Here is a 113,974-nt window from a genome sequence, read left to right on the forward strand (position 1 = left end):
TATTGAATAGTCATCACTTCACCTTACCTATGGATAGCTCTGATCGCCATATCATTCTTGTAAAGAAAATCGCGGCGACCCCAAAGGCCTATCCTCGAAAAGCCGGAACGCCCTTAAAAACACCCATTATTTAATTGCACAGTTAATTTTAACGATAAATTATGATCCTTCCAGCAAAATGTTCCACGTGAAACATCATAGCTGGGGGATCTCTTCTTCATGTCAGGAAATCAGGAAAAATAGCTGAATAAGAGAATAGGATTATAGTTAAAAAAGTGGTAGAATAGATATATCGATCATCATTTGTCCGATGTTAGTTGATTTCTACGAAAATACTTCAATCTATCATTTCACAATGTTTGTCGTAGAGCATTGTTCGTAGAAACTCATTGATGAAATACTACCAGTTATGAGAGCATTCACCTTGCGCGTATACATAGGTGATCGATTTTCTCGTCGGGACTATTTCAAGATTATAGAACCTAAAGTCTTCATTTTTGCTTGAAATTCTATAGTCGTCAGAAATCTACTGCTAATAGCGGTCTGTCTACTAAGAAATTACGTCGTTAGACGGTTTTCTCTAGATATATGAAAGTATGCAATTTGAAGCTTCCACTTTCTTATATCGCCGGAAAAACTGCCGCCAAACGTGGTCTGTCTTTCTTTGAAAGTATGTTGATAGACGTTTTTCTTACCGTTTACTGTGCAGCTTTCCCTTTACTTTAATTAACAAGGAAATGCAGCCCATAAGGTCAATGCCTTATGACACTATGAAATTAGGTGGTAATTTACGGAATGAAAGAACAATTTTCGAAATTGTTTGGTTTTACCGAACGAAACAGCGGAGATGAAGTGAAACAAATTCCGGTTGGTGAGATTGTAAGCAGTCCATACCAACCAAGAACTATTTTTGACGACGATAAAATCGAAGAGCTATGCCAGACGATTAAGACGCATGGTATCATTCAGCCGATCGTAGTCCGTCAACGAAATGATAAATATGAGCTTATTGCTGGAGAAAGACGTTGGCGAGCAGTGGTGAAGCTAGGTTATGAGACGATTCCTGCAATTTTACGGGACTTTAATGATTCTCAAGCCGCTTCGATCGCTTTGATTGAGAATCTGCAGCGAGAAGGACTCACTTCGATTGAGGAAGCTCTTGCTTATCAAAACCTGATTGATTTGCATCAGCTAACCCAGGAGAGCTTGGCTCAGCGTCTAGGGAAGAGTCAGTCAACGATAGCTAACAAAATTCGGTTGCTTCAGCTTCCTGAGCAAGTGAAAACATCGCTTATGGAACGTAAAATTACGGAGCGGCATGCACGGGCTTTATTATCATTAGATACCGAGGAACTCCAATTAAAGGTATTGGATGAGATCATCAGCAAAGAATTGAATGTGAAGCAGACCGAAGCTAGGGTAGCTTTTTATAAAGAAGTCGCTAAGAATAAGAAGGCACCTAGACGGATTTCGTTCTCGAAGGATGTTCGCTTGGCCTTAAATACCATTCGTCAATCGATCGATATGGTATCTGGCTCTGGAATGCAAATCAAGACTTCAGAAAAGGATCATGAAGATCACTATGAAATCGTGATTCAAATTCCTAAAAGATAATGTGTGATTCTCGCTGACCATAACCGCGAGGTTGAAGGTCAGCTTCTTTTTCGGCAAAATGGCTTGAGTCATCCGGGTTCATTTCCATCTAACCGAACATGCAGCTAGCGGGAATGATCTTAATTAATGAAGTATTACATGATAGGATGACTTTGTTGTCTTTTTGTAGCTTCAGCTTAGTGGATACTGCCTAGATTCATACTACAAGAAGATTTTTAACGGATACTGAGGTGAAATAGATTGTCTAAAATCATTGCCATTGCTAATCAAAAGGGAGGAGTCGGTAAAACGACGACCTCCGTTAACCTCGGGGCAGGACTTGCTGCGATCGGTAAAAAAGTTCTGCTCATTGATATTGACCCGCAGGGAAATACGACAAGTGGAGTCGGTATCAACAAGGCCGATGTTGCCAATTGTATTTATGATGTGCTTATTAATGAAGTCAATCCAAAGGAAGCGATTGCTTCAACGCAGGTGGACGGGCTGGATATCATTCCTGCTACCATTCAACTGGCAGGTGCGGAAATTGAACTTGTACCAACGATCTCACGTGAAGTCCGCCTTAAGAAGTCGATTCAACAAGTCAAACATATGTACGATTATGTACTTATAGATTGCCCGCCATCACTTGGTATTCTAACCATAAACTCTTTGACGGCGGCTGATTCAGTATTGATTCCTATTCAGTGCGAATATTATGCGCTTGAGGGATTGAGTCAACTTCTGAATACGGTGCGTCTTGTTCAGAAGCATCTAAATACATCCCTTCAAATCGAAGGTGTTCTGTTAACGATGTTTGACGCTAGAACGAATTTGGGAATCCAGGTCATTGAAGAGGTTAAAAAATATTTTCAACAAAAGGTTTATAAAACCGTTATTCCACGTAATGTTCGCTTAAGTGAAGCACCATCGCATGGTCAATCGATTATAACGTACGATCCCCGGTCTAAGGGAGCGGAAGTATATTTAGAGTTGGCAAAGGAAGTGGTCTCTTATGAGTAAGCGATTGGGGAAGGGTCTGGATGCGCTGATACCATCACTCTCCATTCAAGATGATGATAAGGTGGTGGATATTCCACTGAATCAGCTTCGGGCCAACCCGTACCAACCACGTAAGACATTTGATGAAGATGCTATTCGTGAATTGGCGGAGTCGATCCGCCAGCATGGAGTCATTCAACCTATCATCGTTAGAAGTGTTTTGAAGGGCTATGAAATAATAGCGGGGGAGCGGCGATTCCGTGCCTCTCAATATTGCGGCAATGATACGATTCCGGCTGTAGTTCGATCTTTTTCAGATCAGCAGGTAATGGAGATTGCTTTGATCGAGAACCTGCAGCGCGAAAATTTGAATGCGATGGAAATTGCGGTAGCCTATCAGGGCTTAATGGATCAATTCCAGCTTACACAAGAAGAGCTATCATTGAAGGTAGGCAAGTCGCGTTCTCATATAGCAAACTTCCTGCGTTTGTTATCGCTGCCGGAAGAAGTGAAGGAATATGTTTCACGTGGAACATTATCCATGGGACATGCCCGAGCTCTTGTCGGTTTGAAGGATACAACGACGATTAAGGAACTAGCTAAGCAATGTATCGATCATGAGTGGAGTGTACGAGAGCTTGAGGATGCAGTTCAACAGATAGATCGCAAGAAGAAGGATAAGCAGAAAGCAGTATCTCAGAGGCGAGATCCTTTTATAGAAGAAGTTGAAGGGAGCCTGCGCGAAAGGTTCAAAACAACTGTGAAGATTAAAGCAAGTAAAGATAAAGGTAAAATTGAAATTAATTATTATAGTCAACAAGATCTTCAAAGATTACTTGATCTACTCTCTTGAGAAAAATTTAGGATCTGTGTAGTTTAGCGGGTATAAAGATTGCTATAATTACTAGAAATGCTGCTGCAAAACGCAGTCTGGTTCATTTCAAAGTACATTGAAAGACAGCTTTTATCTAATGTTATTGCGGATGACATATTCGTCTTGTCTGAGGGATGTTCAGTCTCTGCAGCGGAGGGGTATGTCATTTTTTGATCTTAAAAACTAGAGGGTTGAGTGAAGTAATCGCCGATATGACATTAGCAAAATGGCTGTAAATTGATAGTTTAAGTAGAGTTAAAAAAAGTTAGACAAAGGCTGCTAAGTTAAGGAGGGGAGTTCTCTGGAAAAGCAATCTGTCATTTATTTTGATCATGCTGCTACGTCATGGCCTAAACCGCCGGCGGTAGGGGAGGCCATGATGAAGATTCTTAATGGTCAGGCTGCTAGCGCCGGGCGAGGGAATCATAATATGGCCCTTCAAGCGGGAAGGGTAATGTATAATGCTAGACGATCGCTAGCGACATTGTTTCACATATCCAATCCAAATGACATTGTTTTCACCTCCAATACAACCGCTGCGTTGAACCTGGCCATCAAGGGTTGGCTAAAGCCTGGGGATCATGTGATTGCTACAATGGTCGAGCATAATTCGGTGAGGAGACCGTTAGAATATTTAAAGAGAGTTATTGGAATTGAAGTCGATTATGTGAGCGTAAATGATTCGGGGCAATTGGATATGGAGATTGTCAGAACCTCATTTCGTCCAGAAACGACGTTGGTTATTTGTTCCCATAGCTCGAACTTGTTGGGGAGTATTATGCCTCTTTATGAACTAGGGCGTCTAGCCCGTGAGCACGGAGCAATCTTTCTGGTGGATGCGGCTCAGACCGCTGGGACGTATCCTATTCACGTTGCAGAGATGGGAATTGACTTGCTTGCCTTTCCAGGGCATAAGGGCTTGCTTGGTCCACAGGGCACAGGAGGTTTGTATATTTCTCCTCAGGTAGAGCTAGAGCCGCTGCTGCATGGAGGGACAGGGAGTCAATCCGAAGAGCTAGAGCAGCCTACAGTCCGGCCAGATCGTTATGAGGCGGGTACAGCGAATACGGTTGGCATTGCCGGCTTGGCAGCTGGCGTGAATGTTGTTCTCGAATATGGGGCAGAACAAATTTATGAACGGCAGTGGCAGCTTGTCCAATTTATGATGGAGGAGTTAGCCGGGATGCCGGGAATATCCTTGCTTGGCCCGAAGCTGGGTGAACCAAGAACAGGGCTTCTGTCTTACAATGTAGCAGGCAGAGACGCTGCGGAAGTTGCTTTTCTGTTAGATAGAGAATATGGTATCGCTGTCCGCGCCGGGTATCATTGCACACCACTTGGACATATGGCCGCAGGAACATCAGAGGGCGGCGCTGTTAGAGCTAGCGTAGGGTTTGATACGACGGAGAAAGAGGTTGAGTCATTCGTACTAGCCATGCGGAAAATTTCGGATCAATGACATAAACATAGGGGAGAGGAAGCATGCAAGAATGGAATGAGCTCATTCTGGAGCAGTTAGTATGGGTTGTAATTGGATTAGTGATCGTCGTGGTTTGGCTGCTCATCTGGAATTTGCTTCAAGGCAGTAAGCTCCGGAAGATCCGTCGTAAATATGAGTTGATGATGCAGGGTGCGGGGGTAGAAGACCTAGAGGGATTGCTCATCGATTTGAAGTTGCAGCAAGGCAATTTGGAGGATGCACAGGAGCAGCAGCAGAAAATCCTCGAACAGCTTCAAATGCTGGTGCCGAAGCAGAAAGCAAAAATCGGCATGAAGCGCTATAACGCTTTTGCCGAGCGTGGAAATGATCTAAGCTTTTCCATCGCGTTTATAAATGACGAGAAGGATGGAGTCGTCATGACTAGTATATATAACCGGGATGGCTCTCATGTATATGCCAAACCGTTAACCAAAGGGGAATCCCCGCATGCGCTTTCTCCAGAGGAAGTCGAGGTTATTGCTCTTGCCGCGCAAGGGGGATAAATCCTTTATGCCATTCTTTAATGGCTGAATAAAGACTACTGGCAATAATATCAGATAACCGCATGACTAGACTAAGTCGAGTGTTCTGCAACACAAAATATTCCATGAAGCCGCCGACATTGACGATGCCTGTAAGATGGATATCGCCAACCGGCGGTAATTCTTTATTAACGCCTGCTCCAGGACGCAGAGGGCCTTGGACGACTTGGATCGATCCAACGCTTGTGGTTTGACCGAGGCAGGCATCAATTCCAATGATATAAGGATCTACAAATGTGGTATTTATTTGTTGGAGAGTATCTTTCAAATTCATTGCATGCACAGGCTCTTCTAATGTACCGTACAAATGAAAGTATGGGCATTTATATTTGGACAAGGAAGTGCCGACTAGAGGGCCGAGGCAATCACCGGTTGAACGATCCGTGCCAATACAGACGACGACGATTTCCTGTCCGGGTGCGATTTGTGCAAGGTGAAGCAGCAATCGATGGATGATGGCGGAATGAATGCCCGGCTCTGTATGGGGTATTTTTAAATAAGGAATCTCTTGTCCTGTGTGCGAAGGATTTAGCTGAGACATCGAAATCTCCCTTTCCGCTTAGAATTATCCGTTATAGCTGCCGGAGCACCGGAATATATGCTATTAGGAATAATAGATAGTATATGGAAAAAAGAACATTTCTATACTCCGACTAAAGTATCGCTTATAATAGGGGGCTAAAGCAGTGCATACGTGGTTAGTCATGGCGTTTGATTCAACGCAGCAAGCATTAAGAGCCGAGATGCTGCTAGAATATGCAGAAATCGAAATCGACCTGTTTCCGACACCGAAAGAAATCACGGCTGGTTGCGCTCTATCGATTCGATTTCCAGAGGAAGCGCTTCTTACTGTAAAGGAGATCATCGTTCAAGAGCAAGTGGATATACGGGGAATCTACACCCCATTAAAATCAGGTTATGACAACATCGAATTGTAGGAGGATGTAGATGGCACTACTAACTACTATGACAGAAATTGATTCTGAGAAAGTAGACACTGCCAAAGAAGCGCTTGAGGCGGCTGTAACCTGGAAGGATAAGCTGTGGGAATGGTTGACCAATGTAGATATGTGGGAAATGGTCATGTTTTCAGCCTTGCGGATCATTGTTATATTTATATTGACGCGAATATTTATTAGAGTCATTTATCGGATCATCGATCGCTCTTTAGAGAAAAAGGAGCACAGTCGATTGAAGGTGAACCCTCGCAGGTTAGTTACTGTAGGTGAGCTGCTTAAAAATATTACTTGGATTACAAGCAACTTCATTATGGTCATGCTCGTACTTGGCGAAATCGGTTTTCAGCTTGCGCCGCTGCTTGCCGGAGCTGGGGTGCTCGGCTTAGCCATTGGTTTTGGGGCTCAGAGCCTGGTGAAGGACGTGATCACAGGCTTCTTCATCATACTGGAGGATCAATTTGCGGTAGGCGATGTGATTCAAACTGGCAGCCTCAAGGGGACGGTAGAAATGATTGGGCTTCGTTCCACACGGCTTGTAAGTTGGACTGGCGAAGTGCATATTATCCCGAATGGCATGATTACCAACGTGACGAATTATTCGTTAAACAACGCAATGGTTGTTGTGGATTTTCCATTCAGCAACACGAAGAAACTCGAAGATAGTATTAGCTTGCTGAAAAGGGCGATGCTAAAATTGAAGGAGAATGATCCTTATACCCCTGAAGCACCGCATGTGGTTGGCCTTCAGTCACTGTCAGCCAGCGAATTTGTCATCCGCATTGCAATAGAATGCATGCCGGCGAGGAGAGAAGAAATGGAGCGGCAAATTCAGACCTATGTTAAGCAGGCCCTTGAAGAGGCAGAAGGGTTAGCACTGACAGATGGGGAATAGACATATTTTATTTTAATATAAAGAATGGAATATTCATCTTAAATCGGCGGTAATTTAAAATAATTAAGGAAGAAGTAGGAGAGGAATGTAGATGGAGCGTAAATCGTTTGGGCTGGGCGATGTGGTCATGATGAAGAAAAATCATCCTTGCGGCAGCAATGAGATGGAAATTATTCGTATGGGGATGGATATCCGGATTAAGTGTGTTGGCTGTAAGCACAGTGTACTCGTCCCAAGAGCAAAATTTGAGAAAAATATGCGAAGAGTTATTCGTCCGGCCGCAACTGGAGAAGAGGGGATGACAACCCAAGATCCATCTTAATCGATAATTATTTGTTGGGTGATTGAGGCATAATTATTTAAATAAACACATAAAATAAGGAACCCATGTTCGCTTGAAAAATTGAGTGGTTTATGATATGCTCATTAGTGCTGTGGAAAGGTACCCAAGAGGTCCAAGGGGGCTGACTCGAAATCAGTTAGGCGTGTCAAAGCGTGCGTGGGTTCGAATCCCACCCTTTCCGCCATCTCTCGTATACCGCGTCATTATCACGTTTTCAGTACGTTATGTGTACGGAAACTGGACGCAGAGAGCGCTAGATGATCCGAACATACCTGAATGATTCCGAAGTCTTCTACGTTAATAACGCGTAGGAGGCTTTTTATTATGGATAAACGTACGGGAAAGAAGACGATAAATCAGCGGACGCCCATTGCGGATGTCGGCCTGCCGTCTTATACGCTTGATGAAGCGGTTGATTTCGTGGTTAAGGTAAAGCGCGCCAATAACTTAAAAGAGCGGACTATCGAAGGTTATGTTAAGAATATGCGCTATTTTATCGAATGGGCCGAGGATCGTCACGGAGAGGTAACGATTATGGACGTTACTGCGGACATGCTTCGCGACTATGTGATTTGGTGCGCGAACGATAAGGAATATTACGCTGGTCATCCTTTTAAGGCGGAATTTATGAAGGGAAAGCGCGGCCTGTCTCCGGCATCAGTAAACGTGCGTATTCGCGTTCTAAGGACGTTCTTTGCCGTGTTGTACGACGAGGAGGTAATAGACCGCAATCCAGCCGCTAACCTGTCTCTAATGCGCCAGGACGTCGATACAGTTACGCCGTTGACCGATGATGAGCTTTACCGCTTCTTAAAGGCACCGGATCGTCAACAGTGGGCACAGTGGAGAGACGCGATTATTATGACGTTAATTTTGGATACTGGCCTCCGCCTGAATGAAATTTGTGCGTTAGAAAAACCGGAAATTGATTTCGTGCGGAAACTTATCGTACTTCCAGCCGCGAAGAATAAAAACCGCAAGTCTCGCGTTTTGCCTCTCTCAACGGAGACAGCGCGCCTATTGAAGCAGCTAATTACGGAGTCGGCGCAGCACTTCGAAACTACATATGTATTTACGACCAACTACGGCGAGCAATTAAGCGAGAAGACGATTCAAAAGGCGTTTGATAAGTACGCGGAAAAGGCGAAGCTCGGCCGTAATGTGTCGCCGCATGTCCTACGTCACAACTTCGCAACGATGGCCGCGGAGAATGGAATGAGTATCTTTCACCTTCAAAAAATTATGGGTCATGCGGACATAGCGACGACTCGCAAGTACGTCCAGATTAGCGAGGAAAGCATAGCGGACGAGCACCGGAAGCATTCGCCTCTTGCGCGGATTATGAAACGGGAGGGCGGACGCTAATGGCAACAGAACGCAAAGGCGGCATTGCTACGCCATTTTCCCGGTCGCCTCGATCCGGAAGTTATCGATCTAGCCGCGGATCAATACGCTACGATAACGGTTGACTTACGCACTAATTTGCCGCGGATCAATGTTGACAATCCGGTAGGCTTATTTGTTGACGCATATAAGACAGCCTTAGCGCAATATAAAGCGCTCCGGTACAAGCGTAAAAGGGCGGCGAATTGATAAGTAAACAAAACTCGTAAATCAAAATGTGGACATCCTTTAATGTTGCCTTAACAAGATATAGCTTGGTATAATATAACTGCGAGGTAAGAGGCTCGGTGGTGAAACCCTGGACACATATCAAGTTATAACTTTAATTATAGCAGCAATGATGCTAATGCTATCATTAATGAAGTTTGTTCTCGATTTATTTAAGGCATTAGAAAAGAAAAAGTAGCCGGTCTCTTGGCGGAGAAACCGACTACTGCGCGTCTTGCACTCTACGTTTTTAAATCTAATACCCTTACCTTGCAAACCTGCCGATAGCGATAAATTCGTTATCGGTTTTGTCATATTAAGTGTACACATTGTGGTTCAAAATATCAACATGTTAATATCCTTCTTGATTATTTTTTTTTAAATTAAGGAGGTTTTTAAATGGATAAGCGAGTAGGAAAAAATTATAAGTTCACCCGTTCCAGCAAGGCCGCCAATAAACCGTTAGATGATCTATTTGACATATTCTACGCGGGGAAGGTCGCAGAAGGGCGCTCTCCGCGAACTCTCGAAATGTACAGCGAGGGCTTCCGTTATTTGACCGAATACATGGAGAATGTCGGAGTCGAGCGAACGTTTAACGCAGTCACTCCGGATTTGCTTCGGTCTTATATAGCTTGGATGTTGCATGGTAAAAGAAAGTGGGAGGGACATGCACATAAGTCGGAGGAGGATAAGACCGTAGGACTGTCGCCAGTTACAGTAAATACGAAGATTAAACCTCTAAAAACAATGTTTCGTTATCTAAATGAGGAAGGCCATATAGATCATGATCCGTGTGCGCGAATTAAGAAAATACACGAACCTGAGAAGAAGATACGCGTGCTCACGGTAGGGGAGCTACAGAAACTTCTCGCCGCTCCAGATCGCAAAACCTACGCTGGATTTAGGGATTATGTTGCAATGAATGTATTAATTGATTCATTTGCGCGGATTGGGGAGATATTGTCGATCAAAAAGGCTGATATCGACTTTAAACTCGGAATGATCTGGTTTGATGAAAAAATAGTAAAGACACGAAAGGGCCGAGCAGTCCCGGTAACAAAGAGAACCTTGCGCTTGCTGAAAGAACTCATCAAAGAGAATGAGGATTTTGATACCGAGTATGTCTTCGTCACCAATTACGGTGAACCAATCCGCGACGATAGGCTTCGAGATCGCCTAAAACAGCACGCTAAAGCCGCAGGATTGAACGTTCGGGTACATCCGCATCTATTCCGCCATACGTCGGCTACGATGTTCCTTGAAAAAGGCGGCGACCTACGACACCTCGCAAGTATTCTCGGACATACCGACCTCCGCATGGTCATGAAATATACGCATTTGTCTGATCGCGCAATTAAAGCGCAGCATGAGCTATACTCTCCGATCAACGACGTGGTCAAACCGCTGAATAGGGAGCGGAAGAGAAAACGAAATAGCAAGTGATGTTTTTGGCTGCGGCTGGGGCGGGCGAATCCGTAACGCTGCAGGTAACGGGAGTGATCGGTGCCGTGGGCGCGTGTGTTGCGTATATGTTGGCGGAGGGGTACGCGGATGGGAACAGCGGGGATAGTAGCGGCGTAAGTGACTAGGATACAATCGAATAGATCGTAAATAGGGCGCATAAATCGCGCTGAACGAAACGAAGGGCGCAGATTCTCGGGATAGGTTCCGTTGAGTCTGCGCCTTTTTTTAAAAAAATAGTATGTATTACTCTAAATAATCCATCCAGAAATCCCATCTGCACAGCTATTAAAAAGAGCTTGATAGCGAGAATTACTGTTTTGTTCATCGTATTCTTCAAGAACGGCCGAAACTTCGCGCATTAAACTTATTCATCCTACGATCCCTATAACCTCAATCTTTGCTGTGATAATATCTTTCCAATATGTCACGGCGGTCATATCTAATTTATATTCTGAATATATACCTCCTCTATGGTTCATATCAAAAATAGTCTCCTCTAACCCATCTAGTAGATTATATTCTTTAATTTCACTATAATCAGGGTCTCTCAGTTCAGATGCCTGATATTCCCTCATTGATGAAACGAGATCCTTGGCTAATTTTTGAACTACTTCTTTGCGATCGATCATTTATACGCCTCCTAAATATGGTATAAGTATGATTTCAATAGACAGGTATTTATCACCTTCTTTTTGCTCGGCTAAAATTAACGCGTGATTTAACCGCTTTAACCTCGTACCCTTCCGTTCCTACCTATCCGCGTCTAAGGCGGCTAATTCCCCGTAAATTTTCCGTCAAAAACGCACGAAAAAGACCTCACGAGGTCAGGTTCATGTTGAACCCGAGCCTTAGTCGGCGGTCGGTATGTAATTAATGTTCAGTATCTTCTACAAGCATAATAATCTGGCTGATATCAGTAGTTCCCAACGCTTCCGCTATTTTCGCGATGTGTTCGAAGTTGATGTTCTCCCGCTTACCGTTTACAAGCTCCGAAATTGCCGCGCGTCGTACTTTAGATTTTACCGACAATTCGTTAAAAGACATTCCCTTTTCTAGTAATAAGTCTCCTAGTGTGACCTTTACTTTTAATGGCATTATAAAAACCTCCAAATTGGGTATTGACTGTACGTATAGGCGTACGTTATAATCGAACCAAGTAATGTACGCATATGCGTACAATTGATAGTATACAGCCTATTTTCACAAAACGCCATAGTTTTGTGCTAGTTCTTTGCACCCATTTTTAGGATTAGGAGGAATGAGTATGAAACTAGCGCAACCATTAAACGCACGTCACCGCGAACTGACCCGCGAGGCGAAGGTCACACGGGATCGCCTTTCACGGATGTTATCCGACTTTGACCGAGCGATCTCGAACATTTATCACGAACTTGAACGGGTCGACTTATCGCCAGATTCCGGCTATTATGCCGCGCTACTCCTGCAGGACGTTCTCCGCAAGCGTCGCGTAGTAAAAGACGAACTGGCCGGAATCAATCACCTTGCGTTGGTTCTGGAAAGCGCGCAATCAGACCTTGACCAACACATTAAGCGCAATAAGAAGCGTTCCCGTCGCTGGCATCGCGAATTAAATATCCGGCTTGAAATCGAGGACATAGGCTTATGAGATTTCACGCAGGAAAGGTAATTGACGGAAAGCTTTACGTAAAAACGAGCGGCGGTAACTGGATTGAGCTGCGGCTACTCACATATTAAAAATCGAGGAGGAACTTAGTATGAGGAAAATTAAAATTAAAGGCTGCGACGCGTTTATCATTAGGGAGGATTTGGCTGTACTTATAGATATTGAAGCGGAATGTGCGGTTATTTATCGGTTGTGCGATGACCGCATTGACCCGGATGGACTTTGTCTTGAAAGCCCGATAAGCCTAAAGGCGCTCCAAAAAATCTATACCGCGGATGACGAGCTTGACGTACTAATCGCGGCATTGGAGGGATAGGCGGATGGACTTTGTAAAAGTAACGGAGATTATCGAAGACATGGTCGCAGTAGGCGAGGTAGGGAGGCTTACACGGGATGGGATTAGGCTGTCCGAGTCGGTCGCGGTTTCTATCGATCTAAGTGCGCCCGGTACGTACTTAATAGTTGAACGCGTGGTGGAAATTGACGGGGAGATACACTCCAGCAATGAACCGGGTCAACTATTATTTGACGCTGTTTTACCTAAACATATCTCCATCCAGGAACTCGCCGGTATGACCGCGCTCGAATTTTTGGCGGTATCGGTCGGAGTTAAGGAGGTCACGTCATGATTACGGAAGAACACCGCTACACATGCGTCCTTGATCGCGACGGCTGGCGGATCACACTTAACGTCTATACCCCGCGCCAAGTATCGAAGGACAAGCTCCGGGCGCTTGCCATTGAGGAGGCGATCCGTGACCTTGCGCTCGTAGGTATTGACGCGCAGCCAGACGAGTTTACACCGGTCGCGTACGAGAATACACCGACATTCCGATGATGCCGCGGCCGCGCCAACGGTCGATGAGCGGAGGAAATACGGACGGGGTTGCCAGATGCGCCAACATTTCGGCAGCCCCTCCGGCTTATTCAGTAGAAAGGGCGTGCCAAGTGGGCGCCTTTTTTTGCTACGATGTCCCCTTTTAGCCGAGAATTGCGGTAATACTCGTTAAGCTCGAAAAATATTTCTGACAAAATGTGTGCGAAACGATGGCGGAGTCCGTTGGAATATAGTGAGAGGAACGAAAATAAATTCCGTAAAAGTGTGCGGTCAGACTGCGGACGTCGTTTTTATGGTTAAGTAGCCGCGAAATTGTTTTCGGAACAATGTCCCACTTCACGTTGTTTATGTCCCTATATAAAGTAAACGAATTAGGAGGCGGCAGCATGACAAACGATGTCCCATATTTCGGGATTTCTATCCTTATTATATTATGAAGGCGAAATATAACGGGGCTCTGTCCCAATTTATGAAGGTTCTGTCCGTATGTGTTATGAGCAGGAAAATCTCGGAGGGATGTCCCAAATCGCGCTTGTTTTGTGCCTATTTATAGATGAGCACAATAATATTTTTGCGTAAAATGTGCGGATTGAAATGTGTCCGGCAATAATACGATAGCTGCCGGTATTAATTCCGCAAAAGTGTGCGAAACAGAGCCGAGCGGCAACAAGGTAAGTGAGGGCCAGATAATATATTCATTATTGTGCGAAGCGGGCTCCTAACTTTCTATATTACAGTAAGCACAAAATTAATTTGCTTAAAGTGTGCAAGTCACTGATCTGTGTCGGATGTATTAGAGAGAGTGTAAGGCGGAATTTCCGCTCACTATAAATTAACGATAAGGGAGACGATGAGATGGGCGAAGTAGTTTGTTTTAAAAAGGCTATTAGGAAGAGAGCGCATAAAAGTAATATTCTTGACAGGTTAGAAAGAGAAGAACCCGGCACGGCTACTGTCCCTGCTATTCAACTCGCGGTAAAGGGACTGGTCTCTCATGTCGTTGAGCTTAGCTGTTTTGTATCGGAAGTTGTCGAGCTAATAGAGGAAGCCCCGCCCCTAACGTACGCTCCGGAAATTAAAACAAAGTATAAGCGTATAGTCGCGTTGTTCAACGAAAGAGCAGAAATTGCGATTAATGACCGCACAACGTCGCTGCACTTTGATCTTAAATCAGGTGTGGAAGAGCTGCAGGAGCTTGTTCAATTGGTCGGTAGCTATATTTATGAACCGTCCGCGAGTCTTCGAGAAGAGCTCGTAAAATATATCGAAGCATTTACAGGGTACGAAGAGACAGCGTAAAGAGTCTATAGTTTGGCGGACGTTAGGAGCATTCAAATAATTTTATAAGGAGACGATGAACAATGGAAATGATGACACGCGAAGGTTACGTACAGGCAAAGAGCTTAGAATGGGCGTTGGTTGGTAGTTCGTTTAAGGACGCGCGGGAAAGCCTCGGACTATCGGCGGCATTTGTAGCGAGCGGGATCGGTATTAGCGAAAGTACGCTACGGAGATTTGAAAACGGAACTCCGGTAATGGCGGCCAGGGTGATCGAAAAAGCTTACGAAATGTTCCTGTATTTACACAAGGCCGAGCAAGCAGGTTTTAGTAAGCACGTTCATGCGCCAGAGCTTCACGGTGTGGGGGCTCGTTTAGTTGTGGATTGGGAGTTGGGAGACGAAACTGCAGTCACAGTGTCGCGAATAGGAGGGCCAGTACTAGCTAAATTTGATATCGGAGACTTTGACGCGAACTGTACTCTCGCTATTGATTTATGTGATAAGTTGGGGGAACCGTATTTTGTTACCTATTAAGTTGTGAGAGAACGGAGGCGAATGCGGCATGAGCGAACTGCAGCAACTGGCACAGTTAGCAATTAAACAGAAAGAGAATGTACTAGGAAGTGAACGAGGCGGGTACTCCCCGTCTCTTCACGACCTCTTCCGTGTTCATTTGCGCGAGTTAGGCGATAAATACCGGAAGGGAGACGCGCGGGATGCGATATTCCTGCTGCTATATCTCCATTCGTACGCAAACGGAAAGGAATCCAACGACTATTACATGTGGGCGTATCCGACCGTCGAGAAGATTCGCCAAGATACGGGGATTCACGGAGATAGAATTAAACCGCTTTGTCAGATATTAGAGATTGAGGGGCTTTTGATAACGAAATTGCTTCCTTGGAGCGGAAACGTCAAGAAGGTTTATCTGCCGCTTTTTTACCCGAACAAGGAGCCGATTCCCATTAACGGAGCGGCTTAATCCCCGAATACGGGAACCGTCGTAATCCGTTTATAGGAAAGTAATAAGAACGAACTAACAACAACGAATAAACAAGAATAAACATTACGCGTCGTCATTCGTTTCACTCATTCCTAGCGGACGATTAATATATTAAAATCCTAATTCGCGGATAAGAGTATGAAATAGCTAAGAGATTTAGATGCGCGTAGAAGATTATTCGAAGAAGAACAGAACGATAATAGGGCCGGCTCCGTTTGCGGGAATCGCGTCCAATTAGGAGGAACCCCGTTTGAACAAATCATGTGAGATGTATCCGAACACGAAGCGCGCTGACTATCGCCGCCACGCTCACCACTCGATAGAAACACGCATTCAGGCCGCGAAATCAACCGCTGCCCATGTAACCGAGTATTATCGCGAGACACACGTCGGGGGCGACGGTAGATTACCGACATACGCCGAGACGTCGCGGTTGGAACGATTGGCTGATTACGTCCTGGCGGAAGATCATGCGAAAGGGTTGTCGCTGCGGGATCGTGCGAGACTCGCCGCCGACAAAGACGAAGAGACTCCGCAAGTTGGGAGCTGTGCCCGCCAGTATCTCGATCGTTTGTATTATCTCGTGTGCATTGGCGGAGAGCTAACGGAATACGAGCAACGGCGTGTTAAGGTCTGCGAAGTGTGTGGCTGCGAGTTTATCGATCGATCACGCCGGATTAATGCGAAAGTGTGCCGCTATCCGTGTCACGCAACTTATGGCACGCTCAAAAAGCGGCGGCAGCGGAATGATGGGGATATTCGTTTGCTTAGATACCGCGAGCGTCAGGACTTAGAGTATCCGTTCTACTCGCCGGCGGAACTTTTCGAAATTAGCCAGCGCGGGGAAAGTGTAACAGAGGATATCGGGGACGCGATAACGGTCGCAAAACTGCGCCAAGAAAGAGGGAGACGCATACCGACCGAGGTCACGATGGACTCGGACTTCGGATATTTCCCTAACGACTATAAAAGATGGCGGACGGAAGAAGACGCAGCAGCCTTGGCCGGATCGGTCGTTATTTACAACCTATATCAACCGCACGAAGAGGAAAGGGAGTTTTACCTGGGATATGCATCCTAATAGATGGGGAGAGAAAGGAATATCTTTTTTTTGCCCCAAAAGTAACGGATAGAACAAAAGGGGGTTTATGAAATGAGTGGGGACGCTGTGAGAGCAATTAGGATAAGCCAAAATATGGTGCAAAACGAATTTGCCCAAGCTTTAAACGTGTCTAGGTCATGTATTGCGGCGGTAGAGAGCGGGCATAGACCCGTATCCCATGCACTACGCATTAAGATCGCGCAGAAATTTGGCACCGGCGATGAAATTATCGAAGCAATCACGCGGGCTAAGGAATCCGCTAAACTTGCGCTATGACGGCGCTTATATTTTTGCACTTATACTTTAATAATTCACCGCGATATCGTAATACCGTACGAGGCGGACATCCTCGGTCAAGCCGGCGAAATTTAAGACGGAGGTAGACGGCAACACTCCGCAACAAGGAAGAAACGAAATGTTAAATCGTATTAAGACACTCGCCCGCAATCAATGCGCTAATTTCTGCGGCTCTAATGGCTGCCGAATCGAGCCAAACGGACAACCGCGCTGTAACTTTTACCGCGATGATCCGCAGGCCGCGCCGTTTATCGAAGCTGGTACGATCCGCTGCCTGTATTTTGAACATGCTGTGCTGCCGGTTGATTTAGCGCTATCAGACGCCTACTATGCTGCAGACTCGGAGCCCGGCGCCAAGTGCGTCACATGCGGATTACCATTTGCGCGGCGATCGAATAGACAGCGTTATTGTCCGTCGTGTGCGCAGGCTCGGCGTAGGGAGTTGGATCGGGCTCGGAAGGGACGTAAGACCGCCGATTAATTCCGTATTTAGACGTTTGAAAGCCGCGCCAGACGTGGGTTTGTAGGCGCCTAGTTACGAAGCAGGATAGATTATACTCATAACGTTAAAAAGGTGGTTTAAATGCGGAATATGTACGAGGTTGATTACGGCACAAAACGACCGCTTAAGTTCGAGGAGTTCGTTATCGATTGCCCGGAAGTCGATCGGCTGTTTGACGATATTGTCGTTTTTGTAGGCGGCTGGCTTAACGTTAGCACCTTCGCAAAGCTCGACGTCATTGGTCAATGCCGTTTGCTAGAGAAAACCGCGATTGAAGCGTGCAAGGCGCTTAAACCGACGCGAGATTACGGCGTTTCGAAGGCGGAAGTTAGGGATGCGATCGTAAGGGCGATTGAAATCCACGGAGGAGGCCGCCCTAAATGGCTAACGCAATAGTAGTAACCGCAATCGAACCGGCCGAATATCACCAGCGCCGCGTTACGTTGAAAAATACGAAGACTGGTCGAGAATATACGCTTTATTACGGGGACAGCGTTGGCGAGGCGACGATCCGGATGCAGGCGCCCTATATCGCAACGAAATATAACGGGAGGTAACAAGATGTTTATTGAATCGCATACATGGAAGGGCTTGCCTCATGAAGAAATGGCGGAGGTTCTTTCGCGAGTTGTTCCGACTCCATATAAATCAACGGTCGCACCGCCAAAGGAGAAACGCAAGAAAGTGCAGACCAACCTGTCAATTAAGCAGGGCGTTGTCAAAATGTTTGATATCGGAAGGGGATTCGGTTTTCTACGTGTTAAAGGTGAACCGGACGTATATTTTCATATCAGTAACGTGAGCGACGCGACCGATACGATGTATTTTATGCGCGGGGATCGCGTTAGTTTTGAACCCAGCGAGGACAACCGGGGCCGGCCGTGTGCCAAGGACGTGAGGCTTGTATCATGAGACCGATAATTATCGCTGGTTTCGTGGAGGTCGAAGGCGTTCAGCCGCTACTGGCCGCACAACTTTACGGAAAGGCTGGCGATTATCAGACATCCATTGCAGTGCCGTGTACCGATCCGGTCATGGCTGTTCAGCTTGCACTCGAAATGGCGGAGTTTGCTGGATTCTATGAGATCATCGACTTTCAGACTTCGGATCGGGGGTTATTCGCGTCTGCAATGGTAGAACCGGACATTAACGTCGAGATTTTACATCCTTCGGACACGGCACATCTTCGCCGGATTATTGCGGATAGTATTGAGGTATATCGTGATATCTACCCGGAGGAAATAGAGGAACAGCCGGAAGAGGAGTTAGCGACGCCTACCGGTTGGCGCAGCGTATTAGTGAGATTTTTGCAGTATCTAATTTCAAAAATTGAGAGTACGGAGGACGGAAAAAGTGAAGAAATTTGAAGCCATTGAGACATATAAGAAGCAGTCAGCAGAGATAGGACAGAGGCGTGCCGAGATGCAACGGCGGAAGCAGTCTGCGGTTGAAGAAGTACAGGCTTTGAAAGCTGAGTATACGGCAGCCGTGCGGAAATCAATAACGGAAGGCAAAGATAAAGCCGCGGAGATTGAGGAGCTAGACAGAAAGATCGAAGAGGCCGAGCGCACACTACGACGTGTAGAAGCAGAGGTAAACATTGGCCTAAGCCTTGCGGGGCCGCTTGGTGGGCACGACGGAATTGTTGATGCTTGGAATACCGATTTTTATCCAAACGAGGTAATGGCGGAAACGCTAGAGCCAGCATTGGCAAAGTTGAACGCCGCTGCCGCCGCTTATGCCGATGAGTTTGAGCGGATTCTATCACTAGTCGAGGAAATTGATGCGGTATATGAGGACGCGAAATCAACACTAGGCTCCGGGTACGAGTATAAACTTGTCTCTATTAAGGGGCAAATGCAGTCAACGAATAACCCGGTAGTTAGAGCCGGTCTTACTCCGGACGACTTGGCGCAACTTGCACGCGGCGAGCGACCGACGAAATTCCCGACGTCGGGAGGTAAGGCGTAATGGAGCTCGGAACAACACTATCGCAACTCGAAGAAATGAAGGTACTCGCCGCTGGGAATCCGCGTAAAATTGCGGACTACGCTCTCGCCAAAAAACGATACGAAGAAACGGTCGCGGAGTTCTTTAACGAAGAATCTGGCGTTAAGTTTTACGCACATCCGACTGAATCATATATCACTGAACTCGAAGCCAAGGCGGAGAAAACCGGCGATCCCAACGATAAGGCCCGGGCGGCTATCATGCGTGACCGTTTCGCGCATTACGCGAAGGAAAAAACGCAGCATATCGACTGGCGCATTTCTCGCGAACGTCTCCATGACTTACTCGATTCGGGCGGTAAGGTCACACAAAAAGACATTGACGAGGCGTATCGGGTCGCGCGCCACAATCCGACGCCCGAAATGTCCTCGTTGTATTCGCGTCTGAAATCCGTTAAACAGGCGCAAGAGGAAGGTACCTATCAGCCGCCAGCCGCACCGGAACCGCCGAAAGTAACAGCGGAAGACGTAGAAGCAGCGCGAGAAGAGGCGCAAAGGACGTCGTCAACGAAGGATATCGCGAAGTACGCTGCTTTAAAACGAAAATACGAAGGGGTTGTTTAATTAATGTCTTACCAACAACATATCCAAAATGCGAAAGATTTAATTTATGGAAATTCAGTGATTGAAGCAGTTAGGCCAATTTTTAGCCAGGTAAAAGAATCGGCCAAGGAGGTGCAGTTAGACCCTGCATTATCAGGCATCGGCATTGCCCAAAAACAGGATGAGATTCGAAGAGAGGGCGCGTTAGAGGTTGCAAAAATCATCCGAGCGGCCAAAAAAGAGGTCGATAAGGAGCTTGATGCTGCTGAAAAGAACGCCAGAGCTGCAATTAACCAACCAAATGCGAAGCCAGCGGACGACGTAATTCGAGACTTTAATGACAAATACGGAACGCTTAAAACGGAACTGCTCGTATTTAATGATCGTACTGCCGCGACCAAAATGCTTGACCTTATGCGTTCGACGAACGACCCGTACTTAGCGCAAATGATCCTTGACGATTTCACTGCGATTGGCCCGGCAGTTAACAGGAGCATTACTAACGGGCTAACCGTACGCACGGCATATGAAGGCGTAAAAAAGAGGGCCGAAACAGACAGACGGGCACAAGCGCGCGAAGCATTGGAGTTAGTCGGAAATCTGCGGAAGACCCCGCCCGTCAATTCGATGATGTTGTTAGGAGTTACCGCCACACTAGGGAGTCAGTATCAGAACATAATTAACGATTATGAGTCATTGATTAACGAATAAAATCGGAGGGTCTGTGTAAAAGCGCCGGCTCTTTTTAATTACGAGGGGGAGAATGGATGAGTATCGAGTTTGACATTAGCGGTTTGTTGGGTGGTTTAGAGAGATCAAAGAACCAGGTTATTAAAGCTGCAGAAGTTGGCGTACACGATGCTACTGATAGTTTGCTCAATACTTCACGAGACTTGGCTCCTCATGACAAGGGGACGCTCCGGTTGACCGCCGGTACGAACGTAGAGGTTAACGGCGACGTTGTCGAGGGCGAAGTCTACTATAACGCGACGGAGACGGACGAGTACGATGCCAGGGTTAACTATGCACTAATCACGCATGAACTTCACTCGGGTGACGGTTTTTCCGGCATTGCATATAAAGACCCGACAACGCCAGGTACAACGCCCAAGTACCTAGAGCGACCACTTAAGCAGAACGCCGAGGAGTATCGCGACATGATTGCGAAAGCTATTCGAGAGGGGCTGTCATAATTGAGTCTTTGTGTTTCTTTTTATCTTGACGGAAGTATTTACGCATACGCTGATACTCGCGTTTCTGCCTGCAAAAATGGGGTTAGTTACCACGTACACGATGAGTATAACAAACTGCGGCAGGTGGGAAATAAGGTTATATTTACGTCCGGGGAGTTGGAAATCTGCGACAGCCTGTTTGCGGCCATCGACGAGCGGAGCACAGTGGCCGATATTGCGGACGCGGCTCGAAAGTCGTACACGGAGTTTAAGAGCGCGAATCCTCACTATGACGGCGGAAAGTTCGGTATTGAGTTCGGCGCATACGTTCACGTGATTGAGGACGGTACGCCGGCATATTATCAGTTGCGCTATATTGACGATTTTAAGATCGATCGCCAAGTTCCGAACAATCAGGAGATATTTGCGGTAGCCGGACGGTCGCAAGAAGCCCTGGCGAGTATCGATAAGCTGCTTCAACGTGGGATACCGGTTGACCGCGCAATCTTACGAGCATACGAACGGCTAACAAACGAGACTATCGGAGGCAATCTCGTTAGGTATACCGTTACGCCCAGCGACATCAAAAGCCACATCCGTCCTATTCGCGAGTCTAGGCCGCTGCGTAAATGGCCGGCGAATGGTGCGGGTTTACATGCGGATATGCAGGGCAACGTTATTGCGCGAAAAATTACACTAACGGGCCAGATAGAAAATAGTTCGATGCAGAGCTCAAATATTACCGGCGGTACGATAACGGGCGCATTAATCCGGACGGCCGCGAGCGGGGCGCGAGTTGAGATGGACAGCCGTGGTTGGCGGACGTATGACCAAAATAACCGCGAAAGAATATCGATTAATTCTAACGATACGTACGGAATGAGTGCAATATCGTTCGCGAAGTCGTCCGGGGGGTCATCCGGTTACATTAACGGGGGAGACTCGATATTTCAAATAACGTCGCTTAGCGATATGATGTTCGCGGCGGTAAACGGATGGATTTACTTTCAGGGGAACCTGGATTTCTCACGCGCGAATAACATTTCCGGGCTGAGTGCGTCCAAGATAGAGGGACTGTCGGGCTTGCTCAGTAATAAGGTTTCACGTGGGGAGTCAACGTCCAGCTCGACCGGCGGATCACATAACCACGGATTCCCCAACGGCACACAGTTCAAAGACGTAAACGGACAAGTCCATACCTGGTCGTCTTATAGTGGCTTCTCGCACCAACACACGGTTTAATATATTCATTGAAACTTTCGGCCTCTTTGGACGATAATAGTAATAAGAAAGAATTACCAGGGAGGTCGAAACAATGAAAAAGTTTATCGCTGGAATTATGGTAGGCGCGCTATTATTCGGAGGAACTTCGGTTCTCGCGGACTCTATTAAATCGTTAGTCGGTGCGAAAGTAACCGGGACATATACGGTACAGAAAACAGACGGAACGAAAGTCGCTGACGGCGCGGTAATTAACGGCTCGGCTTATGTGCCTGTTCGTGCGTTGGCGGAGGCGACAGGGATTCCGTTAAACGTTGAAGGGAAGACGATAACTATGGGTACTCAATCAGTCAAGCCGGAAGGGAACGCGCTAAGTGATGAAGCGCTAACTCTCGTCAATGAAATTACTCGATTGAAAAACGTCAATAGATCGACGCAAGAGCTAATCGAATTGGAGTTAATTCACGAGAAGACGCTTCTGGATTCAATCGCAAAAGAAGAAGCACGCGAGGAGGAGCTTCCGGGGAGTCTCGAAATCCTCCAATCTAACTTAACGAAGACTCGCGAAAAGGTCGCAGAATATCAAGCGAAAATCGACGCAGCCGAAGCGGAAATCACAAAGCTGCAGGCGCAAGTCGACGCGTTAAGTAAATAACGGAATAAAACGTAAGGAGCTCGCAATCATGCGGGCTCTTTTTGTGCGCTTTTAAACTACGCACTTTGCACCCAATTGAAACGGAGGGAACGGAATGGAACAACGGAACCTAATCGAGTGTACGATCGATGTCGCGCAGCCATTATCGGAACTAGCCGCAGTAATCAGCGCAGTATTGGGCGCGGTACCTGACCCTGAGACGCGTCTTGCCGTGCTGCAGGCGTTGAATGACGAGATAACAACCGCGCTATTTACGATTGAGGACGAAATATCCGGAGAGGGGGAAGCCGATGAGTCACATGACGAACGATGAGCTGCGCGTCGATACCGCAGCATTAACGGAGCGTCTGCGCCAGATACGAATTGAGCAAGGGCTCTCACCCGATCCGCCAGAACGTAAACGATGCGTCGAAATGCCGTTATCGCTTGCGTTGGTCGAGCGCCTGCAGCCGTTTAGGGCAATCGCGGTCAAATACGCGTCGATTCTAGCGGCCGGGCAGGTTACGCGGATTGATACGGACAAGCTTGCGGAGTATGCGGAGATTGCGGGGCTCCTTGCGCATTCAGTCGGATTCTTTTCCGGGATACATGCGTTAGGCGCTTCGGCTACGCTGGACATGATGAATCATATTAACGGAATGATCGACGCGGGAAAAAGCGATGAGATCAACATTAGCGATGAAATGCGAAAGCTCCATATATATATCGGATGGTTTACGAAGGATGACGGCCTAGGTCACGATATATTCAACCAGCACGGTAAACACGATATGACCGTACGGAAAGAGGCCGAGCGCTTGTTATCCGATCCGGCGGCGCTACAGGCTGCGATTGATGCCGCGAATAAGATTATAGAGGGGGACGATATTAGTGAGTAGACAACGCAAAGTATTAGAGGCGCAGCTAACACCGCAACAACGAAGAGCTGCGGAACTCATCATACAAAATGAATGGGGCGAGTTATTAGGTGCGGATGGAAAGAAGAAGACAATGCAGGAGCTCGCGGATGAGATCGGGATCGCGCGGTCAACGCTGTTCGAATGGAAGTCGCAAGAACATTTCACCGCGTACGGTAATTACTTGGCGGAGCGTAACCTTGACTCGATGAGGAGCGAAGTTTATACGCAACTCATGCGCGCGATCCGCGGTGGATCAAACGGGATTCCTTCCGTTAAAGCGCTCGACTTGTTCATGCGTAGATACGGATTGCTGACCGATCGAACCGTCGTTGAAGATATGCGAAGTGAAGTCGAGACTAAGCGTAAGACTGACGATGAGATTCGCGCAGAGATTGACGATTTGAATGCGATGATTAACGGAACAGAAGAGAAGTAACCACAAATTTTACGGTTACAAAACGAATAGAGTCCGAAATGCTTGCGCTTGTGACTACGTGTAACCATACGTGTTACAGGCGCTTTACTTTCGGATTAATTCGGATTAAACGCGAATAATCAACAGCGCGCTCCCGCTGCCCGCGCGTCTGAAAACTCGGGGGGTTAGGCGGTCGGAATGCGGAAGATTCGGCGATTCCCGTATAAATATGCAGATTACGCGCCGATCCTACGCCACTACCACGCGACCAAACGCTAGAAACGTAGGCGGGGCGCGGGTTTGCGGGTTTGTTCGTTCATCTACATGATTATCAATCACCTAGGTATCTTTGTTACTGTAATGCAGTAAAGTGGTAACCCCCCAAGGCACCCCCTCGAAGGCCCTCCAACAGGCCCCCTCCCAATCCAAACAGTTCCCACAACTCGGTGGTATAAAATGTAAGTATTCGATCTTGACTCCTATCGCGCTTCTATTATAATAGTAGATAATCGAAATAACGTAGAACTATCAGAGTCAGTCCGGTATGTGTGCGTATAACTGAACGTTGATGTAACGGGGAAATCCCGGAGTCAATGCGCAGATATGTGACTCGAAATCAGTTAGGCGTGTCAAAGCGTGCGTGGGTTCGAATCCCACCCTTTCCGCCATTATAGTTATAAGACTATAATTAGCCGGGATGAGAACCCACAGAGTGGGGTCGTCGGAGCATTAGCTTCGATAGCGTAATCATCGCAGTCCCGTAATGAAATGCAGGGTATCTCACCCTTTCAATTAAATAATTATAAATTTGAATCTCCTGCTGATGTGGGGGATTTTTTTGGTGTTATAGGCTCAACCACAAACCACATGTAATAACAAAGGAGAACCCTTGCGGGTTCTCCATTTGCAGACGGGATGCGGATTGGAATTCTTCTCTCACGACTAAGAAACATTTGATCTTCGCCTAGGCTTTAACGAAGTGACAAAGAGGGGTCTTTCTCAATTCGCGATCTTGTGCTTCTAACGGGTAGTGAATAAGACTCCAGACAGCTGTGTTGCTCGTGGATGCTCCAACGGAACCACACCTCTCTTTGCATCGCCGTCTAAGTGTATTATGTGCAGGTTGGAGTGTTTTATACACGAATTCGTATTATAAAATTTCCATGATGACGCAAACGCTATTTAAATTAGTGAACGCGAGCTTTTTCGGCTTTTTTCCACTTGCGATCCTTGTTGGTCGTCTCGGGAAATGTCTCACCGCGTTTCAATTCGATTCGCTTGGGGTTCTTGATTTGCGTATGGAAACTGCGCGCCTCGCCTACTTCAGTGTAGATGCCGGGGTTGGGTGCTTTGTCTCCGGGCTCAAATTCGGTCTGTTCACCCATGACAAGACCTCCTTTCGGAATAATTTAGTTGTGATATAGGTAAGAAGCATGACTATTGTATGTAGTTCGTTCGTGTTTCATACTTGCAGGGTTAACGCGGGTTTGATATAATATTTTGGTGCGAGTTAAAGCTCGTTCCTTGCTCCCATGTGTAACAAGGTGGGGGCCATAGTCCAAGAGGAGGTGACATATATGCGCAAATATGAAGTGATGTACATTATTCGTCCTGAACTTGAACAAGAAGCTGTTCAAGCTGTAGTTGACAAATTCCAAGGCATCATCCAAAACGGCGGTGAAATTACAAAGCACGAAGTGATGGGCAAACGCCGGCTTGCGTATGAGATTAACAAGATCCGTGACGGTATTTACGTTCTCGTGAACTTCACAGCGACTCCTGATGTCGTTGCTGAGCTCGAGCGGATTCTGAAGATTTCCGATGAGGTTATCCGTTATCTCATTACGAAAGACGTAGCCTAAATGTAGGTATGCAGAAAGTCTGTTTAGACTTTTTCAAACCTAATTGTACTTTGTAAAAACATTAGCCCGGAGGAGGGGATTGGATTGTTGAACCGTGTCATTCTGATCGGACGTCTAACTAGAGATCCCGAACTGCGTTATACGCCGTCTGGCGTAGCGGTTACTCAGTTCACGATTGCCGTGGACAGACCGTTCACATCGCAGGGCGGAGAGCGCGAAGCGGATTTTATTCCGGTCGTAACTTGGAGACAACTGGCTGAGACGTGCGCGAATTACTTGCGTAAGGGTCGCCTCACAGCGGTTGAAGGACGCATTCAGGTACGGAATTACGAGAATAACGAAGGCAAACGTGTATACGTAACCGAAGTCATTGCTGATAATGTCCGTTTCTTGGAGTCTAATCGTGAAGGTGGCAGTGGTGGCGGACAGCGTGAGGAGAATCCATTTGGAGGAAGCAGCGCAGGCGGCAATAGCAACCGCAGCAGCAATTTCTCACGCAGCAATCAAGATCCATTCTCTGACGATGGGAAGCCGATCGATATTTCGGATGACGATTTGCCATTTTAATATAGGAAGGACTGAATAGCATGAGCTTCAAGCAAAGAGAAGGCGGAGACGACAAAAGACCGGCACGCCGCGGCGGCCGCAACAAACGTCGTAAAGTATGTTTCTTCACTGTGAACAAAATTACTCACATTGACTATAAAGATACTGAACTGCTCAAGAAATTCATCAGCGAGCGCGGTAAAATTTTGCCACGTCGTGTGACTGGTACGAGCGCGAAGTATCAACGTCTGCTGACGATTGCAATCAAACGCTCCCGTCAAATCGCATTGCTTCCGTACACTACGGAGTAATTGCATAGACGACAAGTTATACAAAATCCCCTTTAAGTAAACAAGGACAAGAACCTCGTTCAGAGGAAAACTTGAGCTTTGTTGAACGAAGGGGATTTTTTTATTTGTTCATGATTACCATTCATATCCTTAATTACAAAAAAACACTTGGAATATAAATGGGATTAATATATAGTAAATAAAAAGAATAAATTTCTAGTAAAGGTTATTTATATATTAAATAGTTCTTTTAAGTTAAAATTTAAAACCAAGTAAATAGGGAAGAATTATTGTTTTTGGGCGACTTCTTAAACGTTATACTAAACCTTGCGATAGGGTGATGAATGTGGCTGAAGAACTCTTAAGAATCGAGAATCTGTCGACCTCTTTCCGTATTTCAGACGAGCTGTATGCTGCCGTAGATGACGTAAGTTTAACGGTGAATAAGAATGAAATACTGGCCATTGTCGGTGAATCCGGGTCAGGCAAAAGCGCTTTGGCTTTCTCCATTATGGGATTGCATACGCGGGCTCAAGTTCAGGGACAGATTCAGTATAAAGGACAGAACCTCACAGCACTGTCTCCAGCTGAGTTAAACAGGCTTCGTGGCAATGAAATCAGCATGATCTTCCAAGATCCTTTATCCGCACTCAATCCTCTGATGATCATTGGTGAACAAATTGAAGAAGTGCTGCTTCTTCACGAATCCAAGCAAACTGTGCGATCTAAGAAATCCAAGAAACATAGGAAAGAACGAGCGATCGAACTATTGCAGAAGGTCGGGATTCCCCGTCCTGAATATGCTTATGGACAATATCCCCATGAACTATCCGGTGGGATGCGGCAGCGGGTTGTCATTGCCATTGCGATCGCCAATCAGCCCAAGCTATTGATTGCTGATGAGCCGACGACGGCTCTCGACGTCACCATCCAGCTACAAATTTTGGAGCTGATTCGGCGATTGAAGGAAGACATGGATGCGGGAATTATTTTAATAACTCATGATTTAGGTGTTGTAGCAGAAATGGCGGATCGCGTAGCGGTCATGTATGCCGGGCAAATTGTTGAAACCGCTTCAATTGGTACACTGATGACGAATGCGAAGCACCCCTATACCAGATCATTATTGAGCTCCATACCTACAGTGAGCGAGGAAAGAACGAGGCTGCATGTCATCCACGGGGTCGTGCCTTCACTGAAGCATCTGCCGCGTCAGGGATGTCGCTTTCGTTCGCGAATCCCGTGGATCGATGAAACGGCTCATGAAGCCGATCCGCGGCTGCTTGAGGTCGAGCCGGGACATTATGTCCGATGTACATGCTTTAGAAATTTTCACTTCCTTGATCACCAAAAGGAGGAATAGGAATATGGCGCTTCTTGAGGTTAGAAATTTGAAGGTGCATTTTCCAGTATACGGCGGAATTTTTAGACGAGTCATTGATCGGGTGAAGGCGGTGGACGGAGTTAATCTGAACATTGAACCGGGCCATACCTATGGCCTCGTCGGAGAATCGGGATCGGGGAAGACGACGACTGGACGGGCGATTATCGGCTTGAATCCAGTCACGTCTGGAACCATCCTTTTCCAGGGCAAAGACATTGGAAATGGGATGAGAAGTAGTAGCTCCCGTTATCGCAGAGATATCCAGATGATCTTCCAGGATCCCTATTCTTCATTAAATCCGAAGAAACGTGTACTGGACATTATCGCAGAACCGCTGCGCAATTTTGAGCGCTTGTCGCCTGCTGAAGAGAAGCGGCAAGTGCAAGAGCTCCTGACACAGGTTGGCTTGAGTGCGGAAACGATACATAAATATCCCCACGAATTCTCCGGAGGGCAGCGACAGCGCATTGGTATTGCCCGGGCAATCGCATTGAAGCCCAAACTGATTATTGCGGATGAGCCGGTATCCTCACTCGATGTGTCTGTTCAAGCGCAGGTGCTGAACTTTATGCAGGATATTCAGAAGAAGCTTAATCTGACTTATTTATTCATCAGCCATGATCTCGGCATTATCCGTCATATGTGTGATTATATCGGCATTATGTACAAAGGGCGACATGTGGAGCAAGGCACGACGCAAGATATATTTGAGAACCCTCAACATATTTATACGAAACGTCTTCTGGCAGCGATACCAGATTTGGATCCCAGGCAGCGGGAGAATCGCCGTCAGCTGCGCCAATTGGTTCACCAGGAATATGCCGAGGCCTATTCGCAGTATTTTGACGACGAGGGACTGGCTTACGACTTAAAGGCACTCTCGGCTACTCACTTTGCCGCATTGCCCAAAAGGGGGTAGAGATCGATGTGGAAGACGATTCTGCGCAGGCTGTTGATCATGATCCCGCAAATTATTTTGCTGAGCATTCTTGTGTTTATTATGGCGAAGGCTTTGCCCGGGGATGCCTTGACAGGGATGCTTGATCCGAGTGTCGATCCATCGATGCTCGAAGAGCAGCGAGAAAAGCTAGGTCTTAATAATCCATGGTACGTACAGTACTGGGATTGGATCACAAAGGCCGTTCAGGGCGATCTGGGCCAGTCCTTCAGATTTAAAATGCCTGTTGCCGATCTGATTGGGCAGAGAATTACCAATACGATCTGGTTGTCCTTGGTTACGTTAATCATTACATATCTCATTGCGATTCCTCTCGGAATTATTAGCGGGCGTTACAACGATACCTGGGGAGACCGATTGATCACCGGTTATACGTATCTTGGCTTTGCGGCCCCTTTATTTATATTTGCCTTGCTGATGCTATGGATCTTTGGCTTTCATCTCCGCGTATTTCCGACAGAGGGGAGCGTGACCCCTGGACTTGTGCCGGGAACCTTCGACTATATGGTTAGCAAAATATATCATTTGCTGCTTCCCGCATTGTCTATGGCTCTGATTACTACCGTGTCAACGGTGCAATATTTGCGCAGCGAAATTATCGATACGAAGCAAAAGGATTTTATTCTATTGGCCCGGGCGAAAGGGGCGTCCGAGTCGCGCGTTTACACGCATCATATTTTACGCAACTCGCTTCTGCCGATCGCCGCATTTTTTGGCTACGAGATAACAGGGCTGATCGGGGGAACTGTTTTTATAGAATATATTTTTAGCTATCCGGGGATGGGACAGCTTTTTCTTAACTCTATTTTGATCCGTGATTTCAGTGTCGTAACTGCACTGGTTCTCCTGTACGGCATTGCATCGATTTTAGGCTCATTAATTTCGGATATTATTCTAGGTATCGTGGATCCTCGGATTCGGATTAAATAACGCTTTGAACGTGTGGGGGTGAGGATATGAATAAGGTGAATGAAATGGAGGACGGAGCGTTCGACTCAGCGACCAGCCCCTCCAGTTGGCAAATTTTATGGCGGGAGATCAAGCGGGATAAACTGGCGCTTTCATCTCTCATTTTCTTAGGGGTAATCATTGCCGGGGTGTACGGCGTATCTCTTGTCTTGGATCAGAAGCAGATTGTGACGGTAGATTTATTTGCATTATATCAGCCGCCGTCGGCGGAGTTCTGGCTTGGTACTGATTACGGTGGACGGGATGTGTTCGGACAATTGATTATTGGTACGAGAAATTCTCTATCGATCGGAATTATTGTGACGGTATTCACCGGATTGATCGGCATTCTGGTTGGACTGATTTCCGGTTATTTCGGCGGGATGATAGACAACATTTCGATGAGGGTCGTTGATTTTTTCATGATTCTACCTACGCTCATGATCGTCATTGCCTTTGTGGCCGCTGTGCCTAAGTATAGCGTTCTATCCTTCTCCTTGATTATGACCGCCTTTCTTTGGATGGGGATTGCCCGTCTTATCCGCTCGAAGACGCTGCAGGAGAGGGAGTTGGAATATGTGAAAGCGTCGCGGACACTCGGATCATCTCATATAAAAATAATGTTCATGCAAGTACTGCCCAACTTAAGCTCCATTATCATCGTCACCATGACTTTGAATTTGGCAGCAAATATTGGCTTGGAGTCAGGCTTGTCCTTCCTAGGATTTGGATTTCCAGAGAGTACGCCCAGTCTCGGAACTTTAGTCAGCTATGCCAGAAACCCGCAGACGCTGGAGTATAGATGGTGGATTTGGTTGCCGGCATCACTACTCATTCTTGTATTGATGCTTAGCATAAACAACGTCGGTCAAGCGCTAAAGCGTGCGACGGATGCAAGACAAAGAAGAGGATAAAGGGAGGAAATGTGATGAAAAAAAGAATGGGCTCCAAAATGCTGCTGCCGTTATTGCTTGCATTCATAATGATTCTTTCCGCTTGTACTTCCGGCAAAGGAAGTGATGCGACCCAGCCTGCACCGAGCAATGCACAGAACAAAACGAACGTCGAGAAGAAGCCGACAGAGGAGGGGCTGTACTCTATTGAGGATTTCAGCAACGTCAAGACGAATGAAGGGGAGCCGATCAAAGGTGGAACGATTACTTACGGCCTGATCTCCGATGCGCCATTTGAAGGCATTCTGAATTATAATTTTTCATCTGGAATTCCGGATGCCAGAGTTCTGGGATGGTTTGATGAATCGTTATTAACATGGGATAAAAATTACGTATTTACGAACGATGGAGCAGCGACTTATGAAGTGTCGGAGGACGGAAGAACCTTCACCTTCACGATTCGCGACAACGTCGACTGGCATGATGGCAAGCCGGTCACGGCGGAGGATTGGGAGTTTGCGCATGAAGTCATCGGCCACAAAGATTATGACGGCCCGCGTTACGGCTCTGATTTCACGAATATCGAAGGGATGGTCGAATACCGGGAAGGCAAAGCCGATAAAATTTCCGGTATTAAAGTGCTGAGCGATAAGAAGCTGCAGATTACGTATATCAAATCGACACCGTCATTATTGACGGGCAGTATCTGGACTTATCCGCTTGCGAAGCACATATTTGGAGATATGGAAGTGGCGAAGATGTCTTCCTCTTCGGCGGTTCGCGAGAAACCGGTCGGCATCGGCCCATTTAAAGTAGAGAGCATTATTCCGGGTGAATCAGTTGTTTATGTCAAGAATCCGGATTATTGGCGCGGGGAGCCGAATCTAGATAAAGTTGTGCTGAAGGTGATCAATCCAACGACGATTGTGCAGCAATTGAAATCGGGCGGAGTTGATCTTGTCGACTCGTTCCCGATTGACCAGTTCCCGGACAATGCCAATATGTCCAATGTAGAATATTTGGGTGTAGTTGATCGTGCCTATACGTACATCGGCTTTAAGCTTGGCAAATGGGATGAGGCCAATAAGGTGGTAGCTCCAAATCCCGAGGCGAAAATGGCGGATGTCAACCTGCGCAGAGCAATGTGGCATGCGGTCGATAACGATCAGGTCGGCAAGCGCTTCTACCATGGCTTGCGCTGGAATGCGACCACGCTCATTCCACCATCCCATCCGGAGTTTCACGATGTCAGCAATCCGGGAATAACGTACGATGTTCAGAAGGCCAATCAAATTCTGGATGAAGCCGGCTACAAGAAAAACGGCGAATTCCGCACCAATCCAGACGGCAGCGAACTGGTGATCAATTTCTTATCGATGACAGGCGGAGATATAGCAGAGCCACTGGCCCGTTACTATGTCCAATCCTGGAACGCGATCGGGCTGAACGTTAATCTGGAGCTAGTTGAATTCAATACATTCTACGACCGCGTCGGCAATAACGGGAAGGATGATCCAAGTGTTGATGTATATCAAGGCGCATGGAGCGTAGGCATTGACGTTGACCCGACAGGGTTGTACGGCCGGGATGCCCTTTATAACTTCACGAGATTCGCCAGCGAGGAGAATGATCGTCTTCTTGCGGAGGGCGTATCCGAGAAAGCCTTCGACGTAGCTACCCGCCAAGCGATCTACAAAGAGTGGCAGCAGTTTATGATGGATGAAATCCCGGCGTTCCCGACCTTGTATCGTTCAGAGATCGTACCGGTGAACAAACGTATTCTCAATTATGCGATTGGCGATGGCACGGGAATCTATCTTTACGAGCTGGCGGTTTCGCAGGATAAGCCATTTGTAGCGGAATAGCAGGTTAATAGAATCGTATATTAAGCAATCCCCTGGTGCGTCAGCATTTGGGGATTGTTTTGCTGCTCATTTTTTACATCATATTTGTGTGAAAAAAGCTCTTTGTGGTATAGTACGAAGCGATAGAGTTATTCATTTATTTCGGTTAAATTACTATTTTGTAGTTTTTTGCCGAGAACTACGGTTTACAATTAATTGAAGACGCCTGGTATTGCGGCTGTATCGTAAGAAATGGAAGAATGCTGTGAGGGAGAAGCCGTATAGTACAAACCATGGGAGGCATATGATGTTAGAACGAAGAAACAGAGTAAAGAATATATCGAAGAAGGGCAGAAGACTGAAAGGCCTGCTCATTACATTGCTTGTTCTGCTCCTTGTCGGAGCTGGTGCATATACATTTCGTAAACCATTGGCGTTGATGGCATTTGATGTGTTCCTATCGGGGCAAGTCGAGCAGAAGCTAGAGAAATCGTATTCTCCGCTCGAGGGGGAGAAGCCGAAGCCTGTTGTCGCTAAGCAGGCAGAGCCATTTACGGCCTTGCTGCTGGGAATTGACCAGCGGGGCAATGAGCCGGCGCGTTCAGATACGTTAATTTATGCCGTTGTGCGTCCGCAGGATTCCAAGGTGCTGCTCATCTCGATTCCGCGCGACACGTATACGGAAATCGTCGGTCGGGACAAGAATGATAAGATCAATCATGCTCATGCATTTGGCGGAGCCAAAATGTCCAAGGATACAGTAGCGAATTTCCTCGGTTATCCGGCAGATTACTATGCCGCAATTAACTTTGAAGGCTTGCGCAACGTGGTGGATGAGCTGGGTGGGATTGAGCTGCCCATCGATAAGGATATCGTAAATAAACATAAGGATCATGAGAAATTTACAATTAAGGCTGGCAAACCGTTGTATGACGGGCAAGAAGCACTCAATTTCGTGAGATACCGCGAAGATAGCGATTTCAATCGGACGAAGCGGCATCAGGTCTTCTTGAATGCACTAGTGGAGCGTATGTTGAAGCTGGATCAAATCAGCAAGATCCCGGATCTGATGGATATGCTGGGAGAGAACTTCAAGACAGATATGACGCCTAGCTTTATCATCGATCTTTCCAAGCAAGTGTTAACGAATCAATCACCGCAAATCAGCGGATACAGCATTACGGGCGAAGGTATGCGCAAGAACGGGGTATACTATGTCCAGGCTAATGAGGAAGACGTAAATTATGCCGGCCAGCTGATCGAGAACTGGACGGATTCGAATACGAAGACAGAGGATTTGCTGAGTCCTGAAGCACAAGCGTCTCAAGAGGCGCAAAATAGTGAATAGCCTAATATTAATTTCAATTAAGTCTTTACAGAATTGTAACCTTATTCGGCAGTCCGGTGTTCCGGCTGCCGATTTCGCACCTGTTATGGAACAGAACCTGTTTTGAAACGTAACAAATAGGAGAGTCTGAAATAGGGTAGAGGAGGACTTTTATCTATGAATATCGCGTTTTTTTTACTACCGAAGAATGACGTCGTGGCCGTAACGCTGGATTCTACATTAAGACAGACGTTGGAGAGGATGGAGTATCACCGCTTCACGGCCATACCGATCATCGGTAAGGATGGCGTATACGTCGGTACAATAACGGAGGGGGACCTCTTATGGTTTATGAAGAATTCCGGAGGCAGGGTTACTTTTGAGAACGCTTCTAAATTCCTGCTCAAGGATGTGCCGCTTAAGATGAACATTAAACCCGTATCGATCGATGCGGACATGGAAGACCTGATTAGTCTGGCCAAGGTACAGAACTTTGTGCCAGTGGTTGATGATATGGGCCGTTTTATCGGCATCGTGCGCCGGAGCCAGATTATTGAGTATTGCGAACGTTTTGTCATGCGAGATGTATCCGTTCCCAAAAATTAGTACACTGCACGTCAGGTTTGCTTCATGGGAAGGAATTGCTTTATGCTATAATGAAGAATAAAGCTTTTTCGGGGAGGGTGGAAGCTGTCCGCCATGCAGAAAGAAATGGATGTGGCCAAACGCGCCAAAGTGATTGAGTGGCTCAAAACCGAAGTAGTCGATCACGTATCCCGTTTATTCAAGGCATTGTGGGAAGGCAGCACGACACGGGTAAGTGACAGTCTTGCTAGTCTGATCGTCAGTTGTTACATATTAGGACGCAGGCTTGGCATATCCTATAAGGATATGGACGATCATATCCTGGAAAAGTTGAAGAAGCATCAAAAAGAAGGGCATCAGCTGGAAGACTGGTATCAGGACATTTCTACATTGGAAGAACATATGCGCAAGAGGTGAACCCATTTGAATTTACGCTGGACCTCGATAGCATGGAGCGTAGTGTATTTGCTGCTCCTGCTGTCGTTTGCAACGCCTTTTTCTTTTATTGCTATTTTTGTCATGCTAGTGCCCGGCGTAATCCTCTATACGACACTATCGCTGAGATCATTCTTAATCCATATCACGGTGGTGTGGGCAGCGGCATCTCTTCTGCTGTCTAATCCTGCGATTGTGCTCTTGGCCGTTTTCTTTATGATTCCGGTCATCGTCATGGGGCAATTGTACAAAACAAAAGCCTCGGCATTCAAGGTTGTCGCGATGGGAACGGGAACGCTTCTGGCTGAATTTCTGCTGGCATTTTTGGCGGTTACCGTTCTGTTTGGTTTCAATCTGGCGTCCTCCATTGAGGATACGCTAACTACGATGACGACGCTTATGCAGAATATGGCGGACAGCGAACTGATCGCTACTGAATTAGTATGGTCGCCGGAGGTTGCGCAGCAGCTATCCAGCTTAGCGGCTAGAATGACTCCGTTTACGATGATCGTATGCTCGCTTTTGCTAGCCGCGGTTACTCACTTGATTGCAAGACCAACCTTGAACAGCCTGTGGTATGCCGTGCCAAGCTTCCCGCCGCTGCGGGATTGGAGATTGCCGAGATCATTGATTTGGTACTATCTCGTCACGGTATTGTTTATGCTATTTGGCGGCCCTGCGCTGATGGATGGATTCATCGGGACGATTCTGCTCAATTTGTCGCCCATGCTCAACTTCTTGTTTATGATTCAGGCGGCTAGCTTTTTCTTCTTCCTGGCCTATCATAAGAAGTGGAACCCAGCGATTCCAATTTTGCTAATTATAGCGATGCTGTTCATTCCTCCGCTGAAAATTGCTGGAATTCTGGATATTGCTGCTCCGCTGCGTGAGATGATTACGAGATCAAGACGATAGGGTGAGAAATCATGCCTAATTTACTTCAAAAACGTTGGCACGGCTACCAGACCGTGTGGGTGTTCGCGCTGCAGCTTCTGCTCGTCATATTTATCTCGTATTACAATTGGATCCTCGGTTTGATCAGCCTATGTATGGTCTGCGGCTTGACTTTTATGATGCTGCAGGCGGAACGGCGCTTTCGCAAGGAGCTCGTTCGTTATGTAACTGATCTGACTTACCGGATTAAACGGGTGGAAGGCGAGGCAGTGAGCAGGCTACCGTTCGGCATCCTCCTGTATAGCGAGGAGCGGACGGTAGAATGGCATAATAAGTTTGTGAACACAATGTACGGCTTGGACTCGGTTGTGGGACAACCGCTAACCGAGCTGCTGCCGTCATTGCCTCCGTATGCACCACGGGATAAGAAGGATGCTGTTGTAAATTCAATAACTACGGTCGAGGCGGTCGTAGCAGATCGCCATTACGAATTGACGGTGCTGCATGATGAGCGCCTGATTTACGTTCACGACATTACCGAACTTTCCGTGCTTCGTGATCGGTATGAGGACGAGAAGGCTGCGCTGGGCATTGTCATGCTTGATAACCTGGACGAAGCGGCCCAGGGGATGGATGACCAGCAGCGCACTGCACTCATCGCGCGCGTGGCGACGGCTCTAACCGAATGGGCGAAGCAGTATAGAGTCTATCTGCGAAGATTGTCCTCCGAGCGTTATTTGATGATGCTGAATCAAAAATCGCTGAACGAGCTGGAGCAGAGCCGCTTCGTCATCTTGGATGAGGTTCGCGAGATGACCGCGGATCTGAAGGTGCCGATGACACTGAGCATCGGCCTTGCCTTCGGCACCGAGCGCTTCAGCGAGCTGGGCGAACTCGCCCAGTCGAGTCTGGATATGGCGCTCGGGCGCGGGGGGGACCAGGCCGCCGTGAAGGCCGGTCAGCGGCTGTCCTTCTATGGCGGCAAGTCCGGCGCCATAGAGAAGCGGACGCGCGTGAGGGCGCGCGTCATCGCCCATGCTCTCCGCGATTTGATGCAGGAGAGCGATAAGGTCATTATTATGGGGCACCGCCTGCCGGATCTTGACGTCATCGGCGCCTCCATCGGCGTGCTGAAGGCAGCCGATATGTTCCAGGTCGAGGCGCATATCGTGCTCGATGACAAGAACCCGGGCATCGACCGTTTGATGGAGCGTATTGAGAAGGAAGAGTCTTTGCGGCGCCGGTTCATTACGTCGGAGCACGCGCTCGACATTATGACCGAGCATACTCTACTGATCGTCGTCGATACGCATAAGGCATCGATGACGATGGAGCCTAAACTGGTTGAAGAGGCCAGCCGGATCGTCGTCGTCGATCATCATCGGCGGGGCGAGGAGTTCATCAACGATGCGGTGCTGGTCTATTTGGAGCCTTATGCATCTTCGGCCTGCGAGCTTGTTACCGAGCTGCTTCAGTATATCCATGAGAAGGTTGAGCTTAGCGCGCTAGAGGCGACGACTTTGCTGGCGGGGATCACGGTAGATACGAAGCATTTTGCCCTGCATACTGGCTCGCGAACCTTCGAAGCCGCAGCATTCCTGCGGCGGATCGGCGCGGATACGGTAATGGTGCAGCGGGTGCTTAAGGAAGATCTGCAGGAATACATCGCAAAAGCCGATATTATTAAGCATGCGCGGATGATTTATAATCATATCGCGCTGGCGGTTACGGAACCGAACCGGAAAATTCCGCAGTTGCTGATTGCCCAAGTGGCGGATACGCTGCTGAATATGACGAATGTGCTAGCTTCGTTTGTTATAAGCGAACGGCCGGACGGCTTGATCGGCATCAGCGCCCGCTCGCTCGGCAACATGAATGTGCAGATTGTAATGGAGCGGCTTGGCGGCGGCGGGCATTTAACGAATGCCGCAGTGCAATTGGAGGGTACCCAGGCTGAGGCGGAAAGAAGACTGCTCGAAGTACTGGAGGAAATAGAAAAGGAAGAGGGGTTATTCGAATGAAGGTTATTTTCTTGAAAGACGTGAAGGGTCAAGGTAAAAAAGGGGAAATCAAGAACGTATCCGAAGGTTATGCACAGAACTTCCTGCTGCCGCGGGGGCTGGTACGCATTGCTACCGAAGGCAACGTCAAGACGCTGGAAGTTCAAAATGCGGCAGAAGAGAAGCGCAAGGCTCAGGAGAAGGAAGAAGCGATCGAGCTGGGCAAGAAGCTGGAGGAAATGACGATAACAGTACAGGCCAAAGCAGGGGAAGGCGGGCGCCTGTTCGGTGCGATCACGAATAAACAAATCGCTGAAGCTCTCGCTAAAGCTGGCGTGAAGATCGATCGACGCAAAATCGAGCTTGCCGAACCGATTCGGACGCTTGGCGTAACTCAGGTGCCCGTGAAGCTTCATCCTGATGTGAAATCAACGTTCAAGGTTCAGGTAACGGAGGAATAAAATGGCTGGAGATCAATTCTTCGACCGAATCCCTCCGCAGAATCTCGAGGCGGAGCAGGCGGTGCTCGGAGCCATATTGCTGCAATCTGAAGCGCTGATCACGGCCATGGAACGGGTACGGACGGAGGATTTTTACGATCCTCCCCACCAGTTGATTTATGATGCCATGGTTCAGCTAGGGGAGGAGAGCCAGCCGATCGACCTAGTTACGCTAACCTCGAAGCTTCAGGATCGAGGACAGCTGGAGGATATCGGCGGCGTCAGTTACTTAGCGAAGCTGGCCAATGCGGTGCCTACGGCGGCGAACGTTGATTATTACGCCCGGATCATCGAAGAGAAGTCCATGCTTCGCCGTTTAATTCGAACGGCTACGCAAATCGTTAGCGAGGGCTATTCCGGCGGCGAGGATGTATCCGGCATGCTGAGCGATGCGGAGCGGAAGATCCTCGAAATATCCAATAGCCGTTCCGGCAGCGGATTTATTGCCATCCGCGATGTGCTGATGGAAGTGTTCGAAAAGGTGGAGGAACTGCATCAGAATCGGGGAAATACGACGGGAATCCCTTCAGGCTTTGTCGATTTGGACAAGATGACATCCGGATTTCAGCGTAATGACTTGATCATCGTGGCGGCTCGTCCGTCTGTCGGTAAGACGGCGTTTGCCCTGAACATTGCCCAGAACGTGGCCGTTCGGGCCAAAGAGACCGTCGCTATCTTCAGTCTGGAGATGTCGGCGGCTCAGCTCGTTCAGCGGATGATCTGCGCGGAGGCCAATCTGGACGCGGGGGTCATGCGGACGGGCGACTTCAAGAATGATGATGATTGGTCCAAGCTGACGATGGGGATCGCCGCTTTGTCGGAATCCGAAATATATATCGATGATACGCCTGGGATAACGGTAGCTGATATTCGTGCCAAATGCCGCCGACTCAAGAAGGAGAGAGGCCTTGGCATGATCGTGATCGACTACTTGCAGCTTATCCATGGGCGCGGCAAGCCGGGGGAGAACCGGCAGCAGGAGGTATCGGAAATTTCCCGTACTCTGAAGCAGATCGCCCGTGAACTCGAAGTTCCGGTCATCGCCTTGTCCCAGCTTAGCCGGGGCGTAGAGCAGCGGCAGGATAAGCGCCCAATGATGTCCGACCTTAGGGAGTCGGGTTCGATTGAGCAGGATGCCGATATCGTGGCGTTCTTATACCGTGATGATTACTACAATCAGGAGACGGAGAAGAAGAACATTATTGAAATTATTATCGCCAAGCAGCGTAATGGCCCGGTAGGCACAGTTGAACTGGTGTTCCTGAAGAACTTTAATAAGTTTGCGAACTACGAGCGTGCGCATGGCGATGCGTTTGCAGGGTAAGTTATTAACATTCTATGTTTACGTCCTAATAATCAATATACTTTCCATTCTAAATACGAACGATTGCGTTATTTTATGCGTGATTGTTCGTATTTTAATTTGACTTTGAAAAAATCACCTGTTAAAATGATATTGCTTTTTTTTTGGGAGTATAGAACAACCGAATATCGCGTACGAAATCCATGTATGGCCAATAAGGGTGCTTATGCGCCAACGGAGGAATGTACATGTCAACTGTAGTGGTTGTGGGAACGCAATGGGGAGACGAAGGCAAAGGGAAAATCACGGATTATCTGGCTGAAAGCGCAGATGTGGTGGCTCGTTATCAAGGCGGCAACAATGCAGGTCACACCATACTTATTGACGGGAAGAAGTACAAGCTGAGTTTGATTCCATCGGGTGTTTTTTACGAAGATAAAGTATGTGTTATCGGTAATGGAATGGTCGTCAATCCGGCAGCCCTTATCGAAGAAATCAACTATATTCATGAACATGGTTTCACGACGGTCAATTTGGTGATTAGCGATCGTGCCCATGTCATTATGCCTTATCATACGGTGCTGGATGCGCTGGAGGAAGAGCGCAAGGGTTCGAATAAGATCGGGACGACCCGGAAGGGAATCGGCCCGGCTTATATGGATAAAGCGGCGCGCAGCGGCATTCGCGTGGCCGATTTGCTGGATCGGGAAGAGTTCGAATTGAAGCTTCGCCATCTGGTGAAGGAAAAGAATCATATCATTGAGCAAGTGTATGGGTCTGAGCCGCTAGATGTAGAAGAGGTGCTGAAGCAGTATTTGGAGTATGCGGAAGTTGTGCGTCCCTATGTTAGGGATACATCGGTCATCCTAAATGATGCCATTGATGCGCAGAAAAAAGTGCTGTTCGAAGGTGCGCAAGGCGTTATGCTGGATATCGATCAGGGGACGTATCCGTTCGTAACTTCCTCGAATCCGTCTGCAGGCGGGGTCTGCATCGGCTCCGGCGTAGGCCCATCGAAGATTGACCAGGTCATCGGCGTGGCGAAGGCTTACACAACGCGTGTCGGTGACGGCCCATTTCCAACGGAGCTGGACAATGCCATCGGCGATGCAATCCGTGAAGCAGGGCATGAGTACGGTACGGTAACGGGTCGTCCGCGCCGCGTCGGCTGGTTCGACAGCATCGTTGTCCGCCATGCCCGCCGGGTAAGCGGCTTGACCGGACTATCCTTGAACTCACTGGACGTACTGACCGGGCTCAAAACGGTCAAGATCTGCACCGGCTATAAATACCGCGGCGAGGTCATCAGCCACTATCCAGCCAGTCTCAAAATGCTTGCCGAATGCGAAGCGATCTATGAGGAGCTTCCGGGCTGGTCCGAGGATATCACCGGGGCGAAGTCGCTGGCGGATCTGCCGGCAACCACTCGAGGCTATGTACAGCGCGTATCTGAGCTGACAGGCATTCCGATCGCGATCTTCTCGGTAGGCCGGAACCGCGACCAGACGAATCAAATATTGCCAATTTACGAATAAGAAAGCTTGCGATATAATTGATCCCGAAAGCGTCATAAAATTTAGCTGTCAGAAGCAGTCTGCTTCTGGCGGCTTTTTTGTGTTCTTTTCCCTTGCGAAGAGGTTGAATTATCCTTCCATCGTCCATACTGGTAGATAGGAAGATGAAGGAGGGAAAGAGATGAGGTGGGTCGTTTGGGCTGTGAAGCTATCGATTACTGTCGTTATAGTTAGTATGTTAACTGTCGCAACGACAGGCTATGTAGTGAACTGGTATGTGCAATCGCTGCTGAGCAGTTATAACATTCCTCTCGAAATTCAATCGTTGAGTGTTGGAGGTATGGTGAAGGGCATGCTGGGATTTGGAGGCAAAGGCGCAGGCAGTAAGAGTGCCAATAGCAAGGATCCTAACAATAAGAGCGTGAATAGCGGGGGAATAGACAGCAATAATTCTGACAAGGGGAATGAGAGCGCGCGGGCGAACGCGAATGTGAATGAAAGTGCCGACGCGAATGACAATATGAATAATGGTGCGCAAAATGGTGGAGCTACAAATGGAAAAGAGAACCCGAATGATCAGGGCAACGGATCCACGAATAATGACATGAATACAGGAGAGGGCATTCCGGAGGATGCGTTTCCGGTGATGGGCGGGATATACGGCCAATCCCAACAGTCGCAACAATCCCAACAATCGCAACAGCAAGGGACGGCTCAGGATCAGGTGGTTGTCATTTCGCCCGATGATTTGCTGGCGAAGAAGGATGAACTGCCCGATCAGCAAAAGGAAGAGGTATTTAATCTATTGATGTCCAAGCTTCCGGAGGAGGATATGCGAAAGATGACAGAAGCAATGGAGGATGGATTAACGGAATCCGAGATGATTGAGATTCAGCAGATTCTATCTAAGCATTTAGATAAAGATCAGTATGCGAAGGTTATGGAAATGTTGAAATAATATGTCGGAATTGCACGAATATACTAGCATGACAGCGGTTCCATTCACAGAATTGTAAATAAAATACTTGCTGGTTAATTTAGCAAATAACCTTGAAACCCGCTCCTAGAGCGGGCTTTTGGCATTTGTGAACAAGGTTGAAATACTAGATAGTCGTATGCTAAAGTAGACGATAGTGATAAAAGGTTAAAATTTTGAAACTATTTATTATCGAATAGTGTCAACTAGTAAAGGAGATTACCATGAAAGGTTTCAGGGGAAAACTCGGGCTCGGTTGGCTCACCAAACGCTTCCAGGCTAAGGGGAGGAACACAGAACCGAACCATAATCTAGCGATAAATGAACAAGACCATATAGAAGATCATATAGGTATCACAAATAATAAACTGCAAACGAGATCACGCAGAATCAGGATTGGGGCTATAACTGCTGTACTTTCAGCAGGAATGCTTCTAGCAGGGTATCAATATGTGCAAGCGAACACGGTTACGTATTACCGCGTCATAATCCATGATGAAGAGATCGGGACGATTGAGAATGAGGAGCAGCTGCTAGCGCTTTATGAGCGCAAGGAGCAGGAATATGCGGAGAAGTATCCGCAGGCCGATATGGTCGTAAACACGAAAGAGATTACTACGATTGAGGCAAAGAAATATAATGCCAAGATTGATACAGAGACAACGCTAGCTGAGCTTGATAGCAGATTGACCGGCTATTCCCGGGGCGTGGAGCTAAAGGTCGATGGGAAGACTATTGCGATCGTGAAGGATCAAGCTACAGCGAATGCTATTCTGGAGCAAGTGAAGGGGAAATACATACCGAACACTTCAGCCAGCAGTAATGTACCCAAAATTAAATTGCTAAGCAGCAATCCGAATAAGAAGGTGAATTCGACAGGAAACGGCATAAAGATTGAATCCGCAGAAATTGTGGAGGATGTAACGCAGGTCGCCGTCAAAACCGACCCCAATAAGGTACTGGGTGCTGAGGAGGCGCTGCAGCGCATTGTTGAAGGGAGCGAAGCGGCGATTACCTATACGGTTCGCGAGGGAGATACGATCTCCTCTATAGCCAAACGCTATGGGGTCACCCAAAAGGAATTGTTCGCGAAGAACCCCGGCATCCAAGAGAAGACGTTGCAAATCGGAACTGAACTGAACGTGAAGGCATTGAAGCCAGCGCTTACGGTGAAGACCGTTGAACTGATGTCCGAGGAGATTGTGACGGAGCCGGAGGTTATTATCCAGAAAAGCGCGGATATGCAGGCAGGCAAGTCCAAGGTGATAGCAGAAGGGCAGAGCGGCCTTAAAGTGATGGAATACCGGCTGACGAAGGAAAATGGCGAGGTAATCGCCGAAGAGTGGCTCGGCCAGGAAGTAATCAAGGCTTCGTCTCCGCGAATCATCATAAAGGGAACGAAGATAATTGGGGAAGGAAGCGGACAATTCGCATGGCCGGTATCCGGGGCTCGCATGACGAGCAGCTACGGTGAACGTTGGGGCCGAACCCATAAAGGAATCGACCTGGTCTCTTCTAATCGGAATATCCTAGCGGCGGATGAAGGAGTCGTGAGCTTCGCAGGCACCAAATCAGGATACGGCAATGTTATCATTATTAATCATAATAACGGATTTGAGACGTTGTACGGGCACTTGAGCAAGATCAGTGTGGAGAAGGGCGACGTCGTGGAGAAGGGCGCCAAGATTGGAGTTATGGGCAGCACGGGAAGATCTACTGGTACGCACTTGCATTTCGAGATTCATAAGAACGGCACGGTGCAGAATCCGATGAAATATTTATAAGGGGATTGTCATCCCAAGCTAAAGAACCTGGCCAAGTTTCGGTCAGGTTCTTATTGTATGCATAAGCGGATTTGAGCGGAGCTTAGAGCCGTAGGTTTAAAGTCCTGAATAGGGCGAAACCCCGACTTTTTATACCGTATTTTTATGAAGGGCGGGGCGAGGTATGGTAAGATAGAAGAAGAGTGGCCAAGGCCTGAGAGTTTGGGGTGAATTGCAATAATGCAGGGGAAAATTCTAGTCGTGGACGATGAGCGTCCAATTGCAGATATTTTGAAATTTAATTTGGAAAAAGAGGGCTATGAGGTCATCCTGGCTTTCGATGGAATCGAGGCTGTAGAGCTGGCGTTCGCCGAGCAGCCGGATCTTATCTTGCTGGATTTGATGCTGCCGGGCAAGGATGGCATGGACGTATGCAGAGAGGTGCGAGCCAAGCTGCAGACGCCGATCATTATGCTGACCGCCAAGGATGGCGAGATCGACAAGGTGCTTGGATTGGAGCTTGGAGCTGATGATTATGTCACCAAGCCGTTCAGCACCAGAGAGCTTCTGGCCAGAGTGAAAGCGCAAATGCGCCGGCAGCAGAAGCCGGCTCAACTGGAAAGCGCCGAGGGCAAGCAGGGCATTAGCTTATTTGAGCTGTTTATTGATACAGACATGTATACGGTATACAAGAATGGTGAACCGCTTGATTTGACTCATCGGGAGTTTGAACTGGTTCATTATTTGGTGAAGAATGCCGGAAAGGTGATGACTCGGGAGCACCTGCTGCAAGCGGTCTGGGGATATGACTACTTCGGAGATGTACGTACGGTGGATGTGACAATCCGCAGGTTGCGAGAGAAGATTGAGAGTGATCCAAGCAAGCCGGAATACATTCTGACCCGGCGCGGGCTAGGCTATATGATGCGCAGCTCCAAGGCGGGTGGATTCTAGGATGAATCTGCCCTCCTTCTTCCGCACGATCCAGGCTAAGCTGATCATCATTTACGTGCTGCTGATCCTGATCGCCATGCAATTGATCGGGGTCTATTTCGTGAGCGCGATGAAAACCTCGCTGACGAGCAACTTTACGAAGGAGCTGCAGGAGCGGGCAGCATTGCTATCGGTTCTGGCAGCGCAAAATTTGGGAGTTACAGGAGAATCGGCAGATGCATCGCTAGATAATTTAAGCGTTCTTGTTAATAATCTATTTAATATTAATGGCGCTGAGATCCAAGTACTGGATGCAAGCGGCCGGGTTCTGACGACCTCTAAGCCGTCTCATGCCGATTATGTCGGCACGAAGAATACGCAAACGGTAGTCAGCCGGGCGCTGCAGGGCATACGCGACAATGAAGAATATATGATTGATGAAGACAATGTACGCAAAAAAGTGGTGGCCAAGCCTGTCGTAAGAGACGGCAAAACGGTCGGAGCCATTTACATCGCGGCTTCTATGACAGAGCTCTATAACACAATGGAGCGGATCAATAGTATATTTATTTCTGGTTTATTGCTGGCGCTTGCTTTGACTGCTGTGCTGGGCGTGATCCTTGCCCATACGATCACTTCGCCGATCAAGGAGTTGACCCGGCGGGCAACCGCCGTGGCGGAGGGACAGTTTCACCAGAAGATGCCGGTGCTTGGCAATGACGAGATCGGCCAATTAAGCAAGGCGTTCAACTACATGACGAGCCGTTTGCAGGATGCTCTGGCCCAGAACGAGGAAGAGAAGGAGAAGCTCGCTTCGATTCTGACTAATATGAGCGATGGTGTGATTGCGGCGGATGAGAAACGCCAGGTTATTCTGATGAACCGGCGAGCGAGCGAGATGCTGCGGGTTCAGGAGCAGGCGGTAAGCGGCATGGATATTATGACGCTGCTGCATTTGCCGCTGGAGGAACGCGCCGTGCTGGAGCGGGGTACGATGCATTCCGCTATTCTGGAGATCGATTCTCCTGAAGGGGATACATTCCTTATCCGCGTCACATTTACGCCGATTCATCGGCGGGAATTTGGTGTAAGCGGTACGATTGCAGTGTTGCAGGATGTGACGGAGCAGGAGAAGCTGGAGGCTTCCCGCAGGGAGTTCGTTGCCAACGTCTCGCATGAGCTGCGGACGCCGCTGACAACAATTAAGAGCTATACCGAGGCGCTGGAGGATGGTGCGCTGGAAGATCCTGAGCTTGGCCCGCGGTTTGCCTCCGTGATTCAGAATCAGACCGAGCGGATGATTCGGCTTGTCACGGATTTGCTCCATTTGTCTCGTCTTGATTCCAAGGAGGCCTTGCTGCGCAAGCAGTCTACCGGGGTGCTGGAAATGTTGGAGGAGGTCGTGGATCGCTTCTCTTTCCAGATGCAGGAGAAGGAAATTCGTCCGGAGATCTTTATCGAGGAAGGCGTGGATACGGCTTGGATGGATCGGGATCAGATCGATCAGGTGCTGGACAACCTGATTTCCAATGCGATGAAATATACCCCCGAAGGCGAGAAAATTACGTTTGAAGCCCGCAGGGTGGATGACGGAATGATCGCTATTTCTGTTAAGGACAATGGAATAGGCATTCCGAAGCGTGATTTGGAACGGATTTTTGAACGATTCTATCGGGTGGACAAGGCCAGAGCCCGCAATATGGGGGGAACCGGTCTAGGTCTATCCATTGCCCGGGAAATTGTGAAGGCCCATGGCGGGACGATCATATTGGATTCGGAGCTGGGGGAAGGCACCACAGTAACCTTTACACTGCCGACACAGGAACAAGGAGGCGAAGGACAGTGAAGGAAACGGTGAAATCTCTCTTACTCACTTTTCTTGTCGTTTGCAGCTTGGTGCAGAGTTATTTCCTGATCTATCGGCTGCCGGGGAGCAATCCCGTGGTCAAGACAGAGAGTGATTATATTAAAACCGAGAATATGGGCACGGAAATGCGGGCCGAGGAGCTGATATTCCCTGCGCAAATCTCTATCCATATGGGTGACAACCGGCATACGCTCTTTTACCCCGACTCGATGTTCTACGACCTGATTTATTCGCGTCTGAAGGGCCGGATGTTCGAAGGGTTTCAGCGTTATCCCGTAGACAATTTGAATTGGTCGGAAATTCGCAGCCGATATGCTGGGATAGAGCTTGAATTCGGCAGCGGCATCCCCGTATCGCTTCTACAGAAGGTGATGCAGATTTCTGCCGACCCTATATTTGAGGAAGAGAGCATCCATCGGGTGTTCATTTACAACGGGGAGAACGAAGAGCGGGCCCGCGTGTTCTTTTTCAGTTCGCAAGGGGATGTCGTCTATGAAGCGACCAAGGCCGATTTGACAGTACAGGACGTTAGGCAGCAGGTTGACTTTGGGAAGGACTGGATTCCGTATACGCTGAAGGATGGCTATTACATCCCGGAGAAGCCGATCGATATGGTGGAGACGATACTGAAGGTGGGCGTTTTCTCGACGGAGCAAATTCAAGGCAGCCTGTTCTTTGATCCAAGCATTACAAGAATTATTCGAGAGAAGGACGGTTCGGAGATTTACACGGATAGCAGGCGAAGTCTGCAGGTGAAGCAGGACGGCAATTGGATCAATTATACCGACCCGGCGGCACCGTCCGCAGGCGAGAACAGCCCGGCGAATAACGCCTTGTCCTCGATCGATTTCATAAACCAGCATGGCGGTTGGAATGGCAGCTATCGCCTGGAGCAGGTGGACGGCTTGGAGGAAGTGAACACGGTCGTTTTCCGCCAATATTTTGGCAACGGTCAGTTTGGGGCTTTTCCGATTATGGATTTCAGTACGTTCCGATATGGAACCATTTCGCTGGCCATGCGCCAAGGCACAATTACAGGGTATGAGCGATCTCTGTTGTACGTCAAAGCGGGAGATTGGGAGAAGCAGGTTGTTCAACTGTCTGGCGGTAAAGAGTTAAAGGATAAGATCGAACAACTGTCCGGCATTGTTAACTTGTATCCGGCGTATCTCCCTTCGCTAAGTCAGGAGGGGCTGCTGCTGAAGCCGACCTGGATTGTCGAGCTGAAGAGCGGTGCCATGCATGAGCTGAAATAAACAACTCACAAATAAAAGGAGGTCATGGGGTATGGATTGGGGCAGGGCTAAAAATGTGCTCATTTACGCTTTTTTGCTGCTGAATTTAGTGCTCGGCTATCAGCTCTGGAGTGATCTGAGGGAGCAGGCAGACTCCAATCCAGACCTCACTTCCCTGGAAAGCAATATACAAAAGATCATGGAGAGCAAGCGCATTAAGGTGCTTGCGCAAATTCCGAGTGATTCGCCGCAGCTGCGCAAAATTTCTTACCGCTTCGTGGACGGCCAGCAGAGCCATAAGAGGGTTGATTTGCCGACGTCTGTGGACAGCAGGCTGATCTTTACACCGAAGGAGCTGGTCAATGCGCTGCGGCCAAGTTTGCCGGATATCGGAAATTACCGCTATGACGAGTGGGCGGGGAGCGAGAATGTATTTGTCCTGCATCCGCTGGTGGATGGAAAATGGCCGCTTTTCAAAATCAACCTAGAGTTGTACTACAGCAACCAGAAGATTGTAGCATATCGCCAGGACATCATTGAGATTAATGAATTAGCAGATGAGAAAGAGCAGCAGGTGCTTTCCGCGTCTAAAGCCTTAGGCAACCTGATTGAGAATTTTCTGCCTGAAGGTGCTGTTGTAACGAGTATTGAACTCGGCTATTACGGGCAGGTGTTCGACTCAGACGCCGACCTTCCGGCTTCTCCGGCATGGCGCTTCTTGCTGGAAAGCGGTGAAGAGTATTACGTACAGGGCATCAGCGGGGACGTCATCAGTCCAAACACGAAGGAATCAAAGGAGTAATGGGGAATATGGGCTTACGATTTACGGTACTATCGAGCGGATCTACCGGGAATGCGACGGTGGTAACTGATGGAGAGGTAACACTGATGGTTGATGCGGGATTCAGTGCTCGCCGCATAGATGAGCTGCTGCTGGAGCGCGGGTTGAAGGGGGAGAATTTGACGGGAATTCTCGTTACGCACGAGCACTCCGATCATATTAAGGGGCTTGGGCCTGTAGCAAGAAAATATAATCTGCCTATTTACGCCAATGAGAGAACTTGGCAGGCGATGGAGAAATCGATCGGCAGCATTGACGAAGAAAACCGTTGTCTTCTTGGAACGGGAGAATCACGGGATTTCGGTTCCTTGCGAGTAGAGTCGTTCGGCATTTCGCATGATGCGGCCGAGCCTGTCGGCTATACTTTCAGCGATGGACGGGAGAAGCTGAGCGTCTGTACGGATTTGGGCTATGCCAGCGATAAGGTGAAGCAAGCGATAGCCGATTCTGATGTACTCGTTCTCGAAGCGAATCACGATATCGAAATGCTGCGCATGGGGCGCTATCCCTGGAATATCAAGCGGCGAATCCTTGGCGATATGGGGCATTTATCGAATGAAGCTTCAGGCGAGGTGCTTAGCGAGCTGTTGAACGGCCGCATGAAGCGTACCTACCTGGCTCATCTTAGCAAAGAGCATAACATGTTAGATCTGGCTAAAATGTCGGTTCGCAGCGCAATGGAGGATCGCGGCTGTTTCTACCGAGACAGCGAGTTCCGTCTCTGCGATACTTATGCAGATCGCCCTACGCCGTGGGATAGGGTGGGCGAGCCTTAATATTATCCAGCTCAGAGACTTTCTGTGCGATCTCCTCGTGGCTGAGGACGCCCTTCTCAATTAGCAGCTCCATCATAGCGCTGAGCGCCAGCAGCTGCTGGTAGTGGTCTTCCTTTAGATCGGCCAATTTGGCCAGAATATTGACCTCGTTCATCGGGGAAAAATAGGAATCCATAATTATCCTCCCTAAGTTGATATTCCCGGTATTTCCCTCCATGGAAAAACCTTCAGGAACGCGCCATATATGGTAAAATGAATCTATGAAACTACCGCTATACGCAATCTGTCTTCTATGAAAGTAATTTTTCTTACTATTGTAGTCTTTTATGAGCGGAAACATTCCTAATGCTTAAGAAATTTTATGAATTACGGGAAGCCAGCAACTTCATACTGAACCATCTCGTCAGAAGTTTAGGGTTTGTACGGACATATGGCTTTGCCTACCGGGAATAAGGTGAAGTAGAGCTTCATTTCTTCACTTCAAGTTGTGAGAATGAGACGTTCGGGAGCAAATAGCCTGGGAGCAGAGTCACGGAGGGAGAGAGTTCGGATGGGATTGTTTGATGACGATTTTTATTCCACGAAGGTATCGCGGCGGCATGATCGTAGAACGGAGAGCAATCGCGGCTGGAAAAGAAGGAAGCGCGGCTCGGGGTGGTCCACATTGCAGATTTCAATCGTCTCTTCCGTACTCAGCGCGATTGTTGCTGTGCTGCTGTTCAGCTTCATTACGGGTCTTCCTTCCTCTAAGGCCAGATTCGGCTCAGGCGGAGGAGCTATTTTTGGCGGCGATCCTGATCCTTTTAGCCGAATTAGCACGGCTGCTGCTAAGGTCGGGCCTACTGTCGTTAGCATTCTGAACCATAACGAGCTGTCAGGCGGCGATCCGGAGCAGGCGGCGCTTGGTTCCGGGGTTATTTTTAAGAAGGAGAAGGGCAGGGCCTTCATTATTACGAATGCGCATGTTATTTACGGCGCGAGCGATTTGGAAATCCTGACAAGCAGCGGGGATTCCAAGGAAGCCAAAGTTGTGGGTCAAGATCCAATTAGCGACATTGCGGTTTTGGAAGTCGATGATAAGGGGATTACTTCAGTGATTTCACTGGGTGATTCCACCAGCCTGCGGCCAGGGGAGACGGTGCTTGCCGTAGGTAATCCGCTCGGTCTCGGGGGTACCCTAACTTCAGGCATTGTCAGCTATACGAGCCGGGTGATTCCTGTATCGATCAATCAGGATGGCAATTATGACTGGGAGCAGGAAGTGATTCAGACGGATGCGGCGATCAATGACGGGAACAGCGGAGGAGCGCTAGTGAATCTGAACGGCGAACTGATCGGTATTAATACGATGAAGATCGCTGATATGGGCGTGGAAGGCCTTGGATTTGCGATTCCGGTCAGTGAGGTCATGAAGTCGGTCAACGATTTGATGGAGCACGGGAGGGTGGCTCGTCCATATTTGGGCGTTTATACCCTGGATTTGAACAATCCGTTCTCCGAGCTTAGCGAAGAAGACCACCGGGATTTGATGCTGCCGGAAGATGTGAGGGAAGGTGTCATTGTGCTGGAGGCTCACGGCCCGGCGAAGTCGGCGGGGCTGAAGCTGAACGATGTCATCGTTCAGCTCGATAAGCAGCCGATCCATTCGACGCTTGATCTGCGCAAGTACTTGTACGGGCACAAGAAGATTGGCGATGAGTTGGAGGTTAGCTTGTATCGGGACGGCCAACTGCAGCGCGTAAAGGTTAAGCTGGCGGATAAGCCTGCCGATGCCGAGCTGGAGGAAGAAATATACGAGGGAGAGTATGATTATAATCATGATTTTGGCTCGGATGAAAGATAGAGTCTAATCCTCGGCACCATTAATAAACAGCCTGCATTGAAGCAAATGAAGTTAATATCAGGGATCACATTACAAGATAGCCGCATGAAGCACGGTGAAGAAGTAATTGTGATCCCTTTCTTGCGATAAGAGGAGGTAGATGAGTGTGATAGCCCCGTTTGCAAGCAAGAGGAGACTGCATTTACTTCAAGATATGGAAGGTACGCCGCTTGACCTGTTCATTATCGGCGGCGGAATTACTGGCGCTGGAATTGCTCTCGACGCCGCTGCGAGGGGCATGAAGGTTGGTCTGATTGATATGCAGGACTTTGCGGCGGGAACATCGAGTCGATCGACAAAGCTTGTTCATGGCGGGCTGCGTTATTTGAAGCAGCTTGATATCGGCGTAGTGGCCGAGGTTGGCAAAGAACGGGCGATCGTGTATGAGAATGGCCCCCATGTGACGACGCCGGAGCGGATGCTGCTGCCGATTTATAAGGAAGGAACCTTCGGCAGGTTCAGCACTTCGCTTGGGCTGAAAATCTATGACTTTCTTGCTGGTGTGAAGCGGGTGGAGCGCCGCCGGATGCTGAACGCGGAGGAGACGCTGGCGCAGGAGCCGCTTCTGCGCCGGGAAGGCTTGCAGGGGGGCGGGTATTATGTGGAGTATCGCACAGATGATGCCAGGCTAACGTTAGAGGTGCTAAAGGAAGCGGCGGCGCATGGAGCGCTTGCCGTGAATTATGCGTGTCTGGAGCGGTTTAGTTATGAAGAAGGCCGGGTTGTGGGCGCAGAAATTGCGGATGTTCTAAGCGGCCGGGTTGTTAGGGTGAGGGCTAGGCGAGTCGTGAATGCAGCTGGCCCATGGGTGGATACGCTGCGGCAGCTCGACGGCTCGAAGCAGGGCAAACGGCTGCTGCTGACCAAGGGAGTTCATCTTGTGGTGGATCAGCGTCGTTTTCCGCTTAGCCAGGCCGTGTACTTCGATACGCAGGATGGCAGAATGATGTTCGCCATTCCTCGCGACGGTAAGACGTATATAGGTACTACGGATACGGAATATGCAGGGGATATGACGCATCCCCGCATGACAGAGCCGGATCGGCAGTATTTGCTCGATGCGGTGAATGGCATGTTCCCGGAATTGAGGGTTACGGAGGAGGACATCGAATCCAGCTGGGCGGGCATCCGCCCGCTCATTTACGAGGAAGGGAAAGGTCCTTCGGAAATATCCCGCAAGGATGAGATCTGGCAGTCGGATTCCGGGCTGATCACCATAGCTGGCGGCAAGCTGACGGGCTACCGTAAGATGGCGGAGACTGTGGTGGATCGGGTTGCGGCTCAATTGGAGGAGGAAGCTGGCCGGAGGTTTCTCCCATGCCGAACGAAAGAACTGCCGATTTCAGGCGGTCATGCGGGGGGAGCCGCTTCTTTTCAAAGTTATGTGGAGAAAAAAACTTCGGAGGGGGTCAGTCTTGGCTTGCCTCGCGAGCTGGCAGCACAGTGGGCAGCTTGTTATGGCTCCAATGTGGACCGGCTGTATGAGCTGGTGAAGAACCAGGCAGCGGAAGGGATTGCATCGTCTGGAGTGGTTGAAGCTGTAAAGGCTGTACAGGATTCAGAAGCACTGGAGGCAAAAGGAGCAAACGCAGCTGTGGCGGAGGAGGCAGAGATCATCCCACCGACCGCCAAGACTGAAACAGCGGAAGAGCCTGCTGCTGCACCCCGTGTGTCTGATGCGGCAGGCCTTCCTTTGGAAGTGAGCGTGCCATTGTTATATGCGATGGAGTATGAAATGGCGGTGACGCTGGAGGATTTTTTTGTCCGCCGGACAGGAGCGGTGCTGTTTAATATCGATTGGGTAAGGAAATGGAAGGAGCCTGCTGCCGTGTATATGGCATTGTATTTGGACTGGAGCTCCGAGGAGCAGGCTCGTTATTTGGAGCAACTAGAGAAGCAATTGCATGATGCAGTCGTGCCAGAGGATGCCGTGGAAGGATAGCACGCAGGAAGATGCGAGAACGGGGTATATTTACAGTACAATTTGTGAGGAAAGATAGTTCCTTTTTGCCCCGGAGTGTGGTAGAACTGAAAAGGGTATACTGTGTTTACGTGGAATCGAGAGTCGGATCGTGAGACGTGCTAGAGAAAGGATGCTTTCACTTTATGTATGTAGTTTGCAAAGATCATGTAGAATTAGCGATCGATATGTTCGTGGACGAATTCGAGGAGGCTCCGGACATTGTCGATCTGGATCAAACGAAGTTTATCGAATGGGATCCCCCTGTGACTTGTGAGGAATGCGAGCAGCGGGCGAAGTTTTTGATTATTTGAGACACGGTCAGTCCTCTGAAAATGCAAAATGTACATCTATAGACGTTATTTGTTATGCAAGGGCAGCCTACTTCTTTTTATAGGAGGAGAGCTGCCTTTTTGTGTCTGGCCTAGGTAACGGCACTATTTGGGGGGAAGCTAGCCCGCTATATTTAACAATTTATGTTGAGTTGAACTGTTGGGCGTTGTGCTACCGCCCAATTTTTTTATAAAAAAAGATCGCAACATTGTGGATGGATAACAATGTCGGATATTAAACAGAAGTGTATAGTTAAACCATAGATGTTATTTAAAAAATCTTTTGGTTGCGTATCCATGCACTGAATTGGACTCGGATTCGGTGCCGAATCTTGAATTCAACGAGGTCAAGCATAGGCCTTATTTTTTTGAAAGCGTATGATTGCAACGAATTTTTGGCACGGTGTTATACCGGTTGAATTCCAGATAAAGAGGATCATTAGGAGTGATGGAATGAAGATTTTGATAGTGCCTGACTCATATAAAGGGAGTCTTAGCTCCAAAGAAGTAGCCGATTGTATGGAGCAAGGCATTTTGGACGTACTGCCTGAAGCGATAGTACACAAAATTCCTATTGCCGACGGTGGCGAGGGTACGGTTGAGGCTATTCTTAGCGTTACCTGCGGGGAATCTCGAAAATTAGAAGTGATAGGGCCGCATGGGGGCCCGGTAACCGCCACTTACGGTGTTTATGATAATGGGCGATCCGCCGTCATTGAAATGGCTTCGGCATCGGGGATTATGCTGATGTCACAAGATAGTTTAAATCCATGGGGCGCGACAACTTATGGTACGGGACAGGTTATTAAGGCCGCACTTGAGGAAGGTGCCCGTAGGTTGGTGATCGGCATTGGAGGAAGCGCCACGAACGACGGCGGCGTTGGTATGGCACAAGCGTTGGGTGTTCGTTTTCTAGACGCTGCAGGGGAAGAGATCGGATTTGGCGGCGGCGAACTGCAGCGTATTTGCTCAATCGATATGAGCGGCATCCATCCGACAATCGCCCAATGCGAAATAACGATAGCCAGCGATGTGACAAATCCGCTATGCGGACATAAGGGGGCAGCTCATGTGTTTGGCCCACAGAAGGGTGCGACCCCTGAGATGGTTGTCAAGTTGGATGAAGGCCTTAAACATCTTGCGATGATTATCCGGGAGCAGGTCGGCATTGATATTGAGAATGTGGCGGGAGCAGGAGCAGCAGGTGGACTTGGCGCTGGCCTCATGGCTTTTTTAAACGCAAAGATGGCTCGGGGGATCGACATTGTGCTTGAAGCTGCCCGGTTTGATGAGGTAGTTCGTGATGCGGATTTGGTCTTTACAGGAGAAGGGCGAACCGATGCGCAGACTGTATTCGGAAAAACGCCAGCTGGGGTCGCGAAGCTATCCAAAAAATACAATAAACCAGTCATTTGTATTTCTGGCGGAGTCACGACGGAGGCTTTTGAAATTTACAATATCGGCATTGATGTAATTATTGGAGCGACACAGATTCCTATGACATTGGAAGAAGCTATAGGAAAAACGCCAGCCAATATCCGCCATGCTGTATCCTCCGTGTTGCGAGCGATTCTAATTCCAGAGAAATACGGCATTGGCCGTCTCGGGAAGTTACCAGTGGTCTAGCTAACAATAAATTTATTTACTTATCAAATTCGGAGGTTCTTACCATGATGAACGAGACAACTAAGCAGGAGCCGGCAGCATTTGCGGGAACGCCGATCATTACAGAAATGACTGTCATTCCGGTTGCCGGTCATGACAGCATGCTTCTGAATCTAAGTGGCGCACACGGCCCGTACTTTACGCGCAATATTGTGATTTTGAAGGACAACTCTGGCAGAACCGGTGTGGGTGAGGTACCCGGCGGGGAGAACATACGCAAAACGCTTGAGGATTCACGTGATCTGGTAGTTGGTCAATCTATTGGCACTTATAACAATATTCTAAACCAAATGCGCATTGCCTTCGCAGACCGTGATGCCGGCGGACGTGGGCTGCAAACGTTCGATCTGCGCGTTGCTATTCATGCTGTCACGGCGATGGAAGCCGCGCTGCTTGATTTGGTCGGTCAATATCTCGGCGTTCCCGTAGCCGCTTTGCTTGGGGAAGGCCAGCAGCGCAAGAAGGTAGAGATGCTCGGATACTTGTTCTATATCGGCGACAGAAATAAGACGGATCTCCCTTATTCCACACCTTACGAAGCCAACGATGAATGGTATGCTGTTCGCCGCGAAGAAGCCATGACGTCGGAAGCGATTGTACGTCTGGCCGAAGCCGCCTATAAGAAATACGGATTCAATGACTTCAAGCTTAAGGGGGGGGTGTTGCGTGGTGAAGAGGAAATCGAAGCAGTTACAGCTTTGGCTGAGCGTTTTCCCAATGCTCGCATTACACTGGATCCCAATGGCGGTTGGCTTTTGAAGGACGCTGTGCGCCTTTGTCGTGATAAACACCAAGTATTGGCTTATGCCGAGGATCCTTGCGGGGCAGAGGAAGGATATTCAGGACGCGAAATAATGGCTGAGTTTAAAAAACAGACGGGACTGCCAACAGCTACGAATATGATTGCAACGGACTGGCGCCAATTGGGGCATACCCTAAGCCTGCAATCTGTTGATATTCCGCTGGCTGACCCGCATTTTTGGACGATGCAGGGCTCTGTTCGCGTCGCGCAGCTTTGCCATGAGTGGGGGCTGACCTGGGGGTCACACTCCAACAACCATTTCGATATATCATTAGCAATGTTTACGCATGTAGCCGCGGCGGCTCCCGGTACTATTACAGCGATCGATACCCATTGGATTTGGCAGGAAGGAGAAGATCGGCTTACGAAAGAACCGTTTCAAATTGTTGATGGTATGGTCGAGGTTCCTGAAAAACCAGGATTAGGTGTAGAAATCGATATGGAGCAAGTTATGAAGGCGCACAAGTTGTATCAGAGCATGGGACTCGGCTCTCGGGATGATGCCGTGGCAATGCAGTATTTGATCCCGGGCTGGAAGTTTGATAACAAACGTCCTTGCATGATGCGTTAAATAGACCCGATTTAGTAATCTAAAGGAGGAATTATAAAATGAAGAAGGTTGGATTTATTGGGCTTGGGATCATGGGAAAACCAATGAGCTTGAATTTGATCAAAGCTGGCTATAATTTGGTTGTTCTTGACAGAAACTCCGAGGTAGTAGAGGAATTGAAAGCAGCAGGTGCGACCGTTGCTGTTAATCCTGCAGATGTGGCTAGACAGGTGGAAGTTGTCATTACGATGCTGCCCAACTCTCCACAGGTGATGGAGGTAGTTCTCGGCGAGAACGGTATTATCGAAGGAGCTAAACCAGGTACTGTTGTCATCGATATGAGTTCCATTGCTCCGCTCGTCAGTCAAGACATCGCTACTACACTTGAGCAGCGGAGCGTTGCCTTCCTGGATGCCCCGGTTAGTGGCGGAGAGCCGAAGGCGATCGACGGTACTCTGTCAGTTATGGTCGGCGGAGACAAGAAGCTGTTCGATGAGTACTATGATCTTCTGAAGGCGATGGCGGGCTCTGTAGTACACACTGGCAAGGTTGGTGCAGGGAACATTACCAAATTGGCGAATCAAGTGGTTGTTGCTCTAAATATTGCCGCCTTGTCTGAAGCATTTGTCTTGGCCAATAAGGCAGGGGTTGAGCCAGAGTTGGTATTTGAAGCGATTCGCGGCGGATTGGCAGGAAGTACGGTCATGGAAGCGAAAGCCCCATTGATGCTGGATCGGAAGTTCGATCCTGGCTTCCGAATCGATTTGCATATTAAGGATTTAACGAATGCACTGGAAACTTCGCATGGCATCGGTGTACCGCTTCCGCTTACCGCTTCGGTGCTGGAAATGATGCATGCGCTCAGAGTGGACGGTTTGGGAACTGCCGATCATAGCGCGCTGCTGCAATATTATGAAAAGTTGGCCCATACAGAAGTTATACGATAATCTGCGAGGAGATGTCGCTATGGATACCGATTTTATTCGCGGGGTAATTCCCCCGATCGTTACGCCTGTGGACGACAATGAGCGTCTGGATGAGCAGAGCTTTCGGTGCATTGTGGATCATGTAATTGAAGGCGGAGTCCATGGAATTCTGGCGCTGGGCAGCAATGGGGAGTTTTTTGGACTTGATCCGGAGGATCTTGGACGTGTGGTGGCTGTTACGGTTGAGCAGAGTGCGGGAAGGGTGCCGGTTTATGCCGGCATTGCGGCTATTTCAACAAGGGAAGGGATTAGGCAAGCGCGCTTGTACGAGGAGTTGGGCGCGCGAGCTATTTCCATTTTGCCGCCGATGTTCGTAACACCGACTGAAAACGAACTATTTCATCATTTTAAGAAAATTGCGGAAGCTACGTCCCTGCCTATTTTGCTATACAACAACCCGGACAAGGTCGGCAACAACATCTCGCCGGGCTTGCTCGAACGCTTGGTAGAAGTGCCTAATATCGTTGGAATGAAGGACAGCAGCGGAGATCAGACGCTGACGGCTGAATTTATCCGCCGTACAAGGGATAAAGGGTTCAAGGTACTGGCGGGTAGGGACATTATGATTTTGAGTACGCTCGTTTACGGTGGTGTCGGCTGCGTAGCATCCACAGCTAATGTTGTTCCCCGGTTGGTTGTAGAAATTTACGACAAATATATGGATGGGGATATCCAAGGTGCTCTGGAGGCTCAATATAGGCTAGCGCCGCTGCGTATGGCCTGGAATCTTGGAAGTTTCCCCGTGGCTACTAAAGATGCCGTCAATTTGATTGGCCTTAAGGCGGGGAAACCGATTCTTCCCAACACAAGCTGCTCGGAAGAAAACTTATCGAAAATAAGAACTATTCTGAAGGATATGCAATATCTCTAGAATAGTCTATCAGAGTTTTAACATCTTCAAACATCGGTCTGCGCTATGATAAGCAAAGAGGGCCGGCTACGCGATCCGTAGCCGGTTTTTCTTATATCGCTGTCTGGGGGGATTCTTGATGAAAATTACAACTGAACTGGCATTGCCGATCGCAAGTCAACTGATGTCCGTTATGGATTTTAACATCAACATTATGGATGATCAGGGAATAATCGTAGCTAGCGGCCAGTCTCAACGCATCGGTCAGCAGCATGAAGGGGCCTTGCAGGTGCTGGTGACCCGAACTCAACAATTAATCGGAGAAGAGGAGTGCCGAAATTTGCCGGGCTCCAAACCGGGTGTCAATCTGCCCATTGAATTTCAAGATAATGTTGTGGGTGTAGTAGGGATTACTGGCAATCCTGAAGAGGTCTATAAATTCGGCACTATTATCAAGATGAATGTGGAGATTTTATTGGAACAAATCCATATGAATAAACAGCTGCATTTTCGAAAAATGGCGCTGGAGGGTTTCATTAATGAATTGATCGTTCCTCACAATCTACGTGAGAAAAAGCTAAAGATGACCGCTCGTTCGCTACAGATTGATCTTAATATGGAACGGAGTATCATGGTCGTGGAAATTGAGGAGATGAAGTGGTCCGAGGAGATGGAAAGCAGTGATTTGTTGCAAAAGATCAATGAGCGGAAGGAACAGTTTTTGAATGGTTTGAAGGTATTAGTCAGCTTCCACTCGTTTTATGCTTATATTGAGGACGGCGCATTTTTTATCGCTGTACCGGCAGAGGATCAGTTTCAGAAGCCGATCTATGCAAAAATAGAGCAATATATTCAAAGGTTTGACTATCGTTATTATATTGGTGTCGGGAAATTCCGCTCGGGTCTTGAAGGATATAGAGCTTCATATAATGAAGCTCGCAGCTGTATACGCCTAAGCAAGAGATTTCAGCAAGCGTCTCAGGCAACCTGCATTGATGATTGGGGAATTATCCCTTACTTAGATTTGATCCCGCAGTCTGTACAGAAAGAATTTATGCAGCAGCACAAATGGTCTGGTCAGCTGAACGAAGACCACAAGCAGACTTTAAGAACATTCCTGGATTGCAATCTGGATGTCAGGGAAACGGCTGCGTTGTTGCATGTGCACCGAAATACGCTGTTTTACCGGCTGGACAGGATTTCTCAGCTTTTGCAATTGGATTATCGCAAGTTCAATGATCTGTTCAAAATTAAGCTGCTGCTTACCTTTGAACAATTGCAAAATTAGGATAGGCATCGAGGGCTTGTGCTATTGTACAATTTTCTCGCGAAAAATGTCGAAGTTTTTGGATTAGCAAACGATGTGGGGACAAAGGCACAGTGATATATTTTATGTATCGGGGGACAAGCTAATCGTCCGAGGGCACCGGAAGGCACTTTTATATGACGGGAAAAGCAACTTTGAAATCGTTAACAAAAGGGCGAAGAAAGTCCCGCGCGTCAATAAACAATCATGAAGGTGCTTTCATACCAACGGGAGTTATGCAGTGTCTCAATAATACTTAAAGTAATGGGAGGGAATATTTTTGAAAAAGACATTTTTATACGTATTAGCAGCAGTTATGGTGTTTACGTTGCTGCTCAGTGGATGTGGTTCCAAGGACAACAGCAGCAACGCTGGTCAAGCCAATGAGTCTAACGCTCCGGCAGCAGAGAATTCTACGGGGACTGAAGATATTACTAAGAAGGTTCCAGAGGGGCAAATGATGATCACTCCGATGCTGATCGGCTATCAAAATGCCGAAATTGAGATTACATGGCAGCCGAACCCGAGCCAGTCGTTGGAAGCGACTTCGCCAGCTCGAGTAGATTACCTGACTAAGAAAATGAAAGCTTGGATTGAAGAGCATCCCAACGTAAAGATTAAGCCAATCAGTACCTCAAGCAACTCTGGCGATAACATGGCTAAGCTGCAGCTCAAGCTTAATGAAGGAAGCGCACCGGATGTGGCTGCAGTAGACTCCTTCATGATGCCGACTTTCGCTGAGTATGCACAGCCTTTGAATGATGCTTTCGCCGCAAAAGGCATTTCAATGGATGACTACTTCCCGTTCATGCACAGTACCATGCAGCCGGATGGGCCAGGTGGAGATATTTTAAGTGATTGGTACACAACAGACGTTCGTGCTTTGTACTACAGAAAAGATTTAATTGATACACCGCCGAAAACGGTTGACGAGTTGATTAGCACAGCTAAACAGCTGCAAGAGAACAATAAGGGAATGACAGGACTCATCTATGTCGCAGGTCGTAACGAAGGTGCAGTTAATAATCATCTGGGCATATATTGGAGCCAGGGCTTCCCATTGTTGAACGAAGACAATAGTCTCGCATTTGCAGATGGAGATGCGAATAAGGCCATGCTGAACTTCCTCTCATTCTTCGAGAATACAGTGGGAGAGGGTATTTCACCACAAAGAATTGTAGAATTTGACAAGGAATCAAGCATGTTTGGAGATTTGACCACGGATAAATTTGGTATGTTTATCGCTTCAAGCTCGGCCGTACCCCAGTTAAGAGAAATAATAGGTGCTGATGCTTTTGATGCGAAGTGGGGAATTGCCGAGCTGCCGGTCGTCAATGCAGGCGATACAAGCAGCTCATCTGCAGGCGGATGGACAAACGTGGTGTTTGCCAAGGATAAATTTAAAGCAGATCTGGCTGCTGATTTTGTACTAAGTCTCTATTCAGACGACTCGGCTGCCGGTGAATGGTGTGAGATCGGCGGGTTCCTTCCGACAAGAAAGTCGGTCTTTGATACGACACCAGCCTTCGCCGAGGACGAGTACTATAAGAGCTTTGCAGCCTATCTAGATCAAGCGCAAAGCCGGCCACCGGTGCCTGAGTACACGACACTATCGAGCGAGTTGCAGATTGCCATTGGTAATATTGTTACTGGTTCCAAGACGGCCGAGCAAGCTTTGCAGGAAGTTATCAAAAAAGCAGGCAAGTAATTTAGGGAGTGAAACGCATGCTTCAAGCCGCAACTGAATCATCTAAAAAGGGGATAATACGCAAGCTGTCTCGGGGGCCCTTCTTCTGGATTGCTCCATTAATTCTAGTATTATTGGTCACCTTCGTATACCCGGCTTTTGAAGTGATTCGCTATAGTTTTACCGATGCATCGCTGACGGGAAAAGATTATTCCTACACACTCAGCTCATATATTCAAATATTTAGTGATAAACAAATTTATACAACGTTGTGGACAACCTTTGTCTTCGTCTTCTTCAGCGTCGTTGGTCAGACGGTTTTGGGGCTTGCGATTGCGCTTGCCATTGTAAAAGGAGAGGAGCTTAGGCTTCGCGGTACGGTATTTGTTCGTGTGGTCACCTTGCTGGCATGGGCCATTCCAGGTGTTATCATCGGGGTCATTTGGAAGATATTCCTGAATGAATCCGAGTCCGGAATTCTAACTTCTATGCTTAATGCTGTAGGTATTAACAACGTGACATTCCTAACGGCTGCTGGATCGGCGCTGGTCTGTACGATCGTCGCCAATATTTGGAGGGGAACGGCCCAAAGTATGATTCTTTCTTACTCCGGGTTAAAGACGATATCCAAGGATATTCTGGAAGCGGCTGATATTGATGGCGCTTCTGCCTGGCAAAGATTGATTCACGTAACCATTCCTTCCATCCTATCGGTGATATCGATTAATGTCATATTAAATATTATCGCGACCTTCAATACCTTCGACATGGTCATGGCGCTGACTTCCGGTGGTCCTGGTAATTCAACAGAGATTCTTGCCTTATCCGCCTATAATCAAATCTTCGTGCATATGAATTTAGGCTCGGGTTCGGCTTACGCCACGGTTCTTCTCTTAATTAACGGATTGATGGCGGCCTTCTACTTCTGGTTCCTTAGACGCAGCAGCGACAACACTTGATTACTTTATCCGTGACGTGTGAATCCAAATCTTTATTTTGGATTCACACGCTCTAGGTTAGGAGACTGTATTATGAACAAGAGCGCTAAAATTAAAGCTTCAATCGGCTTATATTTTGTTTATATCCTAATTTCTCTTTTTTTCTTGTTACCTTTTCTATGGCTCGTATCGCTATCTTTCAAGACGGTACCGGAACTATTCGCTGTTCCGCCAAAATTTTTACCAAATCAGTTTAATTTCGATAATTACAAATACGTGCTTTGGAAGACAGATATATTCGGTTACTTGAAGAACTCGCTGGTGATTATTTTTGCTACGGTCATCGGTACTTTGATCCTAACTCTACCTGCGGCTTATGCCTTCTCTAGATTTGATTATCGGGGTAAGAAAGCGACTATGCTGGCCGTATTATTCTTCCAGATGATTTCACCATTAATTATTGTTATTCCGCTATACAAGTACTTAAGCAGCTTGGGGATGCTGAACAATTATGGAAGTTTAATTTTCGTTTATATCGCCGTCGCTCTCCCCTTTGCGGTATGGTCCGTCAAGGGTTATGTTGATACAGTCCCTAGGGAGTTGGATGAAGCGGCTGCCATCGACGGCTGTAATAAATTCCAAACGATGTATATGGCCATTTTGCCGTTGGTTGTTCCGGGAATCGTCTCTGTTGTCATTTTAGTCGTGGTCAAGAGCTGGGCGCAATTTATCGTACCGTTTATTCTGTTGAACGATTCCAGCATGTACCCGATTTCGGTAGGGCTAGTTAATTTGCAGTCTACCGCTGACTCTATTACCACACATTACTTGGCGGCAGCGGCAGTTATCGCTATTTTCCCAACCTTGATTATTTTCATCATTCTGCAAAGATTTATCGTTTCTGCTATGACGGCAGGCGCGGTGAAGGGATAGGGAATCGCCTTGAACATCAGAAGGAGGGTTGGAAATGGAACTTGTAAAACAGATTGAAGACATTATTATGAATGAAATTCGTCCTATGACCCGTGTCGACGGTGGGGATGTGGTATTTGAAGGTTTTGAAGACAACACGATCATTCTGGGTGCATATGGGGACTGTGCTTCTTGTCCATGCGTCGATCCGGAACTGAACGAATGGATCAGAGAGCGGGTATCTAAACGATTTGGCATGGAATTTCGGGTGAAAATTAACAAACACATTCCTTACTACGCAAGATAGAACGGAGGAAATATAGTGGCACACATTGCGGTAGAACGCAGAAGTATTAGTATGCAGAAATGGTCTAAGCTTGTGTTCGAGCAGGTGGATCAAAGAATTTTCAAAGAGGTATACCCGCTGGATAACTGGCTAGTACGCAATGGCCGATATGAGCCGGATGCTTACATTTGGGAGGATGATTTCCACCCAATCTTTGAAGGGGACAAATGGGGAGGGCCAGACATCACTTCCATGTTCAAGTGTGACTTTACCATTCCGGAGGAGCTGGACGGAAAGAAAGTCTATCTGTACATGTACACGGCAACCGAAGTGATTATTTCAGACAATGGCCGCTATGTGGACGGGCTCGATCCGAACCGCAGCTGGTGTGCATTTCTGGATAAAGCCAAGGCTGGCGAGCAGCATCAAATGATTTTGGAATGCTATACCCGCTCCAAGCCGGACGATGACCGGGGGGTAGCAAGAAACTTGAAGGGCTGTATTCAGACCTTTAAGCGGCCGAGCCTGGTCGTTATTGATGAGGAAATGTTAGGGTTGAAATATGACCTGGATATGCTGTATCAAAGTGCTTATGCCGAGAATATGGAAGAGGGCGCCAGAGAATTTTATGCTAGTCATGTGGAGAAGATTCTCAAATTGTTCCCTTTCTTTGAAAGCGATGATGATGAGGAATTCAGACAGGCTGCTCCGCGCATTCGTGAATATATTAAACACAATGTGTACGAGAAGAGCGGACGCTTTGGTAAAAACGGCAAGCTGGCATGCGTAGCCCATTCTCACCTTGACCTGGCCTATCACTGGACGATGGGACAGACGATCCAAAAGAACGCCCGAACTGTGCTCATACAGCTGCGCTTGATGGATCGTTACCCAGAATTTAAGTATTCTCATACCCAGGCTTGGGCTTATGAGTCGCTGCAAAAGTATTATCCACCGCTCTTTGAAGAGGTTAAGCGGCGCGTGGCGGAAGGACGCTGGGAAATCGTTGGCGCGATGTACGTAGAGCCTGACTGCAATCTGGTGAATGCGGAAAGCTTAGCACGGCAAATTATGTACGGCAAACAGTATTTCTTGAAGGAATTCGGTGTGGATGTCGACATTGCTTGGCTGCCTGACGTATTTGGCAATAGTGCGATTATGCCGCAGATTCTGCAGCAGGGCGGCGTAAATTATTTTGTATCGAACAAAATGTCCACATGGAATGATACGAATCTGTTCCCGCACAACAATTTCCTATGGCGTGGATTAGACGGAACGACTGTTAAAGCATGTGTGCCGCCGGTACACTTCAATAGCTGGATGGATCCGAACCAGGTAATCGGAAGCTGGGAAGCCTTCCAGGATAAATCCTATTGCGATGAGTCTTTACAAATGTTCGGATACGGCGATGGGGGCAGCGGTATCACTAATGAAATGATGGAGTATTATTACCGCGAACAGAACATGGGCGGTATTCCGCAGATGCGTCTGACGACGGGCAAGGAGTATCTGGATACTGTATTTGCGGATACCTCGGAGTTCCCGACTTGGGACGGCGATTTGTATTTGGAGATGCACCGCGGCACCTTTACGACGAAGGGTGAGCTGAAGCGGTTCAACCGCAAAGGCGAGTTCCTTGCGCAGCAAACGGAGGCTACCGCAGCTATCGCATCTTTGTTAGCGGGCCGTATTGTTGTTACCCAGGAAGAAGTGTCGATCCCATGGAAGAAGCTGCTGTTCAACCAGTTCCACGATATTCTGCCGGGCAGCCATACCGCTCCGGTAGGGACAGATGCGATCCAAATGTATCAGGAAATGAATGAAGAATTCTATGAGCTGAATTCCAGAGCGCTGGAGGTTCTGACTCAGCCTGAGAACGGAAGCTTTGTAGCGGTTAATGCTTTTTCCGATAAGCAGACGATTTCCTATTTTGAACAGCCTGTAACGGTGCCGTCGATGATAGACAAATCTGGCCGGATTTACCCGGTGCAAAAGCAAATATCGGCTGAAGGCGGAGAAAGATACTGCACTGAGATTGAGCTTGATGGCTTCAGCTTGGGTGAGTTCAAAGCTTCGGAGACGGTTGTCGAGAAGGCGGAAGATCTTCGGGTGTCCACAACTTGCCTAGAGAACGCACTTGTGTCTGTTCATTTGGATGCGGAAGGTAATATCATTCAGATGGTGGACAAAGTTCGTCAGCAGCAGGTTAATGCGCCAGGCGCTCTGCTGAACCAATGGCAATTGTTTGAGGACTGCCCAGGAACGTATAATGCTTGGGATATTGTAAAATCGTACACGGATCATCAAATTAACTTCGATGGCTGGAACAACATCACTGTAGTAGAAGATGGCCCCATCTCCGTAGCGATTCGCATGGAGAAGTCCTTCAGCAAGAGCCGGGCAGTGCAAATTGTCCGTCTGTATGCGGAAAGCCCTCGCGTTGACTTTGAAACCTGGATCGACTGGCGCGAGAAGGAAAAGCTGTTGAAAGTAGCATTCCCTGTGAATGTAAAAGCAAGAACCTACACAACAGATACTTCGGCGGGCGTGCTGGAGCGAATGAACAATAAGAACACGACCTGGGAGCAGGCGCGTTTCGAGGTGCCGTGCCACAAATGGGTTGATCTGTCTGAAGGTACGTTTGGAGTTTCGATTCTGAACGATTGCAAATATGGCTGCGATGTAGAGGATAATGTGATTCGCCTCAGTCTGTTGAAGGCTCCGATTCGTCCGGATCGGGAAAGCGATCTGGGTACACATTACTTTACTTATTCGATCTATCCACACGGTTCAAGCGCGATTACCGAAGGCATGGTCGAAAGCGCCTATCAGCTTAATCAGCCTGCGCCTATTTATTCGGATCGAAAGTTGTCTGTTGATGAGGGAAGCCTTCTGGAGAATACGGCATCCGCATTGAAGGTACAAGCGTTCAAGCTTGCGGAGGATGGCAGCAATGATCTTATTCTACGCTTGACTGAAGTTTACGGCTCACGCGGCACAGCTCGGATTACTCTGCCGTTTGCAATCGGGTCTGCGATGGAATGTGATTTGATGGAGAATGTGGAGAAGCCAGTAGCCTTTGAGCAAAATACGATTGAGGTTCCGTATACTCCTAATCAGATCATTAGCGTGAGGTTAACACAGAAGTAAGGCATCTATGTCAGTCTAGTTGAGAAATAAATTAGCACAGAGAAGGCAGTCCGCCCTCGAGAGAGGATGGGCTGCCTTTATTCGTGTTTCGGATGCGATGGTTTGAAGATGCACGTTGAGCCTGTGTTGACAGCCTTGGGATGGCAAACCTAAACTTGAGGAAGCTTTAATGTAGCGGTGAAGGTAGTTTTTATGAAAATGTTGTACAAAGCTATAATTCATTTGGTAAAGTGATGCCGTGCTGGTAATACGGATTAGAGCTATTTCGCAACTGGAAGCTGGGATGAATTGATTAATGCTATTGAGCAATAGGGTAACTGAACAGCTAAAAGAATGTCATGAGGAAGGCTAAAGGTTTGGTATGATCCAAAATATTTATATAAGTTAAAGTGGGGTATAAAAATGTTCATTCAAATTGTAGCCGTTGGCAAATTGAAGGAGAAGTATTTGGTACAGGGGATCGCGGAGTATGCAAAGCGGCTTGCCCCGTATGTGAAGTTTCAAGTCGTGGAGGTGCCCGACGAGAAGGCGCCGGAGACGATGAGTGAGGCGGAGGTGCAGGCGGTGAAGGCACGCGAGGGCGAGCGCGTGCTGGCCCAGGTGAAGAGCGATGCGCATGTCATCGCTCTGGATGTGGGCGGCGAGCTATGGAGCTCGGAGGAGCTCGCCGCTTGCGTGGACAGGCTCGGCACATATGGGACGAGCCATGTCGTGTTTGTCATCGGCGGGAGCCATGGGCTCGCCGATGGGGTGCTCAGCCGCGCACAGCAGCGGCTGTCGTTTGGGCGCATGACGCTGCCTCATCAGCTCATGCGCCTGGTGTTGACTGAACAAATATACCGCGCTATTACTATAAATAAAGGGATTCGATACCATAAATAAAGCTAGTTGGGGACGAATTGGGGACGAAACTTTTCGAGCTTGTCTACAGCATCGTCGGAAAGTTTCTTAGTTACGTGGGAATAGATATTAGCGGTTGTTTGAAAGTCAGCGTGCCCATGGCGTTCCTGAATCACCTTTAGGCTTACGCCTTCTTCAAGCAAAAGAGTCGCGGCAGTGTGTCGGAGATCGTGGAGGCGGATATGAGGGAGTTCATGTTTGGTAGTAAACTCCTTCCAACGGTGGGACGGTACTACCCGGTAGTAGGGTTTTCCCACTCCGTTGTGGAACACATATTCGTGATCTTCGCCCTGCCACAGACTTCCTTGTTCTTCTTTGTCGATTTCCCACTCCTTCCTAAATGCAGATAGGTCATCCATGAACCATTTAGGCATTTTTACAACACGTTCAGAGTTTTCGGACTTCGGTTTTTTTATTACCTGTCCGGCAGCAAGGGTTTTGTTTATGTGAAAGGTTTGGGAGGTAAAGTTAATATCACTCCACTCTAAAGCGAGCATCTCACCGCGCCTAAAACCCCCAATCATACAGGCTGTAAAAAATAACCTCCAGTTGTTAGGTTCTTTTTGCAGGGCCTCCAAGACTTCAGCGGCTTGTTCTGAGTCGTAATATTGCTTAGATCGAGTGTCGCCTTTGGGGCGATCCACCCCATCCATCGGATTTACTTTTATCATCCTCCACTGTTTCGCTTTTGCAAACACGCTTTTTAAAATCGTGTAAATACAGAGCTGCATGCTAATGGAGTAGTGGGAGAGTGTGCCTATAAAATCTACGCAGTGCAGCGTTTTGATATTCTGGATCCGCTTGTTACCTAGGGCAGGAATGATATGTTTTTTTAGATGCCCATTATACGTTTCTATTGTGTTGGGTGACAACTTATTCAGATGTCTATCTGTATACTTTGTTTCAATAAACTCTTTCAAAGTGAAGTTGCCAGGCTGAATGTACTCTCCCGATTCAATCTCCATTTTAAAAGCGGCCAATTGATCATCGAGGTAGTCGCGGAGTCTCTTCGTTGTCTTAAGAAGCGCTTTATCTTCTACGACAACGGTCTTTCGGCGGCGATCCCGTGTGCCGTCTGGAAACTCGCCAACGTCGATGGTCAGGCGCCAAGATCGTTCTCCTCTCTTTTCGATACTTCCTTTCACTTTCAATCACTCCAAACATATGTTCTATTTTTATGTATAATGAACAGCCCTGCGGCTGGTAAGCGCGAAGGTTAGTATAAATATCTCTCCATTTCTTTCGGTACGCCGCACCGATTTAAGTACCATTCCAGTGGCTCGTCTGCATTTAGCTCTTCGCCAGCCGTTAACAAATGGGTAGCAAACTCATCTGCTTGATTCTCGTAGCGTCCTAACGGAAATCCAGTATGTCGGGTAATGAAATAGTGGCTATGGCCTTTATGAAGCCTGAAATGAGCGAGTTCATGTGCGCATATAAACCGCTTCTCCTCATCCGGCAAATTATCATTAATGACGATGATCTTTCTGCGAAGTATTCTGTCCTGATAGCCTTTTACGTTATCCGGCAAATCGAGAAACATAATCGTAATGCCTAACATTCTCGCAATCGTAAAAGGGCAACTAGTCCTGTATTTTCGGTATAGATTCCTAGCCCGGCGCTTTATGTTCAATTCATCCCCTCCTGATGCGGGCAGACCGATGTTATTCCTCGTTGTTCTTCTGTCTGGATTTTCTGTAAGCTTCCTTATTTTGTCGTTTTGCTTCCCAGAACATGGCTTCGAGCATCCCTAACATCTTAGCTCGATCTTCCTCTGAGAATTCTATCCCTTTATAGAACAGCCCTTGGGGATCAGCTAGGTATTTCTCCAAATCGCGCTTATCTTTTGCTGTCGCCCATTCAGGAGCGTTGCTTGTCGCGATATCTGGATCATCTGTGCGACCTAGTAGGTAGTCCGTGGAAACGTTGAAGTAGTCAGCTATTAATTGTAGTTTGTCTGCTCCAGGGTTCTGGGTTTTCAACCTATATAAAGTGTTTTTGGAGTAACCCAGCGATCTTTCTAGATCATTAATGGATATCTTTCGTACGTCACATAGTTTCTTTACCCTCTCAAATACTTCCATATCGACCATCCTTTGTGGCCAGTAATACTGAATTAAATAATTAGCATAAAAAGTGTTGACTATTTTATACTTATAGTTTAATATTACTGACATAAGCTATTTGATTAGCGAAAAAGACAAGAAAAAATACGACCTAATAAATACAATTTTCGAAGCTGGGGAGCGGACAAAATGTATTGTGTCAGGCTTTTTTAAAAGTCTTATTTAGCTATGGGTATAGGTTAAACTATTCGCGTAAAAATGTCAACATTTTAGCTAATCAAATAGCATTTTTATCTTAAGGGAGGGGTGAAGGTTGGAGAAGTATTCAGAGTTCGGGGCGGAAGCAAGAAAGATCATGCTCCAAAAAGGAATCACGTTGAAGGACGTTGCAGAAAAACTAAATGTTTCTACGCCTTACGTTTCCGATATTTTGAGGGGAAATCGGAAAGGTGAAAAACAAAAGCCTATCATTGCTGAAATGTTGGGCTTGGATAGCGAATCGTGAATTTCAAGGTTCGTTAACAGAAGTCTACTGAGAATGAGAGCTTTGTAGCTATCGTTCAAAAAAAAGACCGACAGTCTCAGGGTGATGAACTGTCCTTCTTTAAGAAGGAGAGTCAGATTTCTAGTCGAGCTGCAAGTTTTACCATAATACCTCGCCGCGCAATATTTGTTAAACGGAGATTTCCGTTCATCTGACTTATTCGTTAGTAATCTGTATTCTCAAGGATTCTGGTATTTATACCTCGTAGAAAGGAAGTGTCCCCGTGGACAAGGTTTTATTAGCCAACGATCTGCTGCCCATCTATCGGACAACAGATACTGGCGAGAAAGTAGTAGACGCTAGGGAGCTTTGCGGCTTTCTGAATGTAGGATCTCGATTCAACGACTGGATCGCGAGACAGATCAAAAAATACGGTTTCGTTGAAGGAGAAGACTTTCACTCATTTTTGAGTAATACCTCTGAGAACGGCGGTAGGCCACGCACCGACTACATTCTCAAGCTCGATATGGCAAAGGAACTAGCCATGGTAGAGAACAATGATCAAGGTCGTAAAGCACGTCGCTATTTTATCGAAGTCGAGAAACGTTACAGGGAGGCAGCCCCTTTGGTTCCATTAGCTGATTCCGAAGTAACCCAGAAGATCGCAGAAATCGATAAGACGATCAAGCTTATGCAGCTGCTTCGGGTTAGCGTGAGAGACGGTTTTTTAGACGGAGACAACGAAGCGCTGTACCGAAAACAAATAGCTGACAGGGTGTTAAGGACGGTAGAGCAACCGAAAAGTGCTCGCGCCCCTTATGAACGCGCTCCTTATAAATTGGAGCATGAACCCCAAACCGATGAATACGGGGGTCGCTGGTACAAATCTAGTGAAATTGCAGTCATTGCCGGCGTAACTACGAACTTGATCGGAAAGCTAGCAAGTCGCCACAATCTGAGAACGTCTGAATATTGTCGTTTTGTCTCTCTTAACGGAAACAGAGTGTCAGGCATTACGCAGCCGGAATACAACGAAATGGGCAAGGATGAACTGGTTCGACTGGCTGCTGTGGAGATCGCTAACGGGTACGTCCCTAGGCCAAAAAGAAAGAAGGCGAGAAGCCGATGACAGCTTTGGAGAAAGCTATTGCTGATATCGTCGCCCTGCACGTCGTGGAGGCTGAAAAGCGAATTTTAGAACGCCTGTCTGTCGCATCCGACAAGACGCTTACCTTTTCAGAAGCCTGTGAGTATTTGCAGATGTCCGATTACACGCTCCGTAAGCTTTGTAAAGGTAAACGCATACCGCACCGAACTGTGGGCGCAGAAGGAAGTCGAAGTCCTCGGTACTTATTTAGCTCCGTCAGCCTCGACCGCTGGAAACGAGACGAAGAAGCGAAAAACTACCAGACAGGCGGTGACAGCCTATGAGTAGGGTTTTAGATCTGGATTCAAATGAAGTGATCGACATTTGCGCGGATCCTGAATGCAACGCTGAAATATTCTTCGGACAGCCAGTCTGGAAGAAGGGGCACGATCTGATTTGCTCCACAGATTGCTTGCTTCGGGTGATGGGAGCCAAAACGATGATTGCGGGAAGGGAGGATTCACATGGAAGCTAGATACTGGTTTGTTGCAGAAACATACGTAAACGCCTTAGGGGCATCAGTTGGTTTTTATGCCTACAGTGATGGTGCTTACGGGATGCACATCACGGAGGATATCAACGACAAAAATATTCTCTACTATACCAACGAGGAGGCCGCCAAGGATTTTGCTTATAAAAATGTAGCTAACACAAACCGTACTGTGCATTGTCGTTATCTTGAATCGACTCCTATTAATTTGAAAGGAGAATATGGAATATGACCAACGAGGAGAAGATGCACGCAGAAACGGCAGCGGCACAACTTAATATAGCTCTTAATTATCTACAGCGTGCCAGGCAGACCTTGAGGGCTAGTAAGCACCCTGCTTTACGGGATGCTTTACGGGAGGTACGTGCTGCTAGTTTGGAGATCGAAGAGATTCGGGATGATCTTTTGAAAGGAGACTGAGCCGTGAATCACTTAAGCCTATTTAGCGGATACGGCGGTATCGATATAGCAACTCATCTTGTAGGTATGAAGACTGTTGCCTTTTGTGAGCGGGAACCAGCATGCCAAAATGTGCTGCGCAAACGATGGCCGGGAGTGCCTATCATAGACGATATCCGAAATTTGACGAGAGAGGAGCTGACTAAACTTGGCATTGGGGCAATTGACATTATTTCCGGAGGATTTCCTTGCCAACCCTTTAGCCACGCAGGCAAGAGAGAAGGAACGGCTGATGACCGATATCTCTGGCCAGAAATGCGGAGAGTCATCGAAGAGTGCCGACCGACTTGGGTTATTGCTGAAAATGTTAGAGGGCTCGTCAGTATGGCGCAGTCAGATTGGGAGCCTGTGCTGGAAGACGAAGGATTTACCGAAGAAGAAGCGCAGACGGTACTCGAAAGCATCCGGCAAGACTTTGAAGACATGGGGTATCGGTCGATCCCAATCCTTATTCCAGCTTGCGCGGTCGGAGCATCGCACGAAAGATTCCGCGTCTTCATCGCCGGGGCTTTGGGCAACGCCTAATGCTGCTGATGCGGTCGGTACAACGGGCGAAGGTCAGTCCAGATCTTTGAGGGGTGATGTGCGCATGTGGCCCACGCCGCGGGCGAACGATGCTGAGAAGCGCGGAAATATAGCAGATGATCCTAGAAATGGCTTACCCGGTGCGGTGTTATGGCCGACCCCACAAGCACGAGACTACCGCAGTGGTGATGACCCGGAAGGTTCAAGAGCAACCAGGAAACGGGAGCAAGGTTGGACACCCGGGCTAAATGATGCCGTGAAGCTCTGGCCTACACCGAAAGGGTCAATGCGCGGTGACTGCCCAAGTGAGCGTAATCGCCGATCTCCTGACCTTCAAGCTGCGGTGAAAATGTGGCCTACTCCTGCAGCCCAAGATGCAAAAAATGCTACCTTACCGCCAAGTCAGGCGGAGCGGGTCACAATCCCGGGGGCAATTATGCGCGAAGGACAGACTGGGCAGCTAAATCCAGATTGGGTTGAAGCCTTGATGTGCGTACCAAAAGGCTGGACGGATGCGGAACGAGAAGTTGAGTTGCCTGCTGTGCTAGATGATCTGGGAGATTACGTTGATTATATCCGGGCATATCTGCAACCAGCATTAATGGGACAACCGCAGCATGACTGGGAGCCTGCACGAGTTGCTAGTGGAGTTAAAGGCAGAGTTCCTCGGCTAAAGATGCTGGGCAATGGTGTGGTGCCGCTGCAAATCCTGCCTATTGTAGCAATCATAGCAATGATAGAGTCAGAAGTTTAATGCATAGCTCGAAAGTTCAGCGTATTTGAAAGGGGGTGAACAAGACAAATGAATGTGACACGTGATGTCCGGCTGGAACTGACAAAGGACGAGCGCATGGTGTGCCTACGCTTTGCCGCTAGCGAAAACGCGAAACGCTGGAAAAAAGAAAAACAGCTTACCACGGCTCCTACCCCGTAATAAGCTGCACAACAATACCATTCTAAGGCCAGTTTACCACTGGCAGAAAGGAAATTGCAATGAAAAGTACTGGAATCGTTCGGAAGGTTGACAATCTCGGCCGTATAGTTTTGCCGAAAGAGCTGCGCGACACCCTGGGGATCGCTGAACAGGATCCGCTAGAGGTCTTCGTCGATGGTGACAAAATCATCCTTCGCAAGTATCAGCCTGGCTGCTTCTTTTGCGAAGATACGACAGAGCTGATATTCCTTTTTAGCAAGCCTGTTTGTTCCAAATGCGCCAAGGATATTACCCGGATTCGTAACATTCATTAATCATATTTTAGGAGGACTTATACATGCCAGTTCAAATTACGATCAACGGTGAGAGTGCCACACAAGCTATTGAGGAATTTGCTATTTTGTCAGCTGCTTTTGTTGGACAAGCCGTGTTAGAGGCTACTTCTACAGCATCAACAGCATCTACAGAAGAGCCAAAAAAGCAGACCAGAAAACCGACCCCTAAGAAAAAGGAAGATTCAGAAGAGAAGAAGGTCGAAGTTGAATCTGAAGATGAAGAATCGGCTGGTGGTGAAACTCAGGAGGGCGCTGACCCTAAACATACTCTTGTTGATCTTCGGGCTCTTGCCAAGGAGAAATCAACGGCGGACGCATCTACAAAGCCGAAGATCAAGGAGATTCTCTCTGAGTTCGGCTACGCCAACATGAGCGCCGTCGAAGATAAGGACGTCGATGCGATCTATGCCAAGCTGGAGGCGCTATGAGTGCCCCAGCACACGCAGAGCGGGCACATGCACTTCTAGGTGCTTCGGGGGCCAGCCGTTGGATTGCTTGCCCCCCAAGTGCTCGGCTTACCGAACATATCTCGGAGAAGCGGAGTGAATACGCCGACGAGGGTACAGCAGCTCATGAGTTGTCGGAAGTAAAGCTGCAGCAGATGCTTATGCCTAATAATTCGGCTCGGCGTAAGGAGCTGGAAAAGGCATTAACGGAGGCTATGGCAAGTACGTACTACGGCCCTGAGATGGAGAACGCCGTTAACGATTACGTGGACATTGTGGCGGAACGCTTTCTCGCGGCTAAGGCACGTTCTCAGGATGCGGTGATCATGTTCGAGCAACGGCTGGACTTTAGTGAATGGGTACCTGAAGGGTATGGCACGGGGGACGTCATCATCATCTCTGATGGGATTATGGATGTGATTGACCTGAAATACGGCAAAGGCGTGCCAGTATCAGCTTTCGGCAATCCGCAGATGCGGCTCTACGCCTTGGGAGCTTGGCAGGAATACGATTTTTTGTATGGCATTGAAGAAATTCATATGACGATCATACAGCCACGGCTCGACAGTGTGAGCACTGACATTGTGCCGGTATCGGAGCTGTTAGAGTGGGCTGAAACCGTCGTTAAGCCTGCCGCTGCTCTCGCATTTGCTGGTGAAGGTGAGTTTAAGGCTGGGGAGCATTGCCGCTGGTGCAAGGTGAAAGGGAATTGCCGGGCGCGGGCTGATGAGAATATGAAAGCCCTGGAGTATGAGTTTCGTGATCCGGCTCTGCTGTCGCTGGAGGAAATCGGTTCAGTGCTTTTTGTAGCAGAGCAGTTGAAAGCCTGGGCGAAGGATGTTGAAGGCTACGCCTTCGATCAAGCCAAGAACGGTGCTAAGATTCCGGCGTGGAAGTTGGTCGAGGGTCGTAGCAACCGAGTGATTACGGACAAAGATGTAGCATGGAAGTCCTTAGAAGATGCCAAAATCGATGATGATAAGTTCCTGAAACCTCGTGAGCTTCTTGGCATCGGGGAATTGGAAAAGCGGATCGATAAAAAGGAGCTTGCCGCACTGATAGGCGACTTGATCGTTAAGCCCCCAGGGAAGCCGGTTCTTGTTCCTGAGACCGATCACAGGGCGGAGCTGAATAGCGTTGATCAGGACTTTGCAGGAGAGGAGTTTGAGTCCTAATGAGCCGTCTTTATATTATTGTTCAAACGAATAAAAGCAGTTATAACGACCAAACAAAAGTCACACAAAATTCTGAACGTGAAGTTCTCCGGTATGTAGGGCAAGTGTCTTCCCATGATGCTCTAGAGGATGATATCCATATCAACCGAATTTTTTCGGTTGATGATTACGGTAATGTTTTGCACCACGAAATAGAGTTCAAGAACGGCAAGCTGTTTTTAGTCACTATTCCAATTGAAAACTAACTAATAAGGAGAAATGTTCAAATGGCAAACGAAATCAGCACAAAGGTAATTACGGGTAAAGTACGGCTTTCTTATGCGAATGTGTGGGAGCCTCAATCTATTGATGGTGGCGAACCTAAATACAGCACTTCTATCCTTATTCCAAAGGACGATAAGGAGACCTTACGTAAAATCAAAACTGTCATTGATGCCCTGAAAGAGCAAGCAAAGGCTAAATTCGGCGGGAAGCTCCCGGCTAAGTTCCATACCCCGTTACGGGATGGTGACGAGGAACGTCCAGATGATGAGGCATATGCCGATCACTATTTTTTCAATGCTTCTTCCAAAAACAAGCCTGGCATTGCTAAGCCTGTCGGTAAAAATCCCGACGGATCGACTAAATTCCAGGAGATCACTGACACGACGGAAGTCTATTCCGGTTGCTACGTCAAGGCCTCTATTAACTTTTATATCTTTGATACCAAGGGCAATAAGGGGATTGCAGCAGGGCTGAACAATATTGTGAAGTTGCAAGACGGTGAGTTCTTGGGCGGTCGTAGCAGCGTGAAGGATGACTTCGCAGATGAGGATTTTGACGACATTATGGATTTCAGTGATGACGATGAGGACTTTTTGAACTAACTGGTAATGAGGGGATGCCGCAAGGGTCCCCTTTTCTATCAAAACATGGGGAGGATCAATAGATGGGGATTAATGACTTGGTGCAAGAAGCACATAGCAATGCAGTGAGTAAGGGTTGGTGGGACGAGGAACGGAGTTTCGGGGAAATCATTGCCTTGATCCACTCTGAAGCTTCGGAGGCTCTGGAAGATTATCGGAACGGAGAACCGCCAACGAATGTCTGGTATGAACATGATGGTCAGGATCATGCCGTACAAGTCGATGACGACTATAAGCCTTGCGGCATCCCATCTGAGCTGGCTGACATCGTAATTCGGGTATTCGATGCCTGCGGGCGATATGGCATCGATCTGGAGAAGGCGATTACTGAGAAGATGGCCTATAACGCAACGCGGCCACAGCGGCACGGTGGGAAAGTGATATGACGGTACTCCAGATTGACGTTGAGACCTACAGCAGCGTGGATCTAATAAAATGCGGAGTTCACCGCTACGTTGAATCACCGGACTTTGAAATTCTTCTATTTGCCTACGCTTATGATGACGATCCGGTGCAGGTGGTTGACCTAACTGATTTTGAAGAGCTGCCGGAGCAAGTGCTGCACGATCTGACTGATCCGGCGGTTATCAAGACAGCCTGGAATGCTGCTTTTGAGCGGACGGTGATTGCCAAGCAGTTTAATATCGAGTGTGATCCACGGTATTGGCGCTGCTCGATGGCGCATGCCTACACACTCGGTTTACCAGGGTCGCTCGAAAAGGCGGCGATCGCCCTTGGGCTGGAGGAACAAAAGGATACGAAAGGTAAGAACCTGATCAAGTATTTTTCCGTCCCGTGTAAACCGACCAAAGTCAACGGCGGACGTACTCGTAATTATCCACACCATGTGCCAGATAAGTGGCAGGAGTATATCGAATACAACCGGCAGGACGTGGTCGTCGAACGCGTGGTTCGTAAACGCTTGGAACGCTTCCCTGTACCAGACCGAGAATGGCGAGTATGGACGCTTGATCAGAAGATCAATGACCTCGGCGTGAGAGTCGACAAGGGGCTTATCGATCAAGCAATTGCCTGCTCGTCTCAATATACGGATCAGCTCCTGCAAGAGGCGCGAGATCTAACCGGGCTCGAGAACCCGAACAGCATCGCACAACTTAAAGGATGGTTTGAAAGTCATGGGTTGAAGGTTGTCAGCTTGAACAAGGACAATATGCCGGTTTTGCTAGACGCTGCTCCTGATGAGGATACCAAACGGATGCTAGAGATCCGACAAGAAATGGGTAAGACGTCAGTCAGCAAGTATGACGCCATGAAACTATCAGCCTGTGATGATGGCCGTGTGCGCGGGATTCTGCAATATTGCGGAGCCAGCCGGACATGGCGCTGGGCAGGCAGACGGGTTCAGATGCACAATCTGCCGCAGAATCATTTGGTAGATTTGGCACTGGCTCGAGAGATCCTGCTCTCTGGAGATTTTGAATGGCTAGAGATGCTGTTCGGCCCTGTGCAGTTTGTGCTTTCGGAGCTCATCCGTACAGCGCTGATTCCGGCAGACGGTCATCGATTTATCGTCTCTGACTTTTCCGCGATCGAGGCCCGCGTCATAGCTTGGCTTGCCGATGAGAACTGGGTGCTCGAAGTATTCAAAGGTCACGGTAAGATTTACGAGGCGACTGCTTCACGAATGTTTGGGATCCCATTCGAAACGATCATCCGCGGGCACGAGAACTACAAGTATCGCGCACCAGGTAAAGTCGCTACGCTCGCCTGCGGTTTCGGCGGCGGCCCGAATGCCCTCGCAAGCATGGACAAGAAGAAAGAGATTCCAGAAGAAGAGTATCCAGCTCTGGTCAAACAGTGGCGAGAAGCAAATCCCAAGATCAGACGGTTATGGTACAAAACCGAAGAGGCTGCGATGGAGGCTGTTAGGACGAAGTCGACTGTCAAGCTGGCTCATGGTGTTCAGTACCGCTATAAGAACGGCTACTTATTCGCTGATCTACCTAGCGGCCATAGCTTAAGTTACCCCTCACCGCAGATCAAGCCGGATCCGAAGTTTGACGGCAAGGAAGGCCTCACGTTCTTGGCTCCCGATCAATTAGGACGAATGGTTCGGCAGCGCACCTGGGGCGGGACTCTGGTCGAGAACCTTGTGCAGGCGATCGCACGGGACTGCTTAGCCGAGAGTCTGCTGAGATTAGACGCAGAAGGCTATCCGATTCCTCTGCATGTGCATGACGAAGCGGTGCTGGAGGTGCCAATCGGGATCGGCTCCGTCGAAGAGGTTACCGAGATCATGAGCCAGCCGATCGATTGGGCGCCGGGGCTGCCGTTGTCGGCAGATGGATTTGAATGTGATTTCTATCAAAAGGATTGATATGATGCTGCCAAAATTACCAGATAGTGTTGATCTTTATATTTCAGATGTTCCTTGGGACTTAGTCTTAAATGATAGCGGTAAGGTGATCGGGGAAGTTTATACACTTCTTCCCGATCCTCCGCCAAGGAGGCGACAAAACAAATGGGGCACTGGTTCTATATCGCGCCGGAAGAATATGCAGAAGCCGAAAAGTACGGGGTCAGGCCGGAGATGCTGGATCGGAGAGTCCGGCAACAAGGCTGGATCAAAGAGCGGGCTATGACTACGCCGCCTAGGCCTCAGAAGCCAAGAGGTTACTATGAAAAATGGGCAGCTATCGCTGAGAAAAACGGCATAAAATATGATTCTTTCATGAGCCGTATACGAAGCGGTATGTGCCCCGAAAGGGCGGCAACGCAGCCGCTTCAAACTCCAGAGGAGATCCGGCAGCAGGCTCTTCATGCGACTGAGCATGTGCGAGTCTACCCCAAAAAGTATGTTCTTTTAGCAGAGAAAAACGGTATACCTTATGCGACATTTCAATATCGTGTTAAATACTGCGGATGGGATTATGAACGAGCTGCGACTGAGCCGATCTGGTCCCGACAACAAATAGGGCGGCTAGGCGCTCAGCGGCTACGCGAACGCGAGGGCGATTGGGCGGCTCAGATTTTTGGAAAGAGAGGATGATATAAATGGATTTGAAGAGAATTACTAAGCAAAATTTATATGATTTTGTTACCAAGAAGGTAAATGCCCAGCGAGTAGACATTAAAAATCAAATTACTAAGATGATAGATTCAGAAGCTGACCCTGTTTTAAATTCTTGGATCCGCTTGGGTTCTGTGGAACGGGATGCGGAAAGATTAGCGGTCTCTCTAGAGGAAGCTATGAAGGCCTTCAAAATATTGGACTGCTGGAAATATCAAAGTGTATTGGCTGATATAAATTCTAAGCTACTTTCTATTGAACGTAAGGCGAAGGAAGACATAAAACAGGGAATTGAAAGCTTCGTTCAGGATCCCGAACACGAGGCTATTAATTTAGGTCATGAAGAAGTGAATGCTTTGACTAAGCGGTTACAGAAGGTTTGCCGACCTCACTACAAAAAGTTAGCCGATCTACACAAGCTTCGCCGTGAGTTAGAAAACGTAATTGCCTCAGAAGCTAATGGGCAGCGCGGATATAAGGCATTGGTAGCTTTGGGGGTTGATATGTCGGAGTTTGAAGCTGGGACGTCTAATTTACCAGCTGTCGTGAAGTTATCCGTTGACCCTTGTCTATTGACTGGAAATTGCCAATGAGACCGCTAACATCTGAGGAGAAAGCCCGCTGCACGAACGCGCGGAAGCGGGCTAATAAGGCATTGAGGGAGCAGAGGCGGGCAATTGGAGTTAAACTGAGAGACCTTCCGGAATCAAGCCGAATAGGGGAAGTTCTGTTATTTGAATTCGAATCGATTCGGGACATTAAAGGTTACCCGGTCACTGTCTCTTTGAACGGTAATGAAATGGTTCTTAATTATGAATTGCTCCGATGTTTCGATAGATCATTAAAGAATCGGATTAAAAGTATCAAAATTGTGTGGCGGGATAACTGTCCGGTTCTACTCATAGATCACCACACTAGGTATTGGAGTAAGGATGTTGGATCGATTGAACTATACGAGCTTCCAGCGTATCAGCGAGAGTTGCTGACGGATTTACCTATAGTTGAGATTTAAACATAGATTGAGGTGGCACCATGCAGGAATTAGATATTTCATTCGGCAAGCACCGTGCCGATACGAACTGGAAAACTGAATATTTGACCTGGGAAGAGTTCGTCGATCGGCTGCGGAAGGTTCGCCGGACGAACGAGACCATGGCTCAGTATAACGCCATGAGTACGCCTGCGCGGGGGAAAGTAAAAGACGGGCCGGCTTTCGTCGGGGGGCTTATCCGGACAGGCCGGAGGAAGAAAGAGAATATCGATAGCCGCAGCCTAATTACTCTCGACGTTGATCGTGGGGACGATGACTTTCTCTTTGCTGCGGATCTGGTGCTTGGAGGGACGGCTTACGTCGTCTACTCCACGCACAGCCACCGCCCGGAGAAGCCAAAGTATCGCCTTATTATTCCAGCTGACAGGAACATGAGCCCGGACGAGTACGCCGCAGTCAGCCGCAAGCTGGCGGAGCAGATCGGCATGAACTGTTTTGACAAGACGACCTTTGATGTGCATCGGCTCATGTACCTGCCCAGCTGCAGCAAGGACGCTGAGCCTGTGCTGGAAGTTTACGAGGGGGAGCCGCTGAGCGTTGACCAGGTGCTGGATGAATACGACGACTGGACTGACGTTTTAGCCTGGCCTCGGCATCCGGAAGCCAAGTCACCGGCGCAGCTTGCTGAGAAGAAAGCACAGGATCCTAGGGAGAAATTTGGCACGATCGGACTTTTATGCCGGTCATTCACCATTGAGGAGGGCATCGATACTTTCCTATCTGACGTGTATGTCCCTGGTACAATGCCTAACCGCTATACCTATACCAAGGGGACGAGTGGAAACGGGCTGGAGATTTACCCGGATCAAGACCTTGCCTTCTCGCACCAGGACAGTGATCCGGTAGCGGATGGCCGCACTTATAACTTATTTGACCTTGTTCGTGTTCATAAATTCGGTCACCTAGACGAGCAGGTGAAAGACCATACACCGGACGCCAAAAAGCCAAGTCACCTGGCTATGGAGCAGTGGGCGGCGCAGCGGCCAGAGGTAAAGAAGCTTGCTCTAGCTGAGCGGCAGGCGGACTTTGCTGAAATGGCCGCCGAGTTTGATGACGATGAAGAGGATCCGGAGGATGACGATTGGGAGGAAAAGCTGGAGCTTCACCATAAAACGGCGCTGCCGCTACCGACAGCCGGCAATGTAGAGCTGTTCTTAACCTTCGGTATATGGAAAAACGTTCTGGCTTACGATGCCTTTGGTAATTCTGAGGTCATCCGGCGTCCGCTGCCTTGGCGAGAATTGGAACGCGGGGGGCGCACATATGAGCCATGGCTGGCTGCCGACGACAAGCGGCTGCAGCACTGGTTCTCCAAAGTACATGGTATTAACGCTGCGAAGACGATCCAGAACGCTTTTACGGAGGTTGTTCACCGCAACACGTTTCATCCGATCAAGGCGTATGTCGAGGGCGGAAGCTGGGACGGTGTCCCCCGAGCGGAACGGATATTCGTTGAATACTTAGGGGCAGCTGACACGCATTATACGCGACAGGTGACGAGGAAGATGCTGCTGGCAGCCGTCACACGGCTGTATCGCCCGGGCTGTAAATTCGACCAGATGCTTGTTCTTGTTGGCCCCCAGGGGGCTGGGAAGAGTAGCCTGTTGGCGAAGCTTGGCCGGGATTGGTTCTCTGACAGCCTGCGGACGTTTGAAAATAAGGAAGCCGGTGAGCATCTACAGAATGGCTGGATATTTGAAATCGGTGAGCTGTCGGCTATGAAGAAAACCGAGGTTGAAGAGGTCAAGGCGTTTTTATCTAAGACAGAAGACCGCTATCGGGTGGCGTATGATCGCCAGGTATCGGAGTTTCCCCGGAAGTGCGTTTTCTTCGGAACGACGAATACACGGGATTTTCTACGGGACACGACCGGGAACCGCCGCTTTTGGCCGGTTGAAGTAGTGCCTGAAAGAGCTGAGAAGAGTCATTGGGATCATCTAGGCGATGAGGAGGTACAGCAAATCTGGGCTGAGGTATTGAGCTGGTTCGAGGCGGGGGAAACCTTGGAGCTGGACAGCGAGGCACGCATGGAGGCTGAGCGGCAGCAGGCGGCGCATATGGAGAGTGACCCGCGTGAGGGCATGATTCAGGAGTGGCTTGAATCGGAAGAGCTTGACGAGATGGACAGGCCTACAGGACAACTACGGCAACGGGTCTGTGCAGCCCAGATGTGGGTGGAATGCTTAGGTAAGCGTAGGGGCGATATGAAGCCTTGGGATGCTAAAGAAATCTGCGATGTTATGCGGCGCGTTCCTGGGTGGAAAGAGAGAAAAGGGCGAGCGCGGGTGTCTGGGTACGGGCTTCAAACCGTGTTTGAACGGGCTGATTGACGTATCAGTAAGATGATTCGGCGCTGTTATCCTTACTGATACACTGATACATCTAAAATAACAGTTGTATCAGAAGCGTAACAGTAAAAATGGGTTTACTGATACAGCTTGAAACCCTTTAAGTCAAAGGATTTGGCGGGCTTTGTATCAGTTGTATCAGTAAATTCTATATAAATAGTAAGTAAGTAATTTAACTAGTAATAGAAATACGGATATATAGGTTAAACGTGAATATACGCAGTACGCGTATATAGAGTGATATTCTGTAACACTCGGAAAGGAGCGAGCATGGGAGAGTCTACACTGGAACGCCGCCTGGTTCGAGAGATCAAGAAGATCGGCGGGGAAGCCCCTAAGTGGGTAAGCCCAGGAAATCGGGGAGTACCTGACCGGATTGTATTACTCCCCAACGGGCAAACGGTATATGTCGAGATGAAGGCACCGGGCGAGCCCTTGACCCCTTTACAGGAGCGCTGGAGGCGAAAGCTGCAGAACATGGGTCACCGACATTTCAAACTTGATTCGGTGGAGGATATCGATCTGTTTATCCAGGAGGTGATGCCGAAATGAAGTTCATCCCACACGTCTACCAGGACTACGCGAGACAGCGGATCCTGGACACGAATTTTATAGCCTTGCTGCTGGAGATGGGCTTGGGTTAGCAAAACGGTAACTACCTTGACGGCGATCGATGAGCTACTGAACGACTATTTCGACGCCTACAAAGTACTGGTTATCGCACCGCTGCGAGTGGCCGAGGATACTTGGGCTAGGGAGATCGAGAAATGGGATCACCTGCAGAATCTTCGGATCAGTAAGGTGCTGGGTAGTGCAGTAACCCGCCGGAAAGCCTTGAAGGCTGAAGCCGATATTTACGTCATCAACCGGGAGAATGTGGAATGGCTGGTGAACGAATACGGCAGTAAATGGCCGTTCGACACTGTGGTGATCGACGAGCTTTCCAGCTTTAAAAATAGCAGATCTAAACGCTTCCGGGCTCTTCGCCGAGTCCGCCCAATGATGAAACGGGTGATCGGATTAACAGGTACACCGGCACCGAACAGTCTTATGGACTTGTGGCCGCAGATGTACTTGATCGACCAGGGCGAACGACTGGGCAAGACAATCACCGGGTTCCGGGATAAATACTTTATCCCTGGTGCCCGTAGCGGCCATGTGGTTTACGAATGGAAGGAGAAGCAGGAAGCAGAGAACCGGATTTATGAGGCGATCAGCGATATCGCCGTTAGCATGAAAGCTGAGGACTGGCTAGAGCTTCCGGAACGGATTGACCGTACTATTCCGGTTCCGCTGAACCCAAAAGCAAGGGAGCAGTACAAGCAATTGGAGAAGGAGCTGCTATTACCATTCCTTGATGCTGACGTAGTTGCAAGTACAGCAGCTGTCCTGAGTAACAAACTTCTGCAGATGGCTTCCGGCGCTGTGTACGACGAAGACAAGGGCGTCAAAATGATCCATGAGGCGAAGCTGGACGCACTAGAGGACATTATCGAAGCGGCCAACGGTAAGCCGGTTATGGTGTTTTATAACTTCAAGCATTCCTTAGCCCGGATCCAGCAACGATTCCCCCAAGCGCGGATCCTGCGAAAAGGCAAAGATGGGAATGAGGACATTAGGGCTTGGAACAATGACGAAATTCCGTTGCTGCTTGTACATCCAAAATCAGCCGGTCATGGCCTTAACCTTCAGGAGTCAAGCTGCCGGACGGTTGTCTGGTTCGATCAGATCTGGAGCTTGGAAGAGGATCAGCAGGCAAATGCCAGGGTGTATCGGCAGGGTGTACGTCATAACATCGTCGTTATCCGACTGGTTGCGGAAGGGACAATGGACGAGGAGGCCGTGGCGGCATTAGAGCGTAAGGCCACCGGACAAGACGCGTTAATGGACGCAGTTAAAGCGAGAATAGAGAGGGTGAAAGCGGCATGAGTGATTCAGTAAACAGCCCAGCCCACTACACGGCTGGCGGAATTGAAACTATAGATTTTATTCAAGCGAAGCTAACCCCTGCAGAGTTCAGTGGGTATTGTCGGGGAAATATCTTAAAATACCTCAGTCGCCACGGGCTAAAAGCTGCTGGCGTAGAGGATTTGAAAAAGGCAGCTTGGTATTTGGATCGACTGATCCGCCATCTGGAGAAGGAGTCAGGAGCCCGAGCAATTTTCCACGAACAAGACTTTTATCCGAAGGAGTGAGCCGAATGATTAAAAACCGACTACCATACCGGATGCGTTTCAAGGTTTGTAGAGAATGCTGGAAGCGATATACGCTTAGTTACTTTCCGAGACATAAATGCGAGGTGAAGAAAGATGGATTTCGTGAAAACATACAACGACATCACCAAAGAGATTGAAATCCTAGAGTTACGACTAATTGATCTAGAGGACGAGCTTAAAGAGGCGAGGAAGCTTTGCTTCTCTGGACGCTTACCTTCCGATCCGCTTCCCGTTCACGTTCCGTTGGATAAAGCCCTGGAGTATTATGACGCCGTTGTTCAGCGGATCGGGGAGACGTCGAATAGATTAGCAGCCAAGAAGTTGATTCGGCAGAAAATTGAGGACAGCATCCGGGATTTTCAGGGGATTGAATATCAGGTAGCGTATATGCGGGATGTTGAGGGTTTGCCCTTATACAAGATAGCTGACAAGCTAGGATATTCATACGACTGGATCCGAAAGGTTAGCAGTCGAATCAAGGCACAAAGAAGGCACAAAAAGATTGATTTTTCCTGATATAGTAATAGCATAGCAAATTGTATAGACGGGATTTCTACTAGGTCGGAGATTCCGTCTATACGCATTAAAGGCGCAGCTGGCAATGGTTTCTGACTGTTCGGCGGCTGCGTCTTACATCATACCTGTAGCTTAGTGGGAAAGCGTGAAGGCGGCCGCAATAACAGACTTCATGTCCGGGGTTCGATTCCCCGCAGGTGTGCCATAACCGGATGTAGTGTAGCCAGGTAGCACGCTTGCCTTGGGAGCAAGTAGTCGCAGGTTCGAATCCTGCCGTTCGGATTAATTCATCATTTTTAGATCCCCCTTGATTAGCCGCTTCCTTGTGAGGCGGCATTTTTATTTCGAAAGGATGATACATATGAACTTCGGCCAAGCATTTGAAGAAGTGAAAGCAGGCAAGGGGATGAGACTCCCCCAATGGCAGCCTGATGTTGTAATTCGCGCGCAGTATCCCGACGCACACAGTAAAATGACTGCGCCATACCTCTATGTGGAGAGCCGTTTTGGTCGAGTCCCTTGGAAAGAAACGATGATTGAGTTATTTGCAGAGAATTGGGAGGTTATCGGATGAACATGCAAATCGAGAATAACTTTAGCTATCACGCACCGAAGCCGGGACAACCTGAAATTTATACGGCGATCCGCGAGAAGGCGAAGGAACTGGCCTACTTGATCGACGAGAAGGCACCGAATAGCCGCGAGAAGTCATTAGCTATGACGAAGCTAGAGGAAGCCGTCATGTGGGCTAATGCGGCAGTAGCGAGAAACTGAGCACCTTAACGGGTGCTTTTTAATTTGCACAAAAAAAAAGACTCTCAGCTACGAGAGTCTTTGTAATCTTCAATTTGTTTATAAGTCCATATTGGGCCCGAGGCGAGACGTTGTAAAGGATCGGGGAACTTGCCGCGTTTCATGTATTCGGAGACTTGCTGCTTCTGCCAACCGAGCATTTCAGCGGCTTCGGAGAGCCCGACAAGTGGAGGGATAACTAAACCAATCTTGTCTTTGTATACTTTACCTTCACTATCGTAAAAGTTTTGCAAGTATCCGATAAGTTCCAGTGCGAATTTTTCGCTTGCGATATGTCTGGCGCCGTCGATAGTCTCAGCTATTTTTACGCCATCGGCAGAGTGATCATCGTCTTTGAAATACATATTATCTCCAAGCTTTACGACAAAAAACTGGTAGGGAGTCTTGCCGTCTGGCAGTAGCCCTTTTTCTTCTATCACAGTGTATTCGGTTATTTTCATTTTCATTACCTCCGTCATCGTTTGTTTTACTTTGTAAATCAAATATAGCATCGTTGTTTTACTTTGTCAAACATTTGTTTTTAGTAAGGAGCTGAGGACGTGTGAAGATTGTTCGTGCTAGAGACGTTCAAGGATGGAACATGTCCGTGAGCATGCTTTTCGGAACAAGTCCAAAGTTTGATATTAAATGCGGGAAATGCGGGCGCTGGTTTTCTCGACGGTTCGATCTGGACGACTTTCCGAACCCGGTCACAAGGTGCCCGCGATGCAAAACACACAATGAGATCCCGCTTAAATATTCCTGAAAGGAGCTGAGTGCGATGGCATTGACGGCCAAGCAGAAATTATTCGTTAAAGAGTACCTGGTTGATCTCAATGCCACGCAGGCAGCGATCAGGGCAAAATATAGCGCAAAAACGGCCGAGCAGCAAGCAAGTCGACTGTTAAGTAATGTTAAGGTACAGGAAGCGATCCAGAAAGCGATGAACAAACGGGCTGAAAAAGTGGAGATCAGTGCCGAGCAAGTGCTCCAGCGCTGGATCGATATCGCCTTTGCGGATCCGAACGAGATCATTCATTTCCGCCGAGTCTGTTGCCGCTATTGCTTCGGCATCGAACATCAGTATCAATGGATCGATGAGACCGAATACGAAGCAGCTGTTAAGATCGCAAAGGACGAAGCGGAAGCAGGAAAGGGTAAGAAGAAAAAGGCAGTTCAGCTTCCATCTGATCGGGGCGGATATGGATTCGATCCGCTGATAAGGCCGCATCCGAAGTGTCCGAATTGCCACGGAGAGGGTCATGGGCAGCTGCACATTAACGATACCCGGGAACTGAGTCCGAAGGCTAAGGCGCTTTATGCTGGAGCCAAGTCAACCGCAGCAGGGCTGGAGATCAAAATGCATGACCAGGACAAAGCACTGGATAACATCGCTCGTCACTTAGGCATGTTCAAGGATGAATCCAAGATCGATCTCACTATCCGCAATAAGTTAGAGGACTTTTTCAAATGAGGAAATGTCAGGAGATCATTGCCCGCCGTCGTGAGTTGTGGGAGTCCCATCAAGATATTGGACTTGACAGTCAGTATATTCAATCTGCAGCGGAACATTTCATCGAGCCGGAGAATACCACGATCCGAGAGGAAATAAAGAAATATCCGGAATACTTGATTGAAATGTTCTTTGTCATTGTTGACAAGGATATGAATACAGTTCCATTCTTCCTCAATGAAGTACAACGTAGTTTCCTGAAGGATATTAATAAAGCAAAAGAAGAGTATCAAAAAGGGGAGCGACTGCATTTGAAATTCCTGGTGTTGAAGGGAAGGCAGCAGGGCTTTACCTCGTTTATCACTGCGTATCAGTTAGCTAACGCGCTCATATACAAGAACTTTTCTGGATACACCCTAGCTGACAGCGGAGACAACACGAATACAATATTTGAGGATAAAGCGAAGTACATTTACAACCTGCTTCCTGAAGAGCTGCAGCCGTCTATAAAATATAACAACCGAAGAGAGTTTCATTTCGATGTTCTGAATAGCCGCTGGCGCGTTAATACAGCCGGTAATAAAGATGTCGGACGGTCTAAGACGATTAACTTCTTTCATGGATCAGAGGCGGCCTTTTGGGCTGAAATGCAGTCGATCATTGCAGGGCTGGGGCAAGCACTTACCAAAGACAGCATTCAGATCCTGGAGACCACCGCAGACGGCTTTAACGAATACAAGGATCTATGGGATGGGGAGAACAACTGGGAAAATAAATTCTATGCCTGGTGGAGAACTGCAGAGTATAGACTGCCTTTCACGGTCAAGGGGAAAGAAGAGTTTATCCAAGCGGTAAATAACTTTAAATCGCACCCATCGAGCGAATTGAGGAAGATTTTTGAGAAAATCAACCGCTTAAGGAAAGAAGAAGGCCTAGACTGGGAGCAGCTTCACTGGTATTACAACAAGTGGAAAGACTTGAAAGATGAAATTGATCAGGAATATCCGTGCTACCCAGAAGAGGCCTTCTTAGCCACTGGTAAACATATATTCGACAAGGAAAAGGTTATCGCTCGAATAGAAGAACTGCGGAAAAGATACAAGACAAACGAGCCGCTTAGAGGGGATTTCGTTTGGGATGTACACGGGGAACAGATTTGGGATAACTCAATTAAGTTCGTGCCCGACGAGTCGGGATTCGTCACCATATACAAACAACCTTCAAAGGGCAGACCGTATGTTATCGGCGGCGATATAGCCGAAGGTGGGGCTGACTATTCGTCCGGTCAGGTCTTGGATAATATAACCGGCGAGCAGGTTGCTGTTTGGCACGGCCATATAGATACCGATTTATTCGCGAAATACATGTACTGCTTAGGCAAGTACTACAACGAGGCTCTGATAGCAATTGAGATGAACTTTGATCTTCATCCTGTAAAAGAGTTGACGCGGCTAAATTACTATAAACAGTATCGGCGTGAGAACATTGACAGTAACGACGGTGATAAACAGGATGACAAGTTCGGATTCCGAACAACTAGCATCACTCGACCTGTAATCATATCCCACCTCGTTACAGTTGTTCGGGAAAGTATAGAGACCATAAACGATATACTTACTCTTCAAGAAATGCTCACGTTTGTCCGCAACGACAGGGGTAAGCCTGAGGCGATTACCGGGAAGCACGATGACACGATCTTGGCACTAGCGATCGCACATAAGGCGAGAGACCAGCAAAGTATGAGCCTTGAGATTGAAGAAGCCTGGTCGGCAATTCCTGAGGCGTTGCCTGGACGTCGATCAGATTTTGATGAAGACGATGACGACGACATGCCCGGGGCTCAGGGATTCTGGTGATGCATACGGCATGCAAGACATGTGTTCAAAACACAAGATTTTGTGAACATGTCTTAACGCTGTAACCCTTGATACATAAGGGTTTTTGGTTTTCTATCAGCAAGACGATTATGCATAGAATATACAACTGCTCATAAACCGCATGGATATGGGCTTTTTGATTTTGAGCAAAGGGCGGAAAAACGAATAAATATGCAATTTGAGGGAGGATGAAGCAGCATGATTTATGCCTTGATGGTACTGATGATGGCGATGGTGACCATCACCTTTTTGTGTTTGATGATCCGCGATAAGGATAAGACGATCCGAGAGCTGACCGATAAATTGATGGCTCGCAATTACACGGAGTACGTATCAATGACCAAGGCAAGGGAAGACCCGCCTCCTGAGATCCCCAGCCGTAAGCCTTTGAGCTGGTACGATGACCCGAATATACCAGACGTGGACGATGAGAAATTGCAAGACATGAAAAAGGGCATTCTTCCCGGATTTAGGCGGTGATGGAATATGAGTGTAATGGAGAAGATCAAAGGTATCTTTACCGATAGTTCCACTGATCGGCATGATAGCACCAACCCGAACAAGCCGGAGCAACAGCGAATATGGGATACGGTATATCAGGACTATCAAGTGTTCAAAGCAGCAAGGCAGCCGATGGAAGCGATCTGGCAGCAGGAGCAACGCTTTTACATGGGTGATCACTGGCGCGGCCTTCGAGCGGACGCCGTTTCAAAGTTCCGGCCAGATGCCGTGGAGAACGTTGTATTTAGCCAAGTGGAATCTATCGTCGGCAAGCTGACCGGCTGGATGCCGACTCCAGATTACAGCGCTATGGAGCCTGGAGACGAGCAAAAGGCACGTGACCTGAACGACTTCATGCCGTACGAGCTGCGGCAGATTAAATTCCGGCACAAGCATACAAGAGCTGTCCGGCGCTGCGTGATTCATGGGCCGCTGATCTATAAGACGATCTATGACCCAACGGTCGAAGGCGGCCGGGGTTTGAACCGATATCAGGGACGAAACGACATTCTGCCGGTCGATCTGGGTACCTTCTTCCCCGATCCGCGAATTAACGATTTTATCTATCTGCAGGACATGTCGGCCATTATCATCCATGCCCGGAAACCGCTCGAGTACTACAGGAAGCGCTGGCCAGAACAAGGTAAGAAGGTTATGCCTGATAACGTGTCGTCCGAAGTCGAGATATTCAGCACGGACGTATACGATAGCCGAGGCGGGGAATCTTCGTTTAACACAACGGTTAGCGAGAAGACTTCCGGCTTAATCGAGTACTGGTATCGAGGGCTGCCGAAATTGGTCAGCAAAGAGGATAAAGAACTTTTCACAGAGCAGGCCGACGAGAAGCTAATGCAGGGGATTGACCCGTCAGAGCTTTTGGCCAAGGCTGCTGGAAGCATGGAGGGCGTCCACTGTATTTACGTATCGACTTCCGGCGTGTTCCTGGAGCATAAGGCGTACGTATACGACCACGGGCAATACCCATTCACTGCTCGAACGTTGTATCCAGAAGAGGGTAACCCCTGGGGTAAGGGATTCATGCGTGACATGATTAAGCCGCAGATCTTCAAGAACAAATATGCTGAGATCGCGATCGAGACGATGGCCAAGCAAGGCGGATCCGGGATCATGTACGAGGAAGGGGCGATCACGAAGCCGAGGACTTGGCAAGAGCAGCGGGGCCTGCCTGGCGCAATGCTTCCGATTGCCGCTGGACGTATGAATCACGTCAAGGAGCTTCAAGGTGTGAACGTGCCGAATACCGTATTTAACAGTTTGGCGTATTATGACGAAATGCTCCAGAAGATACCAGGCGTGTTCGATTCCGCGAATGGCCAAGCCAACAGCAAGGTAACAAGCGGAGAGCAGGCAAAGACGCTCATTGCAGCTTCGGGGACGCGTCTTAATACCGTTTCTGACTTGATCAGCGAAGCACTAATCGAGGTATTTACCCAATATGTTGAGTTGATTGCACAGTTTTACACGACTCAGCGGATAGCACGGGTAACTGGTCGCCAGAATGTCAGCATTAGCCGCGATGCTATCATATCCCGAGTCGATGCGGAATTTGATGGATCAGCGTTAACGGACGAGGCAGGGGAACTGATTCCAGGCGAGCCACAGCCGGTGCAAGAGGAGTTTGTGCCGGAGTTTGATCTTAATGTCCATATCGGCGTAGACAAGCCCCAGGATCGCGAATACTGGCTGCAACTGGCTTTCAATTTGCTCAATGTCCAGGATCCAATTACGGGGCTGCCTATGATCGATGCTGAGGCTGTACGCTACGTTATTCAGACAGGACGTATGGAACCGATGGACGTTATCAAACAGCGGATTGAAGAGGAGTCAGGGCAGCAACAACAGTTCGCGCAGGCTCAGCAGCAAGCCCAGCAACTGCAGCAGGAGAACCAACAAATGCAGATGGCTATACAACAGCTCACGGATCAGCGAGTTCAGCAGGAGCAGCAGAGTCAGCAATTTGAACAGTCTCTTAAACAACAGCGACTAGAGCTCGATGCTGCCAAGACGGCTAATGAGATTATGAAATCGAATAGGGGAGGGCCAATGTTTTGAAAAATGAACAAATTGCAAGAATATGCCATGAGGTGAATCGAGCTTACTGCAGCAGTATCGGTGATGCTTCGCAGCCCAACTGGGAAGATGCCCTTGAATGGCAGAAAGATAGTGCGGTGAATGGTGTAGAATTTCACCTGAACAACGACACGACTCCCGAGCAATCTCACGAAAATTGGATGAGAGAGAAGATTGCTTCGGGTTGGGTTTACGGCCCCGTTAAGGATCCTGAGAAGAAGGAGCACCCTTGCATGATTCCGTATGATCAACTCCCGAAAGAGCAACGGACAAAGGATTACCTATTCAAAGCAATTGTGGACTGCTTCAAGTAAACCGGGCTTGCGCTGAGACTGCGTGAGCCTTTTTATATTACTGCCGCCAGCCATAGCGGATTAGGAGGATACCAATGGAAAACGATGTGATTCAAGCCGCCAGCCATAGCGTGGAGAATACGCAGGATGCTGCCAGCCATAGCAGCGAGAAGGAAGAAATCAGGAGACATTACGAGGCTTTTAATCTCCCATATCCCGAGGACGAAGATCCAGGCGAAACTGAGTCCATTGAGGATGAAGCTGATCCAGCCATAGACAGCGAAGCCGAACAGGAGCAGGAGCCGAAAGGGATTACGGTCAAACACAACGGCCAGGAGGTAACGGTCGAGGATGAACAAGTCCCTGAGTACTTACAGATGGGACTCAACTACAAGAAGGTAAAAGGGCAAGCTCAACAATATGAGGCCGCCCTTGACCGGATAGCCAAGCAACAGGGGTATAAAGATTACTCCGACTTAATCGCTAACTTGGACACAATCGAACAGCAGCGGGTTCAACAGCAGCAAGATCAATTTGCCCAGCTTCGCCAGCAGCTCCGGGACGAAGCCGAGAATGCAGGCATCGATCCAACGGTAATGGATCAGTACTTAGATAGCCATCCGCTATTGAAACAAGCCCAGGAGGTTGTTCAGCGGAGTGAGCAGGAGCAGCAGCTGCGTACACAAGAACAGGAGAAGCAGCAAATTGTACAGAGATGGGAGGATCTATTTCGCAAATACCCACAACTGGCCGAACAGGTTGATTCGGAGACGGGAGCGGCGCCGTGGATGACATCTGAAATGCAAGCACGTATTGATCGGGGGTATGATCCGGTCGATGCCTACGAGCTGGTTCATCGCGATACGTTGCTTGCAGATGAGCGGAAGCGCGCTGAGCAGTCGACCCTTAAACAACAGCGACTCAACAAGCGGGCGTACGTGGAGAAGTCTGGCGGTGCGGAACTGGAACCTTCGGCACCGGAAGAACTTACAAGCGCCTTCGCTATGTTTGGGCTGGACCCGAAGAACGCTAACAAATACGCAAAGAACTTTGAAAAATAGGAGGTAACATAACATGGCACAAGGATTTAAATATGTGTTTAACGATTACGGCAAAGACCCTACTCGAATTACATCAAACCTCATGAAAGATGCGGAGGCAGGCTTTGCCGGGGAAGCCATTAAGATCGAAAACGGACGAATCACCAAAGCGGGTGCCACGGATCCAATCGCGGGCTTTCTGACTGCAAATATTGAAGCAGGAACAGATAAGCCGGCGGAGTATATCCTGGCTCGTGAAGGTGACTGGTATGACGCGGCGTATACAGGAACGCCTGATGCAGGATTTTTACCCGGAGCTTCTGAGGTTGCTATCGCTGCCGACGGACTTTCTGTCGATGCTGAAACAGTGACGGGCGGGCAACTATCAGTTTTTGAAATTAACGAGAACAAGAAAACGGTGCGGGTCAAAGTCAAGAACCGGCAGTTTTCTTAATTCATCCATAAGGAGGAACTAAACTATGCAAACAGCACTTCGTTGGGATCCACGAGTACTGGAGCCGGTATTTAAGGAACTGTACTCGCTTGCGATGAAAGATAAAAAGGATTTTATTCCGCTGCTTTATAACGTGACAACATCCGGTAAATCAATGGAATCCTATGATGGGGTCGGCGGCGAGGGCTTGATGGAAGAATGGAGCCGTTCGAACAACCAAGTCTATTACGAGGATGTTGACGAGCTCTGGCAGAAAGTCATCAAGAACCGTAAGTTCTCTGATGGCCGAATCATCGAGCGCGATTTTATCGACGACCTGAAATTGACCGAGATTAAACGGCGTATTGCTTCCTTGGCCGACTCTGTCTATAAGACGCAGCAGCTGCAAGCCGTTGAGTTTTTGGTGAATGCCTTTTCTGATACGGGCCCGAACTGGCGCGGCCGGGTCGAGAAATACGCGGGGCCTGATGGCAAGCCGCTTTGTGCGGCTGATCATCCATACAGTCCTACGAACAGCACAGACGTTCAGTCTAACCTGGGAGACAAGCCGCTGACCATTGATTCCTGGGATGAGACGGCAGTGGCCATGCAGGAGTGGGTTGACGACAAGGGTAATACAATGGCCGTCATTCCGGATACGTTAATCGTGGCTCCGTACAATGCTCGCGCAGCGTTTAAGATTGCCGGATTGCCTGACTCCGAACTTCCGAAGTATGAGCCTGGTAGCGGAAACTTTGATGCGAACATGTACATGGGAAATATCAAGGTTATCGTTAATCCGTTCATCAGCCCAAAGAGTCGCAAAAACTGGTTTGCTGTCGACTCCGCCCGTAAGGATCAATTAAACATTTGGCAGTGGAGACGGAAGGTAGAGAACGGAACAATGACTGATTTCGATACGGAAGCAACCAAGCATAAGGCAATCGGACGCTGGGGCTATGGCTTCACCAACTATTCGTTCATTTATGGCCATAACGTTCAATAGGGGGTAGGGGGCTGCGGCTCCCTTTCCTTGTTTTAAGCATTCAAGATTTGAATTTTTAAAAGAAGGAAGGTGGAGTGATGTACCGTGATGAACTTGACGCATTGAATGCAATATACCGAGAACAATGCCGGACAAATGATCTACTTGAAAAGCTTATAGCAAAAACAGGGGAGGAGGGGCAAAATGCTGTTAAAGGACGTGGTCGAAGAAATACAGGAAAAGGCGCCGAATTACCTGTCGCCACAGTCGATAGTAAGAAAGATAACTCAGGTAAGGGATCGGCTACTTAGGCAGTCCGGATCCGGCCAGCAACAGACTGATACAGTTTGTACGGGAATCGACTTGAAGGATGGGCAGGCTCTCTACATCCTTCCATGTCCAGTCGGCAATATCACGGACGTTGATATTATCTGGCATGGGAACTGGCGGCGCCTGCCGTACAGGCAATTTCACAATGATTCGATCAAGCCCTATTATTACGTTCAGGGGAGCATGATTGGCCTTGTACCTACACCGACTGAAGACGTCGCAGTAGGGCTTAAGATATTTCACATTCCGGTGTTGCCGCCGCTGTCCGTTACTGACATGGACGGCATGACAGGCTTTGATCCAGACTATGGCATGCTGTTGGTTTACGGTGTGTTGAGAGAGATTACAAGCGGCTACGATGATATGTATCAGTTGCTGCTAAATGATTACCGAACGGCAAATAACGGATATGAAAAATACAGCGTGAATGAGAGGTGGTAAAATGAGTCGTTATCCATGGCGAGATACGAGCTCGGATATAGCGGATCAAACACCTTCACAATGGGAGACCCCCGGCGGGGCCCAAGAGAAGGCTGACAAAGCCGAGCAGAACGCAAAGCAGTATTCAGACGCAAAATTAAACGCCCACATCGGTACTGGCGGAGATGCGCATGCTTTGGCTGTACCTAACGGAGTAGCTGGATTCATTTCCGGACAAGATCAAGCGAAGCTTGATGGAATATCTAACGGCGCAGAACCAAACCAGAATGCATTTTCGCGCATTAATAACATCCCAGCAGGCCAGAAGGAGGATCAGGTGACCTTTACCGCAGGGGTCGGCATTACGGTTACTCCGGATCCAGTGAATAAAGAAATTAGAATCACTAGCACCGGTACGGCTACCCCCGGTCTGCACGGAGCGGAACATGTAGGGGACGGAGCAGATCCGATCCCGGAGGCAACAGAGACGGTCAGCGGCCTGATGGGCGCTGCCGATAAAGTGGCTCTTGCTGCTGTTGTCGAGGACGTAGAAGATCTGGCCGGAGCCGGCAGAACAACGGAAACGGTGAAAGGGAATGCCGATGCGATCACTGATGTTACTGCGCAGTTGGCGGATTATGCGAAGAAAAAGTACATCAGAGTAGCCACCAGCGTTTTTACAGTCGTACCGGGGGATGGCACAGAAACGAAAATTAACTTTAACACGGCACCAATCGTCACAGACCCAATATACGTACTATCAAACGGGGATCTCACTGTAGAAGAGGCGGGAGTTTACGTAATAACTGCAACAATTACTTTTGAGCCAAGCGCTGTCGGTTTACGAAAAATAGCTATCAGAATCAATGATGCCACGCATCAACAAATTGCCGCCGTGCAAGTCGGAGCCTCTAGCGAATATAACACCGTAGTATCAGTAACAGGGAACGTCCTGCTTAATGCAGGCGACTTTATAAGCATTTATGCTGCTCAAACTTCTACATCCAGTTTAAATGTGGCCGACGGCAGCTTTGGGTTACATGTCCATAAAGCGAGGGGGTAAAAGGGTGGAGTTCAGGTTATTAAATGTAAATCCTAATCAGTTAATGGATGAGTTTGTGCAAGTCGGCATCAGACCCCGTAGAGTTATCTTTGACAAACTTACTGATGGAATGGCGAGCCTTACTGTGGTTAATGTTGACGAGAGTGAGTATGACATAGCCGAGAAAGTAGTAAGTAGCCACGTACCGCAAAAAGAGGTAGGTAGAAATCTTAAATTAATGAGTGCGGACTAGGACGAAACTATGCAAATAAGTACATTCTTGACAGGGTGCGCTTATTATTCTCCGTGAAAGGAGTTGTTGAAATGTGAACATCGGTGAGATCATCGGCGAAGCGGATCTGCTCGTACCAAATGAAGTGTCGGCTGCTGATAAGCTTATCTCTCTAAATGCGATCAATCAGGATTTTTTCAACGTGGTTAAGATTCCGAAGATTGCAAAGTTTTCATGCGTGGCTGCAAAGCAGGATTACATTCTACCCGCAGATGTGCGAGCTAAGAACATTGATCTTCTCATGATCGGTATGTTCCGTTACCAAAGCTTAGATCGTGATGGTGTAACGCCTGCACAGAATGCCTATAGCTTTGAAGATTCAACCCGCAACTTATCGGTCTACCCGGCTCCTTACTCCGATCTGCAGGGCGTTCTGCGTTATAGGAGAATAGCGACAACTACATTCACTTCTTCTAGCCTTCTGCTGTCACCTGACGCACCGGAAGAATATCACTGGACTTATATTCCTGCCCTTGCGGCTTATTTGGCCAAGACGCAGGATGACGGTGTAAAGGCGGCAAACTATGAGAACGAGTATAAGGCCGCCTGGAATGTGGCAGCGCAGAACTACCAGGGCGGTGGTAGCTAATGAAGCCAATACAGTATGGGGCGGTTAACTATCAACCTTTACCAGGGCTGATGCAGCCCATTCCGATTAGAGAGTTTAAGGGGCTGAACACGTTCGACCCATTGACGATCGGGGACAGTTTTTTCACCGACATGAATAATATGACCACAGACGATTACCCGGCTATCTCGACGAGGCCGGGTTATTCTGTTCTCGGGACTTACGGATCTAAGGTACTCGGGATGGGGGTATGGAAAGATCGTGAGCTGCATGCCGTCTTTAACGATGGGACTTGGCGCAGATGGAACGGATCGTCATGGAGTACTTTGGCAAGTGGGCTCAGCACGTCGGCAGACTGGTCATTTACAAACTTCCAGGGAAACCTATCAGACGTCAACCTGATAGCTTGTAACGGGGTGGATCCGGTAAAGCGGTATGACGGTTCTTCCGTTTCAAATTTGAGTGGTGCGCCACAGAATGGAAAGTATATGACCACGTACCAGAATAGGCTATGGTGCGCGGTGGGGAAAGAACTGTGGGCTTGTACATTGGATAACCCCACATCCTGGGATAAGTTTACCGGAAACCTGGACGATAGCTATCGTAAAAAAATAGAGTCTCAACGTGGTGAGGACATAAATATGCTATCGGGCAGCCTATCCAAGTTGACGATAGGAATGCCCGGGAGCCTGCATGAGTTATACGGATCACTGCCATCAGACTTCAACACGAAGCAAATAACCGAGGATACAGGTCTGGCTAACCATAAGGCGGCCATCACGCAGGAAGGCTTTATGCGCTTCATGCACTCCAGTGGAATATACGAATACGGCGGCGGTATGCCACCGGAGAAAAGTTTTTCCGATATCGTTGGTAAATTCCTAGATGGAATCAACAATCAATCAGCAGCCGGCTCAGACGGCAGGAAACTCTACTTCAATATCCCTTCTGACAAGATGCTTGTTTACGATCCGCGTCCTGGGGTACAAGCGTGGAGCAAGTGGAGCGGCATTCAGGCTACCTGTTTCGTAACTATAGGCGACAAGTTTTATATCGGCGACGCCAAGGGGCGCGTGTTTCGGCTGGAGGGCACAACAGATGCCGGGAATGCTATTCCTTGGTCAGCTGAATCCAAACCGTTTAATGGCGGTTCTGCCGCTCAGAAGATGCGCTGGTATAAGCTATGGGTCGTCGTTGAGCTGACAGGCACAATGCAGATTCACCTGTCACCGTCGATCACTGGCGAGGATTGGAAGCTGGTTCAGTCTCTAACTGGCGGGGGAACTCAGGTTCGAAGAGTCATTATTCCCGTGGCCAGCTTCGCCCGTGAGAATTGGATACGGGTGAAGTTCAGCGGAAGCGGACGAGTACGAATACATGAATTTACGCGGCAAACAAGACAGCTGCCGCTTTACTAGGAGGTAGATGTAATGTCTCTATGGAACGACTCCCCACGGATGTCGGGGCCGCCACAGACAGAAGATGTTGCGGTAATTTTAGACTACGTGAAGCAACTCGCTAATACCGTAGCTAAGATGGCGAAAGATCTGGAATTTATCCTTAACGGGAACGTGGCCTTTGACAACATCCGTGCGGAAGGGATCGAAGCGAAGAATATTAAAGCAGAGGCTATTACGACAGACAAGCTTCACGCAAATTCAGTTACGACGAACAAAATTCAGGCAGGCGCTGTAACTGCGGAGAAGATTACAGTGAATAAGTTGTCTGCGATTAGCGCAAATCTAGGAATCATAACAGCTGGACTTATGCAAGCGGTAGAGATATTTGGGTCTTATATTGCTACTAGGCGGGATGGTTACCCACGATGTGAAATGAGTGCGACAGGTAATGTTTTTGCGGCACGTACCAATGTAAGTAACTATATAGCAATTGATCCTAACTATGCCGGAGTTCCGTCCTTGGATTTTTATATAAATGGTTCTAGGCGACTTCAATTAAATCTTATGTCTGGAGGCCCAGAAATATCAAGTATCGGGAGCTTAAATATTAATACCTCAGGCGGCAATATATACTTAGTTCCAACAGGAAGAGTCTGGGTTGAAAGCTGGGATAAATTATACAGCGATGAATGGGGGCGAACACTTAAAGAAGATTTAGTAGAAATATTTGATAGGCTAGAAGCCTTAGGAGGTTAACATTACTCCCTAGCTGTGGTATATTGGTGAAAAATGGAGAACGAGGGGATATAGTGATGAAAAAGTATTTTGCTGCATTCCTTGCTGGCGCTTTGTTCACCTTATCAGCCACAGCTTTTGCGGACGGTGTTATAAATTTAGTAGGACAAAAGGTGCAAGCTGTTAATGAGGTTTCAATTAAAAATGGTGAAACAGTTGGGGCTGGAATAATTGTTGACGGTAAAACCTACGCACCAGTTCGTTCAATCGGAGAAGCCGCAGGCTTTACAGTTGAACTCGAAGGTAAGGATGTTATTCTGGTAAAACCTGAACAAGTTTCGCCGGAGTATGAGGTGAAGTCCGAGGTGAAAAGAACCTATACAATAGAACAATTGGACGGAGCTATTGAATCGACAAAAGAAGCTATCAAGAGGGAAGAACAAAGAATTAAGGTTTACGGGGAGATGTTGAATGACCCTCAATACGAAAAAGACAAAGAATCTAATCAAATAATTGTAGAAACTTCCAAAGAGCAGGTAGGTAAACTGAAAGGTCATTTAAATAACTTCGAGAAGTACAAGGCGGAGTTGGAGAATAAGTAAAGGGGCGTTTGGCTTGAAGTATCTTAGCAGGATACCAAACACACTAATTTTACTTGCTTGCATTGTAGCTTTTGGGCTATTTGTTTATCCTGGTTTGTACAAATATGATAAATTGAATCAGAAATTTCCTGTGAAAATAAATCGTATTACTGGACAAACGCAAGTGTTGTACCCAAATGGCTGGAGTAATATGGATGGTTATGATTCAGCCGCTATTAAAATGGAAGAGTATAAAAAAGAAATAACGGATCAAATTGCTACACAAAACGAAATGATTAAGAATGACGTTCTCTTATCAATCAGAGAGGAAATCGATTTGATGAAAGATTCGATTTCTCTTGAAAATGATTATATTAATTTTGATGCTATAAGGAATAGAAACAAAATTAATCAGAACGCTGCGAACCCTGCAGGCAGCGATCAACTTTTCGGTAAAGGAGATAGTTTTGAGACTGTCGAGAAAATAATGGGTACTCCTGATAGCATCATAGGCGGAAGTTCTTTTGAAATATGGAGTTATGGTTCATCTAATGTATACTTCAGAGATGGAGAAGTAAGTGGATGGAGCAATGATGGTAAAAATCTGAAAATAAAATGAGCTGGTAATGAGTCCTCACATCGAGGGCTCTTTTTTATGCCCAAGAGGAGGTGTCACATGGCTAACTTAGGATACGGCGGTATTAACTACGGAACCGCAGACAAGGCAGGGAAGCAAGGTATTATTCAGAATCAGCAGAATGTTGCTAACAGCCCAGCGTACAAACAAAGCGAAATTGACCGTACCTTGGCGGTGATTGAAAGTAGGAAGGCGCAAGGGCTGGATACATCGGCTCAGCAGAAATACTTGAATGTAAACCTGGGGTATCAAGCCCCTATGGTGCAAGCTGCTTCGAATGTCACCAGCTCACCACAGGCCACCTATACGCCGCCTTCGAGCCCAACACAGGATACGCTCAATAGGATGAATGATTTTATTAATAGGCAAGCTGAGTTTCAGTTTACGGCACCTGACCCCTTTACCTATGACCAAAACAGCGATCCGGCTTACCAGTCGCAGCTGGCCGAGGCAAAACGGAATGTCGAGAGTCAACAGAGAGACACAAACGCGATGCTTCGTGCCAGCGGACAGGGTATGTCGTCATGGAGTGAATCGGTGGCAAATCAGATCGGTACGAACGCCATGGAGAGTATCGCGAATAACTTGGTACCGGCACTAATGCAGCAGGCTTACCAACGATACAATGACGATGCTAATCGAAGCCTACAAGTCCAGCAAATGAATTACGGAGTAGGTCAAGACGCTTTAGGCAATCTGACGAACCTTTACGGCTTGCAGGATAACGAGTATTTCCAGAAGCCGCTGGCAGAGGCGCAGATAACAGGGAACTACCTCCCAACTGAAGCCAGACAGGCTATAGATCAGATTCTGAATCTTAAGCAGCAATGGGGTGCATCAAGCAACGCGCAAGATCGGGCAGAGTTTGCTAGGCAGGCAGAGACGTTACGTAATCAGCTAGACCGCATGGGTATTGATTCAAGCCTATACGGTGCTAACGTGAGCTATGCAGATGCTGCAAGGGCTAACCCGGGTGTTAGGACATTAGCCGGACAGCAGATCGACATGCAGCGACAAGGCCAGCAGTTCGATCAGCAGTTCGCACAGGATCAATTTGCATATCAGAAAATCCGCGATCAGATCAGGGACGAGCAGTGGAAAATGCAGTTTGATCAGGACGTTAATCAGTTCGGCTTGCAGCATGCTCTTAGCAGGCAGGTACAACTGGGCGGCTTAAGCATTGACCAGGCGCGGCTTGCTCTTGCAGCGGATGACAACGCCCGTCAATGGGCGGCACTGGATTGGGATATGATGAATCCGACCACGTCTTCGAGAGGAGGCTTAACAGCTAATCAGGTGCTGCAAAGCATGCAAAGCCTATACACCGAGCCGGTTTACCAAGATAACGAAGGTATTCAAGAGAAAGTAGGTAATCGAATCACTCAAGACCCTACTAAAAGAGAGCAAATGTTTCTGAACGTGGTTGACGCGGGGTTGTCGGATGCGGAGACGCAGCAGATACTTTCTTCACTCGGCATGACCAAAACTGAGGTTCAGAACTACACGAAGAAATACTCGGGAAACTGACTAGCCCCGGGAAGACCGGGGCATATAAAAATTACTACAAAGCGGCCAAAGATGCTAAAGCTAATCCGGCAGCCTTTAAGGTAGCGAGTACGGCAGTCGGTAAGGCTATCAAGGATCTTGATTTGCCAGCAGAATGGATCACGCCGACCCTGGAGCTCGTAGCTCGGGAATCTTCCTTTAACCACAAAGCGAAGAACCCCAAGTCTACGGCTGCAGGGCTTTTCCAGTTCCTAGACGCCACGCGTAAAAACTATGGCGGGAATAAGGTCAACTGGGACGATCCCTATCAACAGGCGGTTGCCGGCTTAAAGTATATCGAGGATCGATACGGTACGCCGGAGAAAGCATTGGCGTTTTGGGATAAAAACAAATGGTATTAAAGGGGTGAGGGGATGTCCAGTTTCGACGACGTTAGAGATAGAATTAAGCGAGGGCAAGGAGCTAAGGAGCGGGTCTTACAACGCTTATCCATGCCTGAAGCATCTACTTCAATTGAGAGGGAGACTAGCACTTTCGATGCCATTCGCAATCGCCCGATCGATACAAAACCGACAAGCGGTACGCCGATGGCTGAGCTTCAGTCGAAGTACGGAGCTTTTACGCCAATGAATCTAGTTAATGCAGCTATGTATGATGCTGCGATGAAAAACCAACAGGCTGCTAAGGCTCAGTCGGGAGCGAAGCCTTTAACTGAGTACGAAAAGAACAAGGAGTATTACGACACTCTAAGCCCTTATAACCCAGCTAAATACTTTGCTAGTGCGATGAACTGGATAACTCGGGGCAATCCCGTGGGGAACTTTGCTTCTCGGATTGGCCACCAGGCGGACTCTGTCATGTCTGGTGGAAATCCCGCTACGATCCAGCCGCAAACTGGAAGCAGAGCGGCGGACATTACGGCTGATATCGCTGGCTCAGTGGCAAGTGTGTTTACCCCGACAGGTGCTCCGGTTAACATGGGGCCAATCGCGGGTACCTATGCGGCTACGGATAAGGTGTTGTTGTCCCCATTAGGAATGAAGGCCGAACAAGCTGCGGCAAACCAACTTAGTAAGCTGATCAAGCCTCAGACAGCCCAAGCGCTGACAAGGGAAGGTTTGCGAGAAGGGGTGGCCGGGGCAATGCAAGGCGCGGCCTTTGGCGCCATGACGGGCAAGGATGACGCAGGGATACTCGCAGAGGCGGCGCTTGGCGGTGGAATTGGCGGGGCGCTAGGTATGGGCTTTAGAGCAGCAGGAATGGGTCTATCCAAACTGTTCAAGAAGAACGGAATACCTGACAGCGAAATTGCCGAGATCCTTGCTCTTCCGGAAGGAAGGCGGGATTCTCGTTTGGCGGCCGCTGCTGAACGGTCTACGCTTCCGGCAGGCACAGAGCCGGTAATTAATCCTTACACCTTTGATCTTCCGGAGGCTACCCCTGCGACCAGGGCGGCAGCGGCGAACGCTAGCGAAGGCAGGCTTGGGTTAGGTGAGATCGATAACGCAATTAATGATCTGAATATGAAGTATGAGCAGCGCGTAATCGATGAGTATAAGTATCTGAAGGAGTCCCGCGATAGTCGTCGAGGAGTGCAGCAAGGTAGCCTGCAGAGGGACGTAACGGGGGATGTTGTCGGTCGAGCAGGTCGAATCTCGGAAAACCCGCTTTGGTATCAGGAATTTTATAGGTCGAATGGAAGGGTTCCTTCAAATAAAGATTTGTACCAACTAGCGCGAGAGCGAGTGGACAATGGCTTTATGGATGAGGTCGGTGCCGTGCCATCATGGAAAGCGGAAAATGGATTCGATGAGCAGCTTGCGGGGCTTGTAAGTGCTCGTGAGACATTACAAAACAGCTTGCGGGAAATTGACCCAGCTCTCCACGTCACCGATCAGCCAATTATTTCAAAGGAATTAAGGGACACACGGATTGAGCCTAACAGTGAGAGAAGGCCGACAACTGCGCCTTATCAGCCTGAACAACCGGGGACGGCGAAGATGGATCCACGTCGTCAGGAAATAAACGACAGGTTAGCGCGTGGGGAGAGTCTAACTCCTGAGGACATTGACTATATTCTTGCGAGTGAACCAAGGCCGAATCCCGTCAAAATTGAACCGCAAGTTGAATCTCCGAAATTTCCGGAGGTTGATCCTAATGCAGAGCCCATATTAAACCCAAGCCAGTTTGAGGAACATTCAGGGGTAGGAATCTCGCCTTTTTCTAAGACGAACCCATATGACTCGCTCCGGACGGATACCCGTTCGCAGCTGGTTAGTCGGCAGAAACGAGAGTTTAAGGGCTTGACTGCAAACGCGGACAAACTCTATACGGCGCTAATTGATGACCTTCATCCGCTTAACCAACAGGATAAAATACTTGAAAACGTGATGGGGGAAAAGCTTCCCTCTAACCAGCGTATACATGACACTGGTCTTGCTTCACGCGGCGCCGATGTGGTGGCTAAACGGATCATTACAGAGGGTCTTGTAGATGCTAAGGGGCAAGTGGTGGGTAAATCGCTGAAGAGTATTCTTGCTCCGCTAAAACCTTTGATGAAACGGAACAAACATATCTATGTAGATTTTGAGGACTACTTGCTAAACAAGCACGCCATCACTCGTTTTGAGCGAGGCGAGAAGGTATTCAGGGATGAACTTAAATGGACGCCGGATTACGGGGCGCAGAAGGTTTCGGAGTATGAACGGATGTTCCCGGAGTTCAAGGAAATGTCCGAAGGGTTGTATGAGTTTCAAGGCCAAGTGGCTCAGAAATGGCTTGTTGATACCGGGATGATCCCACAGGATATGCTGGATGCTTGGATTGAGAAAAACCCTTTCTATGTACCGAATAAACGCTATTTTAGCGAGTTGGAGAAGACGGGAAAGGGGTTCGGAGGAAAGAAGCGCGGATATGGGAATCAATCCAATCCTGTTAAAGCTTATCAAAAGGGTGGGTCTCAGCGACTGATCATAAGCCCGATCGAGGCCATGATCGAGAACGTGGATGCTTTCGTGAAATCGGCGAAGCGGAATAAGGTCATGCAGCAGTACGTAAAAAACATTGAGCGTGCTCCGGATGAATTTGAACCATGGGCAGAGATTGTTAAGCAGCCGGAGAGGGCGGAGGACATTGCGAAAATCGTTCTGGATGAAGGTGGTCTTGAAGAATTGCTGTTTCGCTTCTCTGCTGATTTTGACGCGGCGATGCAACGGACGCAGCTGGACAAAGATAACATTGTCCGCGCGCTCGTGGATGGCAACCCTGTTCATGTTCAGATTAAGGACAAACAACTGCTGAGCGCGCTCACAGCTCTAGGGCCTGAGCAAACAGGTAAAATACTTCAAGGCATAGGTAAGTTGACCAACACCATGAAGCTTTTGACGACGGGAAGTAACCCGGTTTTCTCCTTGACGCGTAACTTGTTTCGAGACATCCCGCAGGCTTATATAGCCAGCAAAACGAGAGATAACCCGTTTATATTCATGGCCGAGTTGGCCAGCGCTGCAATCGACATCGGTATGAAGCGGGGGGCTTATAAGGACTTCTTAAATATTGGCGGAGGTCACGCTTCGGCCATTGCCGCAGATCGAAATCTCTTACAGCAGAGTAAAAATGCAGTACTCCCTGCCTCCGGAGGAACCAGGCTGCACCGGGGGCTGCGTGATGGGTATGAGAACTTGCTAAATGCTGTTGAAGCAGCTCCTCGATTGTCAGAATTTAAACGAGTACGAGCTCTAGGCGGAGATCTTCAGGCAGCTCTTATGGCAGCCCAGGATTTAACCGTAAACTTCAAGCGACGGGGCGCTCTGTCTGGTGAGGCAGACAAGATATTCCCTTATTTCAATGCGGCGATACAGGGTATCGATAAAACAGTCCGAACTTACCGGGATGATCCCGCTAAAGCTCTAGTAAAATCGATTTTGGCCATCACGATTCCTACGCTAGCTTTATACGCAATTAACCGTGATGACCCCAACTATCAAAAGCTGAGTAACCGAACGAAGGACGCATTTATGCTAATCCCCCGGGGGGACGGCAAGTTTATCAAGATTTCCAAGCCGCAAGAGCAAGGTACGATATTCAGCGATATTCCGGAGCGGCTGTTACGGATGTTCGCCGAGCAGGATCCGGCAGCCTTCCGTGATTTCGCGGATCGGATTCGGACTACTTTAATCCCGCCTGGGGTGTCTGGATTAACTAGCGATAAAGGCCCTTTGGCTGGCGTATTCGGTGATACAATTCTCGGCCCCGGGGTTGATGTATTGGCAAATGAGTCCTGGTCAGGCGCCCCGATAGTCCCTGGCCATCTGCAAAAACTCTCTCCAGGTCTTCAAGCGGATGCCAATACAACCTGGCCAGCTCGTAAGATTGGGGAAATGGTTCACGGCACGCCCCTAGAATCAAGCTTTACTAGCCCTAAAAATCTAGATTATTTGGCGAAACAGTATACGGGGTGGATCGGTCAGTTCGGACAGCCTCTACTTTCGTCCGGAGGGGATGCCGGATATGCCTTGTCTCAGTTGATGACGGCCGACCCCGTATTCAGTAATGACTTGTCGACTGAGTTTTACCACTATAAAGAAAAGGTCGACCAAGCGTATAACGACCGAGAACTTAAGCAACTGCCTGAATGGTACAATGATCCGCTTCGGAAACGTCTGAATAAGATTAGCCAGAACATGTCCAGCGTCCGCAAGCAAATGAGGGACGTGCAAAACGATCAATCGTTAAGTAACAAGGATAAACGGGAACGGCTGCGAGCGCTCCAGGAGCGTATAAACGAAATGGCCGAAGCAGGCAACTCGTTAGCTCGTGAGATTGTCCCATATTAATGGTTCTGCCCTCGGGATCCCGGGGGCTATTTATATTGAAAGGGTGATTGTGTTGGTGAATCAAATCAAGGTGTTTGGTAGTACTGTACTGGCTGCTGCAGCTGGTGCTTCGGGTAAAGAGGCTGCTACTGGTGGAGTCTTTGCTGCTGTCGGTTTAATCGCTACATTGCTAGGCGGCTGGGATAAGCCGCTGCAGCTCCTCGTCGTACTTATGGCAGCTGATTATATTACGGGCATTTTGGGGGCAATCAAGACCAAAACGCTTAATAGCGAAGTAATGTTTTGGGGTGGTATCCGTAAGATTACGGTGCTTTTTGTTGTGGGACTCGCCGTGCTAATTGACGGTTGGGTTGGAGGAGATGCATCTGTATTTCGTATCTTGGCCGTTTACTTTTATGCTGGTCGAGAGGGTCTTTCCGTAGTGGAAAATCTAGGCATCCTGGGCGTGTACCTGCCCCCGAAGGTTAAAGACTTCTTGGAGCAGCTGAACGAAAAGGGAGGGGCGACTAAATGAAGAATGTATGGATTGACGCAGGTCACGGCGGTAAGGATCCAGGGGCTGTTGCAAATGGATTGAAGGAGAAGGACATCGCTCTTACGGTGGCCGTGGGCGTTAAGGAGCGTCTGGAAGTTGAATATGAAGGTGTCTGGGTTCTATTGTCCCGAAGAACGGATGTCTTTTTAGAGCTTAAGGAACGCACAGACTTAGCAAACAAAGCGAGAGCCGACCTCATGGTTAGCATCCACTGTAACGCAGGTGGCGGTGCTGGCGGCTTCGAGACGTTCCGATATACGAACGCTTCAAGCAAGAGCACGGCATTTCAAAACGTGTTGCACGCTGAGATTATGGCCGCGCTGAAGCCTCATGGCGTTATCGATCGGGGCAAGAAGTCTAAGAACCTTCATATGGTACGAGAGAGCAAAATGCCGGCAGTGCTAACCGAAAACCTATTTATCGATGTGGCAGCTGATGCGGCCAAGCTCAAACGTGTCGATGTGATTGAGGCGATTATCCAGGGGCATGTGTCGGGAATTGCTAAATACCTGGGATTAAAACGAAGGGAGGGGGCAACCATGGCGGACAAGAAGGCGCCTGAGTGGAAAGAGAAGGGCAGAGAGTGGCTGATCAAGAACGCAGGGATTAGCGAAGATTGGAAGGCGACCGATCCGGTGGATGTCGGGACACTAGGAACGATCTTGAGCAGGCTGTTTAAATAGAGTGGAGCTCCGCTGGCACTTAGCTGGCGGTGTTGATTAATTGGGGACAGATTGGGGACAAAAGCTACTTTCGTCGACTCTGAGACACTCACTTTCACTCGGACATAATGGAGAAACCCTTGATTTTTCAAGGGTTTCCGGGTCTGTGCTAGGTTGTAAAATTGTATTTAATCGAATCATGCGCCTGGTGTTGGTGGAGCAGATTTATCGTGCAGTGAAGATCAATCGGGGAGAGCCGTATCATAAGTAACGGGGAAGAATAGGGAGTGCGCGGACACTCCCTTTGAGCTGCATTGTCTGTTATCAAATGTCTGCTTCACATTAATCCAATAAGGCGAATCACACAGTATGTCTATACCCAACGGCAGCAGCCTAATATGTAAAATATAGAAACCACATAGACCACTTAATTTGTCGTCTTATTGACAAAATCAATCTCATTTCTGATCCCTTTGTGGGCGTCATTCCACAGGCCCTTTGTCAGGCTAATGCGCAGGAGGCATGTATTAGGGTCTTCGTCGTTATTTGCTTCGTTATACCACTCGGCAAATATGGTACGCAGCTTTGTCATCATCTCCGCGTTTTTTTCGTCACACACCCAGCCCAGGTTTTCACCGATACCATCGGCCGTAAAGTTTTCGACGATGATACAAACGGCGACTTCGGGATTTTGGGCGATCTGCTGCATCTTGCCTGAGGTCGCGTAGGTGACGATGTAGAACGCGCCGTCCTCATAATAAGCGTCCACAATGCGGGCGGCGGGGCGGCTTTTGCCATCGGCCCCCGGTTCCAGCGCGATAGTGGACAGAGAGATCAGGCAGTCCTTGTTACCCACTTGTTCTTCCAGCAGTTTCATGGCTTCGTCGTACTTGCTCATTTTATTACCTCCTAAAAGTGTCATAAGGCATATATTATTAAGTTATCATTGTAAAATCTTATTGCATGTGAAGAATAATACGATGAAATATTAAATCGCTATCCTAAGAATGGACAAATATGATGATCCTGATTTGAGCCTCCCAATGTTTGATAGAGAGGCTTTTTTTTTACCTCACGAATCTTTGAAGGAAACTTAAAAACATCATTTAAGAGCCCTGAGGTAATTCATTAGGATATCTACAAGAGTTAACTCGACAAAACCCTTTACGCTATCATAATATTTTGATCCAAGGCGAATAGAGATTCCAGGATTTGAGAGCGAGAGTAGCGAAAACATAGTATAATACTAGGAAAAAAGAATGAATAGTAGGCCCCGGGAGGGATAACGGGAAGTATGAAAATCAACCGAAAAGGTATGGTGAAAACACTCAATGGTGTTGTGAAAGTGCTCAAATTTATTTTTCCTGAGTATCAGCTTGTTGAGTTGGTTCGGGAAAAAGGATTTATTGCACCAAAAGAAAACGAACCAGCTCCAAAGAGGCAAGAGCAGCAGCCGGTGCAACAATATAATACAGGATCGCGAGCCAGAAGTGCAGATCCGAGCAACTCCGCGCGGACTTTTATGGGACAGAGCACTGTTTCGTCGACTTTCCGTCCTGTTCAATCTCAAGCTTATACGTCGCAGGGGGTGGGCCAAAGTGATGCGCAGAGCGCTTTTTCACCCAATCAATTGGATCAACTATTCCGAGAAGTGGAGAAGAACCTTAATAGTCAAGTAATCGGACAGCCGTTCTTCATAAAAGATTTGGTTGCGGGATATAAACAGGGATATATGAATGGACGTCAGATTAATAAGCCAAGAAATGTGATTTTGCTGGCTGGAGCTCCCGGAACGGGCAAGAAAACAGCCTTGGAATGCCTAGTTCGAGAGATGCATGCATATCGGCTAACCTCTAGGCCCCATTTTTCAGAAATTGATTTGCAGCGATATGAGGCCGATGAAATATCCGGTAATTTTATTATTGATATGGTGGAGGCTTTCCAATACTCTGAGGGAACGGTGTTATTTAAGGGAATAAAAGGGGCTGAGCAGGCTATTATTGGCTTGGTCGCTAAGCTTGCCGCGGAAGGCAGCTTCCGAACCAAAGAAGGGTTGCGCATAATCGCCGACGATTTTTTCATCATTTTCTATATCGATGAACCTGCAGAGAGAGGAAGTGAATTTGGCCAGGTTCCGTCCGGGTTGGCAAATCATCTCCCGATCTCTATCTTGCAAAGCATTCTTGCTGCGGCTATCTCTTCACCGTTAGAGTGGGAGACGATGCGACAAATTGCAGAGGCCTTACTTGGGAAAGCAGTAGACGATCTGTCAAGGGATATGCAGTTAAGTATCGTTGTTCATCCTTCCACGTATGAGGCGTTAGCCGATATCGCCGCAACAAACAAAACATTTGGCGAGGCAGTGCAGCACTGGATCGATAAGGAGCTTACTGTCGTATTGTCCGGCCTACGGGCCCGTAATGAGATTCGTAGCAATGAGCGTGTGCGTATTCGTTTTAAGAACGATTCTTTTCTTGTGGAGTCGAACTCGCTTGAGATTCCGATCAAAGCACTATCTTTCGTTGGTCAGGAATCAATTGACGATGTCCTGGAAGAGTTAAATGCGTTAACAGGCCTCGAACCCGTGAAAAAGTTTGTCCATGAGCTCATGGAGATGGTTCAGGTGAACAAGCTGAGAGCTAGGGCAGGCGAAGGCTCTGTGCCGATGTCGCTTCATATGGTGTTTACCGGGAATCCCGGAACCGGCAAGACGACGGTCGCCCGCTTAATCGGCCGTATTCTGAAGGCGCTCGGATTGCTGCCGCAAGGTCAATTGATCGAAGTAGCGAGGCAGGATCTTGTAGGACAATATGTGGGCTCTACCGCTCCGAAGACGATGGCAAAAGTCAATGAGGCCTTGGGAGGCGTATTGTTCATCGACGAGGCCTATACACACGCTCGTCATGATAACGATACGTTCGGCACTGAAGCAATCGACACGATCGTCAAGGCGATGGAGGATCATCGAGATGATTTGGTTGTTGTGCTGGCAGGGTATACCCAGGAGATGGAGACCTTTTTGCGATCGAATCCAGGTTTGCGTTCAAGATTTCCATTCATCGTGGAGTTCCCGGACTACAAGGCGGAAGATATGCTGGAAATTATGATTCAAATAGTAGACAAGAATGGTTTCCGCATAGATTCGGATGCCTATGAGGGTTTGATCGAGCTGTTCGATCAACGGCAAATCCCTGGCCGCAATGACAGCGGTAACGGCCGACTTGTTCGCAATCTGTTCGAGGAGGCTGTCCGCAAGCAAGCTGCTCGGCTTAGAGGGCTGATGTCAGAGGCAACTGCAGATACAGACTTGCAATTATTGACAGGGGCAGACTTCGGAATCGGTGAGAAGGAAGCATTTAACATCGAGAATCAGCTTGCTGGAATGGTCGGGTTGGAGAAGGTGAAACTATTCGTCCGAACTTTGGAAAAACAGCTTATTGTTGATCGAAGGCGGAAGGAAGCCGGGATTCATGTCGATACCGGGCAGACTCTCAATATGATTTTTTCGGGCAACCCCGGTACGGGCAAGACGACGATGGCGCGCCTGTTGGCAGAGATGCTCCGATCCATGGGTTATTTGAAAAAAGGACATCTGGTTGAAGTGGGGCGATCCGATCTGGTAGCGGAGTACGCCGGTCAGACAGCCAAAAAGACCAAGCTGGTTGTCGAATCTGCTCTTGGCGGCGTGCTCTTCATCGATGAGGCCTATGCGCTTGCGCAGGATGGTGTGCAGGGCGGGGGCTTCGGGAAGGAAGCCATCGATTCGCTGGTTCGTCTTATCGAGCTCCATAAAGACAATTTGGTTGTCATTTTGGCGGGATACACAGAAGATATGCAGCGGTTTGTTCAGGTCAATCCGGGGCTGTCCTCGCGCTTCCCGCTACAGATTGAATTCCCTGACTACACGGCCGAGGAAATGCAGCAAATCGCCTTGATCATGGCGAAGGCGCGAGGGTTTACCTTGGCTTCGAATGTGCCAGGTTTGCTCGAATCCTATTTTAATGAGAAGCAAATTCCGGGTAGAAAGGACGTAGGCAACGGTCGGCTTGTCCGCAATACGTTGGAGGAGGCGATACGCAAGCAAGCGGAGCGATTGGCCGATCATCCTGATATTGCGGTGGATCAGTTAAATGAGCTGAATGTGGAGGATTTTGGGCTGTCGGCACATGTAGACCTTGTGGCCCAGCGGGCGAATGCGCTTGGAGCGCTCGATGCTGTTGTTGGTCTGTCCTCTGTTAAGGAATTTGTGAGAAGCCTATCGGCACAAATTGAGGTGGCTAAGCGCCGTCAGGAGATGGGGCTGCCCAAGGCTTCCGCTCAAGCTCTCCATATGGTGTTTAAAGGAAACCCGGGTACCGGAAAAACGACGATTGCCCGTATTTTGGCCCAACGATTTAAAGAACTGGGCGTGATCAAGACCGACACGCTGGTAGAAACTGATCGATCCGGCCTAGTTGCCGGTTATGTAGGGCAAACTGCGCTCAAGACGAAAGAGGTTATCGAACGCGCTCTTGGTGGGATCTTGTTTGTGGATGAGGCTTATGCCTTGGCGGAAGGGGATCAATTCGGGCAGGAAGCGATCGATACGCTTGTCAAAGCGATGGATGATTACCG

The 113,974-nt window shown here is 48.3% G+C and carries 128 protein-coding genes, 3 tRNA genes and 2 pseudogenes (2 of these 133 only partly in view); 123 read left to right on the plus strand and 10 right to left on the minus strand.

What is annotated here, in order from left to right:
- The 6 genes from rsmG to CZ379_RS04550 all read left to right on the plus strand — a co-directional run.
- Positions 1-134 carry the end of a 16S rRNA (guanine(527)-N(7))-methyltransferase RsmG gene (gene rsmG / locus CZ379_RS04525; RefSeq protein WP_110930566.1) on the plus strand. Its footprint begins 589 nt before the window's first position, so 134 of the gene's 723 nt are visible here — the last part of the coding sequence; its start codon lies off the left edge, out of view; it ends in the stop codon at positions 132-134.
- Between the two features lie 661 nt (positions 135-795).
- The gene (noc, locus tag CZ379_RS04530; RefSeq protein WP_110930567.1) at positions 796-1,614 is read left to right on the plus strand and encodes a nucleoid occlusion protein; all 819 of its coding nucleotides are present in this window, start codon (positions 796-798) and stop codon (positions 1,612-1,614) included.
- A gap of 240 nt (positions 1,615-1,854) precedes the next feature.
- A complete protein-coding gene (locus tag CZ379_RS04535; RefSeq protein WP_110930568.1) occupies positions 1,855-2,616 on the plus strand; it encodes a ParA family protein in 762 nt (253 codons plus the stop codon).
- A complete protein-coding gene (locus CZ379_RS04540) occupies positions 2,609-3,448 on the plus strand; it encodes a ParB/RepB/Spo0J family partition protein (RefSeq protein ID WP_110930569.1) in 840 nt (279 codons plus the stop codon). Before CZ379_RS04535 ends, CZ379_RS04540 begins: the two co-directional genes overlap by 8 nt.
- Before the next feature lie 322 nt (positions 3,449-3,770).
- Positions 3,771-4,928, plus strand: coding sequence for an aminotransferase class V-fold PLP-dependent enzyme (locus CZ379_RS04545; protein WP_110930570.1), 1,158 nt, complete (start codon positions 3,771-3,773; stop codon positions 4,926-4,928).
- 23 nt (positions 4,929-4,951) lie between these two features.
- Positions 4,952-5,452: a DUF4446 family protein gene (locus tag CZ379_RS04550; RefSeq protein ID WP_110930571.1), complete on the plus strand. Its 501-nt coding sequence runs from the start codon at positions 4,952-4,954 to the stop codon at positions 5,450-5,452.
- On the opposite strand, the gene yyaC is transcribed toward CZ379_RS04550, so the two are convergent.
- The gene (gene yyaC, locus CZ379_RS04555) at positions 5,424-6,032 is read right to left on the minus strand and encodes a spore protease YyaC (RefSeq protein ID WP_110930572.1); all 609 of its coding nucleotides are present in this window, start codon (positions 6,030-6,032) and stop codon (positions 5,424-5,426) included. The genes CZ379_RS04550 and yyaC overlap by 29 nt on opposite strands.
- Before the next feature lie 163 nt (positions 6,033-6,195).
- Here yyaC and CZ379_RS04560 point away from each other — a divergent pair, with 163 nt between their 5' ends.
- The 7 genes from CZ379_RS04560 to CZ379_RS25935 all read left to right on the plus strand — a co-directional run bounded on the left by CZ379_RS04560 (position 6,196) and on the right by CZ379_RS25935 (position 10,888).
- Positions 6,196-6,429 carry a putative Se/S carrier protein gene (locus CZ379_RS04560; RefSeq protein WP_110934240.1) on the plus strand — a complete coding sequence of 78 codons (234 nt, stop codon included), beginning with the start codon at positions 6,196-6,198 and terminating at the stop codon, positions 6,427-6,429.
- Between the two features lie 10 nt (positions 6,430-6,439).
- Positions 6,440-7,342, plus strand: a complete 903-nt coding sequence (locus tag CZ379_RS04565; RefSeq protein WP_110930573.1) for a mechanosensitive ion channel family protein — start codon at positions 6,440-6,442, stop codon at positions 7,340-7,342.
- A 91-nt stretch (positions 7,343-7,433) separates the two neighbouring features.
- Entirely contained in the window at positions 7,434-7,664 is a 231-nt protein-coding gene (locus tag CZ379_RS04570) for a DUF951 domain-containing protein (protein WP_110930574.1), read from the plus strand.
- A 114-nt stretch (positions 7,665-7,778) separates the two neighbouring features.
- Positions 7,779-7,869, plus strand: a tRNA-Ser gene (locus CZ379_RS04575).
- Between the two features lie 140 nt (positions 7,870-8,009).
- Positions 8,010-9,050, plus strand: a complete 1,041-nt coding sequence (locus CZ379_RS04580; RefSeq protein WP_110930575.1) for a tyrosine-type recombinase/integrase — start codon at positions 8,010-8,012, stop codon at positions 9,048-9,050.
- A gap of 645 nt (positions 9,051-9,695) precedes the next feature.
- Positions 9,696-10,742 carry a tyrosine-type recombinase/integrase gene (locus CZ379_RS04590; RefSeq protein WP_110930577.1) on the plus strand — a complete coding sequence of 349 codons (1,047 nt, stop codon included), beginning with the start codon at positions 9,696-9,698 and terminating at the stop codon, positions 10,740-10,742.
- Entirely contained in the window at positions 10,739-10,888 is a 150-nt protein-coding gene (locus CZ379_RS25935) for a hypothetical protein (RefSeq protein WP_199925468.1), read from the plus strand. The genes CZ379_RS04590 and CZ379_RS25935 overlap by 4 nt, the downstream gene beginning before the upstream one ends.
- Before the next feature lie 243 nt (positions 10,889-11,131).
- Here CZ379_RS25935 and CZ379_RS04600 read toward each other — a convergent pair whose 3' ends face one another.
- Together CZ379_RS04600 and CZ379_RS04605 are read right to left on the minus strand one after the other, a co-directional pair.
- Positions 11,132-11,392 carry a hypothetical protein gene (locus CZ379_RS04600; RefSeq protein WP_110930579.1) on the minus strand — a complete coding sequence of 87 codons (261 nt, stop codon included), beginning with the start codon at positions 11,390-11,392 and terminating at the stop codon, positions 11,132-11,134.
- A gap of 241 nt (positions 11,393-11,633) precedes the next feature.
- Positions 11,634-11,858 (minus strand): helix-turn-helix domain-containing protein, encoded by a 225-nt coding sequence (locus tag CZ379_RS04605; protein ID WP_110930580.1) that lies wholly within the window; start codon positions 11,856-11,858, stop codon positions 11,634-11,636.
- Positions 11,859-12,027: 169 nt separating this feature from the next.
- Here CZ379_RS04605 and CZ379_RS04610 point away from each other — a divergent pair, with 169 nt between their 5' ends.
- From CZ379_RS04610 to CZ379_RS04710, 23 genes are all read left to right on the plus strand, one after another.
- Complete coding sequence (locus CZ379_RS04610) at positions 12,028-12,390, plus strand: hypothetical protein (protein ID WP_110930581.1); 363 nt, start codon at positions 12,028-12,030, stop codon at positions 12,388-12,390.
- A gap of 109 nt (positions 12,391-12,499) precedes the next feature.
- Positions 12,500-12,724, plus strand: coding sequence for a hypothetical protein (locus CZ379_RS04615; RefSeq protein ID WP_110930582.1), 225 nt, complete (start codon positions 12,500-12,502; stop codon positions 12,722-12,724).
- 4 nt (positions 12,725-12,728) lie between these two features.
- Positions 12,729-13,037, plus strand: coding sequence for a hypothetical protein (locus tag CZ379_RS04620; RefSeq protein WP_110930583.1), 309 nt, complete (start codon positions 12,729-12,731; stop codon positions 13,035-13,037).
- Positions 13,034-13,246 (plus strand): hypothetical protein, encoded by a 213-nt coding sequence (locus CZ379_RS04625; protein ID WP_110930584.1) that lies wholly within the window; start codon positions 13,034-13,036, stop codon positions 13,244-13,246. Before CZ379_RS04620 ends, CZ379_RS04625 begins: the two co-directional genes overlap by 4 nt.
- Before the next feature lie 855 nt (positions 13,247-14,101).
- On the plus strand, positions 14,102-14,545 hold the full coding sequence (locus CZ379_RS04630; RefSeq protein ID WP_110930585.1) for a hypothetical protein: 444 nt from the start codon (positions 14,102-14,104) through the stop codon (positions 14,543-14,545).
- 62 nt (positions 14,546-14,607) lie between these two features.
- Complete coding sequence (locus CZ379_RS04635; RefSeq protein WP_110930586.1) at positions 14,608-15,060, plus strand: helix-turn-helix domain-containing protein; 453 nt, start codon at positions 14,608-14,610, stop codon at positions 15,058-15,060.
- A 28-nt stretch (positions 15,061-15,088) separates the two neighbouring features.
- A complete protein-coding gene (locus CZ379_RS04640; protein WP_110930587.1) occupies positions 15,089-15,508 on the plus strand; it encodes a hypothetical protein in 420 nt (139 codons plus the stop codon).
- A 271-nt stretch (positions 15,509-15,779) separates the two neighbouring features.
- On the plus strand, positions 15,780-16,610 hold the full coding sequence (locus tag CZ379_RS04645; protein ID WP_110930588.1) for a hypothetical protein: 831 nt from the start codon (positions 15,780-15,782) through the stop codon (positions 16,608-16,610).
- A 72-nt stretch (positions 16,611-16,682) separates the two neighbouring features.
- Entirely contained in the window at positions 16,683-16,907 is a 225-nt protein-coding gene (locus CZ379_RS04650) for a helix-turn-helix transcriptional regulator (RefSeq protein ID WP_110930589.1), read from the plus strand.
- A 139-nt stretch (positions 16,908-17,046) separates the two neighbouring features.
- Entirely contained in the window at positions 17,047-17,409 is a 363-nt protein-coding gene (locus CZ379_RS25940) for a hypothetical protein (RefSeq protein ID WP_199925469.1), read from the plus strand.
- 102 nt (positions 17,410-17,511) lie between these two features.
- Positions 17,512-17,826 (plus strand): hypothetical protein, encoded by a 315-nt coding sequence (locus CZ379_RS04655; RefSeq protein ID WP_110930590.1) that lies wholly within the window; start codon positions 17,512-17,514, stop codon positions 17,824-17,826.
- Positions 17,811-17,987 (plus strand): hypothetical protein, encoded by a 177-nt coding sequence (locus CZ379_RS25945; protein WP_199925470.1) that lies wholly within the window; start codon positions 17,811-17,813, stop codon positions 17,985-17,987. Before CZ379_RS04655 ends, CZ379_RS25945 begins: the two co-directional genes overlap by 16 nt.
- A 4-nt stretch (positions 17,988-17,991) precedes the next feature.
- Entirely contained in the window at positions 17,992-18,342 is a 351-nt protein-coding gene (locus tag CZ379_RS04660; protein ID WP_110930591.1) for a cold-shock protein, read from the plus strand.
- Entirely contained in the window at positions 18,339-18,797 is a 459-nt protein-coding gene (locus CZ379_RS04665; RefSeq protein ID WP_110930592.1) for a hypothetical protein, read from the plus strand. The genes CZ379_RS04660 and CZ379_RS04665 overlap by 4 nt, the downstream gene beginning before the upstream one ends.
- The gene (locus CZ379_RS04670; RefSeq protein ID WP_110930593.1) at positions 18,784-19,401 is read left to right on the plus strand and encodes a hypothetical protein; all 618 of its coding nucleotides are present in this window, start codon (positions 18,784-18,786) and stop codon (positions 19,399-19,401) included. The genes CZ379_RS04665 and CZ379_RS04670 overlap by 14 nt, the downstream gene beginning before the upstream one ends.
- Entirely contained in the window at positions 19,401-20,003 is a 603-nt protein-coding gene (locus CZ379_RS04675; RefSeq protein WP_110930594.1) for a hypothetical protein, read from the plus strand. The genes CZ379_RS04670 and CZ379_RS04675 overlap by 1 nt, the downstream gene beginning before the upstream one ends.
- Positions 20,004-20,006: 3 nt before the next feature.
- Positions 20,007-20,693, plus strand: coding sequence for a hypothetical protein (locus tag CZ379_RS04680; protein WP_110930595.1), 687 nt, complete (start codon positions 20,007-20,009; stop codon positions 20,691-20,693).
- Between the two features lie 56 nt (positions 20,694-20,749).
- Positions 20,750-21,175, plus strand: coding sequence for a hypothetical protein (locus CZ379_RS04685; protein ID WP_110930596.1), 426 nt, complete (start codon positions 20,750-20,752; stop codon positions 21,173-21,175).
- Positions 21,176-22,396, plus strand: coding sequence for a hypothetical protein (locus CZ379_RS04690; RefSeq protein ID WP_110930597.1), 1,221 nt, complete (start codon positions 21,176-21,178; stop codon positions 22,394-22,396).
- A 73-nt stretch (positions 22,397-22,469) separates the two neighbouring features.
- Positions 22,470-23,030, plus strand: coding sequence for a hypothetical protein (locus CZ379_RS04695; protein WP_110930598.1), 561 nt, complete (start codon positions 22,470-22,472; stop codon positions 23,028-23,030).
- 94 nt (positions 23,031-23,124) lie between these two features.
- Entirely contained in the window at positions 23,125-23,343 is a 219-nt protein-coding gene (locus tag CZ379_RS04700; protein WP_110930599.1) for a hypothetical protein, read from the plus strand.
- On the plus strand, positions 23,321-23,908 hold the full coding sequence (locus CZ379_RS04705) for a hypothetical protein (protein ID WP_199925471.1): 588 nt from the start codon (positions 23,321-23,323) through the stop codon (positions 23,906-23,908). The genes CZ379_RS04700 and CZ379_RS04705 overlap by 23 nt, the downstream gene beginning before the upstream one ends.
- Positions 23,901-24,365 (plus strand): phBC6A51 family helix-turn-helix protein, encoded by a 465-nt coding sequence (locus tag CZ379_RS04710; RefSeq protein ID WP_110930601.1) that lies wholly within the window; start codon positions 23,901-23,903, stop codon positions 24,363-24,365. Before CZ379_RS04705 ends, CZ379_RS04710 begins: the two co-directional genes overlap by 8 nt.
- Before the next feature lie 1,166 nt (positions 24,366-25,531).
- Here the strand turns inward: CZ379_RS04710 and CZ379_RS04715 are convergent.
- Positions 25,532-25,729, minus strand: coding sequence for a YjzC family protein (locus CZ379_RS04715; RefSeq protein ID WP_110930602.1), 198 nt, complete (start codon positions 25,727-25,729; stop codon positions 25,532-25,534).
- 192 nt (positions 25,730-25,921) lie between these two features.
- Between CZ379_RS04715 and rpsF the strand changes: the two genes are divergently transcribed.
- The 23 genes from rpsF (at position 25,922) to CZ379_RS04830 (ending at position 50,018) form a co-directional block, all read left to right on the plus strand.
- Positions 25,922-26,206, plus strand: coding sequence for a 30S ribosomal protein S6 (gene rpsF, locus CZ379_RS04720; protein ID WP_019639411.1), 285 nt, complete (start codon positions 25,922-25,924; stop codon positions 26,204-26,206).
- 84 nt (positions 26,207-26,290) lie between these two features.
- Positions 26,291-26,773 carry a single-stranded DNA-binding protein gene (gene ssb / locus CZ379_RS04725; RefSeq protein ID WP_110930603.1) on the plus strand — a complete coding sequence of 161 codons (483 nt, stop codon included), beginning with the start codon at positions 26,291-26,293 and terminating at the stop codon, positions 26,771-26,773.
- 20 nt (positions 26,774-26,793) lie between these two features.
- On the plus strand, positions 26,794-27,063 hold the full coding sequence (gene rpsR, locus CZ379_RS04730; protein WP_018750422.1) for a 30S ribosomal protein S18: 270 nt from the start codon (positions 26,794-26,796) through the stop codon (positions 27,061-27,063).
- A gap of 325 nt (positions 27,064-27,388) precedes the next feature.
- Entirely contained in the window at positions 27,389-28,405 is a 1,017-nt protein-coding gene (locus CZ379_RS04735; protein WP_110930604.1) for an ABC transporter ATP-binding protein, read from the plus strand.
- Between the two features lie 4 nt (positions 28,406-28,409).
- A complete protein-coding gene (locus CZ379_RS04740) occupies positions 28,410-29,345 on the plus strand; it encodes an ABC transporter ATP-binding protein (RefSeq protein WP_110930605.1) in 936 nt (311 codons plus the stop codon).
- Between the two features lie 6 nt (positions 29,346-29,351).
- Positions 29,352-30,314, plus strand: coding sequence for an oligopeptide ABC transporter permease (gene opp4B / locus CZ379_RS04745; RefSeq protein ID WP_110930606.1), 963 nt, complete (start codon positions 29,352-29,354; stop codon positions 30,312-30,314).
- 26 nt (positions 30,315-30,340) lie between these two features.
- Positions 30,341-31,246, plus strand: a complete 906-nt coding sequence (locus CZ379_RS04750) for an ABC transporter permease (RefSeq protein WP_110930607.1) — start codon at positions 30,341-30,343, stop codon at positions 31,244-31,246.
- A gap of 14 nt (positions 31,247-31,260) precedes the next feature.
- Positions 31,261-33,090 carry an oligopeptide ABC transporter substrate-binding protein gene (locus tag CZ379_RS04755; protein WP_110930608.1) on the plus strand — a complete coding sequence of 610 codons (1,830 nt, stop codon included), beginning with the start codon at positions 31,261-31,263 and terminating at the stop codon, positions 33,088-33,090.
- A 286-nt stretch (positions 33,091-33,376) separates the two neighbouring features.
- Positions 33,377-34,417 (plus strand): LCP family protein, encoded by a 1,041-nt coding sequence (locus tag CZ379_RS04760; protein WP_110930609.1) that lies wholly within the window; start codon positions 33,377-33,379, stop codon positions 34,415-34,417.
- A 156-nt stretch (positions 34,418-34,573) separates the two neighbouring features.
- Positions 34,574-35,002 carry a CBS domain-containing protein gene (locus CZ379_RS04765; RefSeq protein ID WP_110930610.1) on the plus strand — a complete coding sequence of 143 codons (429 nt, stop codon included), beginning with the start codon at positions 34,574-34,576 and terminating at the stop codon, positions 35,000-35,002.
- 93 nt (positions 35,003-35,095) lie between these two features.
- Entirely contained in the window at positions 35,096-35,398 is a 303-nt protein-coding gene (locus tag CZ379_RS04770; protein ID WP_199925473.1) for a MazG-like family protein, read from the plus strand.
- A 6-nt stretch (positions 35,399-35,404) separates the two neighbouring features.
- Complete coding sequence (locus CZ379_RS04775) at positions 35,405-36,331, plus strand: DUF2232 domain-containing protein (protein ID WP_110930612.1); 927 nt, start codon at positions 35,405-35,407, stop codon at positions 36,329-36,331.
- Positions 36,332-36,342: 11 nt separating this feature from the next.
- Entirely contained in the window at positions 36,343-38,331 is a 1,989-nt protein-coding gene (locus CZ379_RS04780) for a DHH family phosphoesterase (protein ID WP_110930613.1), read from the plus strand.
- Positions 38,328-38,771 (plus strand): 50S ribosomal protein L9, encoded by a 444-nt coding sequence (gene rplI, locus CZ379_RS04785; RefSeq protein WP_110930614.1) that lies wholly within the window; start codon positions 38,328-38,330, stop codon positions 38,769-38,771. The genes CZ379_RS04780 and rplI overlap by 4 nt, the downstream gene beginning before the upstream one ends.
- 1 nt (position 38,772) lies before the next feature.
- Entirely contained in the window at positions 38,773-40,134 is a 1,362-nt protein-coding gene (gene dnaB, locus CZ379_RS04790; protein WP_110930615.1) for a replicative DNA helicase, read from the plus strand.
- Positions 40,135-40,361: 227 nt separating this feature from the next.
- Complete coding sequence (locus CZ379_RS04795; RefSeq protein ID WP_110930616.1) at positions 40,362-41,648, plus strand: adenylosuccinate synthase; 1,287 nt, start codon at positions 40,362-40,364, stop codon at positions 41,646-41,648.
- Between the two features lie 160 nt (positions 41,649-41,808).
- Entirely contained in the window at positions 41,809-42,585 is a 777-nt protein-coding gene (locus CZ379_RS04800) for a hypothetical protein (protein ID WP_110930617.1), read from the plus strand.
- Between the two features lie 242 nt (positions 42,586-42,827).
- A complete protein-coding gene (locus tag CZ379_RS04805; RefSeq protein ID WP_110930618.1) occupies positions 42,828-44,387 on the plus strand; it encodes a peptidoglycan DD-metalloendopeptidase family protein in 1,560 nt (519 codons plus the stop codon).
- 219 nt (positions 44,388-44,606) lie between these two features.
- The gene (gene yycF / locus CZ379_RS04810; protein WP_110930619.1) at positions 44,607-45,320 is read left to right on the plus strand and encodes a response regulator YycF; all 714 of its coding nucleotides are present in this window, start codon (positions 44,607-44,609) and stop codon (positions 45,318-45,320) included.
- A 1-nt stretch (position 45,321) separates the two neighbouring features.
- Positions 45,322-47,145, plus strand: coding sequence for a cell wall metabolism sensor histidine kinase WalK (walK, locus tag CZ379_RS04815; protein WP_110930620.1), 1,824 nt, complete (start codon positions 45,322-45,324; stop codon positions 47,143-47,145).
- Positions 47,142-48,422, plus strand: coding sequence for a YycH family regulatory protein (locus CZ379_RS04820; protein WP_110930621.1), 1,281 nt, complete (start codon positions 47,142-47,144; stop codon positions 48,420-48,422). Before walK ends, CZ379_RS04820 begins: the two co-directional genes overlap by 4 nt.
- Positions 48,423-48,453: 31 nt before the next feature.
- Positions 48,454-49,203 carry a two-component system regulatory protein YycI gene (gene yycI / locus CZ379_RS04825; protein ID WP_110930622.1) on the plus strand — a complete coding sequence of 250 codons (750 nt, stop codon included), beginning with the start codon at positions 48,454-48,456 and terminating at the stop codon, positions 49,201-49,203.
- Positions 49,204-49,211: 8 nt separating this feature from the next.
- Positions 49,212-50,018, plus strand: a complete 807-nt coding sequence (locus tag CZ379_RS04830; protein ID WP_110930623.1) for an MBL fold metallo-hydrolase — start codon at positions 49,212-49,214, stop codon at positions 50,016-50,018.
- Here the strand turns inward: CZ379_RS04830 and CZ379_RS04835 are convergent.
- Entirely contained in the window at positions 49,987-50,193 is a 207-nt protein-coding gene (locus CZ379_RS04835; RefSeq protein ID WP_110930624.1) for a hypothetical protein, read from the minus strand. The two genes, CZ379_RS04830 and CZ379_RS04835, sit on opposite strands and share 32 nt — an antisense overlap.
- A 375-nt stretch (positions 50,194-50,568) precedes the next feature.
- Between CZ379_RS04835 and CZ379_RS04840 the strand changes: the two genes are divergently transcribed.
- The 14 genes from CZ379_RS04840 to rlmH all read left to right on the plus strand — a co-directional run bounded on the left by CZ379_RS04840 (position 50,569) and on the right by rlmH (position 68,206).
- Entirely contained in the window at positions 50,569-51,861 is a 1,293-nt protein-coding gene (locus CZ379_RS04840; protein WP_110930625.1) for a S1C family serine protease, read from the plus strand.
- A 139-nt stretch (positions 51,862-52,000) separates the two neighbouring features.
- Complete coding sequence (locus tag CZ379_RS04845) at positions 52,001-53,842, plus strand: glycerol-3-phosphate dehydrogenase/oxidase (RefSeq protein ID WP_110930626.1); 1,842 nt, start codon at positions 52,001-52,003, stop codon at positions 53,840-53,842.
- Between the two features lie 164 nt (positions 53,843-54,006).
- Positions 54,007-54,174 (plus strand): CxxH/CxxC protein, encoded by a 168-nt coding sequence (locus CZ379_RS04850; protein ID WP_110930627.1) that lies wholly within the window; start codon positions 54,007-54,009, stop codon positions 54,172-54,174.
- Between the two features lie 471 nt (positions 54,175-54,645).
- Positions 54,646-55,818 carry a glycerate kinase family protein gene (locus CZ379_RS04855; RefSeq protein WP_110930628.1) on the plus strand — a complete coding sequence of 391 codons (1,173 nt, stop codon included), beginning with the start codon at positions 54,646-54,648 and terminating at the stop codon, positions 55,816-55,818.
- Between the two features lie 47 nt (positions 55,819-55,865).
- Positions 55,866-57,230: a glucarate dehydratase gene (gene gudD / locus CZ379_RS04860; protein WP_199925792.1), complete on the plus strand. Its 1,365-nt coding sequence runs from the start codon at positions 55,866-55,868 to the stop codon at positions 57,228-57,230.
- Between the two features lie 38 nt (positions 57,231-57,268).
- Positions 57,269-58,156: a 2-hydroxy-3-oxopropionate reductase gene (gene garR / locus CZ379_RS04865; RefSeq protein ID WP_110930630.1), complete on the plus strand. Its 888-nt coding sequence runs from the start codon at positions 57,269-57,271 to the stop codon at positions 58,154-58,156.
- A 19-nt stretch (positions 58,157-58,175) separates the two neighbouring features.
- Positions 58,176-59,066 carry a dihydrodipicolinate synthase family protein gene (locus CZ379_RS04870; RefSeq protein ID WP_110930631.1) on the plus strand — a complete coding sequence of 297 codons (891 nt, stop codon included), beginning with the start codon at positions 58,176-58,178 and terminating at the stop codon, positions 59,064-59,066.
- A gap of 118 nt (positions 59,067-59,184) precedes the next feature.
- On the plus strand, positions 59,185-60,333 hold the full coding sequence (locus CZ379_RS04875; RefSeq protein ID WP_110930632.1) for a CdaR family transcriptional regulator: 1,149 nt from the start codon (positions 59,185-59,187) through the stop codon (positions 60,331-60,333).
- Positions 60,334-60,631: 298 nt separating this feature from the next.
- The gene (locus CZ379_RS04880; RefSeq protein ID WP_110930633.1) at positions 60,632-62,059 is read left to right on the plus strand and encodes an extracellular solute-binding protein; all 1,428 of its coding nucleotides are present in this window, start codon (positions 60,632-60,634) and stop codon (positions 62,057-62,059) included.
- 17 nt (positions 62,060-62,076) lie between these two features.
- Positions 62,077-62,997: a carbohydrate ABC transporter permease gene (locus CZ379_RS04885; RefSeq protein ID WP_110930634.1), complete on the plus strand. Its 921-nt coding sequence runs from the start codon at positions 62,077-62,079 to the stop codon at positions 62,995-62,997.
- A 72-nt stretch (positions 62,998-63,069) separates the two neighbouring features.
- A complete protein-coding gene (locus CZ379_RS04890) occupies positions 63,070-63,909 on the plus strand; it encodes a carbohydrate ABC transporter permease (RefSeq protein WP_110930635.1) in 840 nt (279 codons plus the stop codon).
- 34 nt (positions 63,910-63,943) lie between these two features.
- The gene (locus CZ379_RS04895) at positions 63,944-64,195 is read left to right on the plus strand and encodes a NifU family protein (protein WP_110930636.1); all 252 of its coding nucleotides are present in this window, start codon (positions 63,944-63,946) and stop codon (positions 64,193-64,195) included.
- 15 nt (positions 64,196-64,210) lie between these two features.
- Positions 64,211-67,324 (plus strand): alpha-mannosidase, encoded by a 3,114-nt coding sequence (locus CZ379_RS04900; protein WP_110930637.1) that lies wholly within the window; start codon positions 64,211-64,213, stop codon positions 67,322-67,324.
- 402 nt (positions 67,325-67,726) lie between these two features.
- Positions 67,727-68,206, plus strand: a complete 480-nt coding sequence (gene rlmH / locus CZ379_RS04905; RefSeq protein WP_110930638.1) for a 23S rRNA (pseudouridine(1915)-N(3))-methyltransferase RlmH — start codon at positions 67,727-67,729, stop codon at positions 68,204-68,206.
- A gap of 2 nt (positions 68,207-68,208) precedes the next feature.
- Here the strand turns inward: rlmH and CZ379_RS04910 are convergent, their stop codons facing one another.
- The 3 genes from CZ379_RS04910 to CZ379_RS04920 all read right to left on the minus strand — a co-directional run bounded on the left by CZ379_RS04910 (position 68,209) and on the right by CZ379_RS04920 (position 70,308).
- Positions 68,209-69,369: a tyrosine-type recombinase/integrase gene (locus CZ379_RS04910; protein WP_110930639.1), complete on the minus strand. Its 1,161-nt coding sequence runs from the start codon at positions 69,367-69,369 to the stop codon at positions 68,209-68,211.
- 71 nt (positions 69,370-69,440) lie between these two features.
- Positions 69,441-69,857 carry an ImmA/IrrE family metallo-endopeptidase gene (locus tag CZ379_RS04915; protein ID WP_234404826.1) on the minus strand — a complete coding sequence of 139 codons (417 nt, stop codon included), beginning with the start codon at positions 69,855-69,857 and terminating at the stop codon, positions 69,441-69,443.
- Positions 69,858-69,888: 31 nt separating this feature from the next.
- On the minus strand, positions 69,889-70,308 hold the full coding sequence (locus CZ379_RS04920) for a helix-turn-helix domain-containing protein (RefSeq protein ID WP_110930640.1): 420 nt from the start codon (positions 70,306-70,308) through the stop codon (positions 69,889-69,891).
- A 295-nt stretch (positions 70,309-70,603) separates the two neighbouring features.
- Here CZ379_RS04920 and CZ379_RS04925 point away from each other — a divergent pair, with 295 nt between their 5' ends.
- The 27 genes and pseudogenes from CZ379_RS04925 to CZ379_RS05055 all read left to right on the plus strand — a co-directional run bounded on the left by CZ379_RS04925 (position 70,604) and on the right by CZ379_RS05055 (position 87,126).
- Positions 70,604-70,795: a helix-turn-helix domain-containing protein gene (locus CZ379_RS04925; RefSeq protein ID WP_110930641.1), complete on the plus strand. Its 192-nt coding sequence runs from the start codon at positions 70,604-70,606 to the stop codon at positions 70,793-70,795.
- Positions 70,796-71,057: 262 nt separating this feature from the next.
- The gene (locus CZ379_RS04930) at positions 71,058-71,903 is read left to right on the plus strand and encodes an antA/AntB antirepressor family protein (RefSeq protein ID WP_110930642.1); all 846 of its coding nucleotides are present in this window, start codon (positions 71,058-71,060) and stop codon (positions 71,901-71,903) included.
- On the plus strand, positions 71,900-72,205 hold the full coding sequence (locus CZ379_RS04935) for a helix-turn-helix domain-containing protein (protein ID WP_110930643.1): 306 nt from the start codon (positions 71,900-71,902) through the stop codon (positions 72,203-72,205). The genes CZ379_RS04930 and CZ379_RS04935 overlap by 4 nt, the downstream gene beginning before the upstream one ends.
- Positions 72,202-72,396, plus strand: coding sequence for a hypothetical protein (locus CZ379_RS04940; RefSeq protein WP_110930644.1), 195 nt, complete (start codon positions 72,202-72,204; stop codon positions 72,394-72,396). The genes CZ379_RS04935 and CZ379_RS04940 overlap by 4 nt, the downstream gene beginning before the upstream one ends.
- Complete coding sequence (locus CZ379_RS04945) at positions 72,386-72,643, plus strand: hypothetical protein (protein ID WP_110930645.1); 258 nt, start codon at positions 72,386-72,388, stop codon at positions 72,641-72,643. Before CZ379_RS04940 ends, CZ379_RS04945 begins: the two co-directional genes overlap by 11 nt.
- Positions 72,640-72,831 carry a hypothetical protein gene (locus tag CZ379_RS04950; RefSeq protein WP_110930646.1) on the plus strand — a complete coding sequence of 64 codons (192 nt, stop codon included), beginning with the start codon at positions 72,640-72,642 and terminating at the stop codon, positions 72,829-72,831. The genes CZ379_RS04945 and CZ379_RS04950 overlap by 4 nt, the downstream gene beginning before the upstream one ends.
- A 3-nt stretch (positions 72,832-72,834) precedes the next feature.
- On the plus strand, positions 72,835-73,395 hold the full coding sequence (locus CZ379_RS04955; RefSeq protein ID WP_110930647.1) for a DNA cytosine methyltransferase: 561 nt from the start codon (positions 72,835-72,837) through the stop codon (positions 73,393-73,395).
- A 64-nt stretch (positions 73,396-73,459) separates the two neighbouring features.
- Positions 73,460-74,149 carry a hypothetical protein gene (locus tag CZ379_RS04960; protein WP_110930648.1) on the plus strand — a complete coding sequence of 230 codons (690 nt, stop codon included), beginning with the start codon at positions 73,460-73,462 and terminating at the stop codon, positions 74,147-74,149.
- Between the two features lie 48 nt (positions 74,150-74,197).
- Entirely contained in the window at positions 74,198-74,329 is a 132-nt protein-coding gene (locus tag CZ379_RS26920) for a hypothetical protein (RefSeq protein ID WP_267890478.1), read from the plus strand.
- Positions 74,330-74,388: 59 nt separating this feature from the next.
- Positions 74,389-74,643 carry an AbrB/MazE/SpoVT family DNA-binding domain-containing protein gene (locus tag CZ379_RS04965; RefSeq protein WP_110930649.1) on the plus strand — a complete coding sequence of 85 codons (255 nt, stop codon included), beginning with the start codon at positions 74,389-74,391 and terminating at the stop codon, positions 74,641-74,643.
- Between the two features lie 23 nt (positions 74,644-74,666).
- Positions 74,667-75,092: a hypothetical protein gene (locus tag CZ379_RS04970; RefSeq protein ID WP_110930650.1), complete on the plus strand. Its 426-nt coding sequence runs from the start codon at positions 74,667-74,669 to the stop codon at positions 75,090-75,092.
- On the plus strand, positions 75,089-76,285 hold the full coding sequence (locus CZ379_RS04975) for a DUF2800 domain-containing protein (protein ID WP_110930651.1): 1,197 nt from the start codon (positions 75,089-75,091) through the stop codon (positions 76,283-76,285). The genes CZ379_RS04970 and CZ379_RS04975 overlap by 4 nt, the downstream gene beginning before the upstream one ends.
- Positions 76,285-76,530, plus strand: a complete 246-nt coding sequence (locus CZ379_RS04980) for a hypothetical protein (RefSeq protein WP_110930652.1) — start codon at positions 76,285-76,287, stop codon at positions 76,528-76,530. Before CZ379_RS04975 ends, CZ379_RS04980 begins: the two co-directional genes overlap by 1 nt.
- Before the next feature lie 21 nt (positions 76,531-76,551).
- The gene (locus tag CZ379_RS04985) at positions 76,552-77,151 is read left to right on the plus strand and encodes a DUF2815 family protein (protein WP_110930653.1); all 600 of its coding nucleotides are present in this window, start codon (positions 76,552-76,554) and stop codon (positions 77,149-77,151) included.
- A gap of 62 nt (positions 77,152-77,213) precedes the next feature.
- Positions 77,214-77,576: a nucleoside triphosphate pyrophosphohydrolase family protein gene (locus CZ379_RS04990; RefSeq protein ID WP_110930654.1), complete on the plus strand. Its 363-nt coding sequence runs from the start codon at positions 77,214-77,216 to the stop codon at positions 77,574-77,576.
- The gene (locus CZ379_RS04995) at positions 77,573-79,528 is read left to right on the plus strand and encodes a DNA polymerase (RefSeq protein WP_110930655.1); all 1,956 of its coding nucleotides are present in this window, start codon (positions 77,573-77,575) and stop codon (positions 79,526-79,528) included. The genes CZ379_RS04990 and CZ379_RS04995 overlap by 4 nt, the downstream gene beginning before the upstream one ends.
- Before the next feature lie 144 nt (positions 79,529-79,672).
- Positions 79,673-80,200, plus strand: a complete 528-nt coding sequence (locus CZ379_RS05000; protein WP_110930656.1) for a hypothetical protein — start codon at positions 79,673-79,675, stop codon at positions 80,198-80,200.
- Between the two features lie 5 nt (positions 80,201-80,205).
- Positions 80,206-80,814 (plus strand): hypothetical protein, encoded by a 609-nt coding sequence (locus tag CZ379_RS05005; protein ID WP_110930657.1) that lies wholly within the window; start codon positions 80,206-80,208, stop codon positions 80,812-80,814.
- A gap of 439 nt (positions 80,815-81,253) precedes the next feature.
- Entirely contained in the window at positions 81,254-83,602 is a 2,349-nt protein-coding gene (locus tag CZ379_RS05015) for a virulence-associated E family protein (RefSeq protein ID WP_110930659.1), read from the plus strand.
- Positions 83,603-83,890: 288 nt separating this feature from the next.
- On the plus strand, positions 83,891-84,172 hold the full coding sequence (locus CZ379_RS05020; protein ID WP_110930660.1) for a VRR-NUC domain-containing protein: 282 nt from the start codon (positions 83,891-83,893) through the stop codon (positions 84,170-84,172).
- Positions 84,169-85,549 (plus strand): annotated as a pseudogene (locus CZ379_RS05025) (SNF2-related protein). Before CZ379_RS05020 ends, CZ379_RS05025 begins: the two are co-directional and overlap by 4 nt.
- Positions 85,546-85,815 carry a DUF3310 domain-containing protein gene (locus CZ379_RS05030; protein ID WP_110930662.1) on the plus strand — a complete coding sequence of 90 codons (270 nt, stop codon included), beginning with the start codon at positions 85,546-85,548 and terminating at the stop codon, positions 85,813-85,815. Before CZ379_RS05025 ends, CZ379_RS05030 begins: the two are co-directional and overlap by 4 nt.
- Positions 85,816-85,929: 114 nt before the next feature.
- Positions 85,930-86,352, plus strand: a complete 423-nt coding sequence (locus CZ379_RS05035; protein WP_110930663.1) for a hypothetical protein — start codon at positions 85,930-85,932, stop codon at positions 86,350-86,352.
- 121 nt (positions 86,353-86,473) lie between these two features.
- Positions 86,474-86,557, plus strand: a tRNA-OTHER gene (locus tag CZ379_RS05040).
- A 3-nt stretch (positions 86,558-86,560) separates the two neighbouring features.
- A tRNA-Pro gene (locus tag CZ379_RS05045) sits at positions 86,561-86,634 on the plus strand.
- A gap of 79 nt (positions 86,635-86,713) precedes the next feature.
- Entirely contained in the window at positions 86,714-86,926 is a 213-nt protein-coding gene (locus tag CZ379_RS05050; RefSeq protein ID WP_110930664.1) for a Thoeris anti-defense Tad2 family protein, read from the plus strand.
- Positions 86,923-87,126: an Acb2/Tad1 domain-containing protein gene (locus CZ379_RS05055; RefSeq protein WP_110930665.1), complete on the plus strand. Its 204-nt coding sequence runs from the start codon at positions 86,923-86,925 to the stop codon at positions 87,124-87,126. Before CZ379_RS05050 ends, CZ379_RS05055 begins: the two co-directional genes overlap by 4 nt.
- Before the next feature lie 44 nt (positions 87,127-87,170).
- Here CZ379_RS05055 and CZ379_RS05060 read toward each other — a convergent pair whose 3' ends face one another.
- Positions 87,171-87,605 carry a hypothetical protein gene (locus tag CZ379_RS05060; RefSeq protein WP_110930666.1) on the minus strand — a complete coding sequence of 145 codons (435 nt, stop codon included), beginning with the start codon at positions 87,603-87,605 and terminating at the stop codon, positions 87,171-87,173.
- Positions 87,606-87,925: 320 nt separating this feature from the next.
- Between CZ379_RS05060 and CZ379_RS05065 the strand changes: the two genes are divergently transcribed.
- From CZ379_RS05065 to CZ379_RS05170, 22 genes and pseudogenes are all read left to right on the plus strand, one after another.
- Complete coding sequence (locus CZ379_RS05065; RefSeq protein WP_110930667.1) at positions 87,926-88,618, plus strand: terminase small subunit; 693 nt, start codon at positions 87,926-87,928, stop codon at positions 88,616-88,618.
- On the plus strand, positions 88,615-90,453 hold the full coding sequence (locus CZ379_RS05070) for a terminase large subunit (protein ID WP_110930668.1): 1,839 nt from the start codon (positions 88,615-88,617) through the stop codon (positions 90,451-90,453). Before CZ379_RS05065 ends, CZ379_RS05070 begins: the two co-directional genes overlap by 4 nt.
- Before the next feature lie 219 nt (positions 90,454-90,672).
- Positions 90,673-90,954 carry a hypothetical protein gene (locus CZ379_RS05075; RefSeq protein ID WP_110930669.1) on the plus strand — a complete coding sequence of 94 codons (282 nt, stop codon included), beginning with the start codon at positions 90,673-90,675 and terminating at the stop codon, positions 90,952-90,954.
- Positions 90,955-90,960: 6 nt separating this feature from the next.
- Positions 90,961-93,048 carry a portal protein gene (locus CZ379_RS05080; protein WP_110930670.1) on the plus strand — a complete coding sequence of 696 codons (2,088 nt, stop codon included), beginning with the start codon at positions 90,961-90,963 and terminating at the stop codon, positions 93,046-93,048.
- Positions 93,045-93,380, plus strand: coding sequence for a RyR domain-containing protein (locus tag CZ379_RS05085; RefSeq protein WP_110930671.1), 336 nt, complete (start codon positions 93,045-93,047; stop codon positions 93,378-93,380). Before CZ379_RS05080 ends, CZ379_RS05085 begins: the two co-directional genes overlap by 4 nt.
- Positions 93,381-93,454: 74 nt before the next feature.
- On the plus strand, positions 93,455-94,420 hold the full coding sequence (locus CZ379_RS05090) for a hypothetical protein (protein WP_110930672.1): 966 nt from the start codon (positions 93,455-93,457) through the stop codon (positions 94,418-94,420).
- A gap of 13 nt (positions 94,421-94,433) precedes the next feature.
- Entirely contained in the window at positions 94,434-94,853 is a 420-nt protein-coding gene (locus tag CZ379_RS05095) for a hypothetical protein (protein ID WP_110930673.1), read from the plus strand.
- A gap of 25 nt (positions 94,854-94,878) precedes the next feature.
- On the plus strand, positions 94,879-95,838 hold the full coding sequence (locus CZ379_RS05100) for a Mu-like prophage major head subunit gpT family protein (protein WP_110930674.1): 960 nt from the start codon (positions 94,879-94,881) through the stop codon (positions 95,836-95,838).
- Positions 95,839-96,021: 183 nt separating this feature from the next.
- Positions 96,022-96,588 (plus strand): phage adaptor protein, encoded by a 567-nt coding sequence (locus CZ379_RS05105; RefSeq protein WP_110930675.1) that lies wholly within the window; start codon positions 96,022-96,024, stop codon positions 96,586-96,588.
- A 1-nt stretch (position 96,589) separates the two neighbouring features.
- A complete protein-coding gene (locus tag CZ379_RS05110) occupies positions 96,590-97,630 on the plus strand; it encodes a hypothetical protein (RefSeq protein WP_110930676.1) in 1,041 nt (346 codons plus the stop codon).
- Between the two features lie 4 nt (positions 97,631-97,634).
- Positions 97,635-97,862, plus strand: a complete 228-nt coding sequence (locus CZ379_RS05115; RefSeq protein ID WP_110930677.1) for a hypothetical protein — start codon at positions 97,635-97,637, stop codon at positions 97,860-97,862.
- A gap of 73 nt (positions 97,863-97,935) precedes the next feature.
- Positions 97,936-98,490, plus strand: coding sequence for a phage adaptor protein (locus CZ379_RS05120; RefSeq protein ID WP_110930678.1), 555 nt, complete (start codon positions 97,936-97,938; stop codon positions 98,488-98,490).
- A complete protein-coding gene (locus CZ379_RS05125; protein ID WP_110930679.1) occupies positions 98,490-99,887 on the plus strand; it encodes a hypothetical protein in 1,398 nt (465 codons plus the stop codon). Before CZ379_RS05120 ends, CZ379_RS05125 begins: the two co-directional genes overlap by 1 nt.
- A 12-nt stretch (positions 99,888-99,899) precedes the next feature.
- A complete protein-coding gene (locus CZ379_RS05130; protein ID WP_110930680.1) occupies positions 99,900-100,625 on the plus strand; it encodes a hypothetical protein in 726 nt (241 codons plus the stop codon).
- A 56-nt stretch (positions 100,626-100,681) separates the two neighbouring features.
- The gene (locus CZ379_RS05135) at positions 100,682-101,206 is read left to right on the plus strand and encodes a hypothetical protein (protein ID WP_199925475.1); all 525 of its coding nucleotides are present in this window, start codon (positions 100,682-100,684) and stop codon (positions 101,204-101,206) included.
- A gap of 13 nt (positions 101,207-101,219) precedes the next feature.
- A complete protein-coding gene (locus tag CZ379_RS05140; protein WP_110930682.1) occupies positions 101,220-101,804 on the plus strand; it encodes a hypothetical protein in 585 nt (194 codons plus the stop codon).
- A gap of 57 nt (positions 101,805-101,861) precedes the next feature.
- Positions 101,862-103,349, plus strand: coding sequence for a hypothetical protein (locus CZ379_RS05145; RefSeq protein WP_110930683.1), 1,488 nt, complete (start codon positions 101,862-101,864; stop codon positions 103,347-103,349).
- A gap of 122 nt (positions 103,350-103,471) precedes the next feature.
- Positions 103,472-103,729, plus strand: coding sequence for an aggregation-promoting factor C-terminal-like domain-containing protein (locus CZ379_RS05150; RefSeq protein WP_199925476.1), 258 nt, complete (start codon positions 103,472-103,474; stop codon positions 103,727-103,729).
- A gap of 12 nt (positions 103,730-103,741) precedes the next feature.
- The gene (locus CZ379_RS05155; RefSeq protein ID WP_110930685.1) at positions 103,742-108,163 is read left to right on the plus strand and encodes an LPD38 domain-containing protein; all 4,422 of its coding nucleotides are present in this window, start codon (positions 103,742-103,744) and stop codon (positions 108,161-108,163) included.
- Between the two features lie 55 nt (positions 108,164-108,218).
- Positions 108,219-108,677 carry a phage holin family protein gene (locus tag CZ379_RS05160; RefSeq protein ID WP_110934242.1) on the plus strand — a complete coding sequence of 153 codons (459 nt, stop codon included), beginning with the start codon at positions 108,219-108,221 and terminating at the stop codon, positions 108,675-108,677.
- A complete protein-coding gene (locus CZ379_RS05165; RefSeq protein ID WP_110930686.1) occupies positions 108,674-109,381 on the plus strand; it encodes an N-acetylmuramoyl-L-alanine amidase in 708 nt (235 codons plus the stop codon). Before CZ379_RS05160 ends, CZ379_RS05165 begins: the two co-directional genes overlap by 4 nt.
- Before the next feature lie 169 nt (positions 109,382-109,550).
- A pseudogene (locus CZ379_RS05170) lies at positions 109,551-109,631 on the plus strand (23S rRNA (pseudouridine(1915)-N(3))-methyltransferase RlmH); the annotation flags it as partial.
- A gap of 156 nt (positions 109,632-109,787) precedes the next feature.
- Here the strand turns inward: CZ379_RS05170 and CZ379_RS05175 are convergent.
- The gene (locus CZ379_RS05175; protein WP_110930687.1) at positions 109,788-110,258 is read right to left on the minus strand and encodes a pyridoxamine 5'-phosphate oxidase family protein; all 471 of its coding nucleotides are present in this window, start codon (positions 110,256-110,258) and stop codon (positions 109,788-109,790) included.
- Between the two features lie 396 nt (positions 110,259-110,654).
- On the opposite strand from CZ379_RS05175, the gene CZ379_RS05180 reads away from it, so the two are divergent.
- On the plus strand, positions 110,655-113,974 hold the 5' portion of the coding sequence (locus CZ379_RS05180; RefSeq protein WP_110930688.1) for an AAA family ATPase. 379 nt of this gene lie beyond the right edge of the window; the window shows 3,320 of its 3,699 coding nt (coding positions 1-3,320); its start codon is at positions 110,655-110,657; its stop codon lies beyond the right edge, outside the window.

The organism is Paenibacillus bouchesdurhonensis (assembly GCF_900155685.1).
GTDB lineage: Bacteria > Bacillota > Bacilli > Paenibacillales > Paenibacillaceae > Fontibacillus > Fontibacillus bouchesdurhonensis.

Bases quoted from the DNA above. Each gene is read 5' to 3' on its own strand.
- CZ379_RS04850 (WP_110930627.1), top strand. From the start codon at position 54,007: ATGTATGTAGTTTGCAAAGATCATGTAGAATTAGCGATCGATATGTTC.
- CZ379_RS04655 (WP_110930590.1), top strand. From the start codon at position 17,512: ATGCGGAATATGTACGAGGTTGATTACGGCACAAAACGACCGCTTAAG.
- CZ379_RS05165 (WP_110930686.1), top strand. From the start codon at position 108,674: ATGAAGAATGTATGGATTGACGCAGGTCACGGCGGTAAGGATCCAGGG.
- CZ379_RS04540 (WP_110930569.1), top strand. From the start codon at position 2,609: ATGAGTAAGCGATTGGGGAAGGGTCTGGATGCGCTGATACCATCACTC.
- CZ379_RS04800 (WP_110930617.1), top strand. From the start codon at position 41,809: ATGAGGTGGGTCGTTTGGGCTGTGAAGCTATCGATTACTGTCGTTATA.
- CZ379_RS05080 (WP_110930670.1), top strand. From the start codon at position 90,961: ATGAGTGTAATGGAGAAGATCAAAGGTATCTTTACCGATAGTTCCACT.
- yycF (WP_110930619.1), top strand. From the start codon at position 44,607: ATGCAGGGGAAAATTCTAGTCGTGGACGATGAGCGTCCAATTGCAGAT.
- CZ379_RS05075 (WP_110930669.1), top strand. From the start codon at position 90,673: ATGATTTATGCCTTGATGGTACTGATGATGGCGATGGTGACCATCACC.
- CZ379_RS05005 (WP_110930657.1), top strand. From the start codon at position 80,206: ATGGATTTGAAGAGAATTACTAAGCAAAATTTATATGATTTTGTTACC.
- CZ379_RS04620 (WP_110930583.1), top strand. From the start codon at position 12,729: ATGGACTTTGTAAAAGTAACGGAGATTATCGAAGACATGGTCGCAGTA.
- CZ379_RS04605 (WP_110930580.1), bottom strand. From the start codon at position 11,858: ATGCCATTAAAAGTAAAGGTCACACTAGGAGACTTATTACTAGAAAAG.
- CZ379_RS04630 (WP_110930585.1), top strand. From the start codon at position 14,102: ATGGGCGAAGTAGTTTGTTTTAAAAAGGCTATTAGGAAGAGAGCGCAT.
- CZ379_RS04715 (WP_110930602.1), bottom strand. From the start codon at position 25,729: ATGGGTGAACAGACCGAATTTGAGCCCGGAGACAAAGCACCCAACCCC.
- CZ379_RS05135 (WP_199925475.1), top strand. From the start codon at position 100,682: ATGAAAAAGTATTTTGCTGCATTCCTTGCTGGCGCTTTGTTCACCTTA.
- CZ379_RS04635 (WP_110930586.1), top strand. From the start codon at position 14,608: ATGGAAATGATGACACGCGAAGGTTACGTACAGGCAAAGAGCTTAGAA.
- CZ379_RS04895 (WP_110930636.1), top strand. From the start codon at position 63,944: ATGGAACTTGTAAAACAGATTGAAGACATTATTATGAATGAAATTCGT.
- CZ379_RS04750 (WP_110930607.1), top strand. From the start codon at position 30,341: ATGAATAAGGTGAATGAAATGGAGGACGGAGCGTTCGACTCAGCGACC.
- CZ379_RS04695 (WP_110930598.1), top strand. From the start codon at position 22,470: ATGAAAAAGTTTATCGCTGGAATTATGGTAGGCGCGCTATTATTCGGA.
- CZ379_RS04755 (WP_110930608.1), top strand. From the start codon at position 31,261: ATGAAAAAAAGAATGGGCTCCAAAATGCTGCTGCCGTTATTGCTTGCA.
- CZ379_RS05130 (WP_110930680.1), top strand. From the start codon at position 99,900: ATGTCTCTATGGAACGACTCCCCACGGATGTCGGGGCCGCCACAGACA.
- yyaC (WP_110930572.1), bottom strand. From the start codon at position 6,032: ATGTCTCAGCTAAATCCTTCGCACACAGGACAAGAGATTCCTTATTTA.
- CZ379_RS04565 (WP_110930573.1), top strand. From the start codon at position 6,440: ATGGCACTACTAACTACTATGACAGAAATTGATTCTGAGAAAGTAGAC.
- CZ379_RS04940 (WP_110930644.1), top strand. From the start codon at position 72,202: ATGAGTAGGGTTTTAGATCTGGATTCAAATGAAGTGATCGACATTTGC.
- CZ379_RS04625 (WP_110930584.1), top strand. From the start codon at position 13,034: ATGATTACGGAAGAACACCGCTACACATGCGTCCTTGATCGCGACGGC.
- CZ379_RS04890 (WP_110930635.1), top strand. From the start codon at position 63,070: ATGAACAAGAGCGCTAAAATTAAAGCTTCAATCGGCTTATATTTTGTT.
- CZ379_RS04830 (WP_110930623.1), top strand. From the start codon at position 49,212: ATGGGCTTACGATTTACGGTACTATCGAGCGGATCTACCGGGAATGCG.
- CZ379_RS05060 (WP_110930666.1), bottom strand. From the start codon at position 87,605: ATGAAAATAACCGAATACACTGTGATAGAAGAAAAAGGGCTACTGCCA.
- CZ379_RS05070 (WP_110930668.1), top strand. From the start codon at position 88,615: ATGAGGAAATGTCAGGAGATCATTGCCCGCCGTCGTGAGTTGTGGGAG.
- CZ379_RS04770 (WP_199925473.1), top strand. From the start codon at position 35,096: ATGCAGAAAGAAATGGATGTGGCCAAACGCGCCAAAGTGATTGAGTGG.
- CZ379_RS05175 (WP_110930687.1), bottom strand. From the start codon at position 110,258: ATGAGCAAGTACGACGAAGCCATGAAACTGCTGGAAGAACAAGTGGGT.
- CZ379_RS05095 (WP_110930673.1), top strand. From the start codon at position 94,434: ATGGCACAAGGATTTAAATATGTGTTTAACGATTACGGCAAAGACCCT.
- CZ379_RS25940 (WP_199925469.1), top strand. From the start codon at position 17,047: ATGTTAAATCGTATTAAGACACTCGCCCGCAATCAATGCGCTAATTTC.
- rpsF (WP_019639411.1), top strand. From the start codon at position 25,922: ATGCGCAAATATGAAGTGATGTACATTATTCGTCCTGAACTTGAACAA.
- CZ379_RS04675 (WP_110930594.1), top strand. From the start codon at position 19,401: ATGGAGCTCGGAACAACACTATCGCAACTCGAAGAAATGAAGGTACTC.
- CZ379_RS04885 (WP_110930634.1), top strand. From the start codon at position 62,077: ATGCTTCAAGCCGCAACTGAATCATCTAAAAAGGGGATAATACGCAAG.
- CZ379_RS05065 (WP_110930667.1), top strand. From the start codon at position 87,926: ATGGCATTGACGGCCAAGCAGAAATTATTCGTTAAAGAGTACCTGGTT.
- CZ379_RS04985 (WP_110930653.1), top strand. From the start codon at position 76,552: ATGGCAAACGAAATCAGCACAAAGGTAATTACGGGTAAAGTACGGCTT.
- CZ379_RS04950 (WP_110930646.1), top strand. From the start codon at position 72,640: ATGACCAACGAGGAGAAGATGCACGCAGAAACGGCAGCGGCACAACTT.
- CZ379_RS04680 (WP_110930595.1), top strand. From the start codon at position 20,007: ATGTCTTACCAACAACATATCCAAAATGCGAAAGATTTAATTTATGGA.
- walK (WP_110930620.1), top strand. From the start codon at position 45,322: ATGAATCTGCCCTCCTTCTTCCGCACGATCCAGGCTAAGCTGATCATC.
- CZ379_RS04980 (WP_110930652.1), top strand. From the start codon at position 76,285: ATGAGCCGTCTTTATATTATTGTTCAAACGAATAAAAGCAGTTATAAC.
- CZ379_RS05100 (WP_110930674.1), top strand. From the start codon at position 94,879: ATGCAAACAGCACTTCGTTGGGATCCACGAGTACTGGAGCCGGTATTT.
- CZ379_RS04875 (WP_110930632.1), top strand. From the start codon at position 59,185: ATGAAAATTACAACTGAACTGGCATTGCCGATCGCAAGTCAACTGATG.
- CZ379_RS04965 (WP_110930649.1), top strand. From the start codon at position 74,389: ATGAAAAGTACTGGAATCGTTCGGAAGGTTGACAATCTCGGCCGTATA.
- noc (WP_110930567.1), top strand. From the start codon at position 796: ATGAAAGAACAATTTTCGAAATTGTTTGGTTTTACCGAACGAAACAGC.
- CZ379_RS05035 (WP_110930663.1), top strand. From the start codon at position 85,930: ATGGATTTCGTGAAAACATACAACGACATCACCAAAGAGATTGAAATC.
- CZ379_RS05155 (WP_110930685.1), top strand. From the start codon at position 103,742: ATGTCCAGTTTCGACGACGTTAGAGATAGAATTAAGCGAGGGCAAGGA.
- CZ379_RS04740 (WP_110930605.1), top strand. From the start codon at position 28,410: ATGGCGCTTCTTGAGGTTAGAAATTTGAAGGTGCATTTTCCAGTATAC.
- CZ379_RS04610 (WP_110930581.1), top strand. From the start codon at position 12,028: ATGAAACTAGCGCAACCATTAAACGCACGTCACCGCGAACTGACCCGC.
- CZ379_RS04580 (WP_110930575.1), top strand. From the start codon at position 8,010: ATGGATAAACGTACGGGAAAGAAGACGATAAATCAGCGGACGCCCATT.
- CZ379_RS04665 (WP_110930592.1), top strand. From the start codon at position 18,339: ATGAGACCGATAATTATCGCTGGTTTCGTGGAGGTCGAAGGCGTTCAG.
- CZ379_RS05055 (WP_110930665.1), top strand. From the start codon at position 86,923: ATGAACATGCAAATCGAGAATAACTTTAGCTATCACGCACCGAAGCCG.
- CZ379_RS04975 (WP_110930651.1), top strand. From the start codon at position 75,089: ATGAGTGCCCCAGCACACGCAGAGCGGGCACATGCACTTCTAGGTGCT.
- CZ379_RS05000 (WP_110930656.1), top strand. From the start codon at position 79,673: ATGGGGCACTGGTTCTATATCGCGCCGGAAGAATATGCAGAAGCCGAA.
- CZ379_RS05020 (WP_110930660.1), top strand. From the start codon at position 83,891: ATGGGAGAGTCTACACTGGAACGCCGCCTGGTTCGAGAGATCAAGAAG.
- CZ379_RS04835 (WP_110930624.1), bottom strand. From the start codon at position 50,193: ATGGATTCCTATTTTTCCCCGATGAACGAGGTCAATATTCTGGCCAAA.
- CZ379_RS04600 (WP_110930579.1), bottom strand. From the start codon at position 11,392: ATGATCGATCGCAAAGAAGTAGTTCAAAAATTAGCCAAGGATCTCGTT.
- CZ379_RS04615 (WP_110930582.1), top strand. From the start codon at position 12,500: ATGAGGAAAATTAAAATTAAAGGCTGCGACGCGTTTATCATTAGGGAG.
- CZ379_RS04970 (WP_110930650.1), top strand. From the start codon at position 74,667: ATGCCAGTTCAAATTACGATCAACGGTGAGAGTGCCACACAAGCTATT.
- opp4B (WP_110930606.1), top strand. From the start codon at position 29,352: ATGTGGAAGACGATTCTGCGCAGGCTGTTGATCATGATCCCGCAAATT.
- rpsR (WP_018750422.1), top strand. From the start codon at position 26,794: ATGAGCTTCAAGCAAAGAGAAGGCGGAGACGACAAAAGACCGGCACGC.
- CZ379_RS04840 (WP_110930625.1), top strand. From the start codon at position 50,569: ATGGGATTGTTTGATGACGATTTTTATTCCACGAAGGTATCGCGGCGG.
- CZ379_RS04560 (WP_110934240.1), top strand. From the start codon at position 6,196: ATGGCGTTTGATTCAACGCAGCAAGCATTAAGAGCCGAGATGCTGCTA.
- rlmH (WP_110930638.1), top strand. From the start codon at position 67,727: ATGTTCATTCAAATTGTAGCCGTTGGCAAATTGAAGGAGAAGTATTTG.
- CZ379_RS04845 (WP_110930626.1), top strand. From the start codon at position 52,001: ATGAGTGTGATAGCCCCGTTTGCAAGCAAGAGGAGACTGCATTTACTT.
- CZ379_RS04660 (WP_110930591.1), top strand. From the start codon at position 17,992: ATGTTTATTGAATCGCATACATGGAAGGGCTTGCCTCATGAAGAAATG.
- CZ379_RS04780 (WP_110930613.1), top strand. From the start codon at position 36,343: ATGCCTAATTTACTTCAAAAACGTTGGCACGGCTACCAGACCGTGTGG.
- CZ379_RS04960 (WP_110930648.1), top strand. From the start codon at position 73,460: ATGTGGCCCACGCCGCGGGCGAACGATGCTGAGAAGCGCGGAAATATA.
- CZ379_RS04705 (WP_199925471.1), top strand. From the start codon at position 23,321: ATGAGTCACATGACGAACGATGAGCTGCGCGTCGATACCGCAGCATTA.
- CZ379_RS04920 (WP_110930640.1), bottom strand. From the start codon at position 70,308: ATGGAAGTATTTGAGAGGGTAAAGAAACTATGTGACGTACGAAAGATA.
- CZ379_RS05050 (WP_110930664.1), top strand. From the start codon at position 86,714: ATGAACTTCGGCCAAGCATTTGAAGAAGTGAAAGCAGGCAAGGGGATG.
- CZ379_RS04760 (WP_110930609.1), top strand. From the start codon at position 33,377: ATGTTAGAACGAAGAAACAGAGTAAAGAATATATCGAAGAAGGGCAGA.
- CZ379_RS04650 (WP_110930589.1), top strand. From the start codon at position 16,683: ATGAGTGGGGACGCTGTGAGAGCAATTAGGATAAGCCAAAATATGGTG.
- CZ379_RS05110 (WP_110930676.1), top strand. From the start codon at position 96,590: ATGAGTCGTTATCCATGGCGAGATACGAGCTCGGATATAGCGGATCAA.
- CZ379_RS04570 (WP_110930574.1), top strand. From the start codon at position 7,434: ATGGAGCGTAAATCGTTTGGGCTGGGCGATGTGGTCATGATGAAGAAA.
- CZ379_RS04700 (WP_110930599.1), top strand. From the start codon at position 23,125: ATGGAACAACGGAACCTAATCGAGTGTACGATCGATGTCGCGCAGCCA.
- CZ379_RS05015 (WP_110930659.1), top strand. From the start codon at position 81,254: ATGCAGGAATTAGATATTTCATTCGGCAAGCACCGTGCCGATACGAAC.
- CZ379_RS04945 (WP_110930645.1), top strand. From the start codon at position 72,386: ATGGAAGCTAGATACTGGTTTGTTGCAGAAACATACGTAAACGCCTTA.
- CZ379_RS05105 (WP_110930675.1), top strand. From the start codon at position 96,022: ATGCTGTTAAAGGACGTGGTCGAAGAAATACAGGAAAAGGCGCCGAAT.
- CZ379_RS04805 (WP_110930618.1), top strand. From the start codon at position 42,828: ATGAAAGGTTTCAGGGGAAAACTCGGGCTCGGTTGGCTCACCAAACGC.
- CZ379_RS04590 (WP_110930577.1), top strand. From the start codon at position 9,696: ATGGATAAGCGAGTAGGAAAAAATTATAAGTTCACCCGTTCCAGCAAG.
- CZ379_RS26920 (WP_267890478.1), top strand. From the start codon at position 74,198: ATGAATGTGACACGTGATGTCCGGCTGGAACTGACAAAGGACGAGCGC.
- CZ379_RS05090 (WP_110930672.1), top strand. From the start codon at position 93,455: ATGGAAAACGATGTGATTCAAGCCGCCAGCCATAGCGTGGAGAATACG.
- CZ379_RS04855 (WP_110930628.1), top strand. From the start codon at position 54,646: ATGAAGATTTTGATAGTGCCTGACTCATATAAAGGGAGTCTTAGCTCC.
- CZ379_RS05125 (WP_110930679.1), top strand. From the start codon at position 98,490: ATGAAGCCAATACAGTATGGGGCGGTTAACTATCAACCTTTACCAGGG.
- CZ379_RS04640 (WP_110930587.1), top strand. From the start codon at position 15,089: ATGAGCGAACTGCAGCAACTGGCACAGTTAGCAATTAAACAGAAAGAG.
- dnaB (WP_110930615.1), top strand. From the start codon at position 38,773: ATGGCTGGAGATCAATTCTTCGACCGAATCCCTCCGCAGAATCTCGAG.
- CZ379_RS04550 (WP_110930571.1), top strand. From the start codon at position 4,952: ATGCAAGAATGGAATGAGCTCATTCTGGAGCAGTTAGTATGGGTTGTA.
- CZ379_RS04870 (WP_110930631.1), top strand. From the start codon at position 58,176: ATGGATACCGATTTTATTCGCGGGGTAATTCCCCCGATCGTTACGCCT.
- CZ379_RS05145 (WP_110930683.1), top strand. From the start codon at position 101,862: ATGGCTAACTTAGGATACGGCGGTATTAACTACGGAACCGCAGACAAG.
- CZ379_RS04995 (WP_110930655.1), top strand. From the start codon at position 77,573: ATGACGGTACTCCAGATTGACGTTGAGACCTACAGCAGCGTGGATCTA.
- CZ379_RS25945 (WP_199925470.1), top strand. From the start codon at position 17,811: ATGGCTAACGCAATAGTAGTAACCGCAATCGAACCGGCCGAATATCAC.
- gudD (WP_199925792.1), top strand. From the start codon at position 55,866: ATGAACGAGACAACTAAGCAGGAGCCGGCAGCATTTGCGGGAACGCCG.
- garR (WP_110930630.1), top strand. From the start codon at position 57,269: ATGAAGAAGGTTGGATTTATTGGGCTTGGGATCATGGGAAAACCAATG.
- CZ379_RS04795 (WP_110930616.1), top strand. From the start codon at position 40,362: ATGTCAACTGTAGTGGTTGTGGGAACGCAATGGGGAGACGAAGGCAAA.
- CZ379_RS04765 (WP_110930610.1), top strand. From the start codon at position 34,574: ATGAATATCGCGTTTTTTTTACTACCGAAGAATGACGTCGTGGCCGTA.
- CZ379_RS04935 (WP_110930643.1), top strand. From the start codon at position 71,900: ATGACAGCTTTGGAGAAAGCTATTGCTGATATCGTCGCCCTGCACGTC.
- CZ379_RS04685 (WP_110930596.1), top strand. From the start codon at position 20,750: ATGAGTATCGAGTTTGACATTAGCGGTTTGTTGGGTGGTTTAGAGAGA.
- yycI (WP_110930622.1), top strand. From the start codon at position 48,454: ATGGATTGGGGCAGGGCTAAAAATGTGCTCATTTACGCTTTTTTGCTG.
- CZ379_RS04990 (WP_110930654.1), top strand. From the start codon at position 77,214: ATGGGGATTAATGACTTGGTGCAAGAAGCACATAGCAATGCAGTGAGT.
- rplI (WP_110930614.1), top strand. From the start codon at position 38,328: ATGAAGGTTATTTTCTTGAAAGACGTGAAGGGTCAAGGTAAAAAAGGG.
- CZ379_RS05030 (WP_110930662.1), top strand. From the start codon at position 85,546: ATGAGTGATTCAGTAAACAGCCCAGCCCACTACACGGCTGGCGGAATT.